The organism is Mesorhizobium sp. BR-1-1-10 (genome assembly GCF_020165595.1).
Classification (GTDB): Bacteria; Pseudomonadota; Alphaproteobacteria; order Rhizobiales; family Rhizobiaceae; genus Mesorhizobium; species Mesorhizobium australicum.
In genome coordinates this window covers 400,097-515,439 of record NZ_JAIUIL010000001.1, presented here as the reverse complement: position 1 = coordinate 515,439, position 115,343 = coordinate 400,097, and the positions used below count along the sequence as shown (strand labels likewise).

General features: G+C 59.9%; 107 protein-coding genes and 3 pseudogenes (2 of these 110 running past the window's edge). 46 read left to right on the top strand and 64 right to left on the bottom strand.

Annotation, left to right across the window (positions count from 1 at the left end; translation table 11 throughout):
• Positions 1 to 688 carry the 5' portion of an AI-2E family transporter gene (locus tag LB555_RS02345; RefSeq protein ID WP_224682213.1) on the bottom strand. It extends 461 nt beyond the left edge of the window, so the window shows 688 of its 1,149 coding nt (coding positions 1-688); its start codon is at positions 686 to 688; its stop codon lies beyond the left edge, outside the window.
• Positions 689 to 858: 170 nt separating this feature from the next.
• On the opposite strand from LB555_RS02345, the gene LB555_RS02340 reads away from it, so the two are divergent.
• The gene (locus LB555_RS02340) at positions 859 to 1,869 is read left to right on the top strand and encodes a YihY/virulence factor BrkB family protein (RefSeq protein WP_181174047.1); all 1,011 of its coding nucleotides are present in this window, start codon (positions 859 to 861) and stop codon (positions 1,867 to 1,869) included.
• Positions 1,870 to 1,996: 127 nt separating this feature from the next.
• Here the strand turns inward: LB555_RS02340 and LB555_RS02335 are convergent, their stop codons facing one another.
• The gene (locus tag LB555_RS02335) at positions 1,997 to 2,848 is read right to left on the bottom strand and encodes a PRC-barrel domain-containing protein (RefSeq protein WP_140877160.1); all 852 of its coding nucleotides are present in this window, start codon (positions 2,846 to 2,848) and stop codon (positions 1,997 to 1,999) included.
• Positions 2,849 to 3,652: 804 nt separating this feature from the next.
• Here LB555_RS02335 and LB555_RS02330 point away from each other — a divergent pair.
• The 5 genes from LB555_RS02330 to LB555_RS02310 all read left to right on the top strand — a co-directional run bounded on the left by LB555_RS02330 (position 3,653) and on the right by LB555_RS02310 (position 7,134).
• Entirely contained in the window at positions 3,653 to 4,198 is a 546-nt protein-coding gene (locus tag LB555_RS02330; RefSeq protein ID WP_140877162.1) for a hypothetical protein, read from the top strand.
• A 122-nt stretch (positions 4,199 to 4,320) separates the two neighbouring features.
• Positions 4,321 to 5,343, top strand: a complete 1,023-nt coding sequence (locus tag LB555_RS02325) for a cation:proton antiporter (protein ID WP_224682212.1) — start codon at positions 4,321 to 4,323, stop codon at positions 5,341 to 5,343.
• Positions 5,344 to 5,619: 276 nt separating this feature from the next.
• Positions 5,620 to 6,036, top strand: a complete 417-nt coding sequence (locus tag LB555_RS02320; RefSeq protein WP_140715910.1) for a BA14K family protein — start codon at positions 5,620 to 5,622, stop codon at positions 6,034 to 6,036.
• Positions 6,037 to 6,552: 516 nt separating this feature from the next.
• Entirely contained in the window at positions 6,553 to 6,813 is a 261-nt protein-coding gene (locus LB555_RS02315; protein ID WP_140715670.1) for a hypothetical protein, read from the top strand.
• 171 nt (positions 6,814 to 6,984) lie between these two features.
• Positions 6,985 to 7,134 carry a hypothetical protein gene (locus LB555_RS02310; protein WP_181172975.1) on the top strand — a complete coding sequence of 50 codons (150 nt, stop codon included), beginning with the start codon at positions 6,985 to 6,987 and terminating at the stop codon, positions 7,132 to 7,134.
• A 143-nt stretch (positions 7,135 to 7,277) separates the two neighbouring features.
• Here LB555_RS02310 and LB555_RS02305 read toward each other — a convergent pair whose 3' ends face one another.
• The 13 genes from LB555_RS02305 to LB555_RS02245 all read right to left on the bottom strand — a co-directional run bounded on the left by LB555_RS02305 (position 7,278) and on the right by LB555_RS02245 (position 19,797).
• Entirely contained in the window at positions 7,278 to 7,625 is a 348-nt protein-coding gene (locus LB555_RS02305; protein WP_140877166.1) for a hypothetical protein, read from the bottom strand.
• A 240-nt stretch (positions 7,626 to 7,865) separates the two neighbouring features.
• The gene (locus tag LB555_RS02300; RefSeq protein WP_140715666.1) at positions 7,866 to 8,126 is read right to left on the bottom strand and encodes an oxidase; all 261 of its coding nucleotides are present in this window, start codon (positions 8,124 to 8,126) and stop codon (positions 7,866 to 7,868) included.
• Complete coding sequence (locus LB555_RS02295) at positions 8,123 to 8,761, bottom strand: cytochrome c oxidase subunit 3 (RefSeq protein WP_140877168.1); 639 nt, start codon at positions 8,759 to 8,761, stop codon at positions 8,123 to 8,125. The genes LB555_RS02300 and LB555_RS02295 overlap by 4 nt, the downstream gene beginning before the upstream one ends.
• Positions 8,758 to 10,371 (bottom strand): cytochrome c oxidase subunit I, encoded by a 1,614-nt coding sequence (ctaD, locus tag LB555_RS02290; RefSeq protein ID WP_140877170.1) that lies wholly within the window; start codon positions 10,369 to 10,371, stop codon positions 8,758 to 8,760. Before ctaD ends, LB555_RS02295 begins: the two co-directional genes overlap by 4 nt.
• Positions 10,368 to 11,312 (bottom strand): cytochrome c oxidase subunit II, encoded by a 945-nt coding sequence (gene coxB / locus LB555_RS02285; protein ID WP_140877172.1) that lies wholly within the window; start codon positions 11,310 to 11,312, stop codon positions 10,368 to 10,370. Before coxB ends, ctaD begins: the two co-directional genes overlap by 4 nt.
• The gene (locus tag LB555_RS02280) at positions 11,309 to 12,085 is read right to left on the bottom strand and encodes an SCO family protein (protein ID WP_140877174.1); all 777 of its coding nucleotides are present in this window, start codon (positions 12,083 to 12,085) and stop codon (positions 11,309 to 11,311) included. Before LB555_RS02280 ends, coxB begins: the two co-directional genes overlap by 4 nt.
• A gap of 17 nt (positions 12,086 to 12,102) precedes the next feature.
• Positions 12,103 to 12,609, bottom strand: a complete 507-nt coding sequence (locus LB555_RS02275) for a hypothetical protein (RefSeq protein ID WP_224682211.1) — start codon at positions 12,607 to 12,609, stop codon at positions 12,103 to 12,105.
• Entirely contained in the window at positions 12,602 to 13,729 is a 1,128-nt protein-coding gene (locus tag LB555_RS02270; protein ID WP_224682210.1) for a hypothetical protein, read from the bottom strand. The genes LB555_RS02275 and LB555_RS02270 overlap by 8 nt, the downstream gene beginning before the upstream one ends.
• Entirely contained in the window at positions 13,726 to 14,310 is a 585-nt protein-coding gene (locus LB555_RS02265) for a c-type cytochrome (protein ID WP_140877180.1), read from the bottom strand. The genes LB555_RS02270 and LB555_RS02265 overlap by 4 nt, the downstream gene beginning before the upstream one ends.
• Positions 14,307 to 14,843 (bottom strand): DUF3341 domain-containing protein, encoded by a 537-nt coding sequence (locus LB555_RS02260; RefSeq protein ID WP_140877182.1) that lies wholly within the window; start codon positions 14,841 to 14,843, stop codon positions 14,307 to 14,309. The genes LB555_RS02265 and LB555_RS02260 overlap by 4 nt, the downstream gene beginning before the upstream one ends.
• A complete protein-coding gene (gene nrfD, locus LB555_RS02255; RefSeq protein WP_140877184.1) occupies positions 14,840 to 16,213 on the bottom strand; it encodes an NrfD/PsrC family molybdoenzyme membrane anchor subunit in 1,374 nt (457 codons plus the stop codon). Before nrfD ends, LB555_RS02260 begins: the two co-directional genes overlap by 4 nt.
• Positions 16,200 to 19,157, bottom strand: a complete 2,958-nt coding sequence (locus LB555_RS02250) for a TAT-variant-translocated molybdopterin oxidoreductase (RefSeq protein ID WP_140877186.1) — start codon at positions 19,155 to 19,157, stop codon at positions 16,200 to 16,202. The genes nrfD and LB555_RS02250 overlap by 14 nt, the downstream gene beginning before the upstream one ends.
• The gene (locus LB555_RS02245; protein WP_140877188.1) at positions 19,141 to 19,797 is read right to left on the bottom strand and encodes a cytochrome c3 family protein; all 657 of its coding nucleotides are present in this window, start codon (positions 19,795 to 19,797) and stop codon (positions 19,141 to 19,143) included. Before LB555_RS02245 ends, LB555_RS02250 begins: the two co-directional genes overlap by 17 nt.
• Positions 19,798 to 20,595: 798 nt before the next feature.
• Between LB555_RS02245 and LB555_RS02240 the strand changes: the two genes are divergently transcribed.
• Complete coding sequence (locus LB555_RS02240; protein WP_140877190.1) at positions 20,596 to 20,796, top strand: hypothetical protein; 201 nt, start codon at positions 20,596 to 20,598, stop codon at positions 20,794 to 20,796.
• Positions 20,797 to 22,146: 1,350 nt separating this feature from the next.
• Entirely contained in the window at positions 22,147 to 22,341 is a 195-nt protein-coding gene (locus tag LB555_RS02235) for a hypothetical protein (protein ID WP_140877192.1), read from the top strand.
• A 334-nt stretch (positions 22,342 to 22,675) separates the two neighbouring features.
• Here LB555_RS02235 and LB555_RS02230 read toward each other — a convergent pair whose 3' ends face one another.
• Positions 22,676 to 23,626: a LysR family transcriptional regulator gene (locus LB555_RS02230; protein ID WP_140877698.1), complete on the bottom strand. Its 951-nt coding sequence runs from the start codon at positions 23,624 to 23,626 to the stop codon at positions 22,676 to 22,678.
• A 316-nt stretch (positions 23,627 to 23,942) separates the two neighbouring features.
• On the opposite strand from LB555_RS02230, the gene LB555_RS02225 reads away from it, so the two are divergent.
• From LB555_RS02225 to LB555_RS02195, 7 genes are all read left to right on the top strand, one after another.
• Entirely contained in the window at positions 23,943 to 25,568 is a 1,626-nt protein-coding gene (locus tag LB555_RS02225) for an amidohydrolase (protein ID WP_224682208.1), read from the top strand.
• A 68-nt stretch (positions 25,569 to 25,636) separates the two neighbouring features.
• Positions 25,637 to 27,229: an ABC transporter substrate-binding protein gene (locus LB555_RS02220; protein WP_140877197.1), complete on the top strand. Its 1,593-nt coding sequence runs from the start codon at positions 25,637 to 25,639 to the stop codon at positions 27,227 to 27,229.
• Positions 27,230 to 27,306: 77 nt separating this feature from the next.
• Positions 27,307 to 28,242: an ABC transporter permease gene (locus tag LB555_RS02215; protein ID WP_224682207.1), complete on the top strand. Its 936-nt coding sequence runs from the start codon at positions 27,307 to 27,309 to the stop codon at positions 28,240 to 28,242.
• 3 nt (positions 28,243 to 28,245) lie between these two features.
• A complete protein-coding gene (locus LB555_RS02210) occupies positions 28,246 to 29,067 on the top strand; it encodes an ABC transporter permease (RefSeq protein WP_140877201.1) in 822 nt (273 codons plus the stop codon).
• Positions 29,068 to 29,072: 5 nt separating this feature from the next.
• The gene (locus tag LB555_RS02205; protein WP_411970746.1) at positions 29,073 to 29,981 is read left to right on the top strand and encodes an ABC transporter ATP-binding protein; all 909 of its coding nucleotides are present in this window, start codon (positions 29,073 to 29,075) and stop codon (positions 29,979 to 29,981) included.
• Positions 29,978 to 30,928, top strand: a complete 951-nt coding sequence (locus LB555_RS02200; RefSeq protein WP_140877205.1) for an ABC transporter ATP-binding protein — start codon at positions 29,978 to 29,980, stop codon at positions 30,926 to 30,928. Before LB555_RS02205 ends, LB555_RS02200 begins: the two co-directional genes overlap by 4 nt.
• A 9-nt stretch (positions 30,929 to 30,937) precedes the next feature.
• Complete coding sequence (locus LB555_RS02195; protein WP_224682206.1) at positions 30,938 to 32,455, top strand: M81 family metallopeptidase; 1,518 nt, start codon at positions 30,938 to 30,940, stop codon at positions 32,453 to 32,455.
• Between the two features lie 229 nt (positions 32,456 to 32,684).
• Here LB555_RS02195 and LB555_RS02190 read toward each other — a convergent pair.
• The 3 genes and pseudogenes from LB555_RS02190 to LB555_RS02180 form a co-directional block, all read right to left on the bottom strand.
• Positions 32,685 to 33,176, bottom strand: a pseudogene (locus LB555_RS02190) (tyrosine-type recombinase/integrase); the annotation flags it as partial.
• Positions 33,161 to 33,793, bottom strand: a complete 633-nt coding sequence (locus tag LB555_RS02185) for a hypothetical protein (protein WP_140877209.1) — start codon at positions 33,791 to 33,793, stop codon at positions 33,161 to 33,163. The pseudogene LB555_RS02190 and the gene LB555_RS02185, both read right to left, overlap by 16 nt.
• Positions 33,794 to 33,808: 15 nt before the next feature.
• Positions 33,809 to 34,054: a hypothetical protein gene (locus LB555_RS02180; protein ID WP_140663761.1), complete on the bottom strand. Its 246-nt coding sequence runs from the start codon at positions 34,052 to 34,054 to the stop codon at positions 33,809 to 33,811.
• Between the two features lie 290 nt (positions 34,055 to 34,344).
• On the opposite strand from LB555_RS02180, the gene LB555_RS02175 reads away from it, so the two are divergent.
• Together LB555_RS02175 and galE are read left to right on the top strand one after the other, a co-directional pair.
• Positions 34,345 to 35,319 (top strand): UDP-glucuronic acid decarboxylase family protein, encoded by a 975-nt coding sequence (locus LB555_RS02175; protein WP_140877211.1) that lies wholly within the window; start codon positions 34,345 to 34,347, stop codon positions 35,317 to 35,319.
• Positions 35,316 to 36,299, top strand: a complete 984-nt coding sequence (gene galE, locus LB555_RS02170) for a UDP-glucose 4-epimerase GalE (RefSeq protein WP_224682205.1) — start codon at positions 35,316 to 35,318, stop codon at positions 36,297 to 36,299. The genes LB555_RS02175 and galE overlap by 4 nt, the downstream gene beginning before the upstream one ends.
• Positions 36,300 to 36,309: 10 nt before the next feature.
• Here galE and LB555_RS02165 read toward each other — a convergent pair whose 3' ends face one another.
• The 11 genes from LB555_RS02165 to LB555_RS02115 form a co-directional block, all read right to left on the bottom strand.
• Positions 36,310 to 37,551 (bottom strand): glycosyltransferase family 4 protein, encoded by a 1,242-nt coding sequence (locus LB555_RS02165; protein WP_224682204.1) that lies wholly within the window; start codon positions 37,549 to 37,551, stop codon positions 36,310 to 36,312.
• Positions 37,548 to 38,288 carry a class I SAM-dependent methyltransferase gene (locus tag LB555_RS02160; protein WP_140877215.1) on the bottom strand — a complete coding sequence of 247 codons (741 nt, stop codon included), beginning with the start codon at positions 38,286 to 38,288 and terminating at the stop codon, positions 37,548 to 37,550. The genes LB555_RS02165 and LB555_RS02160 overlap by 4 nt, the downstream gene beginning before the upstream one ends.
• Positions 38,206 to 39,585, bottom strand: coding sequence for a glycosyltransferase family 2 protein (locus LB555_RS02155; RefSeq protein ID WP_224682202.1), 1,380 nt, complete (start codon positions 39,583 to 39,585; stop codon positions 38,206 to 38,208). Before LB555_RS02155 ends, LB555_RS02160 begins: the two co-directional genes overlap by 83 nt.
• Entirely contained in the window at positions 39,582 to 40,805 is a 1,224-nt protein-coding gene (locus LB555_RS02150) for a glycosyltransferase family 2 protein (protein WP_140877219.1), read from the bottom strand. Before LB555_RS02150 ends, LB555_RS02155 begins: the two co-directional genes overlap by 4 nt.
• 4 nt (positions 40,806 to 40,809) lie before the next feature.
• Positions 40,810 to 42,675: an ABC transporter ATP-binding protein gene (locus tag LB555_RS02145; protein ID WP_224682201.1), complete on the bottom strand. Its 1,866-nt coding sequence runs from the start codon at positions 42,673 to 42,675 to the stop codon at positions 40,810 to 40,812.
• A complete protein-coding gene (locus LB555_RS02140; RefSeq protein WP_140620300.1) occupies positions 42,597 to 43,592 on the bottom strand; it encodes a glycosyltransferase family 2 protein in 996 nt (331 codons plus the stop codon). Before LB555_RS02140 ends, LB555_RS02145 begins: the two co-directional genes overlap by 79 nt.
• A 950-nt stretch (positions 43,593 to 44,542) precedes the next feature.
• Complete coding sequence (pqqE, locus tag LB555_RS02135; protein WP_140877223.1) at positions 44,543 to 45,664, bottom strand: pyrroloquinoline quinone biosynthesis protein PqqE; 1,122 nt, start codon at positions 45,662 to 45,664, stop codon at positions 44,543 to 44,545.
• Positions 45,661 to 45,957 carry a pyrroloquinoline quinone biosynthesis peptide chaperone PqqD gene (gene pqqD / locus LB555_RS02130; protein WP_140877225.1) on the bottom strand — a complete coding sequence of 99 codons (297 nt, stop codon included), beginning with the start codon at positions 45,955 to 45,957 and terminating at the stop codon, positions 45,661 to 45,663. The genes pqqE and pqqD overlap by 4 nt, the downstream gene beginning before the upstream one ends.
• On the bottom strand, positions 45,954 to 46,712 hold the full coding sequence (gene pqqC / locus LB555_RS02125; RefSeq protein ID WP_140877227.1) for a pyrroloquinoline-quinone synthase PqqC: 759 nt from the start codon (positions 46,710 to 46,712) through the stop codon (positions 45,954 to 45,956). Before pqqC ends, pqqD begins: the two co-directional genes overlap by 4 nt.
• Positions 46,709 to 47,647 (bottom strand): pyrroloquinoline quinone biosynthesis protein PqqB, encoded by a 939-nt coding sequence (pqqB, locus tag LB555_RS02120; RefSeq protein WP_140877229.1) that lies wholly within the window; start codon positions 47,645 to 47,647, stop codon positions 46,709 to 46,711. The genes pqqC and pqqB overlap by 4 nt, the downstream gene beginning before the upstream one ends.
• 116 nt (positions 47,648 to 47,763) lie before the next feature.
• Entirely contained in the window at positions 47,764 to 47,859 is a 96-nt protein-coding gene (locus LB555_RS02115; RefSeq protein ID WP_140620309.1) for a pyrroloquinoline quinone precursor peptide PqqA, read from the bottom strand.
• 734 nt (positions 47,860 to 48,593) lie between these two features.
• On the opposite strand from LB555_RS02115, the gene LB555_RS02110 reads away from it, so the two are divergent.
• From LB555_RS02110 to LB555_RS02095, 4 genes are read left to right on the top strand one after another with little or no spacing between them, the layout of a single operon-like run.
• Complete coding sequence (locus LB555_RS02110; protein WP_140877231.1) at positions 48,594 to 49,814, top strand: ABC transporter substrate-binding protein; 1,221 nt, start codon at positions 48,594 to 48,596, stop codon at positions 49,812 to 49,814.
• Positions 49,802 to 50,764 (top strand): PQQ-dependent catabolism-associated beta-propeller protein, encoded by a 963-nt coding sequence (locus LB555_RS02105; RefSeq protein WP_140877233.1) that lies wholly within the window; start codon positions 49,802 to 49,804, stop codon positions 50,762 to 50,764. Before LB555_RS02110 ends, LB555_RS02105 begins: the two co-directional genes overlap by 13 nt.
• On the top strand, positions 50,761 to 51,486 hold the full coding sequence (locus LB555_RS02100; protein ID WP_140877235.1) for an ABC transporter ATP-binding protein: 726 nt from the start codon (positions 50,761 to 50,763) through the stop codon (positions 51,484 to 51,486). Before LB555_RS02105 ends, LB555_RS02100 begins: the two co-directional genes overlap by 4 nt.
• Complete coding sequence (locus LB555_RS02095) at positions 51,483 to 52,289, top strand: ABC transporter permease (protein WP_140877237.1); 807 nt, start codon at positions 51,483 to 51,485, stop codon at positions 52,287 to 52,289. The genes LB555_RS02100 and LB555_RS02095 overlap by 4 nt, the downstream gene beginning before the upstream one ends.
• On the opposite strand, the gene LB555_RS02090 is transcribed toward LB555_RS02095, so the two are convergent.
• Complete coding sequence (locus LB555_RS02090; RefSeq protein ID WP_224682200.1) at positions 52,290 to 52,583, bottom strand: c-type cytochrome; 294 nt, start codon at positions 52,581 to 52,583, stop codon at positions 52,290 to 52,292. It abuts the gene before it with no gap.
• Positions 52,584 to 52,684: 101 nt separating this feature from the next.
• The gene (locus LB555_RS02085) at positions 52,685 to 53,428 is read right to left on the bottom strand and encodes a cytochrome c oxidase assembly protein (RefSeq protein WP_224682199.1); all 744 of its coding nucleotides are present in this window, start codon (positions 53,426 to 53,428) and stop codon (positions 52,685 to 52,687) included.
• Between the two features lie 760 nt (positions 53,429 to 54,188).
• Here LB555_RS02085 and LB555_RS02075 point away from each other — a divergent pair.
• From LB555_RS02075 to LB555_RS02060, 4 genes are all read left to right on the top strand, one after another.
• Positions 54,189 to 54,680 carry a DUF4142 domain-containing protein gene (locus LB555_RS02075; protein ID WP_140877239.1) on the top strand — a complete coding sequence of 164 codons (492 nt, stop codon included), beginning with the start codon at positions 54,189 to 54,191 and terminating at the stop codon, positions 54,678 to 54,680.
• On the top strand, positions 54,680 to 55,264 hold the full coding sequence (locus LB555_RS02070; RefSeq protein ID WP_140877241.1) for a cytochrome b: 585 nt from the start codon (positions 54,680 to 54,682) through the stop codon (positions 55,262 to 55,264). Before LB555_RS02075 ends, LB555_RS02070 begins: the two co-directional genes overlap by 1 nt.
• A gap of 372 nt (positions 55,265 to 55,636) precedes the next feature.
• Positions 55,637 to 56,992 carry a hypothetical protein gene (locus tag LB555_RS02065; protein ID WP_140877242.1) on the top strand — a complete coding sequence of 452 codons (1,356 nt, stop codon included), beginning with the start codon at positions 55,637 to 55,639 and terminating at the stop codon, positions 56,990 to 56,992.
• Positions 56,993 to 57,119: 127 nt separating this feature from the next.
• A complete protein-coding gene (locus LB555_RS02060) occupies positions 57,120 to 57,950 on the top strand; it encodes a DUF3883 domain-containing protein (RefSeq protein WP_140877244.1) in 831 nt (276 codons plus the stop codon).
• A 110-nt stretch (positions 57,951 to 58,060) separates the two neighbouring features.
• Here the strand turns inward: LB555_RS02060 and LB555_RS02055 are convergent, their stop codons facing one another.
• The 6 genes and pseudogenes from LB555_RS02055 to LB555_RS02035 all read right to left on the bottom strand — a co-directional run bounded on the left by LB555_RS02055 (position 58,061) and on the right by LB555_RS02035 (position 65,817).
• Positions 58,061 to 59,668 (bottom strand): hypothetical protein, encoded by a 1,608-nt coding sequence (locus LB555_RS02055; RefSeq protein ID WP_224682198.1) that lies wholly within the window; start codon positions 59,666 to 59,668, stop codon positions 58,061 to 58,063.
• An 11-nt stretch (positions 59,669 to 59,679) separates the two neighbouring features.
• On the bottom strand, positions 59,680 to 62,121 hold the full coding sequence (locus LB555_RS02050; protein ID WP_140877248.1) for a phospholipase D family protein: 2,442 nt from the start codon (positions 62,119 to 62,121) through the stop codon (positions 59,680 to 59,682).
• A 161-nt stretch (positions 62,122 to 62,282) separates the two neighbouring features.
• Positions 62,283 to 62,735 carry a hypothetical protein gene (locus tag LB555_RS29465; protein ID WP_411970741.1) on the bottom strand — a complete coding sequence of 151 codons (453 nt, stop codon included), beginning with the start codon at positions 62,733 to 62,735 and terminating at the stop codon, positions 62,283 to 62,285.
• Positions 62,736 to 62,985: 250 nt separating this feature from the next.
• Positions 62,986 to 64,005: pseudogene (locus LB555_RS02045) on the bottom strand (site-specific DNA-methyltransferase); the annotation flags it as partial.
• Between the two features lie 279 nt (positions 64,006 to 64,284).
• Positions 64,285 to 65,115, bottom strand: a complete 831-nt coding sequence (locus LB555_RS02040; RefSeq protein ID WP_140877250.1) for a DUF2971 domain-containing protein — start codon at positions 65,113 to 65,115, stop codon at positions 64,285 to 64,287.
• Between the two features lie 150 nt (positions 65,116 to 65,265).
• The gene (locus LB555_RS02035) at positions 65,266 to 65,817 is read right to left on the bottom strand and encodes a hypothetical protein (RefSeq protein WP_140877252.1); all 552 of its coding nucleotides are present in this window, start codon (positions 65,815 to 65,817) and stop codon (positions 65,266 to 65,268) included.
• Positions 65,818 to 66,047: 230 nt separating this feature from the next.
• Between LB555_RS02035 and LB555_RS02030 the strand changes: the two genes are divergently transcribed.
• On the top strand, positions 66,048 to 67,223 hold the full coding sequence (locus LB555_RS02030; RefSeq protein WP_224682196.1) for an abortive infection family protein: 1,176 nt from the start codon (positions 66,048 to 66,050) through the stop codon (positions 67,221 to 67,223).
• Positions 67,224 to 67,226: 3 nt separating this feature from the next.
• Here LB555_RS02030 and LB555_RS02025 read toward each other — a convergent pair whose 3' ends face one another.
• Positions 67,227 to 67,970, bottom strand: coding sequence for a PIN domain-containing protein (locus tag LB555_RS02025; protein WP_140877254.1), 744 nt, complete (start codon positions 67,968 to 67,970; stop codon positions 67,227 to 67,229).
• A 15-nt stretch (positions 67,971 to 67,985) separates the two neighbouring features.
• Positions 67,986 to 68,276: a hypothetical protein gene (locus tag LB555_RS02020; protein ID WP_224682195.1), complete on the bottom strand. Its 291-nt coding sequence runs from the start codon at positions 68,274 to 68,276 to the stop codon at positions 67,986 to 67,988.
• Positions 68,277 to 68,433: 157 nt separating this feature from the next.
• Here LB555_RS02020 and LB555_RS02015 point away from each other — a divergent pair, with 157 nt between their 5' ends.
• Positions 68,434 to 68,886 carry a hypothetical protein gene (locus LB555_RS02015; RefSeq protein ID WP_140877258.1) on the top strand — a complete coding sequence of 151 codons (453 nt, stop codon included), beginning with the start codon at positions 68,434 to 68,436 and terminating at the stop codon, positions 68,884 to 68,886.
• A 249-nt stretch (positions 68,887 to 69,135) separates the two neighbouring features.
• On the opposite strand, the gene LB555_RS02010 is transcribed toward LB555_RS02015, so the two are convergent.
• Positions 69,136 to 69,942, bottom strand: coding sequence for a ComEC/Rec2 family competence protein (locus LB555_RS02010; RefSeq protein ID WP_140877260.1), 807 nt, complete (start codon positions 69,940 to 69,942; stop codon positions 69,136 to 69,138).
• Positions 69,943 to 70,085: 143 nt separating this feature from the next.
• Between LB555_RS02010 and LB555_RS02005 the strand changes: the two genes are divergently transcribed.
• Both LB555_RS02005 and LB555_RS02000 read left to right on the top strand, forming a co-directional pair.
• Positions 70,086 to 71,156 (top strand): ComEC/Rec2 family competence protein, encoded by a 1,071-nt coding sequence (locus LB555_RS02005; protein WP_140877262.1) that lies wholly within the window; start codon positions 70,086 to 70,088, stop codon positions 71,154 to 71,156.
• A 35-nt stretch (positions 71,157 to 71,191) separates the two neighbouring features.
• Positions 71,192 to 71,920: a hypothetical protein gene (locus LB555_RS02000; RefSeq protein ID WP_224682194.1), complete on the top strand. Its 729-nt coding sequence runs from the start codon at positions 71,192 to 71,194 to the stop codon at positions 71,918 to 71,920.
• Positions 71,921 to 72,437: 517 nt separating this feature from the next.
• On the opposite strand, the gene LB555_RS01990 is transcribed toward LB555_RS02000, so the two are convergent.
• Positions 72,438 to 72,533 (bottom strand): transposase, encoded by a 96-nt coding sequence (locus LB555_RS01990; RefSeq protein WP_181174048.1) that lies wholly within the window; start codon positions 72,531 to 72,533, stop codon positions 72,438 to 72,440.
• Positions 72,534 to 72,822: 289 nt separating this feature from the next.
• A pseudogene (locus tag LB555_RS01985) lies at positions 72,823 to 73,140 on the bottom strand (IS110 family transposase); the annotation flags it as partial.
• A gap of 1,067 nt (positions 73,141 to 74,207) precedes the next feature.
• Here LB555_RS01985 and LB555_RS01980 point away from each other — a divergent pair.
• Together LB555_RS01980 and LB555_RS01975 are read left to right on the top strand one after the other, a co-directional pair.
• Positions 74,208 to 75,551, top strand: a complete 1,344-nt coding sequence (locus tag LB555_RS01980) for a hypothetical protein (RefSeq protein WP_224682193.1) — start codon at positions 74,208 to 74,210, stop codon at positions 75,549 to 75,551.
• Positions 75,552 to 75,708: 157 nt separating this feature from the next.
• The gene (locus LB555_RS01975) at positions 75,709 to 77,148 is read left to right on the top strand and encodes a caspase domain-containing protein (protein WP_224682192.1); all 1,440 of its coding nucleotides are present in this window, start codon (positions 75,709 to 75,711) and stop codon (positions 77,146 to 77,148) included.
• A 146-nt stretch (positions 77,149 to 77,294) separates the two neighbouring features.
• Here LB555_RS01975 and LB555_RS01970 read toward each other — a convergent pair whose 3' ends face one another.
• On the bottom strand, positions 77,295 to 77,531 hold the full coding sequence (locus tag LB555_RS01970; RefSeq protein WP_224682247.1) for a putative phage abortive infection protein: 237 nt from the start codon (positions 77,529 to 77,531) through the stop codon (positions 77,295 to 77,297).
• 15 nt (positions 77,532 to 77,546) lie between these two features.
• Positions 77,547 to 78,140, bottom strand: a complete 594-nt coding sequence (locus LB555_RS01965) for a hypothetical protein (RefSeq protein ID WP_224682191.1) — start codon at positions 78,138 to 78,140, stop codon at positions 77,547 to 77,549.
• A 104-nt stretch (positions 78,141 to 78,244) separates the two neighbouring features.
• Here LB555_RS01965 and LB555_RS01960 point away from each other — a divergent pair, with 104 nt between their 5' ends.
• The 5 genes from LB555_RS01960 to LB555_RS01940 all read left to right on the top strand — a co-directional run bounded on the left by LB555_RS01960 (position 78,245) and on the right by LB555_RS01940 (position 82,765).
• Positions 78,245 to 79,288 (top strand): hypothetical protein, encoded by a 1,044-nt coding sequence (locus LB555_RS01960; RefSeq protein ID WP_140877270.1) that lies wholly within the window; start codon positions 78,245 to 78,247, stop codon positions 79,286 to 79,288.
• An 846-nt stretch (positions 79,289 to 80,134) separates the two neighbouring features.
• Entirely contained in the window at positions 80,135 to 80,584 is a 450-nt protein-coding gene (locus LB555_RS01955; RefSeq protein ID WP_140877272.1) for a hypothetical protein, read from the top strand.
• Between the two features lie 257 nt (positions 80,585 to 80,841).
• A complete protein-coding gene (locus LB555_RS01950; protein ID WP_140877274.1) occupies positions 80,842 to 81,117 on the top strand; it encodes a hypothetical protein in 276 nt (91 codons plus the stop codon).
• Positions 81,114 to 82,226, top strand: a complete 1,113-nt coding sequence (locus tag LB555_RS01945) for a recombinase family protein (protein WP_224682190.1) — start codon at positions 81,114 to 81,116, stop codon at positions 82,224 to 82,226. The genes LB555_RS01950 and LB555_RS01945 overlap by 4 nt, the downstream gene beginning before the upstream one ends.
• A 26-nt stretch (positions 82,227 to 82,252) precedes the next feature.
• Positions 82,253 to 82,765: a hypothetical protein gene (locus LB555_RS01940; RefSeq protein WP_224682189.1), complete on the top strand. Its 513-nt coding sequence runs from the start codon at positions 82,253 to 82,255 to the stop codon at positions 82,763 to 82,765.
• A gap of 251 nt (positions 82,766 to 83,016) precedes the next feature.
• Here LB555_RS01940 and LB555_RS01935 read toward each other — a convergent pair whose 3' ends face one another.
• From LB555_RS01935 to LB555_RS01895, 8 genes are all read right to left on the bottom strand, one after another.
• Positions 83,017 to 83,940, bottom strand: a complete 924-nt coding sequence (locus tag LB555_RS01935) for a nucleotidyltransferase and HEPN domain-containing protein (protein WP_140877276.1) — start codon at positions 83,938 to 83,940, stop codon at positions 83,017 to 83,019.
• Between the two features lie 205 nt (positions 83,941 to 84,145).
• Positions 84,146 to 85,414: an AGE family epimerase/isomerase gene (locus tag LB555_RS01930; RefSeq protein WP_140877278.1), complete on the bottom strand. Its 1,269-nt coding sequence runs from the start codon at positions 85,412 to 85,414 to the stop codon at positions 84,146 to 84,148.
• Between the two features lie 989 nt (positions 85,415 to 86,403).
• Positions 86,404 to 87,342, bottom strand: a complete 939-nt coding sequence (locus tag LB555_RS01920) for a serine hydrolase (protein ID WP_140877281.1) — start codon at positions 87,340 to 87,342, stop codon at positions 86,404 to 86,406.
• A complete protein-coding gene (locus LB555_RS01915; protein WP_210243714.1) occupies positions 87,342 to 88,364 on the bottom strand; it encodes an ABC transporter ATP-binding protein in 1,023 nt (340 codons plus the stop codon). Before LB555_RS01915 ends, LB555_RS01920 begins: the two co-directional genes overlap by 1 nt.
• Complete coding sequence (locus LB555_RS01910) at positions 88,361 to 89,338, bottom strand: ABC transporter ATP-binding protein (protein ID WP_140877283.1); 978 nt, start codon at positions 89,336 to 89,338, stop codon at positions 88,361 to 88,363. The genes LB555_RS01915 and LB555_RS01910 overlap by 4 nt, the downstream gene beginning before the upstream one ends.
• Before the next feature lie 2 nt (positions 89,339 to 89,340).
• Positions 89,341 to 90,177: an ABC transporter permease gene (locus LB555_RS01905; protein WP_140877285.1), complete on the bottom strand. Its 837-nt coding sequence runs from the start codon at positions 90,175 to 90,177 to the stop codon at positions 89,341 to 89,343.
• Positions 90,174 to 91,115, bottom strand: a complete 942-nt coding sequence (locus LB555_RS01900) for an ABC transporter permease (RefSeq protein WP_140877287.1) — start codon at positions 91,113 to 91,115, stop codon at positions 90,174 to 90,176. Before LB555_RS01900 ends, LB555_RS01905 begins: the two co-directional genes overlap by 4 nt.
• A 54-nt stretch (positions 91,116 to 91,169) precedes the next feature.
• A complete protein-coding gene (locus tag LB555_RS01895; RefSeq protein WP_140877289.1) occupies positions 91,170 to 92,696 on the bottom strand; it encodes an ABC transporter substrate-binding protein in 1,527 nt (508 codons plus the stop codon).
• A 195-nt stretch (positions 92,697 to 92,891) separates the two neighbouring features.
• Between LB555_RS01895 and LB555_RS01890 the strand changes: the two genes are divergently transcribed.
• From LB555_RS01890 to LB555_RS01855, 8 genes are all read left to right on the top strand, one after another.
• Entirely contained in the window at positions 92,892 to 93,779 is an 888-nt protein-coding gene (locus LB555_RS01890) for a LysR family transcriptional regulator (RefSeq protein WP_181174052.1), read from the top strand.
• Between the two features lie 102 nt (positions 93,780 to 93,881).
• Positions 93,882 to 94,952, top strand: a complete 1,071-nt coding sequence (locus tag LB555_RS01885) for an SDR family NAD(P)-dependent oxidoreductase (protein WP_224682188.1) — start codon at positions 93,882 to 93,884, stop codon at positions 94,950 to 94,952.
• Positions 94,953 to 95,291: 339 nt separating this feature from the next.
• Positions 95,292 to 95,492, top strand: a complete 201-nt coding sequence (locus LB555_RS01880; RefSeq protein WP_224682187.1) for a hypothetical protein — start codon at positions 95,292 to 95,294, stop codon at positions 95,490 to 95,492.
• Between the two features lie 403 nt (positions 95,493 to 95,895).
• Complete coding sequence (locus LB555_RS01875; protein ID WP_348643270.1) at positions 95,896 to 96,666, top strand: amino acid ABC transporter ATP-binding protein; 771 nt, start codon at positions 95,896 to 95,898, stop codon at positions 96,664 to 96,666.
• A 40-nt stretch (positions 96,667 to 96,706) separates the two neighbouring features.
• Positions 96,707 to 97,519, top strand: coding sequence for a transporter substrate-binding domain-containing protein (locus LB555_RS01870; RefSeq protein ID WP_140877295.1), 813 nt, complete (start codon positions 96,707 to 96,709; stop codon positions 97,517 to 97,519).
• Between the two features lie 120 nt (positions 97,520 to 97,639).
• Entirely contained in the window at positions 97,640 to 98,335 is a 696-nt protein-coding gene (locus LB555_RS01865) for an amino acid ABC transporter permease (RefSeq protein WP_140877297.1), read from the top strand.
• 1 nt (position 98,336) lies between these two features.
• Positions 98,337 to 99,020 carry an amino acid ABC transporter permease gene (locus LB555_RS01860; RefSeq protein WP_140877299.1) on the top strand — a complete coding sequence of 228 codons (684 nt, stop codon included), beginning with the start codon at positions 98,337 to 98,339 and terminating at the stop codon, positions 99,018 to 99,020.
• A 22-nt stretch (positions 99,021 to 99,042) separates the two neighbouring features.
• Positions 99,043 to 100,332 (top strand): NAD(P)/FAD-dependent oxidoreductase, encoded by a 1,290-nt coding sequence (locus LB555_RS01855; RefSeq protein WP_224682186.1) that lies wholly within the window; start codon positions 99,043 to 99,045, stop codon positions 100,330 to 100,332.
• Between the two features lie 5 nt (positions 100,333 to 100,337).
• On the opposite strand, the gene LB555_RS01850 is transcribed toward LB555_RS01855, so the two are convergent.
• The 8 genes from LB555_RS01850 to LB555_RS01815 all read right to left on the bottom strand — a co-directional run bounded on the left by LB555_RS01850 (position 100,338) and on the right by LB555_RS01815 (position 109,794).
• Positions 100,338 to 101,585: an NAD(P)/FAD-dependent oxidoreductase gene (locus tag LB555_RS01850; protein ID WP_140877303.1), complete on the bottom strand. Its 1,248-nt coding sequence runs from the start codon at positions 101,583 to 101,585 to the stop codon at positions 100,338 to 100,340.
• A 173-nt stretch (positions 101,586 to 101,758) separates the two neighbouring features.
• Positions 101,759 to 102,226, bottom strand: a complete 468-nt coding sequence (locus LB555_RS01845) for a hypothetical protein (RefSeq protein WP_224682185.1) — start codon at positions 102,224 to 102,226, stop codon at positions 101,759 to 101,761.
• 539 nt (positions 102,227 to 102,765) lie between these two features.
• The gene (locus tag LB555_RS01840; RefSeq protein WP_140877305.1) at positions 102,766 to 103,737 is read right to left on the bottom strand and encodes an ABC transporter permease; all 972 of its coding nucleotides are present in this window, start codon (positions 103,735 to 103,737) and stop codon (positions 102,766 to 102,768) included.
• Between the two features lie 2 nt (positions 103,738 to 103,739).
• On the bottom strand, positions 103,740 to 104,744 hold the full coding sequence (locus LB555_RS01835) for an ABC transporter permease (RefSeq protein WP_224682184.1): 1,005 nt from the start codon (positions 104,742 to 104,744) through the stop codon (positions 103,740 to 103,742).
• Positions 104,741 to 106,291 (bottom strand): sugar ABC transporter ATP-binding protein, encoded by a 1,551-nt coding sequence (locus LB555_RS01830; protein WP_140877309.1) that lies wholly within the window; start codon positions 106,289 to 106,291, stop codon positions 104,741 to 104,743. The genes LB555_RS01835 and LB555_RS01830 overlap by 4 nt, the downstream gene beginning before the upstream one ends.
• Positions 106,292 to 106,347: 56 nt before the next feature.
• Positions 106,348 to 107,328: an ABC transporter substrate-binding protein gene (locus LB555_RS01825; RefSeq protein WP_140877311.1), complete on the bottom strand. Its 981-nt coding sequence runs from the start codon at positions 107,326 to 107,328 to the stop codon at positions 106,348 to 106,350.
• A gap of 100 nt (positions 107,329 to 107,428) precedes the next feature.
• Entirely contained in the window at positions 107,429 to 109,048 is a 1,620-nt protein-coding gene (locus LB555_RS01820) for a GMC family oxidoreductase (protein ID WP_140877313.1), read from the bottom strand.
• The gene (locus LB555_RS01815; RefSeq protein ID WP_224682183.1) at positions 109,045 to 109,794 is read right to left on the bottom strand and encodes an FCD domain-containing protein; all 750 of its coding nucleotides are present in this window, start codon (positions 109,792 to 109,794) and stop codon (positions 109,045 to 109,047) included. The genes LB555_RS01820 and LB555_RS01815 overlap by 4 nt, the downstream gene beginning before the upstream one ends.
• 170 nt (positions 109,795 to 109,964) lie before the next feature.
• Here LB555_RS01815 and LB555_RS01810 point away from each other — a divergent pair, with 170 nt between their 5' ends.
• Both LB555_RS01810 and LB555_RS01805 read left to right on the top strand, forming a co-directional pair.
• Positions 109,965 to 111,062 (top strand): mandelate racemase/muconate lactonizing enzyme family protein, encoded by a 1,098-nt coding sequence (locus tag LB555_RS01810; RefSeq protein WP_140877315.1) that lies wholly within the window; start codon positions 109,965 to 109,967, stop codon positions 111,060 to 111,062.
• 527 nt (positions 111,063 to 111,589) lie between these two features.
• Complete coding sequence (locus LB555_RS01805; protein ID WP_140877317.1) at positions 111,590 to 111,769, top strand: hypothetical protein; 180 nt, start codon at positions 111,590 to 111,592, stop codon at positions 111,767 to 111,769.
• Positions 111,770 to 112,098: 329 nt separating this feature from the next.
• Here LB555_RS01805 and LB555_RS01800 read toward each other — a convergent pair whose 3' ends face one another.
• The 3 genes from LB555_RS01800 to LB555_RS01790 form a co-directional block, all read right to left on the bottom strand.
• On the bottom strand, positions 112,099 to 114,213 hold the full coding sequence (locus tag LB555_RS01800; RefSeq protein WP_224682182.1) for a sensor histidine kinase: 2,115 nt from the start codon (positions 114,211 to 114,213) through the stop codon (positions 112,099 to 112,101).
• 83 nt (positions 114,214 to 114,296) lie between these two features.
• Entirely contained in the window at positions 114,297 to 115,193 is an 897-nt protein-coding gene (locus LB555_RS01795; protein WP_140877319.1) for a carbohydrate ABC transporter permease, read from the bottom strand.
• 1 nt (position 115,194) lies between these two features.
• Positions 115,195 to 115,343, bottom strand: partial view of a carbohydrate ABC transporter permease gene (locus LB555_RS01790; protein ID WP_140877321.1) — the final stretch only. Its footprint extends 787 nt past the window's final position; 149 of the gene's 936 nt are visible here — the last part of the coding sequence; its start codon lies off the right edge, out of view — the gene reads right to left on this strand; the stop codon is at positions 115,195 to 115,197.

Here is a 115,343-nt window from a genome sequence, read left to right as displayed (position 1 = left end):
CCAGAATCCAGTGCCGAAGGGCTTGCCCCGATTCTTCCAACACCAAACCCCAGCAGTCTTGTCGGTCCGGCGGGGCAAGCAGGAGAATGGCGTCTCGGTAGACCAGAGGCTGTGCGGCCAAAAACAGCCCGAGGAACGCGATGATCATACCGTCGCCCAGCCCGGCCACCAAAGTCGCTATGGCGGTCCAGGCCGGCCCAAAGAGCCCTCCCACGTCTGGCAGCATGGACTTCAAGGTTGGCGTTGCATCGCGCATCTGGGTCAGATCCCCGGCGCTGTCGGCTGGAAATTTCAGGCCGTGCTGCTTCAGCCAGGCCAAGCCGTTGTTGATCTGCTCGCGCACGGTGGCCGCCAGTTCGCTGCCTTGTGCCCCAATCGCGGTTCCGCCCCACGCAATGCAGGCAGAGACAACAACAAGGATTACAGTACAGACATTCATCAACCGCACGCTGCGAGGCCACTGCACCAGTTTCCCGAGCAAGAAGGTGAGGGCATCGAGAAACGCCGCGAACACGATGCCAGCAAAAAGAAGCAGCAAAGCTTCACTCACGCGCCAAACGAGAAAAAGGGCTGCCCCGGCAAAGGCAGCGCAAAATACCGCATAACGGATGAGTGCTTTCGGGTTTTCGCCACCTGCCACCTGTGCACCATTCTTTCGCTCAGCCGCCGGGGCGGCCCGCTTCGACATTGTGCCAATCGGTGGAGCGCCAGGAGCTGCTTGTCGGTCGACACCTGCCGACGTCCACGGGACTGCCGGGCGAACCCAGCGAAATCGATCAGGTGCGGCCGGGCCTTACGGGCTGTGGAACGATGCGCTTCATGAATGGTTCCCTCGCATCAGCGAGCCCGGAGGGTGCAATGCCGCAGTCTTGGTCCACGTCAGCGAAGCTGCGATCCTGGGTGCTTGTCGTGGGTCGAGCCGCGACCGCATTCCGCACCCACAAGCTCTCTATCATTGCATCGGGTGTGGCGTTCCGCGCCACCCTCGCGGTCTTTCCCGGCGTCGCCGTGCTGGTCTGGGTCAGCACCCGGTTCATACGCCCGGACGAGTTACGCGCAGCAGTGCATGCTGTCGCCTCTATGATGCCACAGAGTACACACGACATCATTCGTACCGCCATGAACAGCCAACTCGCGCACGATCCCGGCGCAGGTTCTTCTTCGGGCTTCCTAGGGCCGTTTTTCGCGCTCGCTCTGGCCGCCTGGAGTGCCAGCAGCGGTTTCAAGGCGATCTTGGTCGCCCTCAACACAATCTTTGATCGCACGGAAAGCCGACATTTCCTGCGCCTGACAGTGATCGCGTTTTCATTTGCCGGCGGCGCTCTCTTTCTGTCGCTCATCGGCATCGCTTTGATCCTGGCAGGCCCTTTCGTGCTTTCGCTTGGCGGAACCGCGCAACGTTGGCCTGTGCTCTTGACCTACCTCAGATGGCCCATCTTGGTGACGCTCTGCATCGCTGGCGTCGGAACCCTCTACCGCTATGCTCCAAATCGTGAGGGCGAGCGGGCGCCACTGGTGACCTACGGTTCATTCACAGCAGCGTTGGCCCTGACCGGCTGTTCCGCGGCGTTCTCACGCGTGCTCGCTCACGTCGCCAGCCTCTCGGTTACATATGGATCGCTGAGCACCCTGATTGCCTTTATGATCTGGCTCTGGCTATCAGCCACGCTGGTGCTGGTCGGCGCAGAACTGGACGCGGCGCTCAAAACCGGCAACGGAGACAAGTCGAAGGACCGCGACGACAGTAGAGCACGGGAAATCGGGCGGCAGGCCGTCCCAGGCCACCGCGACCGCCTGTTCCGCGCAACGATGCATGTCGGGCGCCGGGTGATGGATTGGAGGCGCGTTGCTTCCGGGGCGCTTCTGTAACCCAGACGGGAAGACGAAGTCGTCGGTCCGTTCCTCGCTACAGGCGCCAGCCACAGCCCCTTGGCGCCGCTTCGTAGCTGCATTCCGGCAGCGAGGACCGCTCCTCATCGGAGCGGTCCTTTGGCAACTACTGCACGGTCATGCGCTGGTTGTCGCGATTGTCGGCCCAGGTGCTTTTGTCGTAAGCGGGCTGGGCTTTCAGCTGATCCTTGGTGAAGTTCGTGTACAGATATTTGTTGCCATTCTGATCCTTCATGAATGAAAGCTTGTCCATGCCTACGGCCACTTCCTTCTCGCCCATGCCGAGGAAGCCGCCCACGTCGACGATGACCGCGTCGACCTTGCCGTCCTTGGTCAGGACCACGTCGCCGATCTCGCCAACGTTAGCGTCGTTGGCACCGTAGACAGTTGTCCCGACTAGCTCCTGGGTGCGGATCTTGCCGGGATCGATGGGAGTCAGCGATGCCTTGTCTGTCGCGCCAATCGCGGCCGTGGTGGCCGGCGCGGTGGTCGTCTCCGTAGGCGCTGCCGCCATGCTTGTGTCGTTGTTACTATCCTGCTTCACCGCCGCACTGTTTTCGGACGTCGTATCATAGGATTTGCGGTCGAAATTCGCTTTTGCCTTCAGATCGTCCGACGTGGCATTGATGACGAGCCAGCGGTTGCCATCCTTCTCCGCCCATTTCACTGTGTTGTACGGTATAGCCACGTCCTTTTCCCCCATTCCTAGAAAGCCTCCGACGCCGACGATAACAGAGTCCACTGCGCCGTTGTCGCCTATCAAAAGGTCATCTACCGACCCGACATTGTCAGCATTGTCGCCGGTACCGTTGTAAACCTTCTTGCCGATGATATTGGATGCCAAGTGGCCCGACACGGTTTGGGCTTGCTGGGTTGTGGCTGTCTGGGCCGCATAAGCCAGGTTCGAAGCTGAAACAAATGCAGCCAATGCGGTCGTGGCTAGAATAGTGCGTACCATGAGGATTCTCCTGTTGACGATCAAGTTCGTTCTGGCCCTCGGGGGCAGCGAACGGACTATTGGGACAACGAGACGCATCCGGACAGGTTCCGAATGAAGTGGGCAGGCATCCTCTAGTTGCTTTTCCACTCAAACGCTCGACAGCGAGACAAGTTTGGTCGGCTTTGCTCCAGCGATTGATCCTGTTCCCACCGCAGAGGAAGGTGTACGCGAATCGCCGGGCCTCTCCTGGTCCCTGGCAACATTGTGCAGCCCCTTGGCACACGGTTGATGACGTCCATCTCAAGTGAACCGGCCCGGAGTCTGGTAGACCTCCTGAAGCGTCGTAGTGGATATGTCGCCTTGGCAGCGGAGTCCTTGCTGCGGCGGTCTGCCGGGCACGCGTGATCTGCTGCTTGTCTAGCAGCTCCGGGCGATGCGAACCGGGAATCTCTCCTGGAGCGCAAACGTCGGAACAAAACAACCGAGGACTTGTTTTTCATGACGTTCACTTGGCCGCGAAAGCACTCCGCTGCTGCGAGCCTGTTCACCAACGCCGCCCACGACGCGGACTCCGCCGATTCAATTCGCGACGGCGCCGGCCAGATGAAGAAGTGGTGGCGAAAAAAGTGAAGCCGACGAGGCTGATGCATGCAAGAGCAGGAGCATCGATCGCGACCGCCGCGATTGAGAAGAACATACGCAGGAGCTCGAGATGCTTAGTAGCGCGTCCGCGCTTGCAAAGGTGGGATCCTGTGAGCCGTCGTGGAGGAACAAGCCCTAATCTGGTTCCAGACGCGAAGTGCGGTACGCAGGAAACCTGACATGACAGTGGTAATTGGACTGTTTGACAATCATGAGGATGCAAACCAGGCCGTAGGTGAGTTGGGCGAGGCGGGAGTTGCGCTTTCCGACATCAGCATTGTGGCAGGTGGTGCTAATGGCTGGTATGCCGACCATCGCTCGCAGGCCGCGGAAGATGCTGCGGCCGGTGCGGCTATCGGCGGATTAGTCGGTGGCGCGGCGGGACTTCTGGCAGGATTCGGCATAATGGCGATTCCGGGACTCGGTCCTGTGGTAGCCGCTGGATGGTTGGCCGCCACAGCTGCGGGCGCCATAGGCGGCGGCGCCGCAGCTGGAGTAACCGGCGGAATCATCGGAGCCATGACAAGCTCCGGCGTTCCCGAAAGCGACGCCGGCCTTTATGCGGAAGGCATTCGCCAAGGCGGCACACTTGTGGTGGCGAAGGTCCGGAATCAACTGGTTCCCAACGCCAAACAGATCCTTCGGGCCAGATCAGTCGATCTGGTGGAACGGCGTAGCCAATATCAGACGGCAGGGTGGACCGGGTTCGATCCCTATGCCGGTTAGAAACAATCCCGTTGCCCATTCTTTTCACCTGCCGGGGACAGCGAAAGCGGCCGTCGGTTCGTCATTGCATCCGTCCACGCGGTGTCGGTCTGGCGCATCTCGCGACATCCCCAGGCGAACTGATGAGCAGTTTCAAACGAGCGCTGGCGCTTGGTGCAGGCACGGTGCTGGTGCTCGGCTTGTTGGGCGGATACGTCAAAAACCGGCTGTGGCTGGCCGAAAGTACGATCTGCCTCATCCTGGGTGCGGTTTTAGGGCCGATGGGGCTTGGCTGGGCAGATCTTGCCTCGCTGCCACTCGACCCGTTTGCGCTCCTCAAGGAAGCGGCACGTCTCACTTTGGGGATCTCTGTCATGGCGGCCGCCCTGCGGCTGCCGCCGGGATTTGTAGCCCGGCGTGCGGCCGGCCTCGCGCTTCTTTTCGTCACGCTGCCAGCTCTCCTGGTTGCCCAGGCTCCAGTCGAGGCTCTTTCGGAATGGCTGACGCAGGTTCTGCTCTGGCAAACTATAGGTAGCATTTCGATTGGGCTCGTATTGGGGTGGCTGGCGGGTCACCTGCTAACGTGGGCTCGGCGCCAGCCCTTTTGCCAGCACCATTCCATAGCAACCATTGCCCTGGCATCGTCGCTGACTGTCCTTGCCTTCGTTCGCCTGATCGGGAGTGACGGCATTCTTGCAGTTTTTGCCTCGGGCCTTGTCATCAATTCCTTTGTTTCTAAAGAGGAGGCCCGCCAGGAAAACGTCCAGGCGGCGGTTAGCCGCTTCTTCGATCTCCCAGTCTTCATCCTGGTTGGGACTATGCTCCCTTGGGCAGCTTGGCACGAGCTTGGCTGGAGGGCGATTGGATTCGCGGTAGCTGTGCTCATTGTGAGGCGGGTGCCGTGGTGGGTTGCATTGTATCGGGCGGTGCCTGAAATCAGAACAATGTCGGAGGCTGTTTTCCTTGGCTGGTTCGGTCCAATCGGGATCTCCACCATTTACGATCTTCTGCTGATCCGTGAAAAGACAGGCCTGCACGAGGTATGGGAAATCGGCACCATCGCGGTGTCTTTATCTGTCGTGGCGCACGGCATGTCCGCGACGCCCTTTACGCAGCTGATAGGGAGGGCAAGAACAACCTCGGGACAAGCCCAACAGGGATCTTAGTCTAGGCCGGCCGACACGGTCCAGCTTTGCAAATCTGCTAACCGGCGTGTTGGCACACACCAGGCAGGTTCAAAGCCGCCATTGCGTGCGAGCCATCCGCCTTCCGTTATTCGTCACCGTTGGGCTGGCGCAGCTAGGCCAAGTCATAGATTCCTACATGTAAGTAGTTGTTCTTGAGAAATACGAAAATTGCAACAAGAATTCTTGATGGGCAAACCCGATTGGAACAAAACCACCATACAGCGGTTTGCAATCTATCAAGCAATGGAGGCTTCGATGAAAAAATCCTCGATTATGCGAAGCATGCTAGCAGTTCTACTTGCCTTCGGAACCGTCGTTCCGGCCAGTGCTGTGCCGGCGTTTGTTCCAAAGGTCCAGTCCGCTTCCACGGAGGTGGTCCCTGTTCGGTACGATCGAAATCGCCTGATGTTTAGAAGAAATCACGGGTACTGGCGTGGTCATCGGGGCTACAGACACTACCGTCCCGGATATCGCCGGCATAACGGCTGGTGGTTTCCTCCGGCAGCATTTGCGTTGGGCGCCATCATTGGCGGCGCCATGAGTCAGCCGCACGTGGTCGGCAATCGACACCTCCGCTGGTGCTATGATCACTATCGCTCATACAGGGCATCCGACAACACATTCCAGCCGTATCACGGACCGCGTCGGCAATGCCGATCGCCCTACGATTAAGCCGTCCATCCGCAGCATCTCACGAGAGACCTGATGGCCTCGCTTCAGCAGACTGACGCGAGGCCGACGACTTCGTCCGATGGGTCGTCGTAGAAGCGTGCGGTCGTCTCCAAGCAGTGCGGATGCGCTCCGAGCGTTCACTGCAGCAAGGTTGTTTTCCCTCTGCCCGCCGCGTGCTGAGACGTGCCCTGTAGCGGGCTGCAAAGCCACCAGGCGGCATGTCCATGGCTCTGATGACACATAGTCGATGTCCGGCTCAGACCATATGGCGGCAAGCGGCCGAAAAAATTTGCGACAGCCTGGAATAGTTTCGGTGCGAGCCGAGTAAACGGGATGTTTCGGGCGGCCATCCAAACGCTGTCCCGCAACTCCATGCCCGATCTGGGAGTACCGATCTCATAATGATGGTTCCGATGCTTACCGCCAACAGAAGCGCTCGTTGGCGAGCACGCCCCCGGATGGCGTCGAACAATGCAGCCGCGCAATCGGCCAGAAGTGGGAGCATGAGCATAGGTCATGCGCAAATTGCACGATTATGAAGAAGTAGGCCTGATCGGCTATCCGTCTGATGGCGCCTACGTCGCCGTGATGGGCAAGGGGGATTATCTGCTTGGAGGCGAGTTGTGCGGGCTCAACGGGGCGCGCTTGGCCGAACAAGCAGCTTCCCTGCCACGATACTATCCGCACGCGATGCGGCTCGTGTTGATAACAGTGCACGGAGACCGCCTTGTGGCGGTCAGGGACTATGGGGTCCCGCTAGGCGAAATTGATGCGTGATTGGCCGTGCCCAACAGGCATGAAGAGACGCGGACCCGACTCTGATGGGCCCTCGACGACGGTTCGAGCTAAGGTGCCGAATCGCGCCGTGCCGGCGTTAAGATCAGATCGCTATTTTGCAGCTGATCGCTTCGTGACCGGCATCGCTAGAGTTCTGCGCTGGAGATGCCATTGACCAGCAGAACGCTGATCGCGGCTACCATCGGCCTCATCTCAGGAGCCGCTATAGGTGTCAGTCACGACAACCTCTTCGCAGGCGCTGGAATCGGCACCGCTTTTGCCATCGCCTTTGCAATGGCAGTGCGTGATCGGAACGAATAGTTTGCAAGGAGGGATCCAGCGTGCTCGCTTGTGCGGCTGGAAAGAGTACCGCCCGCGCAGCCGCTTTGGCAGAACAGAGCGTCTGAAACAGCGCCGCGCACATGTTACCAGCCGGCCGGTCCGGGCAGGCGGCCTTGACGCCGTCAAGCCCCCCAGATCGCCCATAGGGCCACCGCCACCGCCACCGCCACCGCCACCGCGATCACCGCAAGGAGGGCGAGTGGAAGCCACCGATTCGGGTGGGTGGCGGACCGTCTGCCGGCATGCTCGCGTTCCATGGAACGACTGTCGGCCTTTTTGGCCGTCACCTCTGCGCGCAGCGGTGTGCCCGTTCCGCCCGGCTGCGGAAAGCCGCCCGCTTCTGCATCCGTTTCCATTGGGGCGGCGGCGGGATCGAAGCCAGGGGTCTTGTCGCCAAATGATCCGGTATCAACGGCAGCGGCAGTGTTCCACCCCGGCTTTTTGTTCCTTTCGTTGGTCGACCCTGTCATCCCATTTCCGTCCCAAATTCACCGCGGCCAGAACTGCTTATGCCGTGGCGAACTTTAGGCGTCGTGGAATGTTCCCTCGCAGCCGCGGCTTTCCCCGGCCCGACTGGACCGCCCACACGGAGGACGACGACTAAGCGATAGCTGATAGGTGCGACTTTGCTTGTCTTCCGCTGCTGCTTCATCTGATCCGGAGCGAATCGCGACAAACTGTAGCGCCTTGGTAAATCGAACGCGGAGTGATCAGGTCATCGGCTGGTCAATCAGCGTCAGCACAAACAGGATCAACAGCCAGAGCGCGCCCGCCACAACACTCAGCCTTACCAAGATTTCCATGCGGGCCAATTCCATGAATGCCAGAGCGATGATGACGGTCTTTGCCGCAGCGATCGCCATGTTGGTCAACATGTTGAAACCGGCCAAATCGAGATAGGACGAGGCGACAGTGAGCGCCAGCAGCGCGAGCAGACCAATGTAGGCGAGGATGAGCCGTGAGAGGGTCATGCCCGGCTCACCAGGTACAGAAGGGGAAACAGGATCACCCAAACGATGTCGATGAAGTGCCAGTAGAATCCGACCGCACGTACGCGGCGCAGGTGGTTTGATGGGTTCGCCCAATTCCAGCTGGCAGCGATCCCGAGCACCACCGCGATGCCGCTGAAGAGGTGCAAAGCATGTAACCCCGTCATGGCAAAGTACAGTTGGAAGAAGTGGCGCGCCGCCAGTTCGTGCGCTCCTTGCCAGTGGAAAGGCAGCCCGAGCACCGGAGCCACGTGTTCCTGCGCCTCCTCAAAATATTCATAACCTTTGATGGCGAGGAAGGCAGTACCAAGCACGGCTGTCGCCAGCAGTGACAAGACCGAAGTCTTTGGGCGCTCACCTTGCAACCCCCAATGCGCCAGCGCCATCGTCAGGCTTGAGGTAATCAGGATTGCCGTGTTGGCAGTGCCAAGTAGGACCGAAAGGTGCCTGGACGCTTCGCCGAACGTTTCGGAGCTGTGGATCCGCGCGGCCGTGTAGATCAGGATGAGTCCGCCGAAGAGCATGGCTTCGGAAATCAGAAATACCCACATCCCAAGGGCGTCGGCCGTGCGCTCGCGCTCGGCATCGCGAAACGCAATGCTTTCGGTCGCTGTCATGACTGCTGGTCCTTGAGCTCGTATTGATACGGCTTGCTGGTCACCTGCGGCATCTGTTCAAAATTGTGCGGTGGCGGCGGCGAACTCGTCTGCCACTCAAGGCCGGTGGCGCGCCATGGGTTAGCCGGAGCGAAGCGGCCGGCAAACAGCGACCACCCGAGATAGAAGAGCGGCATCAGATACCCGATGGCAAGGATCACAGCGCCGGCGGAAGACAGTTCATGCCAGAAGGCGAATTCTGGGGGATAGGCGTGATAACGGCGCGGCATCCCCAAAACCCCGAGCACGAACTGAGGAAAAAAGGTGAGATTGAAGCCTATGAATATCGTAGCGGCGGCCACCCGGGCCCACATCTCGGGATACATGCGTCCCGTCATCTTGGGCCACCAGAAATGGATACCCGCCATGAATGCGGTCACCATGCCGCCCACCATGATGTAGTGGAAGTGAGCTACCACGAAATAGGTGTCATGGAGGTCGACGTCGACCGCCAGCGAAGCCAGGAATAGCCCCGCGAGTCCGCCGAAGGTAAACAGCGCCAGAAAACCCAGCGCATAAATCATCGACGCTTCGAAGGTGATGGAACCTTTGCGCAGCGTGAGGCTCCAGTTGAACACCTTGATTGCGGAGGGAATGGCAACGCAAAACGACAGAAAAGAGAACACGACGCCTGCGTACGTTGATTGGCCGGAGACGAACATATGATGGCCCCACACCAGAAACCCGAACAGGGCGATGGCCATCGTGGCGAGCGCGACGGCGGTGTATCCAAAGAGCGGCTTTCGACAAAAGCACGGTATGATCTCGGACACCACACCCATGCCGGGCAGGATCATGATGTAGACGGCGGGATGGGAGTAGAACCAGAAAAGATGCTGAAACAGCAACGGATCTCCGCCTTGACCAGGGTCGAAGATCCCGATGCCAAACAGCCGATCAAACACGATCAGGATGAGCGTCAGCGCCAGCACCGGCGTTGACAGCACCATGACAAGGCTCGTCGCGTATATCGTCCAGACAAAGATCGGCAGCCTGAACCAGGTGAGCCCCGGTGCGCGCAGCTTGTGGACCGTAACGATAAAATTGATGCCGGTCATGATCGTCGAGAAGCCGACTACGAAGACGCCGAAAGCGGCCGCGCTCACGTGACTGTTCGAGTAAATAGACGAAAACGGAGTGTAGAAGGTCCATCCGGTGTCGACACCGCCGGCAACCACCGCAGACAGCGTAAACAGGCTGCCGAGGATGAACACGTACCAGCTCGCTAGGTTCAGTTTTGGGAAGGCCAGGTCGCGCGCACCAATCATCAGCGGCAGGAGGAAGTTGCCGAGCGTGGCTGGGATTGAGGGGACCAGGAAGAACCAGACCATCACGATCCCGTGGATCGTGAATAGACGGTTATACGTGTCGTCCGAGACAAGGTCGCCGGCGGGCGTCGCGAGCTCGATGCGCATCAGCGTGGCCATGGCCCCACCGAGAAAAAAGAAGCCGGTGAGCGAAATCAGGTAAAGCCAGGCGATGCGCTTGTGGTCCGTCGTTAGTAACCACGAAACAGGTGTCGTGCCTTCGCTGAGATAGCTCGGTGCGACCGGGGCGGCCGGAGCATTCATCGTGAACCCTCCTGTGTGGACAATGATTTTATGTACGCCACGACCTCTTGAAGCTCGCTCTCCTCGATCAAGCCGTCGAAACTGGGCATCACGGGATCGTAGCCGGCCGCTACCTGCTTGTTCGGCTGCAGAATGGAATCGCGGATATAGCGCTCGTCGGCCATGACGGTGGTGCTGTTGGAGAGCGCCACCGGGCGCCCGAAAACACCTCGCAGGTTAGGGGCCCGCACCGTGCCGCCACCATCGTGGCATCCCGAACATCCAAGTGAGCTGAAAAGGCGCTCGCCGGAGCCGGCAAGCGATTGGCCCCCACCTTCTTCCTTCAGCCAGGCCGCGAAGTCCTGAGGCTCCATCGCATAGACGGTGCCCAGCATTTGCGAGTGAGCTGTGCCGCAATATTCTGCGCAGAACAGCCGGTACTTGCCGGGCTTGGTGGCGGTGAACCAGACCCGCGTTGATCGGCCGGGAACCGCGTCCTGCTTTACGCGAAAAGCAGGAACGAAGAAGGAGTGGATGACATCCTGAGAGCCGAGCGTGACGAGGATGGGGCGACCAACTGGAATGTGCAATGCGTCGATTTCGCGCTGGCCGCCGGCATGCCGGAACTGCCACATCCACTGCTTGCCGAGCCCGGCTATCTCGATCGCATCCGCGGGCGGATGGTCGCGCTGCACGAAGAGATAGGCTCCCCAGCCGAAAAGCGCGAACGCTATGACGAGCGTGGCGGTCGTCCATCCGATCTCCAAAGGGGTGTTACGCGCCACGCGCCCGGAGCGGTCGGCGGATGAGCCCGCCCGGTATTTCACCGCGTATCCAATAACAAGCGCGGTCAAAAACAACCCAAGCCCGCCCGAAAAGGCCAAGAGCGTGTAGAACAACCAGTCGACCTGTGGCGCCAGGCTCGAGGCCTCGGGCGGGAGAAATTGAATGCCTCCGCTCACGGCGTCTTCTCCCTCCGGCGGTTCCCGCTTCCCCCGGGCTTGCGCGACAGGATGAAGATCAGCCCGCCTAGCAGTGCCAAGGTCACGCCACCTGAGGCCGACAGCACCCGGCCGATCAGCGGCGTGTATTGGCCACGCGACGCATCAAAGCCTGAACAAAGCAGCACGACCTGGTCTGAGTAGGTGCCGATGGAGCCGCTGGACGCCTCGACCAGTGCCAGCCGGAGATCGCGCGGCTTCAGCGTGGTCGAAGAGAGCAGGCGCGAGAGTCTGGCTTGCGGCGTGAGCACGGCGACCGAGACGGGATGGACAAACTGGTTTATACGCTCGCGGCTCTGGTAGGTGTAGCCCAGTCCATGCGCGAGGCTGCCGATCGAGGCGTCATCGCCGGTGAGAAAGCGCCACGCCGGCATGTCGGTGCGGTTCATGATCCTCGCCAGCGTCGCCTTGCCGGCTTTCGCATCAGCCGCCGTCTCGCCGGGGTCGATCGAGACGAAGACTGCCCGGTAAGCGTCCCCGTCGAGTCCGCTCTGCTCAAGGGCGTCCGCTACTATGTTCTGCGTGAGACCGCAGAGGTTTGGACATTTGTTGTAGCCAATCAACAGGACAGCAGCTTTGCCGCCGAGCACATCCTTGAAAGGCCTGCGCACACCCGATGCCTCCAAGAAGGCGAGGTTGGGATCAATCCCCGCGTTCGGAGGCGGCAAAAGCGCCGGACGACTGACAGTAGCCTTTGCCTGAACCGCCAACAGCAAGCCGGCGGTCAACAGCACCACAACCGCCAAAGACTTCATCTGGCGCCTCCAGTTGCCGCTGCGCTGCCAGCTTCCGCGGCCGGCGTCGATCCGCCGGGTGCGGTCTCGTCCGTATTCCTGCAGTCTCTTGCCTGCGGCGCCCGTGGGACGTTTGCATTTAGCAGGTCGCATTCGCCGCTTTTAGCGGAACCGCGCCCCATCCATTCCGGTACACCCTTGTCCGCGATCATTTGGATGGCATCCTCTATCGGAATGCGGGCTATGCCGGCCTTATGATCGATCCATCCGGTCTTTTCCAGTTGCGCCTTCTCGCGCGCCAGGAGCATCCCCAGCGCATCTTCGCCGTCGCGCTGCAGAGTAGGGGAACGATCATTGTCCTCGAAAGCGCGACCGAGGGGTGGCTGTCGCGGAGTGGTGTCGAAAAGGAGCGCGAGCACGCCGAGCGTTACGCCGAGGAACACGACGAACCCGGCTGAAGACCACAGCAGGATTCGCGCCGATACGTCGCGACTTTCGGGTTGGCGCCTGTTCGGTTCAGCCATTGATCGGCGCTCTTGATGCGAGACGGTCAATAAGGCGCGGCGACCCCGCAGCAGCCAGAAGCAAGCCGCACAGAGCCGCAAAGGCGGCAACGTCGATCCACGCATAGTGCAGTGAGGTCTCTGAAAATGCCGGCCGCACGCGCCAGACGAGGTCTAGGGCATGACCGGCGAGAACAACTGCGGCGAGGACGGCGACGGCGTTTCGGCTGCGCTTGAGGCCTCGCGACAAGAATGCTGTGACCGCAACGGCGTGGCAAGCGACCATAACCCACGTCGCAATTTGCCACCCGTTCTTGCCGCGGGCAACGTACCAGTGAATCTCGTCTGGCAGGTCCGCCGCCCAGACGATGAGGTACTGCATATAGACAAGATAGACCCAGCCGAGAACGAAGCCGAACAGCATGTTGCACGTGTCCTCAGTGATGAGCACGCCCCTCTTGCCGCCTTGTGGAATGCTTTCTGTCAGCCCGAGCGACATCAGCAGTGTTGCCAGGGCCAAAGCACCAGACATCTGGCCGGAGGTCTCGATCATTCCGTACACCGTCGAGACGAACTGCGGTTCCAGCGCCAGCATCCAGTCCACGGAGAACATCAGGACGCTCAACCCATAGATGACGAGGCCGACAGCCGCCCAGCGGCCACGGCGGGCGGAGGGTCGGCTTTTCGCCCCATCCGAACTGATTGACATAGCCAGCGACCACAGCCATAGCCAGGCAACCGCGCAACTGGCAGCACGCAACAAGAAGAATGGCACGTTGAGATACGCCAGCTTGAGTTGCACCTTTTCGGGCAATTCTTCTGCGGGAAGGTGTGCCCAGGCGAATACCGGGTGCAACGCCAACAGCAACGGCAGCATCATGGCCAGTGCGACTGGCAAGGTGGCGGCGATAGTGCGCAGCCAGGGTCGCAGGGCGCGCCCCCAGTCGCCGCCGGTGAGCACATGGATCATCAGCAGGGCAATGGCTCCGAGCGGCAACCCGAGGATGAACAGAGCGGCCGTCCACCACGCGGCGGCGACCTGCATCGGTGCCAGGAACAAGCCGAACGCGCAGCCCGCGAGACCTGCAAGGCCGACTATGCCGGCCACAGGCGCGGCGCGCTGCAGGATAAGCTCGTTCATTGTGTCGCGCTCCCCTCGATCTTCTCGCGCACCGCGGTCGGCAATTCCGCCAGCCGGGCATGCTGCGAGAGCTGAAGTGCGCGCACATAGGCTACGATCGCCCAGCGGTCAGCTGGCGGAACCCGATCCGCATAGGAGTACATCACGCCGTAGCCACGGGTTATGACATCGTAAATATGCCGGTTGGAGACTTGCAGCAGGGCATCCTGATGGTAGGTGGGCGGTGACGGGAAGCCGCGTTGCACGATCATCCCTTGCCCGTCCCCCGAGAGCCCGTGGCAGGGCGAACAGAATATGTCGAAGCGTTCCCTGCCGTGTTGAAGCAGAGCCATGTCTATTTTCTGCGGGATATCGCTTGGCGTTGGGGAGATGTCGGTGTCGCGCCGCACCGTTCCGGGAACCGGCTGCCTGGCCGACGCGCCGTCGGGAAATGTTGCCGCCGATGCGAGCGGATCATAGCGTGGCTGGTCCGACATCGCCTGCTTTTGGCAGCCTGCCAGCAGGCCCGAGCACACGAGGACCGCCGTGGTCCCGAGGCGCAGCCCGCCAAAGCAGCGGCGGATGCGTGGGGCGGAGGTCATGGCTTCACCAGTTCGATATGGTGTGCGCCCAGCCGCTTGAGCAGGTTTCGCGCGGCCACCGGCCTGAACAGCGGGTCCGAGGCCTTGAGCAGCAGGTGGAAACGACCGCCAGAACCATAGCTGAAGTCAGACACGCCGAAGACGGGATGGTGGTAACGAGGCAAGCCGTTGGCCGCGAGCATCCCCACAAACCCGGCAATGGCCGCTCCGAGAACGCCGGCTTCGAAGGCAAGGACGAGATAGGCCGGCCATGCATTCATCGGCCGGCCCCCGACGTTGATCGGATAGTCGATCTCGACCGAGTACAGGATAAGCAAATAAGCGGCCGCGGCCCCGAGCAGACCGCCCGCCAGCACAACATAGGGCAATCTCGTACGACGCGCTCCCAGCTTCTCGGGCAGACCCTCGATGGGGTAGGGCGAGAAGGCATCCAACCTGGTGTAGCCGAACTCGCGCAGGGACTGGACCGCGCTGCTCAGGCTTTCCGGCGTCGGAAAAGTCGCCATCATTCCATACGGCTGAGGGGCGCTCATGCTTTCCCCACCGTTTGCTCATGCGCCAGCTCCTCGACTTCGAAGATGGTCACCGCAGGGAGAATTCGGATGAACAGAAACACCAGCGCGAAGAATGTGCCGAGCGAACCAAACAGGATGCCGAAGTCGAGCCAGGTCAGCGACTGCGAGCCCCAGGACGACGGCAGGTAGCCGTTGGCCAGGCTACTGACCACGATGACGTAGCGCTCCGTCCACATACCGACATTTATCAGCAACGAAATTGTCCAAAGGCCCGGCATCCACAACCTGACGCGGGGGAACCACAAGAGCTGCAGGACGCCCACATTGCAGAACATCATCAGCCAGAAGAACCAGGCGTAGGGCCCGAAGGCGCGGCGGAACATCATGACCCGCTCGAAATCCTCGCCCGAGTACCAGGAGAAGAAAATCTCTGAGATGTAGCCGTAAACGACGATCATGCCCGAGGCGATCATCAGCTTGGCGGCATTTTCCATGTGGCGTTTCGTAATGATGTCTTCCAGCTTGAACAGAGTGCGAAGCGGGACGGCAATAGTGACCACCATGGCGAGGCCCGAATACAGCGCCCCAGCAACGAAATAGGGCGGGAATATCGTTGAATGATAGCCGGGCACCAGCGCATAGGCGAAATCAAGCGACACGATCGAATGCACGGACACGACAAGCGGCGCGGCGAGGGCAGCCAACAGATAGTAGACGCTCTGGAAGCGCATCCAATGGTAGGCTGACCCGCGCCAGCCAAGCGCGAGGATACCATAGAACAGCTGCCCCCGGCGCGTTTCAGCGCGGTCGCGCAGGATTGCGAGGTCGGGTATCAGGCCCATGTACCAGAACAGCAGCGACACGGTGGCGTAGGTTGAGATTGCCGCGAAGTCCCAGACCAACGGGCTGCGCCATTGCGGCCAATGCATGTGCGTGTTGGGCAGTGGCAGCAGCCAGTAGAAGAACCACGGCCTGCCAAGGTGCAAAATCGGGAACAGCCCGGCCATCGCCACTGCGAACAGCGTCATGGCCTCTGCAAAGCGGTTGATGGAATCCCGCCAGCTCTGACGCAGGAGAAGCAGCACGGCCGAGATCAAGGTTCCGGCATGACCAATGCCGATCCACCACACAAAGTTCGAGATCATTGTGCCCCAGGCGACCGGGATGTTGATGCCGTATTTCCCGACACCGACAGCGATCAGGTAGACGATCGAGTATAAGAACAGCATCACCAGCATGAAGAAACCAGCAAAGGCGAGCCAGAAATATCGCGGCAATCGGCCTTGCAGTACGATCGAGCCGATGCGCCTGGTGATCTCCTGTTTGGTGTGCCTCCCTTCCAGGACGGCGAGGGAGCCGTCCCGTCGCGCGACGTCAGCCTTTGCCATGGCCGTCCCCTTTCTCCTCCCTCTCGCGGGCAAGCGCCGGGTTCGGGTTCCTGACCTTGCCGAGGTAGGTGGTGCGCGGCCGCGTATTGAGTTCAGCGAGCAATGCGTAGTTGAGCGGCGATGCCTTGACCTGATTGACGGCAGCGTGCCTGTCGTTAAGGTCTCCAAACCAGATCGCCTGCGTTGGGCAGACCTGTTGGCAGGCCGTGACCACCTCGCCGTCTGCTATGGGGCGATTGTCGATTTGCGCATGGATGCGGGCGGCCGCGATCCGTTGCACACAGTATGTACACTTTTCCATCACGCCACGCGAGCGGACCGATACGTTCGGATTGTTGACCGCCTGAAGGAAACCCACCTTTTCCTTGTCGAACTCCTGGTATTCCAGAAAATTGAAGCGGCGTACCTTGTAGGGGCAGTTCTGGGAGCAGTAGCGGGTGCCGATGCAGCGGTTGTAAACCTGGGCGTTGATGCCGTCATGCGTGTGGACCGTGGCGTTCACGGGACAGACCACTTCGCAGGGCGCCTTCTCACATTGCATGCAGGGCACCGGCTGGAACAACGTCTGCGGATCGTCCGGCAGACCTTCATAATAGCGGTCCACGCGCAGCCAGTGCATCTCGTGGCCACGCGCGCACTCTTCCGGGCCGACCGTCGGAATGTTATTTTCCGACTGGCAGGCGGCGACGCAGGCCATGCACCCGATGCAGGCGTTCTCGTCGATCGCCATCGCCCACGCTTCCTGATCATAGTGGTATTCGGGATAGAGCGACTCCTTCGGCTCCGGAGGCGCGCCTGCATTCACGAAGTCGGGATTGTCACGATACTGCGACCAGGTTGCGTGCCGCGCTATAGGACGTCCTTCCATCGCCTGATGTTCTTGCGTCGTCGTAAGCTGCTTGCCCAGGTCGAGCCGCTCGACAGTTGCGCCGCTCAGTGCCCACGGTGAAACCGCCTTCCGCAGCACGAACGCGTCGAATCCGCCTGCAAGATCGGCCACCGGTCCCGCGGAGCGCCGGCCGAATCCGAAGGTTAGCGTCAGACTCCCCTTGGGGTGGCCTGGCGTCAGCCAGACCGGCGCGTCGATGCTGCTTTTGTCGGCGGAAATGCGGATGACGTCGCCATTGGCCAGCTTGTGCAACGCGGCATCTGAGGGCGCCATCAGCGCGGCGTTGCTCCACACCAGCTTGGTAAGGGGACGCGGCAGCTCCTGCAGCCACGCATTGTTGGCAAAACGCCCGTCGCGCAGCCACGGGTCGGGCGCGAAGCGGATTTCCAGGGTCCCGGGGCGATTGGCTTGCTGGGGTGGGGACGCGGTCGGAGTTGTCGGCGGCTGCGTTGCTGCATCCGGTTCGCCGCTCCCCGCCACACAACCGGCTTTCAACGCCTGATCCCAAGCATCGTTCTCCATGCCGGACGAGCGCCAGATTCGCCGAACAAGATCCAGCGCAGACAGATCCTGTTGCTGGAGAAGGACGGCCAATATCTCGTGCACGGTACGACCGGCGAATATAGGGGCAATCGTCGGCTGCATGATCGAAGTCGTGCCGTCGAAGGCACGCAGATCTGACCAGCTCTCGAGGTCGTGGGCGGCGGGGACGTGCCAGCGGGCGAGCCGTGCGGTCTCGTCGACATAGAGGCCGTGATGGACGACATTGGTGATCTTGCCGAACGACTTGCCAATCTCCAGGTCGCCGGGCGCGGTATGGACCGGATTGCAGTCCAAGACGACGGCAGTGTCGATGCGTCCCGCGTATGCATCATCAACGAAACCCGGCAATGCGGCCGCGTCGCCGAGAACTTCGGGCGGCTCGATCAGGCGAAGGGTGACCCCGACCGCGCCGAGCGACTGGTTGGCCAAAAGGGCCTGATGGGCAACATCAGCGCTCACGCCGTTGCCTACGGCGAGCAATGCCCCCGACCCGGCCGACCTCAGATCGTCCGCGGCAGCCCGAAGCCATTGCGGTGCGTCCTCGCCGGCGGCGCTATCGCCCGAAATCAGGGCTGCAAGCCGCCTGCCGAGGCCGTCCAGTTGGCTGGGCCTCACAGCCAGACGATGATCGGCCGAGGCACCCGTAATGGTCGGAGTCGTCTCGATGGCGTATAGCCGGTTCATGCTGCTGCCGGGCCTGGGCGTGCGTCGACGCAAGCCAAATCCGCGTGCATAGGCGAGGTTGCCCGGGCCATCACCCAGGAAGTCATCGTCGAGGCTGACGATGACACTGGCATGCTGCAAATTGTAGATCGGCGACAGCGGGCGGCCAAATGCAGCCGTTGTGGCTTTTGTCATGGCGTTGCCGCCCAGAGCGTCATGGCGATAAAACCGCATCTCCGGAAAAATTGCGCGCAAGTCGCGAAATTGGGCGGCGAGCGTCGGCGATGTTGACGGTCCGGAGAGGACGGCGAGCCCCTTACCCCGGACCTCAGCAAATTGCTTGCGCAGCGCGGTCATTGCGCCGAGGAAAGACCCATAATCGGCGGGAGCGCCGTCCAGCAGCGGGGTCCGAGACCTGTCCGGATCGTAGAGCGAAAGCACCGCCGCCTGCATGATTGCGTCTGTGGCGCCCAAGGACGCGGGATGGTCGGGATTGCCCTCGATCTTGGTCGGCCGCCCCTCGTGCGTCTCGACAAGCACGCCGACGCCGTACCCTTCTCTGGCAAAAGTCGTGGCATAATATTCGGCCCTGCCAGGCACGACGTTTTCAGGCTGACGGACGTAGGGGACGATATCGTCGGCCGGTACGCACGCCGCCAGCCCGCCGAATGAAACCGCGGCGCCTAGAAGCTTGAGGAGCTTGCGCCGATCGAGGCCCGGTCGAAATGTCGCCCAGCCTTCGTCGCGCAAGGACGGGAATTCCGCTTCGACATATTTGCGAAACTCTGGCGCATCGGAGAGTTCGGCCAGGCTTCTCCAGAGCCGAGATTCGTCAGCGGTGACAGACATAGCAATCAGTCATCGTGTGGGGTTCGATGTTCAGCAGTTTTATCAACTTGGCGCGCATTTCCTCGACATTGGGGGGTGGCGTCCAATCGGTGCTGAAGACGGCGTTGGGAGGACGCAGATTATCTTTGGGATCGCGGTGACATCCCAGACACCATTCCATGTCGAGGGGCTCGCTCTTGCGCATCAAGGGCATTTCCTCGACATGGCCGTGACAGGTCACGCAGGCGACGCCCTTGTTGACGTGTATCGAATGGTTGAAGAAGACGAAATCGGCCACCCGGTTCACCCGGTGCCAACGGAGCGGATTTCCGGTTGCCAAGCTCTGCCGAACGGGGGCCAGCATGTCGGCATTTGTCCAAAGCTGCGAGTGGCAGGTCATACACACTTCCGTTGCCGGAAGCCCGGCTGACGACGACACCTCCACGCTGTTATGGCAATAGCGGCAGTCGATACCGAGCTGACCGACGTGATGCTTATGGCTGAATGGAACGGGCTGCGCATCGGCACGTGCAACAAACGTCGACCAATTGACACGCGGGGCAACCGAGACGAGCCCAACCAGGGCCACCAGGCCTGCCAGTCCACCCCAAAGGACAAACCGTGCAACCCCGTTTGCGCCAGGCCGGAAAATCTGTGGCATTCGCTACGCTGACATTTTAGGCGTGAGAAAGAATAACACCTGGAATTTCGGAATGTTCCATCGCCGGAGGCTTCGCAGCCACCGCATCCTAGCCCGAGACAAAATCCTACGAACCTTTTTCACGACCCGCGGTTTAGGCTTGGCGGGAAGGGCTGTGCTCGCTTCCTGAGCGAGACGCGCCTCCTTCAACCGCGCTGTTTTTGCGGCGCGCCTGGCCCGTTCCTCGTCCACAATAAGCGCCGCCGCCGCCGTGGCCTGGTCGTTGCGCCCGTCATCACTGGTCCACGGCATATCAGCGCCTCGCGTTGGCTCGTAGCTTTGGGCATTCCATTTTTGAATCTGCACTGCACGTGACTATGTCGATCGTCCCGAACTCCGGCGTCCCGGATGTGTTCCTGCACGGATGCGAATGCAACGTCTCAGGATTGGTTCGAAGGCGGCAAAGTGTTCCTGCGCTCTCGCTCTGATGTGTATAGAGTTCACCGGCTGTAGCGCGTCGAAGCTGCCCAATTGGATCGGGTCGTCAGGAAGCAGGCGTCAGCCACCGGAACGTACTCAGGAGTAGGTTCGGGGCTGAGGGGCTGATCGCCCGGCCTGTCTGGCGGCGTTCACCACCTCGAAGAGTTGGGCTCGCTGACAGTTACGGCACAGCCATCATGGTGACCGGCCGGGCTGGCATCATCGAAAAGACGAGCCGAGCACCCGACAGAGACAAGCGCTAGGTGTTGTTTCCGTTGGAGGGGCCCCATGCCGGCCGCCGGGTTAAGCCGGGGTGCCTGTTGTGCTATGGTTCGCCTCATGGGAAAGAAGGTGAAGCAGAAACCCAAGCAGAGGGTGAAGCATGCGGACGAACGCCCGCTCAATCGCGAGCGGGCACGAGAAGCTGAGTACTACGCCCGCAAGGTCGGCATCACCAGAGACGAAGCGCTCAGCATCATCCTTGAAGCCCACATGCCGAAGCTTGTCATAGCACGCAAGGACGGCGCGAAGGGGAAGTAGGCATCCAAACAGGCCTTTCCCACTGGGATCCGAAGGAAAAGGGCCACGCCGTCACGCCTGATGTCGCATACGCATGCCACTCGATGAGGGTGCAACTTTCGACGCGCCATCCCTCTGCCCTGTCACGGCAGGGGGGGTCTAAAGCAAAGCCTTCATTCCTCGCTGAATAATCGTCTTCGACAGGAGCGAGGAACGGTTACTCTGTGCGGCGGGAACTCGAGGCCGGCAACAAACCGGGCCTAGGTCGGCAAACGCCACAAGCCGCTCGAAGAGGAGGTCTGAGCCACGAAAAATTCAAACTTGTCCCATTTCCGTTCTCGATTTTGAGCGCGGCGTATTCCGTTTTCAACGCGCACAGCGGAGCGCTGGACCCGGCTTCACGGTATGGGCAGCAAAGCGGCCCGGCATCTTTGGCGGGGACCAGGAACGTGCCGGGCCTAACCGGCGGGGGCGGGGGACGGGCCGCCGGCTGGCTGATAATATATGCCTCCTTTCTAATGGACGAAACGTTCGGAGAAAAAATTCAGCCATTCCGCAACATCAGGCCAGCCGCTCACGGCGAGGCTGCCATCCATTTGCTATAAATGTTCACGTCTGCTTGTCGGCCAGCGGCGTCTTACGATTCGGCGGCACATACTTGGCTTCCAGCCGCACCGCATCCGGCGAGAGGTCACCCTGTCGTCATCGACGTGGCGAAGCTAGCCTATCAGCTCGGTCGGCTTGCCTCGGCGACCTTCGATGTTCGATCCGCGATGGAATGTGGCTGGTTGGACGATGGGATCAAGACGCTCACCCGATGCTCAGTCACCCGCCTGCGCAGGGTCGCGGTAGTGGCGATCTCATCGCCAACCTTGATGCTGCCCTTCGACATACCATTCCGCGCAGCGGGTGGCTACTCAAGCTGTTACTAACAGATGGGCGGCCCAGTTGCCGGGGGTGTGCTTGGCTTGGGGGCCGGCAACCGGGCCATGCCGGAGTTCCTCCCGGCAGAAGGGATCATGGCCTAATATTAGCATTCGTGCAAATACTAGCGGCGCCGGGTTGAAATCAACCCGCTATAGCGTGAGCCATGGCGTTTCCCACACCTATGTCGAAGCCGAAGAACAAAGCTCGTGCTGCCATCTTCGCGGCAAACGCGCCGTAGCGCCCCGCTGGCCTCTGAGGGACTTTCAAGGCGCCGCGATGTCATCGAAGCGTGTCCATGCCGGGCAAAGTATAGGCGGTGAGCGATTGTGTTGAAGCACTACTCGCCTTCGGCTGGCGTAGCCGTTTGAAATTGACGGGATGCAGTATGCATTCCCATGGCGGCCCCGCCTCCTGTATGCTTAGCCGAAAGCACGGAGACCGCTCATGTCGGTGCGCGCCCGCGAACTGTTCAACAGCTATGTCGTCAACACCCTCAACCATCCGGATCTTAAAGGGCTTGGGATTGGAACCCATGTATTCAGCCTTACCCGTTTGGCAAGCGAGGCTGACATCCCAATGGTGGAGGTTGTTGCAGAAGTTGGCCCGATTGCAGCTGCACTTGCAAAGCGCACTATCTAGCCGATGCCCACGCGGACAGGAACGGCCCGCCGTCCGCGTCACCTTCGGTGCCCCAGGCCCGCAGACCGTCAGCAACGCCTTTCACGGCGGTAGAAAGCTAACGGTATCGGGGACAGGCGGACACAGAGGACTGGAGCGCCTAGGATCCGAATGACGGGGTCCAAGGGCTAGTGTCTAGCCAAGGCGCGGCTTAAGACTGCTTGAATCGGCCTGAGGTGAAATGGCCGTACCGATCGCGGTATGGCGCGCGCCAGGACGGTCAGCGTGCGTCGTCTTTGCATCGGACGTCTACTCGAGGTGCTGCGCGCCTATCGCTTCCTGATGAGTTAAGTCTCTAATTTTTCCTGGCCAGCGACTTGGAGGCCAGCGACTTGGAAGATTGCCAGATCGCTTCCACCGTGGCGCTTCGCGTTTTGTCCAAACTGCGATATAGCCGGACCTCAAGATCGAGCGTCCAGGTGGGGTTGCTTGAACAGGCGACGAGACCGCCACTGGAAATGTCTTTTTCGACGAGACTTTCCGGCAGCCAGCAGATGCCTGCGCCAGCTAGCGTCAATTCCTTGAGGCCTGCGCTGATGGTGCTCTCGTGGACCGTCCGACGTCGGAAGGGGGAGTGTTTCGCAAACAGCCTTCCAAGTGCGACGCCAAAAAAAGAGCTATGACCGTAGCCCAGATAGGGCAGCAACAGCTTCGCCGTGTCGGGTTCGTCCAGAATACCTTCAGCTTGCAGTACCGACTTGTCGATGCGCAGTTCCGACGCAGCGACGGGGATCAGCCGGTCCGCACCGATGGTCAAGAATGCGAACCTGTCGCGGTCGAGATGAAACGGCACTTCGCGGTGTGAGTATGTGAGAAAGAAGTCAGTTTCATCATCGGTCAGCGCAGCCAGATTTGCTTCGATGCCCCCCCTGTCGGCAATAAAGGACGTGCCGAACTTACGGGTATTGCGCTGCAGTTCTCGCAGCCAGTCAGGAAAGAACGTGATGGTCAATGTGTGGAGGGCGGCAAAGCGTACCAATCCCTGTTCAGCGGGCGGGCGCAGCGACTCGCGCACCGAATAGAACATCCTAATCGCATCCTGCGCCATGGGAAGAAAATTGCGCCCGGCCGGTGTCAGTTCGGCCGGCATGGTTGCGCGGCTGATGAGCGGTGCTCCGATCCACGTTTCAAGCTGTTTGATGCGTCGACTGAAGGCCGGTTGGGTGACATTACGGGTTTCGGCCGCGCGCGAAAAGCTCGACGTCTCGGCAAGCGTTACGAAATCCTCCAGCCATTTGATTTCCACCAGCCCCCCCTTGTTTGCGGCAGACGCCGGATTGGCCGGTATTTGCCCGGAATCGCCAATGTATTTCATTCATTCGCGAGCTATGCAAATCTTGCATGAGACGTTGCAAAAACCGAATTGGCCACGGACCGGCAGAGGCCGCACCCTGATACGAACAAGCTGGCGGCAAGCCGGCATTCGGGAGGAAGCCATCTCGGATTCTGTCGTGGTTCGGTGAAATTTCCGCGACCACAACTGCCAGGGACACGCCTCAGTTGGAGTGTCACACCGGAGACGTTGTGGAGCAGCGAGTGCCTTTCGGGGGGACACAACCAATATGAGTTCCGTAGATACGGCCGATCTCGTTCTGCATAGCGGCAAAATATGGACAGGTTACGGCAATCCTGTCGCAGAGGCGATTTCAATCCTTGGCAACAAGGTATTGGCCAGTGGCTCGAACGCCGGCATCACAGCGTCTGTCGGCTCAGACACGAAGGTAATCGATCTGGGGGGACGCTTTGCGATGCCCGGCCTGAACGACGCGCATCTGCATCTGATCTCGACGGGCCTTCTGCGCGGCAAGGTCGATGCGACACCGGATGCCGCGCCGACCCGCAGCGCGCTGGTTGCCGCACTCCAGGCGCGTGCCGCCGCAACCCCCAAGGGCGAATGGGTAACCGCGCGCGGATTTGACCAGACCCGCTATCCGGACGGCTTGATGCCCACGGCGCTGGAACTGGACGCGGCCTTACCCGATCATCCTGTATCGGTCACGCGCGCCTGCGGCCATGTCACCATCGTCAATTCCTTGGCGCTGGCGCAGGCGGGGATCGACAGCGCAACGCCCAATCCGGATGGCGGCCTTATCGGGCGCGAGAACGGGCAACTGACCGGAATGCTGGCGGAAAACGCTCAGAACCTCGTCTATGACGTCCAACCGACGCCCCCGCTTGCCCAGCTCATCGACGCCATCGAAGCGGGCGGCCACCATCTTTTGCAATTCGGGATCACGTCTTGCATGGATGCGGCTGTCGGCCAGGTCGATGGCATGACCGAGATCGAGGCTTATCGGCAGGCCGAGCGCAGCGGCCGGCTGCCGGTTCGGGTCTGGGCTACGCTTCTGGGCGATCCCGGTTCGTCCATCGTCGAGTCATGTCATGCGATGGGGCTTGTCACTGGCCACGGCAGCGACATGTTCCGCATAGGCGGCGTGAAGATATTCACGGACGGCTCGGCAGGCGGGCGAACGGCCTGGATGCGCCAGCCCTATGTCGGCCAGCCTGACAATGTCGGGATTCAGATGCTGTCCGACGCCCAGTTGTTCGAATTGGTCGACCGCTACGCAGCACTTGGCTATACGCTAGTCTGCCATGGCATCGGCGATGCCGCCATCGACCAACTCGTGCGCGCCTATGAGCTTGTGCGTGCCGCAAATCCGAAACACACGAGCCGCCACCGCATCGAGCATTGCGGCTATGTCGACGATGCCCTAAACCAGCGCATGTTGAAGGCGGGCGTCGTGCCCGCGCCGCAGCAGGCCTTCATCTACGATTTCGGCGACGCCTACGTCTCGGTTCTCGGGCCGCAGCGCGGGTTGGGCTCCTATCCGATCGGGACCTGGGATCGTCTGGGGATGAAGCCGTCCACCGGCAGCGATTCGCCAGTCTGTTCGCCCAATCCTTTTCCGGACCTCTACGCCATGCTGACGCGCAAGACGTACAAGGGCACGGTGATGGACGCTTCCGAGATACTGACGCCCGAACAGGCCTTGCGCGCCTATACGGAAAATGGCGCCTATTCCCAGAGTGCGGAAAGCGTCAAAGGCCGGCTGGAGCCCGGAATGCTGGCGGACATCGCCGTGTTTTCGAACGATCTCTTGAGCGCCGCGCCTGAAAAAATCCTGCGGGAAACGCGTTGCGAGATGACCATCCTGGATGGGCGCATCGTCTATGACAGAGGTTGAGTTGTTCGCCCAGGCCGGTCCGACCCCAACAGGAAGACAAGTAACGAACCACACAGGGAGGAACTAGGATGTGGATCCGATTTGGACTGGTAGCAGCGCTTGCGCTCGGGACGGCGACCGCCGCGCTGGCGCAGGACGCAACCCCCAAGGATGGCGGGACATTCGTGTACGTCGCGCCCTATGGAAATTCGATCACATCGCTCGACATCACGGCGACACCGCATACGCAAGACGAGATCGTCGCCAAAGCGATGAATCGCTCGCTCTACAAATGGAACCCGGAAAGCGGCAAACCCGAGCTTGATCTTGCAGAATCGGTCAAGAAGTCGGCCGATGGCAAAACCTATACCTACAAGCTCAGGGAAGGGACCTTCCACAACGGCGACAAACTCGACGCCGATGATGTGCTCTGGTCCTACAACCGTCTGGCCGATCCCAAGAAGGCGTTGCCAGGTGCCGAGCAAATGCTGCAAATCGCCGGCGTTGCCGAATTCCAGGCAGGCAAAGCCGACCACGTTTCAGGGCTGAAGAAGATCGATGACAGGACCGTCGAGATCACCTTCATCAACCTGGCCGATCCGGGCTGGAACCTGATGTCAAACTATGCGCCGATCTACTCCAAGGATTATCCGGAAGATCAGCTCGCCTCGAAGCCAAACGGTCTTGGCCCGTTCAAGCTGGTCAACTACGTTCCTGGCTCGAAGGTCGAATTCGAGAAGTTCGACGGCTATTATGAGAAGGGCAAGCCGCACCTCGACAAGCTTGCCATCATGCTGATGGGGGAAGCCTCGGCTCGTGACGTCGCTTTCCGCAACAGCGAAATTGATGCCAACGTTCTCGGACCAGTGCAATATGAAGCCTATGGACAGGATCCGGCGCTGAAGGATCACATCCTTGAAGTGGCCGAAGTCTACACGCGCAATATCGGCTTCAACACGAAGATCGAAGCGTTCAAGGACAAACGCGTCCGGCAAGCCATCAACTATGCGATCAACAAGGACCTGATTGTCGAGAAGTTGCTGAAAAACAAGGCGTATCCCGCGGTATCGTGGCTGCCGAAGTCGTCGCCCGCCTTCGACAAGGAGGCCAAGCCCTATGCTTATGATCCGGAAAAAGCCAAGGAACTGCTGAAGGAGGCGGGATTCGAAACCGGCCTAAAGTTCTCGGTGACCGCGACTTCGAATGAAAGCTGGGGCTTGCCGATCGTCGAGGCGATCATCCCCATGTTGGCGAAAGTAGGCGTCGAAGTCACGACAGACCCCGTGGAAAGCTCCGTCCTGTCCGACAAAATCCTGTCCGACAAATTCGAATCCTATATCTGGTCGAATTCGTCAGGTCCCGATCCACTGAAGTACCTGACCTGCTTCTATTCGAAAACCCCGCAGACCGCCTGCAATTACGTCAAGTTCTCCAATGCCGACTTCGACAAGCTGATTGACGAGGCAGGCGATGAAACCGATGAGGCCAAGCAGAACACTCTTCTGAAGAAGGCGAACAACCTACTGCAGGAAGAGGCACCTATCTGGTTCTTCAACTACAACAAGGCCGTGATGGCCTATCAGCCATGGGTCCACGGTTTGAAGCCGAACGCCATGGAATTGGCCATCCAGGACTACGAAGATATCTGGATCGACGACAGCGCGCCGGCGTCGCGCAAGTAGCGGGGTGAACTAGCGGATGGGACCGGCATGGTCCCGTCCGCCGCACGGCGCCCGCCCATTGGAGGCAGAACCCGCTTATGTTGCGCTTCGTCTTTCGCCGCACCCTGCAGATGATCCCGACCTTGCTGGCGGTCGCCCTGATTATCTTCGTGATATTCAGCGTTGTTCCAGGCAGCTTCCTATCAAGTTTGATGGCTGAGGGGCGTAACGCCACGAACGCGGATGTCATGGGGCATCTGAATGCAGAGTTCGGCCTGGACAAGCCGCTGCCTGTCCGCCTTTGGGACTATCTATGGGGGCTGGCGCATTTTGACCTTGGAATTTCGTACCGGACCCGCGAGCCGGTGTGGGCCGTGATCGAGCCGCGGCTCTGGCCTTCGATCAAGCTCGCGTTGGCGGCAATGAGCTTTGCCGCGGTGATCGGCATTCCCCTGGGGTTTCTTGCCGCGCTGAAGCCGGGCAGCGCATTGGATACCGGCACGATGATGGTGGCAGTCTCCGGCCTGTCGCTTCCCGAATTCTGGCTCGGCTTGCTCCTGATGTACGTGTTTGCGCTGCAACTCGGCCTGTTGCCGAGCTTCGGCTACCAGCCAGGCAGCATCCGCTACGTGATATTGCCCGCCATAGCACTTGGGGTGTCGCCAATGGCGCTTCTTGCGCGAACGACCCGCGCTGGCGTTCTCGATGTGTTGAACGCCGATTTCGTGCGCACGGCGCGCGCCAAGGGAGTGTCCGAACCGCGTCTGGTGCGCGCTCACGTCACCCGCAACGTGCTTGTCCTGATCCTTACCACGCTTGGCCTTCAGATCGGCTCTCTCATGGGGCAGGCGATCGTGATCGAGAAGCTGTTTTCCTGGCCGGGGGTCGGATCGCTTCTGGTCGACAGCGTGTCGGCACGTGACATTCCCGTGGTCCAGGGCACAGTGATCGTGATTGTGGTGTGGTTCCTGGTCATCAATATGCTGGTCGATATCGCCTATGCGGTCATCGACCCGCGCATCAAGGTGGCTTGATCCATGCAGCTGCGGTTCAATTTTGCTCTTGGACTGGTGCTGGCGCTGCTCGTAGTAATAGCGGCTGTCAGCGCCGGCTGGATTGCGCCTTACGATCCGATATTCGATGCCGACCTGATGAATTCCGAAATGCCCCCAAGCTGGGCGCATTGGTTGGGCACGGACGGACAGGGCCGCGATGTCCTTTCCCGCGTCCTCTACGGCGCAAGAGTATCGCTGACAGTCGGCCTCGTCTCGCAGTTGATCAACTCGTTCATCGGCACCGCGCTCGGCGTCTCGGCCGGTTATTTCGGCGGCTGGTGGGACGATCTGGTGAACGGGTTGACCAACGTCATGCTGGCGATCCCATCCCTGGTATTCGCGCTCGCCATCATGGCGGTGCTGGGGCCGGGCCTGCCAAGCCTTTTGATTGCGCTCGGCCTGACCAACTGGTCATGGACCTGCCGCATCGCCCGCAGTTCCACCCTGTCGCTCAAGAACCAAGGCTTCGTGCAGGCCGCAAGAGCGGCAGGCTTCGGCGACATTAACATCATGCGCACCCAGATATTGCCGAACATCCTCGGCCCAGTCCTCGTCATCGCGACGCTGGGCATCGGCGGTGCTGTTCTGGCGGAGGCGGCCCTGTCCTTCCTCGGCGTCGGCATCCGCCCGCCGCAGCCAAGCTGGGGCAACATGCTCACGGACGCGCGCGACCTGATCCGTACCGCCCCCTGGGCATCGGTGTTCCCCGGTCTGGCGATCTTCGCCACGGTCCTTGGCTTCAATCTGCTCGGCGACGGGCTACGCGATATGCTGGATCCCCATATGAGGACCCGCAAGGCATGAGCGGCATTCTTCCCGATCCGATTCTGTCGGTGCGCGACCTGTGCATTGGTGTCGGCAAGCGCCACGAACTCCTTCACGACGTCTCTTTCGACATCCTGCCGGGGGAAACCTTTGGCCTAGTTGGCGAATCCGGCTCGGGAAAAAGCATCACCGGCCTCTCGGTGATGGGTCTGCTGAAGCGCCCGCTGGGCGTGACCGGCGGCTCGATCTTCTTCCGGGGACAGGACGTTCTGAAGCTCGGCGTCCGCGCCAGGCGCCGTCTGCGCGGTGACCGTATGGCGATGGTGTTCCAGGAGCCGATGACGGCACTCAACCCGCTGGCGACGATCGGCCGGCAGATTGCGGAAATGTTCGTCGTTCACAGCGGCATGGGATGGTCGGATGCGCGCAGGAAAGCCGTCGAGGCGTTGGAGAGCGTGCGGGTGCCGTCGCCCGAGGAGCGCGCTGAATCCTACCCGCATCAACTGTCCGGGGGGATGCGCCAGCGCGTCATGATTGCGATTGCACTGGCCTGCCGTCCCGACCTTTTAATCGCGGACGAGCCGACGACCGCGCTTGATGTAACCGTACAGGCAGACGTGCTGGAATTAATTGCCGAACTGTGCAGGGCCGAGGGAACGGCCGTGCTGCTGGTGAGCCACGATCTGGGCGTGATCGCCAATATGTGCCGCCGCGTCGGCGTCATGGATCAAGGGCGGCTCGTTGAGGAACAGGACACCAGGGCACTGTTCGAAAATCCGATGCACCCCTATACCAGGGGCCTGCTTGCGGCGCGTCCGCGTCTGGGCTCGAGAACGCCCGCCGGTCGTCGTCGCCTCACCGAACTCGACGAGGTCGTGACCGCCGAGGAACGCGGGCGGGACGCGCCAACGCTGACGACGCCGCGCGGTCTCTATAAGGAGGCGACCGCATGAGTGCGCCCTTGCTGGAAATCCGCAATCTCAATGTTCACTTTTCGCTGCCGCGTCGATCGCCTTTAGGGCCGAAGCGGACGCTCCGAGCCGTGCAAGGAGTGAACCTGACCCTGAACGAAGGGGAATGCCTGTCCATCGTCGGCGAATCCGGTTGCGGGAAATCCACCACCGCGCTGACCGTTATGGGCCTGCAAGCGCAGACCTCGGGAGAGATACTGTTCAAGGGAAAATCATTGACGGGGCCCGGCGCTCCCGACAGGAAGGATCGAGCCCGCATCGCGCAGATGGTGTTTCAGGATCCCTACGCGTCTTTGAACCCGCGCCAGACCATCGGCCGCATGCTGTCCGCGCAGCTCGTCCTGCATGGTATCGCCAAGGGCAGCGAGGCCAACCACCGCGTTGCCGAAATGTTGACGCGGGTTGGCCTGGCGCCGGACCACGCAGACCGTTATCCGCATGAGTTCTCGGGCGGGCAGCGTCAGCGCATCGGTATCGCCCGGGCGTTGATGCTCAGCCCCAAGATTTTGGTGCTGGACGAGCCGGTGTCGGCGCTCGACGTGTCCATCCAGGCCCAGATCATCAACCTCTTGATGGATCTGCAGGAAAGGCTAGGGCTGAGTTACATCATGATTTCCCACGACTTGAGTGTGGTCGAACACGTTAGCGACCGGGTTGCCGTGATGTATTTCGGCCGCGTAGTGGAGGAAGGCGACTGGCATTCGATTTTCAGCCGCCCGACGCATCCCTATACGCGTCGTCTGATCGGCTCTGTTCCCGACCCGGATGCGATCTTGACCGGCGCGCGCGCTTTACCCGACGCTGCCTCCATTCCGGACGCCGCGCGTTTTTCGCCCGACATTGCGCGCCGTCCGAACCCTGACGAGCAACCGGAGCCGAGCGCGCTTGTTGAGATCGGCCAAAACCACCGCGTTCGCCTCGCGCAATAGAGAAGCCCAATGCCGTTCACTGTTTTGACTGCCGAATTCATGCACGAAAGCAATACGTTTTCGCGCTACCGCACCGACCTGCCGCAGTTTAAGGTGGATGCACTGCATTATGGCGACCAAGCAATCCGCGCGCGGCGAAACGCCAACACCGAACTCGCCGGCTTCATGGATGTCGCCGAGCTTGCCGGCTGGAACGTCGTCCACGCGGTGTCAGCCCACGCCGTGCCCGGCGGGCGGGTAACTCAAGCAGCCTATGACCACATCGCCGGCGTCATTCTGGAGGCGGCGCGTTCGAGCAGGGGCCGGCTCGACGGCGTGCTGCTCGGCCTGCACGGCTCGATGGTGCCCGACTTTTGCGACGACGGGGAGGGCTATCTGCTTGGCCTGCTGCGGGAGGAACTGGGGGCGGAAATTCCTATTGCGGTAACACTTGACCTTCATGCCATGGTCTCGGAAGACATGGTCCGGGACGCACAGATACTCGTCTCCTACAAGACCTATCCGCATGTGGATATGCGCGAGATTGGCGCGCATGCCGCGCGCATTCTGGATCGCACGATTCGGGGAGAGATCGCGCCTCGCACCCTCAGGGCGCACGTGCCGATGCTTGACGAGGCGAACTCCGGCCGCACCGATGTTCCCGAAACCCTTGCGCTTTATGACCGCTGCCGCGAGGCCGAGTCTGAGGGCTTGCTCGCTGTTTCCGTTAATGCAGCCTTCACGGGGGCAGACGTGTCGTGTGTCGGCCCCACCGTGCTAGCGACCTTTGACAGCCGCGACCCTTACGCCAATGCAACCGCCAGCCGTGTGACAGAGGAACTTGCAGACAGGATCTGGCAGGGCCGAACTAAGAAGCGCAATGTCTTCATAGGGGTCGATGAAGCCGCCGCCGAGGCGCTCGATTGGGGTGGCGACAAACCGCTTGTCATCGCTGACTATGCCGACAATCCCGGCGCCGGCTCCTACGGCGACTCAACCGCGCTGTTGAAGGGCTTGCTTGATGCGGGAGTGAAGGGCGCGGTGTTCGCGCCCATGATTGATGCGGAGGCAGCAGCGGAACTGCATCGTCACAGGCAAGGCGAAGCCGTCACGGTCACGATTGGCGGTAAGGGCGACCCGAACTTCGGCGGCGGCCCGCTGACGGTGACTGGCGTCTTGGCCATGCTCTCCGATGGCGCCTATGTCGGCGACGGACCGATACAGGGTGGGCTTAGCCATAGCTTCGGACCTACCGCCGTCATCGACCTCGACGGGATCGAAGTCTTGGTGGTCTCAGAGGCGCAGCAGATCGTCGATCTTCAGCAATTGCGCGCTTTCGGGATAGAACCGACGGCTCGCCGCGTATTGGTTCTGAAATCAATGCAGCATTTCCGTGCGGCATTCGAGCCGATAGCTGGCAGGGTCATCGTCTGCGATGCAGGCGCGCTGGCAACGCCGAGGGCGGAACGGCGACCTTATACCGACACACCACGCCCGCTCTGGCCGCTCGACAAGGATTTCGAGCGCACATTGATCCCGTCTCCTTGACAGACGCACTCTAACCTTAGCTGGAGAAGTTTGCGGGGCTTAAGTCAGCGGATTGCAGATCCATCCTGCGGGCCTCCATGTTGGTCGTTTTCGGAAGGCCCGCTTCAGCCAATTGGTCCCGAAAGCGGACTGATAGTGGTCATCCTCCGGGTCCACCACTATCGTAATTTCTCAATGGCTTACCAGCAGATTCGCCAGAAGGTTCGGCAACAATCGGCCTGCGGGTCGCCAGCCGCACGACGCGATCCATGCCCTGAACCGCAAGACGAACCTGCGATGCCTCGCGTGAATAGAGCTCGGCATGATCGATGTCGTCGTGGCCCAGCACCTCCATGAACTGCCTGGTCGAGGCCTCGGCCTCGGCGAGATAGACGCCGAGCGACTTTCGCAGTCCATGCAGCGTCAGCCCCTTCGTAAGCCCTGCAAGCTTGCACCAGCGCGCCATGCTCCCGGTCAGGGACTTGGAGGAGAAGGGCTGGCCATAAGCGGTCACCAGGACGGTTTCGCCGCGCTTGTCGGCGGCACCAAGCATCTCGGCCAACATGGGCGTGATCGGTACGAAAAGCCGCTTGCCACCGGTCCTGTTCTTGTTCTTTGCCTGGACGATCTCGAAGCCGTCGAAATGACGCTCCTGGCCATCGATCATGACCTTGCGCGTGACCCTCTGGTCCCACCGTAGATCGGCGACATCGCCGCGACGATTGCCTAGCCAGAGCGCCAGCCCGTAGTGCGCGCAGCCGTCCCCAGCGGCCAGCGCTGCTCAAATTTCTGCATCGCTTCGTGAGGCCAAGCCTTCCAGCCCGTGTAGGCAGGACGCCACTCGACTGCCGCGGTAGGATCGATTTCAATCCAGTCCAGTCGCACCGCGACATAGACGAGCTTGCGTATCGCGACCAGCAGGTGCTTGGCCTTGTGTGGTGTCGCGATGAAGTGTCCCAGAAGCTCTTCGACGTGGACCCGCCGCAGGTTCTTAACGGGCACGTCGCGCCATGTCAGCGGATGGTCCGGGACCACCCGCAGCGCCAGAAATTCCTCGACCAGGCGGCTGTTCTTGAATCTCGTGCTGTCGTCAAGAGCGAGCCACTTCACCGATGCCTTCAATCTCCTTTCGGCTGCTCCGAACGTTCCTGGCAAGGCAGCACCCGGCATTGTGACAACCGGCGCTTTTCGTGTCTTGCGACCCTCGACAGCAGCCCGATAGGCTTCCTTGAAACCTCTCTCGTTCGGGGCAGGCAGCGGCACCAGGCGCCCATTGGCGCGGTAGCGCCAGCGCGTCTTCCCATGACGATCCTTATAGGAGGACACACCTGGGTATTCGTCTTTAAGACGCTGTTCCATGGCAGAACCAGGCTATTACCCTCGATGGTTCCCTTTCAAGAGAAAGTCGACGATATTGTCGTCATCGTCGCCGGGCAGATCCGCGAACGCAGCCTCCAGCTTAAGGCGATCCCAGATCACACGAGTGTCGATTTTCTTTGGCTTTGGCATTCGCCCGTCCAAGACCATCTGGTCGAACTTTGTTACGCCTACGCCGACGTAGCGGGCAGCTTCATCCCGCGACAGGCCACGTGGGGGGTAGGAGAGGGTGTCGCTCTTCATCACCTTGATCCGCTAATCAGCTGTCCGAACGCGTGGCACTTTCTGTGAACGCGTTCGAAATAGCAGGCGCCCGACCAAGGGGAAAGCCCGATGTCCAGCTTTGATTGCAGAAGGGCTACCCTGGCGTGCAAATCGGACGCTCCAGCCGCCCTTGAGCGATAATCGCAGCCCCTGGTCCATCGAGAACAATGTCTTGCCCGTAACGTAAATTGAAAGCAGGCCGGTGGCATATGGCCCTGCATCAGTTTAATATATTAGTCCTGTCTAAGATTAAGCCGGAGACCCTGAAAATGCAGCAGGCGAAACAAATCCTGGTGACAGGCGGCGCAGGTTTCCTGGGCTCATTTTTGTGCGAGCGGCTCCTTGCTGAGGGCCATCAGGTAGTTTGCGCAGATAACTTCTTCACAGGAAGCCGCAGAAACGTCTCTCATCTCCTCGATGACCGATCGTTCGAGATTATTCGTCATGACGTGACGTTTCCACTCTACGTAGAGGTTGACGAAATATACAATCTCGCCTGTCCGGCGAGCCCCGTCCACTATCAGTCCGACCCCGTCCAGACGACCAAGACCAGCGTTCATGGCGCGATCAATATGCTCGGACTGGCCAAGCGGGTTCGCGCACAGATTCTGCAGGCGTCCACCTCCGAAGTCTACGGCGACCCTGAAGTTCATCCGCAATTGGAAGGCTATTGGGGCAGAGTGAACCCGATTGGCCCTCGTTCCTGCTATGACGAAGGCAAGCGATGTGCCGAGACTCTGTTTTTCGACTATTGGCGACAGCACAAGCTGAAGATCAAGGTAGCCCGCATTTTCAATACCTACGGTCCAAGGATGCGTCCCGACGACGGTCGTGTCGTTTCCAATTTCATCGTGCAGGCGCTGCAAAACAAGCCGATAACGGTCTACGGCACTGGCCAGCAGACGCGTTCATTCTGCTACGTCGAGGACCTCATCGACGGTCTGGTACGTCTTATGCAGACTGCCGACGACATCACCGGTCCTGTCAATCTCGGCAACCCGGCGGAATTCACGATGCTCGAGCTCGCAAATCTGGTGATCGAACTTACCGGAAGCCGATCGAAGATCAGATTTTCGCCTCTACCCGTCGACGATCCAAAGCAGCGGCAGCCCGATATCCGATATGCTTCCCGCGAACTCAAATGGAAGCCAAGAACTGCATTGCGTGCTGGCCTTGCCAAGACCATTGCGTATTTCGAGGACGTGGTTTCATCTGGGCACATTCGGCCCGCCGCAGCCGAATGAAGACGGTCCTGGTCACTGGCGGGGCCGGCTATATCGGGTCGCACTGCTGCAAGGCATTCGCGGAATCTGGATGGTCGGTTGTTGCCTTTGACAACCTTTCGCGCGGCTGGCGCGACGCGGTGAAATGGGGACCGTTGATCGAGGCGGATATTTCCGACGCCGCGGCTGTGGCGGCCGCCCTGCACCGGTATCGGCCGGACGCCGTGGCGCATTTCGCTGCCTACGCTTACGTTGGCGAGTCAGTCGAGCGGCCGGAACTTTACTACCGAAACAACAGTTTCGGTACCCTGGTCCTGCTCGAGGAAATGCTGAAGGCCGGCCTGGACAAGCTGATCTTTTCGAGCACCTGCGCAACTTTTGGGATTCCGACGCGGTCTCCGATAGACGAAACGCATCGGCAGTCGCCCATCAATCCCTACGGCTGGTCCAAATTCATCATAGAGAGAATGGTCGAGGATATCTCGCTTGCTCGTGGCCTCAATGCGGTCGTGCTTCGGTATTTCAATGCGGCCGGATGCGACCCCGACGGCGAAATCGGCGAAAAGCATGAACCGGAAACACATGTCATTCCGCTGGCCATAGAGGCGGCAGTGAGGCCAGGCCGCACCTTCGTCATCAACGGAGCCGATTTCGATACCCGCGACGGAACCGCCGTGAGGGACTACGTCCATGTTGTCGATCTCGCGCGCGCCCACGTCCTGGCAGGGGAGAAGCTTCTCCGGGACAAGGGCGTCCACGTCTACAACCTCGGAACCGGAGCCGGTACAACGGTGGCCGAACTGGTCGACGCCGTCAGCCGGACTTCGGGAATACCGCTTCCGGTGGCCTACGGACCGCGCAGGCCAGGCGACCCGCCAGCGCTTGTTGCCGCGGCCGGCAAGGCCGAGCGGGAACTCGGTTGGGTGCCCGAACAATCGGGCATCGACAGGATCGTCGAGACAGCACTGGCTTGGTATCGCAGCCGATTGAAACAAATATAGCGCATGTGGGCTACCGCGCGGTCAGCAAGCGATCAAGAGCGCCAGCAACCGCGCCGAGCGAAAAATTTCCCTCTATCCGCTTTCGCGCCGCCTGTCCGAGGCGCTCTCGCATAATCGGATCGTCGTAAATTTTCTTCAGCGCCTGTGCAATGGCCGCCGGCTCGTCCCTTCGAACAATGAGGCCGCCGGATGCCTCGCCGTTTGCCAAGATGTCGGGTAGGCCCTGTGCGTCGGTGGCAACGACCGGAAGGCCGCAGGCCATCGCCTCCAACGGCGCAACGGGCATACCTTCGGTGCGAGACGCTGTGACATAGGCATCCGCCGCCGAAAGCCAACGCCGTATCAAGGTCCGGTCCGTGGTATAGTCGCAAAGCCATCTCACATTCGGCAGTGCGGCCTCGCTCAGCAGCCTGGCAAAAGCGTCTCGGTCCTGCCCCGAGCCGATGATGACCAGTTCGGACGAAGCATCGCCGGAAAAGAGGGACCATGCGTTCAGGAGCACATCCAGCCCCTTACGGCGAACGTCGATGCGTCCGTGGTTGACCACGACGAAGTTCCCGCTCGCCAGACCGAGGTCTTGCCGCGCCTGCTGACGTTCGATCGCTGTCCACTCGCTGGAATCGATGGGGTTGGGGATATTTGCGATGTTGAGCGCGATGTGCGGGTAAGCTTTGGCGAGGCGTTCACGCTCCGCTGCCGATGCGACGATCAGGCCGCTGCAGGCACGGAGAGAAGCCTGCCTGGCGATCGCCTCTATCCAGGAGAGCGTCCGGTCGCCGCCCTGGAACGTTGCATAGAGCGGAATCCGCATACGGACTGCCAGCCAGGCAAGCGCATCGAACCGCGTATATTCATATTCCTGAACGAGAATTGCATCACATTGCGACCGGGCGAGCACCTTCCGGAATGCCGGGAGCGGCGTCGCGGACCAGCGCCGCAGACTGTGAGCCGCTGCGGAGTGACCTTGACGCGCACGCGCGCCGGGAACGATCCAGATCGGCGCGCCCGTGCCGGCATGGTAGTGGCATTCTACCTGCGAAGCATGCTCGGAAGCGCACACGATGACCGGCCTATGCCCGGCCAATTGCAGAGCGGAGGCGTAACCGAAGAGCCAGCCGCCAGTCATCTGTTCGACGAAATCCTTAAGCCGCAATCCTATCGGATCGAGGAATTCCTCCACGACGTCGCCCCATGGGAAGAGGGCGATGACGAGGGAAGAGCGGCGGCCCATCAAATGCCCCGAAAAATTCATTTGCGCCAGGAAAAAGCCGTCTCCGTGCCGCGTGTTGAGCGTTGGTGCAGCACGTATCCGACAGCCGTTATCGGCGCCGCTAGAGCGTAAAGTATCTTGCGGCGACGGCGTCCGAAACGAGAAAACGCGATGTCGTGAAAGAGTGCCGTCACCGGGTTGATAAATGTGGCGCGGCGTTCCGGCGCACTGTCGAAGAGCGCTGCGAGTTCGGGATCCCGGTAGCCGCGCCGGACGTGACCCCATTCCTGCATCAGTTCGCTTTCATGCGGGCAATAGGGCTTCATGAAGCGGAAATAAGGGTAATGCCACTCCGCATGTGGCGTCGAGACAAGAACATACCCGCCTGGGCGCACGACCCTCAAGGCCTCTTGTGCGGCACTACGGTCATCCTCGATGTGTTCAAGCACGTCGAAGAGCGTCGCCACGTCGAAACGGTCATTCGCGAAGGGGAGGTCACAGGCATCGCCGCAGACGAAGGTCGACCTCGCCCAATCTGGCTGGTAGTTGCCCAACTCGGGATCTAGATCGAGGTTAACGACTTCAGCATTCGGATAGAGGATACTTGCCATCCCGCTGCGCCCGCCTCCAATTTCCAGTATCCGGCCTGGCCCGTCGATCGCCGCGGGCGCGACGCGATGAATTGCGCGCATCTTCTCACGGTAGAAAAGCCCGTCCGTCAGAGCGTTTGGAAAGGGATTCCGGGACAGAAATTGTCCGAGCGGTGCCTTGCTGATCATCGGTTTTGTTCCTCAGCCAATTTGATGTTCGCCGTTTTCGCCAGCCGAAACGGACGAGGAATTGAAGACCCGCCAGCCAGCCTTCGACTTCCGCCGCGAGGATACTGGTCCTGCCGGGAGGGCCTTCGAAAAGCGCCTTGACGAATGTTCTCAAGAAATATGCGGGCAGCTGCTTCCAGATGCGATCGATGTTTCCGCGATCGCCAAAATTGTCATATTGCGTGACAAGAGCTGCGACGTGGCCCTTCATGTAGGCTCTTACTTGCCGCCTGAAGCCCGGCCAGTCGCGGCGATGATGATGGAAGACAACGGCGCGAGGTTCATACAGGCAAGTCCCTCCTGCGGCCAGCAGCCGGTACCATAGCTCCGAATCTTCGGAACATCCGGCAGCACCGGCGCCGAGGCGCTCGTCGAACGAGCCTACCCGATCGAAGGCCGATCGCCGGAAGGCCATGTTGGCTCCAGCGCCGATTTTCCAGACATGCGCTCCGCTTGGCCGGGTCTCTTCGAAGAAGCGGTGGTCGAAGAGAAGCGGCACGAAGGTGGACCCAAAACCGCCCATGTCGAACTGGAAACGGCGTTGGGCGATCGTATCGAGCCGGGCTGGCAGCACCAAGCCGGTCAGTGCCTCGATGTCCCGTTCTTCGAAGGCACGCGCGATTTCGGCAGTCCAGCCGGGATGGACCTCGACATCGTCGTCTGTGAACGCGATGATGTCTTGATGGCTTTCTCGGATGCCGGCGGTTCGGGCCACACTCAGTCCGGGGCGCGGCTCATGAACGTAACGGACGTCAGGGAATCGGACACATACCGGACGAGCGTTGGCGTCGCGGGAGTTATCGACGACGATGACCTCGCCAGGGGCGCTGCGTTGCCTTGCAATGCTTTGAAGACACACCGCCAGGGCGGGGCCGCGATCGCGCGTGCAAATTACGACTGAGATGTGCTGGGCCGACGCGGAAGACGCAGCCGCGAGGTCATCGAGGCGGTCGACAAGGTCCTCCGCACCGGTCGCCGCGGTCAAAGACAGCGCGGATTTTGGCGATCCTTCATAGGTAGCCCGCAAGGGGGCTCCCAGTGGGATGCTGCGGGCAGCCAATTGTGCTGCCGAAAATTCCGCCGCGAACTGCCGCAGACTTGCCTCGCTGTAGGGCAATTCGTCAGGCAAGGACGCTCGCATTCCCAGCGGCAAGTCCTTCCACCAGAAGATCGATAGCGAAGGGGTATCTCCCGCATCGGCGTCCGCATAGGGAGAGCCGAGATCGATTTGCCTGACACGGAAGGCGTCGCCATTCACCGGTACTGCTCCCGGATCCTCTGCACGCGGACACGTGAGCGATCATATTCGCCTGAAAGGCCGTAGATTCCGCCCCACAACTCTGCAATTCCGAAACGAAAATCACGACCTTGAAGCTTGCGCCCGGCCCGCGCCAGCGCTTTCAGCCGATCAAAAAACCACCAGCAAACCATGGCACGGTGACGTGCCCTGAGCTCTCCGTCGGTCCGACGGCTTTTGACAAGAAAGGCCATCATACCAAGTCCCCATGTCCAATATTGCCGTCTCAATTGGTCGATCGTGTCGCGGTGCTCGTGGTAAACGGCATACTCCGGTTCATAGATCATGGCCCGGCCTGAACGCAGCACGCGATAGAAAATGTCGAGATCGCCACCGCCAGGCAGCGGTGCTCCGGTATCGAGCGCTTCGTCGAAACCGCCCAGCGATACCAGCAGCGTGCGGTCGAAAGCCATGTTGCAGCCGGCGCCGAGAATACCAGACCCTACCGGGTGCAGCGCATTGTCGAAACGGGTGTTGTGGAATTCGTTGCGCCTGAAGCCGCGGCCAAATCCCCCCCTTCGTTCGAAAAAGATCTGGGCCTCGGTGTCCAGGCGAAGCGGCAGCACCAAACCCGTAAAGCCACCGGCACCCGGATTGTCCCGGCAGGCTTTGGCAAGCCCGTCAAGCCAGTTGCGGTCGACGACCACGTCATCGTCAAGATAGGCAATCAGGCCGCCCGTGGCTGAGTGAAGAGCGGCATTTCGTGCAAAATCAAGCCCGGGCCTCGGTTCGAACACGTAACGAACGTCCTCGAAGCGCTCGACTGCTTCGCGTGTGGCTGAATCCACAGACGCATTGTCCACCACGACGACTTCGACGCTCGGAAAAGCGGTTCTGTGTCGGATGCTTTCGAGCGAAGCCAGCAACCTCGAAAGACGTTCAGCGCGGTCCTTCGTACATATCGCGATGGAGAGGCTCGGCAGGGGCAATTGCCCAACCGGTCTTCGGCGCAGCAATTCCTGATCCATCTTCTCAACAAGGACGCGATCGGCGAAACGTTCATCGGCAATGGATTTCAGTCGCTCCGCCGACAGCATCGCGGCGGAGGCGAGCGCGATCATCTCAAAGCCGACAAGCCGGCCCTGCCAGCGGGCAATGAGACCAACGCCGTCGTGCTCTGGCGCAAGCTCAATCGGGGCCAGCGGACTTGACAGTTCGATGTCGGCAATCTTGTAGCCCATCGCCTTAGTTCGCATCCATGGCAACACGACCGTTTTGAAACTCGTGAAGTTTTGAAAAATGGCCCGCTCGCTTCAGAAGTTGATCCGGCGAACCAATCTCGACCACCCGTCCCTTGGACATCACGATGATCTGGTCAGCGGCCTGGACGGTGGACAGGCGATGCGCAATGACAACCACGGTGCGATCGTGCGAGTATTGCTCGAGGGCGATCTGGAACGCCTGTTCCGTCTCGCCGTCGAGCGCATTCGTGGCTTCGTCCAAAAGGAGAATGTCGGGATTGCGAAGTATGGTCCGGGCCAGCGCGATCCGCTGCCTCTGGCCCCCCGACACGCGCATTCCCTGGTCGCCGATCTGCGTCTCGTAGCCCTCCGGAAGCGAGCGGATGAAATCGTCAGCCTTCGCAATGCGGGCCGCTTGGCGCAGTTCGTGCTCACCGGCGTCGAAATCGCCGTAAGCGATGTTGGCCGCGATGGTGTCGTTGAACAGGTACACCTCCTGGGACATCAGCGACAGCCGCTTGCGCCAACTGCGCAACTCGAAACCTGAAAGCGGGATACCGTCGGCAAGGACTTCCCCCGACGTCGGGTCCATGAAGCGAAAGAGCAGGGCCATGACGGTCGACTTGCCGGCACCCGACTCGCCAACGATTGCCGTGGTCTTGCCGGCGGGGATACTGAAAGACACATCCTGCAGCGCCAAAGGCTGATCGGGCGCATACCGAAAGCAGACATCGCGAAATTCGACGGCCGTCTTGAGTGCAGGCGCCGGCACATAGCCTTGGCTGAGAAACGGCGTTTGCGTTGTGCGCAGGAACTCGTCCACATCGTCAATCGCGCCCGCAAGCCCGTCCAGCGCAATCTTCGACTGCAGCAATTCCCGTGTGGGCCCCTGGAGACGATAAAGCAGTGACAGGAAAGCGGCGAGAGCCGCGATTCCTATGCTTGCGGATTCGGCAATGAGAACCAGTGCACCGATCAGGATCGTGATCGAGATCTCGGAGACAGGCCCGGGGGTCGCCCAAAGCATGTCGAGCCTCAACAGACGACGCCTTACCCTGTCCGATGTCTGAACGAACCGGTCATGCTCGTAGGATTCCTGTGCGAAGGCACGGATCAATTGCAATGAATTGATGCTTTCCCACATCCTGAGGCCGAACTGCTTGTTTTCCTCGACGACGGCCTTGCCGGTCTCGTCAGCGCGCCGCGTGGCCAGACGAATGGCCATTGCTCCGAAAAGCAGGAAAATCATCGAAAAAAAGGTCAATCGGACTGAGATCAATAGCATCAAGAGAACGAAGACGCCGAAGGTACAAAGGCAGACCATCAACCGGTAGGCCAGGCTCAGCCCTTGGCTGACCTTCCAGGTATTGTTGGCAATTGTCGTGATGATGTCCGTTCGCCTGTTCTCGACACGGTAGTCGATGCACGAACTTATCGTCTGATCGAAAACCCTGGATCGCAACCGGTGCGCGACGAGGCCGTCGATGTATCTGGTTACCCAGGTGTTGGCGAGATGGACCGCATTTTTGAGGACGATGCTGACGCAAAGCGCTCCGACCAGGAAGGCGGTTAGGTAATGATGCGGGATGGGCGACAGGAGCCTGTCAAATACCGGCTGCCATCTGCCGGGCTGTGGCGGCGAGGCTCCCAGGCTCTGCAGCAGCGGAATGAACAGAACGAGACCCGTACCTTCCAGAACCGCTGCGATCAGTCCAAGCCCCACCACGGTCGGCCCAGCCCAGGCTGGCGCTGCCGCCAGGCGAAAGAGCCGCCGCAATCGCACGACCATTCTCACCAGATGCTCTCTGCGTAGTGGGGTTGGAACTCGGCGTTCTTGTTTCGCATCCCTTTCACTCGGATTTTGACCCACCGAGGCACCAGTCTGGCACGGCAATAAATGTCCATCATTCTTGGCAGGCGAGAAATCGCCGTCCCTGGCTCCATAAGGAAGAGTTTCTTCATCAGGCCATACGCTGCCGAAAGCCGCCCGGAGATCAAGGCTCTTACGGCGAGCCAATGCAGCATGTCGATCAGATGATCGTCGAGATCGTCCCCGAACTGCGGGTACTTCTGGCGAAACTCGGCAAGGACAATTTCACAAGAACGAAGCATCTGCATGACATCGCTCGACATGTTGGCGTTCGTCATCCGGTAACCCACGAGGTACTGAGGGACGACGCGAAACTCGTATCTTTCGGCTATTCTGAGGCACATCAGCAGGTCCTCGCAGCCTTGTGCGTTCCTGGCCCTCAAGGAAGGGTCGAAGCCTCCCGCTCGCTCGAACGCGGCGCGTCGGACCAGCATTGAACTTCCGTTGCCAACAAAATTCGTCCTGCACATGCGTTGGAGCACGCGACCCTCGGCATCGGGCCGGTTATGCAATGAGAATACCCGGCCGTCGCCGTCTATATCGGCGAACCAGCAATATGCCAGGCCTGCCGAAGAGCCGCCTTGCTGTAAGGTGCACATCTGAAGCGCGATTTTGGATGGGGCCCAAAGATCGTCGGCGTCCACAAACGCCAGGAACTCCGCATCGGTGGATGCAACTCCACGATTGCGCGCATTCGCAACGCCGCCGTTCGACTGCGTTATCAGGCGGATACGGCTATCCTGTTCAGCATAGGAGGCCACAATCGAGGCAGAAAGGTCCGTCGACCCGTCGTCGACGACGACAATGTCCAGCGCCTGGTATTGTTGCCCGCAGATGCTGTTCAGGGTCGCGCGAATCGTTCGTTCCGCATTGAACATCGGCACCACGACGCCCACCGTGGCATTGTCTTTGATCATGGGCCTCTGTTGTCTCCGCAAACAGTTGGCTTGACAGGCATTGTAACCGGGCGCCCGGCGAGCCTCTCCGCGACACGCACCCCCTGGCCTCGATGGCTCTGCCGACTACGCCGTCGTGCGGGAACCTGGAAGTGTGAGTCACGGCGGCATGCTGCACTGCAACACAAAATTACACCGCAATGCGCAATGTTGCTAATTTAATCATCTCTAAAGTCCGGTTTGCAGGATCAGTTTTTCTTACGGCCCGAAACAGCGCTTGAACCGCCAGCGCGCGCCGTTACCGCGAACGCCGCCGTCCGGCGCGGCGTCCCGCCCACCGCTAAGCTGAGATTGGCTGTTCAAGAGGCGGGCGTCTTACTACGCAGCCTTTAACCTGACCGGGATCCTGATGAGGTACTGGCGCGTCTTCACGAGCCAACCTCAGCGACCGACATGAAGCTCCGACCTGCCTTGCGACGCCAATGCGCGACGGGGAAGAGATCGGCACGGCTGCAATGAGAGACAGGACTCACCCGCAGCCGCACTCAAGCCGCGACGGTTAGCCGAGAGAGGAGGAGAGGGCGCTATGGTTATCTCCTGCGGGCGAAGGCGATCGCTATAGCATTGTTGGCTGCGTGGACTGGCGTCATTCGAATAGACGAGTAGGGTTCGCCATGGCACCGCATCAAGCAAACCCGCCGCGCGGCCATCGTTTCTGCCCGGGAAACGCGTGCTCCAAGGGGCAGCGAGGTGCGGGGCCTGCACCTAGGAGAGAGAAGGCTCGAGCCGGCCAAGCTGTCCGCGTGGCTAGAAGCGCGGAGACATCTGAGAGCGCTGCGTTCGCCCGAACGAGCCGAACCATCGGATGGCGACCATCCACCCGACGGTGATCCTGACGTCGCCCTGCGTGACCCTATGAAGGACCGGCGTTGGTTCACATCGAGTTCCTGAGATCGTTCCGCGGACCTATGTCACGCAATGTCATTCACGATTCCTATCCGGCGATAAATGAAAGCTTCGTCCCCTGCGGCATTGGCGACGTTGCGCCGGGTTTCATCGACCAGCGCAGCCATGCGCGCGTGTGCCTCCGACTTGATGCAGACCGGATCTGTCGCAGCGGCATCGCCGACAATCGCCAACGCCTGACATCTGCAGCCGCCCCAATCGATCTCACGCCGCTCGCAGCTTCGGCATGGCTCCTGCATCCACTCGGTGCCGCGAAAGGCATTGAATGCGGGTGAAGCGGCCCAGATGTCGGCCAGCGGTTTCGCTCCAAAACGTTCGAAGCGAAGTGAAGGAATCGTCTGCGCGGCGTGGCACGGCAATACAGTACCGTCCGGGGTAACCACTAACGCGTCGCGCGCCCAACCGCCCATGCATGGCTTGGGATATGTAGCGAAATAATCCGGCGTGACAAAATCGATGTTCATAATGCCGGCGAGCCTTTCGCGCGCGGCTGCGACGATGTCCGCCTGCCGGTCTATCGCGCCACATTCGGGCATCAGCATATCGCGATTGGCCAGCGCCCAGCCGGCATACTGCACGTTGGCGATCTCGAGCCGGTCGGCGCCCAAGGAAAGAGCCAGATCGATGAATTCGGGTACCTCCTCGATGTTGTGACGATGGATCGGTGCGTTGATGGTGAGTGGCAGCCCGGCCGCGCGGGCGCGGTGTGCCGTCTTCAGCTTCTTTTCGTGGCTGCCGCTGTGGTTGGCGACACGGTCGGTGGTCCGCTGACGGGCACCCTGAAAGCTCAGTTGCAGGTGGTCGAGACCGGCTTCGGCAAAGGCTTCGATACGGCCTTCGGCAATGCCAACACCAGCGGTGATGAGGTTGGTGTAGATACCGCGCGACGAAAGCGCGGCGATCAGTTGCTCAAGGTCGCGGCGAAGCGTCGGCTCGCCGCCGGACAGGTGCACCTGGAGAACGCCCAGATCGGCGGCCTGCGAGAACAGATCGAGCCAGGTCCGCGTGTCGAGCTCCCGATTGGCCTTCAGCAATTCGAGCGGATTGGAGCAGTAAGGGCATTGCAGCGGACAGCGATGCGTCAGTTCCGCCAACATGCCGATCGGAGGCAGGAGAGGCTCGCTCATAGTTTCACCAGAAGCTTGTCCGACCATTCCTGCAGGAAGGCGATGACGTCGGCCGTTACCTCATCCTGACCGGCGTCATAGTCGGCCGCAAGGTCGGCGATGATGTGGCCGACCGTGGATCTCCCGTCGCAGCGGCGCAAGATGTCGAGGCTGACCTCGTCCGGCCAGAAGACTTTCTCCGGCGAAAGCACGGCGAAGGCGCGCCGCACAGGGTCGTACTGGATTCGGACATGCTTCGGCAGTGACGGCGCCGATCGCAACGACACGATGGCTCTTTCGCGCAGTCCCGTCATGAGGCCGCCTTCGGGCGGAAGGCGCCGGGCGGTATGTTTCCAGGCGCGCCATAGGCATGTTGAAGTGCGTCGAGCATCGCCCACAATATGTCGCATTTGAACACCAGCGCATCGATCGCCTGCTGCTGACGTTCGGCCGTCTCGGCATGTTCTAGCACGTAGGCGAGCGCGAAGTCCGCGTCGCGTGATGCCTGTTCGGGCCGCCAGCTGAAATAGGCCAGCGTGTCTTGCGTAATGTAGTCGTATCTGGCCAGCATCGCCGGCACTCGTTCGCCGATGATGCGGGGTGAGAACATCTCCGTGAGTGACGATGCGACCGCCTCGAGCAGCGTACGGTTGGTGCAGAAGGAAAGGTAGGCGCCCACCGCGAAACGGGTCGCCGGCAGCGCCAGACGCTCGCTCCTGACCGCTTCGGCCTCGAGCCCCAGTGCGGTGGCCAGATGCAGCCAGCGCGCGATGCCGCCGCTCCAGCCGTCGTCGCCGTCATGATCCTCGATGCGTTTGCGCCACGCGGCGCGAAACGCCGGATCTTCGGCACGCGCCAGGATCATGGCGTCCTTGCGCGGAATGACGGCCTGGTAGCAATAACGGTTGAGCGCCCAGGCCTGCATTTCGGCTTTCGACAGAGCGCCACTGGTCATACTGTGATGGAAAGGATGTCGGTTGTGATAACGTTCTTCACCGACCTGCCGCAGCACGGCTTCGAACTCGCTCCTGGACAGGCCATCTTTCGCAGCCTCGTGGAAATCGCTCAAAATTCCATCTCCATCCCATCGCTGGCGACTTCCCAACCAGCCACTCTGACCGCCGCGTGTTCGGCAGAATTCTCGTCGAGAACAGGATTGGTGTTGTTGATATGGACGAAGATACGACGGCCGATTTTCACATCGGCTAAGCCGGCAATCGAGCCCTCCTCTCCAGACATTGCGATGTGCCCCATGCGCGCGCCGGTTTTCTGGCCGACGCGGGCAATAATCATCTCGTCGTCCGTGTAGACGGTGCCGTCGAACAGAAGGCAGGCGGCATCAGCAACACGAGTGCGCAGGGCGGCATCGATGCGCGCGCAGCCCGGAATGTAGAAGATGGCGCCGCACCTGCCGGTCGCAGTGATGCGGACTCCGATTGTGTCACCCCTGTCGGAACTGAAATCGGCGCTGGGATCGGCCTTTTGCTCGAGGTAGAGCGCGATCTTCCCAGGTACGGGAAAGCTGTCGACCACAACGCCAGTTTCGCGGCCATACGCGTCGCGAATCGCCAGTTCGCCCGTTGGCCCCAGCAGGCGCCGAGATACGATCGACGGATCGAGAACGTTGAAAATCGAATTCGCCTCCAGCGTCTCCAGCACCTGTGCTGTTCCGTAGATTGCGAAAGGCTGTCGTTCACGCAGGCTGAGCAGGCCGGCGACATGGTCCACGTCGGCGTTGGTCAGCACCACGGCGCGGATAGGCGTTGAGCGCGGCGGCGCATCGGCTGGCGGCTGCAGTTCAGGCGTTTGCGCAATCTGCTGGCGAATGTCGGGTGACGCATTGAAGAGAACCCAGCCTGCCCCGTCACCCGACACGGCAATGGACGATTGGGTTCGTGGACGAACGCCGGGCATCCCGCTGCGAGCCGCGCGGCTCAAACGATAATTGCAATTCCACTGCGGAAAGCCGCCTCCCGCCGCCGATCCGATGATCTTCACGAGCATACCATCGCTCCGAAGCCCTATGGAACTAGCAGGACGTTCTCAAAAGCAACCGCGTCCAATTTTCCTACGGACAAGGCATTGCATGCCGCCGTTGAAGGGCACATGCAATTTGCAGCCTACTTCTTGGGCGGATTTTCTGCGGGCAGGTATCGCGAAATCTCTAAACCGGCGGCGACCTGACACATGGTCGGTTTCTTCCAGATCTTCTTCATGCCGTTCTCCTCTTGCGCCAGCCGAACGGGCCGGTCACGCTATCGATGCCATTACCTGACAATGGGCACTCTTGGGGGCTACAACGTGTTGCTGCTTCAGTTGTTCCTTCATCACCAGCCCGGTTTTCGAATGAACCAGCCTTAACTTTCCTCGAACAGGCGTGAAATGTCGAGCCGCAACCGGTAAGCCGATTGTCAAATATGAATGCGGTCACGCCTCGTGCGTTTCACAGTGATGCATGCCAAAGGCCCGAGCTAGTCGGGCGGCTGGCGCATCGGTCCCTGCCAAAGAATCGCGCAATGCGCGTGTCAAAGCTTCAGGCCGGGTGGCCAGATTTCAAGCGCGCCGTAATCGCGCGTTGCCTCCGTGTCGTAGTGACCGGTCAAAAGCACCGTCGACCGACCGGTGCCGAGAAGGAGCATCGCCACAATTCATGATCGTTCCTGATAGAGTTGAAACGCTTGCAGAGCTAGACCAGCTGGGCGCAGGCCCGCCGGTAGCCGCAGAAGCGGTGAGAGCAGGCGTGCCGCTCAGGGGACCGGCTGCGACTTGGGACAAGCGCGGCCAAGGAACAATCGGAATTTCCAGCAGTTAGGGTCGGGTCGGTCCTCCCTCTACCGGTCCACGGCATGGAGCCCGCCCCAAATACGGAAATGGGGCGGGCTCACTTTGTTGGAATCCAGGAACATTCCTTTGTCCAAAACATTAGGGTCGCTTCCATCCTGGAGCGCACATGCCGATTATTGACGTCCCACTTGGCTTGCCCGCCTTGGGCCGAATGAGGCTGGCGCTGACATTTCTCGTGCTGCTCGCTTTGGTCGCGCCCGGGCTTGGCGAGCCCCAGACGATGGTGATCGGCTATCTCGGCGAACAGCGCAAACCGCCTCTGCCGCTCGGGCCACTGGACGAGGTCGTCACCGACGACGGCCTGCAAGGTGCCCGGCTCGGCATCGCCGACAATGCCAGCGCCGGCCGCTTTCTCGGTCAGCAATTCCGGTTGCAGGAAATCACCCTCAAGCCCGGCGAGATGCCAGCCGAAGCGGTCAAGGAATTCGCGGCCGCCGGCATCAGCTTCCTCATCGCCGATCTCGATGCCGCCGGTTTGCTGCAGGCGAGCGACGCTCCAGGCGCCGAGAGGATGACGCTGTTCAATAGTCGCGCTCCTGACGAGCGGCTCCGCCAGGAGGATTGCCGCAAGAACGTGCTGCACACGGTTCCGAGCCGCGCGATGCTCGCTGACGGGCTGGCGCAATATCTCGTCTGGAAGCGCTGGCAGCACTGGTTCCTGCTGGTCGGGGCGCATCCCGAGGACCAGGCGATGGCGGTCGCCTTTCGACGCGCGGCGACGCGTTTCGGAGCAGAGATCACCATCGACCAGCCCTGGACGTTCAGGCCCGCCAACGGGCGCGCCGATACCGGACATGTCACGCTGCAGACCGAGATTCCCGCTGCCACGCAGGTCAGCGACTATGATGTGCTCGTCGTTGCCGACGAGGCGGACGAGTTTGGCGCCTATCTCGAAGGCCGAACCGCATTTCCGCGGCCGGTCGCAGGGACGCAGGGTCTGGTCGCGACCGGCTGGAGCGCGGTCAACGAAGAGTGGGGTGCCACGCAACTCCAGGATCGCTTCCACAAGCAGGCCGGGCGCTGGATGCTGCCCAGCGACTACGCCGCCTGGCTCGCCGTGCGAAGCATCGGCGAGGCGGCAACGCGCCTGCACAGCCTCGATCCGATTGCGATCGGAAAGTATCTCCGCAGCAACGATTTCCTGCTCGCCGGATTCAAAGGACAGGGTCTGAGCTTCCGGCCATGGGACGGCCAGATGCGGCAACCCGTCCTCATAGCCGGACCGCGACTGCTCGTCTCCAGTTCGCCGCAGCCGGGTTTCCTGCACCAGCGCACGCCGCTCGACACGCTGGGCATCGACCTGGAGGAAAGCGCATGCAGGTTCTGATCGCGATCCTGCTTTCGATGTCCATCGTGGCCGGACCTGCCGCCGCCGAGACGATCTACGTATCGAACGAGCAGGACAACACGGTGGCGGTGGTGGATGGCGCCAGTATGAACCTGTCCACGACCATCAATGTCGGAAGGCGCCCGCGCGGAATGGCGCTTTCGGCAGACAAGAAACTGCTCTTCGTTGCTGTTGGCGACGACAACCGGATCGACGTTGTCGATCTCGCCAAACGGCAGGTGACCGGCCAACTTCCCTCGGGAGCCGATCCGGAGTTTTTTGTCGTGCATCCCGACGGCAAACGGCTGTTCGTCGCCAATGAGAACGACAATCTGGTCTCGGTGGTCGATGTCGCGTCCGCCAAGGTTATTGGTACGGTCGACGTCGGCGTCGAACCCGAGGGCATGGCGGTCAGTGCCGACGGCCGCTACGTTGCCTGCACCTCGGAGACCACCAGCATGGTGCATCTCATAGATGCTGGCACGCTCGACCTCGTCGACAATCTCTTGGTCGACACCCGCCCGCGCGCTGCGGCGTTCTCGCCGGATGGAAAGCAGCTTTGGGTGTCTTCCGAAATACGCGGAACGGTAACCGTCTTCGACACCACGTCTCGTGCTGAGACCGGCAAAGTCGAGTTCGAGGTCCCCGGCATCCGCCGCGAGGGCGTCCAGGCGGTCGGCATCGAAATGGCACACGACGGCGCCACTGCCTATGTCGCGCTCGGTCCGGCCAACCGGGTTGCAGAGGTCGACACCAAGACGCTGGCGGTGCGCCGCCTCTATCTCGTCGGCCAGCGGCCGTGGCACTTGGCGCTGTCCGATGACCAGAAGCGCCTGGTCAGCGCTAATGGCAATTCCGGCGACATCTCGTTCATCGATCTGGAGAATGAGGAGGTGGTGAAGTCGGTGCCGGTGGGACGCGGCCCCTGGGGAGTGGTGATCGGTCCATGAAGGCGCTGTCGCTCGAGGGCCTCGGACACAGCTTCGGAGAGCGACGGGTCCTCGATGCCGTGTCGTTCTCGGTCGCTGAAGGCGGAATGTGCGTACTGCTTGGACGCAACGGAGCCGGCAAGACGACGTTGTTCTCGCTGGTCACCGGCCTCTATCATGCCCGATCCGGCCAGATCGATGTGTTCGGCCACTCCATGCGGACCGATCCGGCCGCCGCACTTGCCCAGATGGGCGTGGTCTTCCAGCAGCAGACGCTCGACCTCGACCTCACCGCTGCCGAAAATCTGCGCTATCACGCCTCACTGCATGGGCTGGAGACCGGCATCAGCGAAACGAGATTGCGCGAGGAACTCGACCGGCTGGAGGTCCTCGACCGGTGCGACGAGCCGGTCCGTTCGCTATCGGGCGGTCAGCGGCGGCGCGTCGAAATCGCTCGTGCGCTGATGCACCGGCCGCGTATCCTGCTGCTCGATGAACCGACGACCGGGCTCGACGTGCCTGGGCGCCGGGCGATCGTGCAGCACGTACGCGCGCTATGCCGCGAACGAGGTATTGCTGTTCTCTGGGCGACGCATTTCCTGGAAGAGGTGTCGGCCGGCGACGACCTGGTGGTGCTGCACAAGGGCAGGCTGCGCTGGGCCGGCGGCGCCGGCCGCGTCGCCGCGGATCTTGCGGTCGGCAGCCTGGCCGATGCATTCGATCTGCTGACGGAGACGGCATGAAGACACGTCACGCGGTGCGGGCGCTGTTGGGAATCCTGCACAGGGAGATGTTGCGAACGCTTCGGCAGCGCGGCCGGCTGCTCTCGGCGATCATACGGCCTTTGGTCTGGCTCGCCATCTTCGCCGCCGGCTTCCGCTCGGTGCTTGGCCTGTCAATCACGCAGCCCTATCAGACCTACGTGCTCTACGAGGTCTATGTCGTCCCCGGGCTGGCGGCCATGATGCTGCTCTTCCATGCCATGGCAAGCTCGCTGGCGATGGTCTATGACCGTGAGACGGGCAGCATGCGCCTGTTGCTGACCGCGCCGCTTCCACGCTGGTATCTGCTTGCCGCGCGGCTGCTGGCGAGCGTCATCGTCGGTCTGCCGCTGGTCTATCTGTTCTTGCTGATCGCGCGTTATTGGGACGTGCGCCCGCCGGTTCTAGGCTACCTCGCCGTGTTTCCGGCGCTGGTCCTGTCAGGCCTGATGCTGGGCGCGTTCGGGTTGCTGGTATCGTCAGTTTCGACGCAGATGGAGAACTTCGCCGGCGTGATGAACTTCGTCATCTTCCCGACGTTCTTCGCCTCGACGGCGCTTTATCCGATATGGCGGCTCGCCGAGGCAGGGCCGGTGCTGGCTACGATCGCCGCATGGAACCCGTTCAGTTCGGCGGTCGAACTGATACGCTTCACTCTCTATCTGCGCTTCGATCTCGTTTCCGCCCTTGTCGTTCTCGCCTGCCTCGTCGTGTTTTTCCTGGCGGCAGTGGTCGGCTACGACCCCGGCCGCGGCCTGTGGTCCCGGCGCGGCGGCGAGGGCTGATCATTTCAGGGCGAAGAGGTAGGCAGCGATATCACGCGCCTGCTGCTCTGTGATCCCCGTCGATGGCATGGCCGTGTGCGGATTGATCTCCCTGGCCGCTCGTATCCAGCGGATCAGGTTCTCCGGATTGTTCGCCAGCACGCCGGCGATAAAGACCCGGTCGGCAAGGCTGGAATCGAAGCGCGGACCAACCTGGCCTTGTGCCCCCGGCACGCCGGGGATCGTATGGCATCCGGAGCAGCCATTCGCGATCGTGATCGGAATGGCGCGCGCTTCCAAGCCGCCGGTCGCCATGTCCGATTCGTGGCGAACACGATCGCGCCGGTCGGACCACAAGGTCGCTGCGGCGACTGCCGCGGTCAGCAGCAGGATCGCGGCGAGCGCCGCCCACCATCCTAGCCAGGCCGGAGCGCATGGCTTGCCTCCCTGATTCCGCTCTTGCTTATCCAAAGGCCGGCAAGCAGCAAGGCGGCTCCGCCATAGATCAGGCCAGCCGGAACCCACATCACCAGTCCGGCGAGCTGCTGGTCCTCGATCGGGGTTAAACCCCAGAGCGCCGCGCCGGCGGCATTCTGCGGGTACCAGAGTCTGGGCGACAACAGCAGCAGCACGCCGAGCAGACCAGTGTGCAGCGACGTGAAGAAGAGATGCATGACCGCGCTGCCATAGGCCTGCTGGCGGCCGGAGCGCGGCAGAATCCCCCACCAGAACAGCAGGGCTGTGCCGAGGAAGCTCGCATGCTGGGCGTAGTGCAGCACGCCCTGCTGAAGCGCTGCCTCGAACAGGACGGGAACGTGCCAGATCCAGATCGCGATGCCGTGGATGGCGGTTGCGTTGAGGGGGCGGCTGGCAACGGTCCAGATCGCCTGGAGAGTCCTGCCGTGCGTGAGCCCTCCCGTCCCTCGGCGAAGTGCAGCCGGCAATGCCCATATCAGGGCTGCGCCGGGGCAGGCGGCGACAAGGAGCGGCGCCGCTACCGCCATCAGCAGTTCATGCTCGATCATGTGGGCGGCAAACACCCGTTCGCCAAGCGCATGGATTGGGCTGACCAGCGCTCCCGTCAGCACGCCCCAGCCGGCGGCGAAGAAAAGCGCCACCACCGGCATCACGGCCAGGAAGCATTCTACAACAACGGCCATCGCTCGTGGCGGCACCGTCACCACCGACGGACACCGTCGCCGTCACCAGTTCGATGCACCGTCACCACCACAATCCGCCCTGTCGTCATCCAGCAGGACGACTGATCGCTCTGCGATCCGGCTCCATGCGTCAAGGCGAGGAGCCGGATCAACCGTGTCGAAGAGGAAACACTCCGGCGGCCGGTTCACATCAAACCCCGACCCGCAAGAACAGAAGGGCTCCGCCTTAGCAGGCTCTCAAGCAGGCGCACGCCAATCTGGTCGACACGCAGGGCGCCTACCAGCGGGCCGAGGATCTCTTCAGGTCAGGATTCGGCACGAACCAAGCCCCCGACGGGGCCACCAACCTCGCAGCCGGGCGGGAGCGGCTATGTGATGGCGGAAACTTAACTCAATCAAGCGAAGGCGAACCTCGCCACTGCCCAGGCACGTCTGGGCTACGCCACGACAAAGTCGCCGCACGACGACATCCTGATCACACGCAACGTCGAGCCTGAGCGGCGCTGCTCGTTCTCGCGCCGGCCGGAGAGATGCAACCGGTGCTGCAGATGGATGAGAAAAAATCTGGGGGCCTCCTGAGCTGGGACAGGGCGCGCGCGGGTTTTTTGTGTTTGAGCGTGGTGGCCGGTGTTTCTCCCTCTGACGTCGCTCCTCACTCCTGACCGTCACGACCCTTGGGGCGTTTTTTTGGCGGTTGATGGAACAAGGATCGTGAGCATCCGTTCGGGTCGGCTCGTAGCTCTCCGAAAGGCTCTCTGTCATGACCACACATCGCATCTTCGCTGCCGTAGCATTCGCAGCCGGCATCATTGCCAGCAACCAGGCACTCGCCAAAAGCGATACAGATTTTCTGACCGACACCATCAAAGGCGACAATTCCGAAGTCGCTCTTGGTACCCTTGCCAGGCAGAAGGGCGACAGCAAAGGCGTCAAGGCATTCGGCCAAACGCTCGTAAAAGACCATGGCAAGGCCAAGAAGCAGGCACTGGCGGTCGGCAAGAAACTGGGTGTTGCTGAAACCGACGATCTCACCGACGAAGCGACGGCCGAGATGACGAAGCTGAACGGACTTTCGGGGGCGGCTTTCGATCAGGAGTTTACAACCTACATGGTGTCAGACCACCAGAAGGATATCGCCGAGTTCCGGGATGAGGCGAAGACCGGCAGCAGCAAGGTCGCTAAGCTCGCCAAGAAGACCTTGCCAACACTTGAGAAGCACTTGAAAATTGCGCAGTCGCTGGCCAAACCGTGATGAGCGAGTCCGGCGTCGAAAGTCGGACGATCGAACTGGAATACTACGACCGGCCGACACTCTGGTTTCATTGGCTGACGGTGGTTTTCGTCGTCCTGTTGTTCGGTACTTCGCTGGTATGGAACTACGTCACGCCGCGTGACCGAACTTGGCGCCCCCTCTTGGAGGGCACTCATGTCTCACTCGGGATCCTGTTCGCCGGCCTAATTCTAGTCCGGATCGTCTGGCGGCTGACAGGAGGCCGGCAGTTGACGCCAGAGGTCGGACTTTCGGGAACGCTCTCCCAGCTGATGTACATCGTCCTATATGTTTTGCTTGCCGCAGAGAGCATGCTGGGCTTCGTATTGCGATGGGCCCAGGGCGAGGAGTTTACGTTCTTCGGACTGTTCACGATTCCTGCCTTGATGGCGCAGAATCGAGACCTCGCCCACACTTTCGAAGAGCTTCACAACTATGTCGGATGGGCGATTGTCATCTTGGCGGCAGGGCACGCCATCGCGGCGCTCGTTCACCATTACGTTTTGCGGGATAAGGTTTTTGGCAGAATGTGGGTTCGTCGTCAGGAGACGACTAGGGGCAGGTAGCTTCCGTCCGCAGGTCACAAAAGGCGGACACGGTTTTGGAGGTATCGTGCACCGGATCGACGGTAAGCCGCTGGTGCTAGGGCCGCGCGCGGCCGCGCTGCTTGATATGCCTGGAGAAGGCCAGTCCGACGGCGCGGGATAGAATCCGGTCCCCGCAACCAATTCTATCATAAATCAATAACCGTCCCGGTCTGACCGGGGCGGTTTTTGCGTTTGAAAGAAACGAAGACTTTCATCCTCCAGCCATCTGATCGCGGCAGTATCCATCCGTCTTCACCGGTCCTCCTGCACGCTCAACAGCACGGTCGCCCAATCGCTTTTGAAAGCGATCCCTATGAGTGACATATGGGACGACCGGCAGGAGGCACTTGCATGACACGACGAGAATTCTCCCGCGAGGAACTCTTCGCGCTGGTCTGGGAAAGGCCGACCAGTGAGATCGCAAAGGAGCTCGGCATCTCCGATGTGGCACTCGCCAAGCTTTGCAGGCGCCTGCAGGTCCCCAAGCCACCTCGAGGCTATTGGGCCAAGGTTCAGGCAGGAGGTGGTCCCCGGCGCCCACCGTTGGGTGCCTTCCGCGATGAGATCGATCGGCGCCGGCGTGAAACCGCGCGCATCAAAGCAGCCGGAACTCTCTCCAATCTTCAACAGCAATTCTACAGCGCCGCTATAACCGACCTGAAGGCGCAAGGCGTCGACGTTACTGCGGTTACCGGAAACAGGCTCCCGGATCTCGATCCGAACCTCGCGGCGCAACTTTTGCTGCTGATCCAGAACCGCGCTCACGAGTGGATCAAGCAGGGAAAGATCGACGCCCGATGGAGCCACTCGCTGCAGGGAAGCGCTGCGAGTCTCGTCGGAAAGCTGCTTCCATTCGCCCGACCCCAGCTTCTCATGTTCGAGAGCGAGCAAAGAAACCGGTTGTCGAGCGGGAACGGTCCCGCCGTTCTTGTCCGCCTGACCGCTCCTTTACAGGAGCGGATTGCCTCTCTGGTGCGCATGGTTCGCGAACATCAGCTCCACCATGTTGTCATGCCGCTGACGTCGGCTGACCATTCCTGGTCTGCCCGCTACATCCACACTCCGGATTCGCGAATGCTTCTGGACAGCACCCTCTGCATCTCCGCCTCAGAAATTTGGGTCGAAAGCACGCGACGCGCGTGGAGAGAGGAAGATCCGCCTGACCGCATCGGTACCGCAAGATTGGCGCTGCGCGAAATCATGCCAATCGACTACATTCCCACTCGTGAATTACCCTTGCCTCCTTCCATCACGAGAGCGACCGTTGCGCCCTACCGGGGTAGGCTCCAAGCACTGATGGACGCGGAGCAGGTGTGCGAAATGCTGTCTGGAGCGGCTCGCGCGATGGAGCGAAACGTTCCTAACGATACCCTCGCGCTGGCCGACAGAATCTGGTTCGGCGTCGAACGCCCGTTTCGGTCAGCTCGCGATGCCTGGTCGCGAATCGAAGAAGAGCTGGAGCAATGGGAGACGGAGCTTGAGGCCGAACGTTCGGCAGTGGCAAAATCAATCCTCGGGATCGATATCGGTGACATCGTGACTGGGCAGGTTCAAGGCCGCATCGTTCGCATCTCTGTAACGAGCACGGCCGTTTACTCCACTGAGAAAGGCATCATCTTTGTGGTCGACGGAACACGCTTCCGGAAGGACGGCACGCTCGGCAAGCAGCAGGACGCGATCAGGCTTTATTTTGCAAATGACGTGTAGACGGCCTTGCATGCCCCAAGAAGGCGACCCCTCCGCGATCGTACACATACACTGGACTGGTCGTGGTGCGGCAGCTGCTGTAATGATAATTTTTTGATACTTCTTCGCTAGTTGTAGCTCGTTTCCAATGCCGGTTGACTGGTCGGACGAACAGAATGACGCAATCGTCGCGAACTATTTCGCGATGCTGGCTCACGACATCGCCGGGCTGCCCTACAGCAAGGCCAGCCACAATCGTTTCCTCCAAGCTGCGATCGGCCGCCCGCGCGGCTCGATAGAGTACAAGCACCAGAATGTTAGCGCGGTCCTCAAGGGACTCGGAGAAACTTGGATACCCGGCTACAAGCCGGCCTTTAACTTCCAGGCGTCGCTCGTCGACGCGGTGGTGAGATGGCTCGATCGTCACCCGGAGTGGCTTGTGCCTGCTGCGCCTCACCCGCAGTCAGCCTTGCAAGAGGAGACGATGCTGTGGATCGGGCCGCCGCCAACGCACAGCAATGCTCCGCCGCCCGACGAGACCGAGCAGATGGCCGCTATGGCCCGCAAGTACGATGTCGCCCAGCGGGACGCCCAGAACCGGGCGCTCGGCCGCGCGGGAGAGGAGCGCATCCTTGCCCATGAGCGCGCTAGCCTGCTTGCTGCTGGACGAACCGACCTTGCCAATCACATTCGCTGGGTGTCGCACGTCGACGGCGACGGGGTGGGCTATGATATTCGGAGCTTCGAAGTAGATGGCAGCGATCGCCTGATTGAGGTGAAGACGACAAATGGCTGGGAGCGCACACCGTTCCACATTACGCGAAACGAACTGATGGCCTCCGATCGTCATCGCAACGACTGGCTGCTGATGAGGCTGTGGAACTTCACTCGCGAACCCCGGGCATTCGAACTGCGGCCACCGCTTGAGGCCCATGTGAGTTTAACGGCGAGTATCTACCGAGCGAGCTTCCTTCGATGACCAGAAGCGGCCACTTGACTATTGAGAGCAAGCGAAAAGCAGACAGCACTAAACCGACAAAATCGTCTTGCATCCACTGATCTGGATGCGCCGCCGGAAGGGCCTCGGTGTCAGTCCGCCATGTATCGACCGTCCGCATCTCGCGAGAAAAGACCGCACGATACCGCCAGGGAGAGCATAATCTGAAGTCGGTCGCCTGTCGGCTCGTACACGCTTCTCGATGACGATCTCCGGACCCTCATCCAGCCGTTGCCCTCAAGGCCGATCCGAAGACGTTTCTTTCCGTCTCCGCCACGCACGGCCGACCAGTGGACATGCTGGCCGATGACCCAGCTCTCGATGACCTCCTGCCAGATGGACGGCATCGGCCGGGCGGCTACTGCCTCCAACCGTCTGGCCATAAGCCCCATCGGAAGCCTGTCGGGTCGGCCCTCGATACCGTCACCGAGACCGCCCGGCGGGCTTTTGCCCTCGAACGCGTTGGCGACGGCGCGCACTATTGCGAATGATCGCGCGGCCAGTGCAGGAACGCGAGTGACATCGCGGCGTTGCGCTTCGATCAGCGCGGCGATCATCGAAATGGCATCGGTCGTGCCCGTTGACGACGCTCCCGGCCATCCGGTGGATTGGCCCTCGATTTCGACTGATAGGAGGAAGTCACCGATGGTCGCCGAAGAAGCATATGTAGCATCACCTGCTGCCGCCGCGTTGTGCGCCCTCGCAATGAGTTCCTCCGACGTTTTCGGCTGATACATGGAACCAATGCGGCCCTCGGAAAGCAGTCGCTCGAGCCAGAAAAGCATGGCCTCGGTTGCGAGCCTCTGGAGCTGCCTCGCCTGAAGGAGGCATAGCAGCATCCCTGAGATGGCAATCTGTTCGGGGTCGCCGTCGTTCACCGCCGGCAAAACGTGCCGGGCAAACTGTCTCCTGATGGAGTCGATTGAGCTTGGCCCATCCCGTAGCAGGAGACCGCGGACGAGGTCGATAGTCCCTTTCCTGCGCTTCGCGGATCCCGGTGAGGCGACGTGTCCGCCGATGTCAAAGAACAGACCTCTGAAGACCTTCATCTCGATTTCCGATGGTGCATCGACAGGAAGGTGCTGGGCGAAGGGAGCTATCTCCTCGTCCATGACAGAGGGAGCGTCGATCGCGAAGAGACGCGCAGGGAGCAAATCGCGCACCCGCGCTTCGAAATCGCGAACTGCAGGCATGGCTTCTTCTGCGACATACCCGGAGTCTGCGCCGATGTAACGGATGGACTTGATTGAGGGGCCGTACTCGGTCGGAGCCATAAAGCTAGTGCGGCTGTCCCGGTACTGTTTCCAAACCGGGCCGCTGAACACGAAAGGCTCCCGATCCGCTCGGTGGCCGATCGTCCGCTTCAGCGCCGCCGCTCCCCTGAATGGGCGGCCTGCAATCTGATGCGACCAAGCGTAGAGGGCCTCATAGCGGTCGACAAGATCTGCGACCACCTCCGGATCGTCGTTCTCGGCCTCGCGTGCGACAATGGAAGCCTTCCATGCGGCCCACGCCATGAACGTATAGGGCCGCACGTGCTGCGTCACGTTGTTGATGCCCGGCAGGGAGTCATCCATGAGGTCGAGATTGAGCTGTCGCAGGCCCACCGGATCGACCCCGCTTTCGTCCGTCCGCAGCTCGTCGACCAGTCGGCAGCCGGGCGCCCTCTCGAAGATCTCGTCGATTTCAGCCAGTCGCATTTCCGAGCCCTCTAGAGGGAAACATCCACGACGACCCGTCCGCACCGGATGTAGTCGCAGGTGGCAATCCGGGTGTTTCTCAGGCGCTTCTCCTGTAGTGCCGGGAAGTTAACTCCACATTTGCATGCCGGCCGATGGCCGGCATAGGGCCGCTCCAACCAGTATATCCTGTCTGGTCTCCCTTCGCGGGCCGCGAATTTGCCCAAGACCGCCAGCTCGTGGTCTGTTGCTCCTTCTGGTGCCACAAAGGACGCATCTCCGGCCAAGAGGGCGCGCCGCAGGTCATTGACTGTATTCCATTTCGTACGCGTGCCAAGGATCGACCGCCACGCTCCCGACCACTCTTCCTGGGAGAACCCTCTGCCGAGAAGCTCCTGGTTGAGGTTTCCTGCAATCGGCGACCTTTCACATGCGAAATTGTCAGGTACCTCTCTCCCAAGCCAAGATTGCAGGAACTCGTGCATCTTCACCGCCTTGGCCGATTCGCTGATCACCAGCCGGCTGACGACGGCGGCCACGCATTCATCGAGTTCGCCCTGATCGTCCTCATCGGGTCTCGCTCCCTTCGCCAAGGTGAGCCAGCGTTCGAGGAAGAGGGCAAGAAGCTTTTCTCCTTCCTCCGCTCTCGGAACAATCCGCGAGATCATGTCGAAGAGAACGTAAAGTGCATTCCCGCGGGACGGCCCCGCGGGACTCTTCTCCAGTTTCGTGAACAACTGCGTAAAGGCACGTTCGATGATCTGCTTCTTTATCCTCTGCCCCTTTCCGGGCGGGTTCCTTCCTTGCCCCTGACGGCCCTGCGGCCGTTCTCCGGCACCATCTAGCTTCTCCTCGTCCTCGTCATCCCCCGCATCATCGTTTCCGCCTGGGAGCGCTCTGGCGAGATGCCTGACCAACGCATCGATCAGATCGTCCTGAGCGTAGCTCCCCGAACCAGCACGCCAAGTCTCCTTCATGTCGAGCGCGCTCTTCGTGCTGAAGGCGCCCGTGACGAAGAGATGCCCGGACGGCGTGTTGGCCTTACGCCCGCCGCCTGTTCGTTCCGCTGCCTCCAAGAGCGCGCCGGGTTCCCTTGCAATGAATTCGAGAATGGAAGCCATGCCGGCGGGGGTGCCAAACCCCGCCACGAGGCGTCCGATCTCTCTCGCCAGCGGGCCTCGGCGGTTCATCGCATCGAGGAAGCCGCGTAGCACCAGCCAGCCCCGGACCTCTTCGGATCCACGGACGAAGATGACCTGCACCGACGACCCGAAGGATAGGGGGTCCACATCCCCCGGCATGACGAACGTAAACGATCCGTCGTCGGCGACCGCCACTTTGCCTGCAGCAGCGCGACGCGCTCCAGCCGCTAGAGCCGCCTCCCACTCGCCGGAGACACCGTCCGCCCCCACTATCCTGCCAGACAGGGTGCCGTCTCCATATTCCAGGACGAGGGCGGCTCCGCCGCGGTTCTTCGGCTCCTCTTCACCCGTGAGGCTCACTTCCTTGTATGCCATGCACGGAGACCATCCGAAAACGGGCGTGCGGTCGTGGATCCTCGCTACTACGGCCTCGACGTTCGCCCCGGTGAGCGCAGGCACGGTGGCGTTTGCGCTGCCTGCGACGATCAGGCGCCCGTTCACGCATTCGATGTCGAATAGCTTCGAATGAAGCGACCTGTCGTCGCTGAAGGTGTCACATGCAACGGGCGACACCTTCATGCCGTTCGCCGCCGCAGCATCGAAGTCGAAGACTGATGGCGCAATCGAAGGCACTGCCACCGACACTCGTTCGCAGCGGAGGGATTCGCACAGGAGCCGGACGCCGTGGTGGCCCGAGAAAAATGGCGACACCACGCAGACACTCACCGCGCCGCCAAGATCGTCCGCCATTTCTCGGATCTGCTCGTCGAGTGGCCTGTCCATCGTATGGAGAAGCCTCGATCCGCCGTCACCTGGGATGGCTGCCGCCTTTCGTCCAAGCTCGATGAAAGGGCCAAGGTCAGGAGGCGTTACGCAATCGAGCCGACCTTGCGGTGCCGTCTCGCGCATCATGGATTCGAGCATGGACACGAGATCTGCGAAACACGCCGAATCCCTCCCCGGCCGGAGGTATTCGAGTATCTCGTTGTTGTAGCCCCACCCCCCGAAAGTCAGGTTTCCGGAGCCGACCGTGGCACGTATCTCGCCCGCCTCGTCGGTCATCAGCGCGATCTTCGGATGGAAGACCCCGGTGCGGCACCTGACGGGAACAAGATCGTAGTCGCGGCCCACGCCGACCGCACCGACATCGGCGAGCGAGGCCCGGTACCCTTCGATGTCGGAGAGCACGGTGAAGTTCCGGTAGGTTCGGTAGACCGAAGAGAGGGGTATCGCCTCGAGAAAGGAAAGACTGAGCGAGTAGGTAGTAAGAAGTATCGATGACCACGGATTGGATGCGATCAGGTCGCGTGGCGAGAATGGCTGCAGGTTCAAGTCCCCCCAAGATCCCGTGCAAGACGAGTTGAAAATATGTAGCCAGAATACCCTTCGTCCGCAAAGAGGGGTTATCGGCGGCGCTCAGCGTAGGGCGATTATGGTCTTGGTGATCGCCGTGATTTGAAAGAGTCGGCGTTGTGGATCCGCGCCCTTCCTTTTCAAAGGAGGGAGGCCTCTTGCTCCTTCGGGACGGTGGCAGGGTTGAAGTGCACGACCGTCTCCTTCTTGTCGCCTGTGAAGGTAAAGGGGAATTCTGGCGCCGCAGGATCCGGTCGGCGTCCCTTCTTGGGTTTCTCCGCTTTGCCTGCTTGTCGGAAAAACTCCCGTGAGACATGTCCAAGAGATGGGATGACCGGGCGATCACCGGCAAACCACCGTTCAACCGAAACGATCTGTAGTCTCGGCAGATGGCCATGGGCTGTGTCAACAAAGCCGAAGGAGGCGGCTTCCGATCGCATCTCTCGGGTTGGTTCTCGCAGGCAAATGAACAGACCCATCTCGGCGCGTTCTCTTTCGATCACCGCCTTGAACTCCCTTACGTCCTTTGCGCCGACATGCTGGCCACCTTTGACGGACGTGAGAATGCGCCCCCACCCTCGAGGCCCGTTCATGAAGCTGCCCGTCGATGCCGCGGTCGGGGCCTTTGCGGATTTCCTTCAGCGCCTGCACGCCGACCAAGTAGTTTGCCCACCACTGGAATTGGTACTTGTCGCGTTCGGCAAGGCGCGCAGCGGCGGCAAAGTCGCGCGGAATGCCGCCAAGATCATACTTAATCTGACCCGGCATATCCGCGAGGCGATCTTCGATCACTCTGATCGCATGGTAGGCCACATCGATACCTATCCACATTCGATCTGCCGCCTGGGCGGCCGCCACGGTCGTGCCGCAACCGCAGAACGGATCCAAGATGATGTCGCCGGCACTCGTTGACGCTCGGATTATGCGGTCAAGGAGCGCAACCGGCTTCTGTGTTGGGTAGCCTATCCGCTCACGCGCTCGCGCGTTGACAGGCGGAATGTCAGTCCAGATCGTTGAAGCTAAAGTGCCTTTTTGTTCGTCCAAATATCGTTTGAACCGTGGTCGCTTCGTGGTGTCCAGGCTCCCGTCCGGGTGGGTCGGATACCAAATGAGGCCGGCTTCGTCCAACTCGGCCATCCTCTCACGTTGAAATCGCCAACCGAGCGGTGGAGAAGGAAAGCCCTTCCACTCGTACATCATGTTCGGTCTTGGTGACGGGCTGAGGATCGAGGTTAACTGATACTGGCGCCCGGCGTCGTCTGCGCTGCTGTAATGCGATTCGATGTATCGATCGGAGTGGGGTAGGTAAGGCGGATTCCACGTAAATTTTGTGGCTTTGGTGTAGAAAAGTATCTGATCTGCAACCCGACTCCAACTCTTGCTATCGCCGTGCGAGGCGGTCCGCTGCCATGTGATTTCGTTTCGAAATCCGCCGACGCCAAAGATGCTGTCCAGGACCACCTTCAGATAATGGCTCGCGGTTGGGTCGCAGTGAAGATAGAGACTGCCCGTTGGCTTCAAGACCCGTCGCAGTTCGTGCAGTCGCTGCGACATCATGACCAAGTAGGCCATCATGTCGCTGTCGCCGAGAGCAGCATGCAAAGCGTGAACGATTGACGCGACTCCTCCCCCCGTGTGCATGATTTCATCGAATGCCCACTTGGCTTCAGCCCCCCAACTCCATGTATCTCTGAAAGCCTCTACTTGCGCGGTCGCGGCGTCCTCGGCCGGCATTTTGAAGAGGATGTTATAATTCGCCTGGCTGTTGAAAGGTGGGTCTAGATAGACCAGATCAACGCTCTCATCCGCGATCTCCTCACGTAAGATCGCCAGGTTGTCGCCAAACCACAACTGGTTCTGCATTGCCCCATCCCTTACCGTCCCGAAGTAAGAGTGCGGAAATAGGCTGAAGATTACGTTACCTGTATTTCGTATGCCGGCCGGAGCGTCTTGGCACGGGCTATTCGCGCGGCTACGCGGTGAGATTTCCTGTTTCAAATCGATTGTGGATTGCGGGAAGCGGGGCTCGGGGCCTCGCTGTTTTGGTCAGCTGCTCTACACACGATGTCGAGCTGTTGGCTTGTCCCACCTGTTGCCGTCGAAACGATCACCCTTAAACGATCCGCCAATGGGCGACCTCATCTAGCTTCGGTAGGGCACCGCTGACGGCTCAACCGGGACTCTTTCGTATCCTTTGGCTTCCAAGAACAATTGCACACTGCGCATGGTCAGCTCCTGGTTCTTGCCTGGCCCAACTGTCACTCGCTTGATGGGCAATCTTTTGCCGATCGGGACAGCCACCTCGAGATAGGGTACCAAAACCCCATCGGCGTCTCTGAACCTGACATGCTCGAAGTCATTTTCTTTCTGAATGACAAACCGCCACTCGTTCTCTTCGCTGAAACCGTCGTCCTTAAACCGTGGAACTAGCTTAGGCAGGCGCCTTATTAGCTCGAACCGGATCTTGTCTACGTCCTTTTCACGCAAGAGGTCTGCCAGACCAGAAAAAGTGACAATGCTTCTGCGCATGCGATCCACGGTGCGTTGCTTATCATATATCACCTCCATTGGGATCCCACCGTGAGAACGAAATAAAGAATCCAACTGCTTCCCGTTAAACGTGACACTTACTCCCTGGACACGACCTCCATAGCCTCTCCATTGGCTAAGCAGGTCGTGCGCTTTGCAGAAGCAGGTAGCGTAAGTATCCGGAAGCTTGGCCTTCTTCAGCTCAATGATCACCTCATCTATAATCTGGGCGAAAATCTGCTTCTTTTGTGCCGTCGCGAAGTCGCGAAGGACTTTTTCGGCGGCACTGATTCCGTGCTGCAGCTCTCGTCGATCGTTTAGAAACGACACATTCGAGGCCCAAAGACAGCGGTTCTCCACGATCCCCAGCAATCCTGGGAGCGTGGTAAAATGCGTTAGTTCGTTGGGCACCTGGACGAGAACGAGCTTGCGTTTTGCAGTCATTTCAACTCACCTCTTTGCCAGCTTCTCCTGGCACCGCCGTTTTTGGGATAAAGCTCTGGGACAGCGGGCTTGAGACGGCAGCGCCATATGCCCGCTCCCCGCGTGGGGGCAACACTTGCGAGACCGTTGTGTGTCATGGAACGATGAATTTCAAACTTCACGCTCGGGGCGGGACGGCTTTCTCACCACTTCCACCGGGCCCCACAAGCCGCCTGTGAAGCTGTCGCTGTCTGCAATTTGCAAGATGTTCGCGGGATCGTTTCGGTATTTTTCTCCGAACCAACCCTCATACTCAAGATGAATTGGAAACTCGGCCCGAGGCTTCCAAAAGCTCTTTGTGGCTTCTCGATGGGTCAGTCCAAAAGAGCATGAGGTTCGAGCACCATTTTGCAAAAGGCGGATCACTGTCGACGGCTCAAAACAAGCCAGCCAGAGCCCTCGTGACCTGGTGTCTGCGCCAGGGCCTAGTGCCGCGTCCAGCGACGGCTGATCCCGTACGATCAGCTTGATGTTCTTCGCTGGAATGGAGCCCGAGTTAAGCACAACGAGGTTATAAGCTATTCCGTCATTCCCGCCATGGTGTGTCTGTACCATAGCTGTCACGATTGGTCGAAACTGTCGCCGCCAAAAAAAAATTGAAAGGGCCAATGCCAATATCGAAATGACTAGTGCGACAACGGACACGGCGAGTTCGGCAGTCATGTCGGCTCCATAGTATTGGGCAGCATAGTTACAGGAAAGAATCAGTGCTACAACTGGTTTATGCGCTGACCACTGTTGGCTGGCCGAAAACTGTTCTGATTCCTCTACCAATCGCTCCAAGCGAACGTGTTCCGCGGATGTCACTTGAAGCGAAGGATCTCGGTATCAAGATGGCTAGGCGTCTTAGCCGCGGGGACTGAAGATAGATTGGGGTCGGAAAGGGCATCGAGGTGAAACAGGAAGCTACGCAGCAATACCCAACGTCAGTGGTCAGGAAGCTCAGGAATGAAATGGCCGGGGCGATTTCCGATTTCAGCGCGAACGAGGTGCCCTCGCTCTGTAGTCGGCTCGGATTGCGGACTGGGGATCGCGACGAGTCGTTCAAGAGCAAATTCAAATATGCTGAACGGCGGCTGTTTGAAAAATCTGCCGCGGAATTGATCCCGATCGCCGTGCGGCTTCTTGAAGAAGTCGACTCCTATAACCTATCGGAAGCATTAGCCAAGCTTCAGGAAACTGGCCAGGCCACGGTCACTGAACTCACTCGTCGACGTATTATGGCACTTTTTGATAAGCGACCTTACAGCACGGAGTTCGAAGAAATCGACTTCATCCGTCGTATTTGGCCAACAGGCCGGATGCTTTCTGTCTTCGAGAACGTCGCCACCGAGCAGACTTTGGACGACGATCTATTCAACGCGATCGTCCGAAACAACGATTGGAACAATCGAGAGACATTAGAAGCCGTGGGCTATCTGACATGCTCGCAGAGGCAGTTCTTCCGCTTCCTGGAGGAGGTAACGAGTCCCCTTACGCAATCGCGGGAAGTTCAGGCAGAACTCGCTGCAGCAGTCAACGAGCACCTGCGCCATGACGGTTGTCAGTTGATTATTATCCGTCGGCTGTCAGGCAGCCCTGTCTATGAAGTTCGACCCGCTATAGTTGGCAGTCCAGCAGATGACGCGATATCGCAGGCGCTGGCAGCCTTCGACACTGACACGGTGCATGCCAGATGGATTCAGGCGCTCGACCGTCGAGATGCTGACGCCGAGGGGGCGATCACGCTGGCCAGAACATTGCTCGAGGACGTATGCAAGTGGATCATTTTCGAAGCAGGGGAGTCCTACGAGGAAAAAGACGACCTGCCTGTTCTCTACCGGAAGCTGGCGAAAATTCTGAACTTGGCGCCAGATGGCCACACTGAGCCTGTCTTTAAGCAGATCCTTGGAAGCTGCCAATCGGTCGTAGAATCTCTGGGGTCGCTGCGGAACAAAATTGGTGACGCTCACAGCCCGGGGCCGAAGAAGGTGAAACCTGCTTCCAGGCATGCTCAGCTTGCGGTCAATCTGTCGGGAACGATGGCTACCTTTCTCGTTTCGACGTGGGCAACAAACAAGAAAGGTTAGGTCCTATTTGTATGGATAGCCGTCTTCGCTCAGCGCGACATACACGAATCGGTCGTTGCGGAAGGTGACACTTTCAATCTCAACTGGTTTTCCTAATTCGTCCACCGCGATCGTCATTGAAAAATCTACATCAACTCGAACTTCAGTTTCTCCACTCACGTCTTCCATCGTCGGAATCAAAACCTTATCCTCGCTGTCGTAAGTGGCCGTAGCCCAATCGGGATGCGTGTAATTCACGCCCACCTTCAAATCTGCTTTTGCTACAACCAAAATCGATCGGTCATCACCTATTTGGCCGAACACACTGAAAGAATGAAGCGTTTCCACCTCCACCCAATCTTGTTCGACATCGGCGTCTTCAACGTCGGTTGCGATCATTTCCCAATTGGCAAGCTCTTCAGCCAACAGATCGCGAATCCTGTCCATACTGCCATCAATGAATTCGAAAATGTCGGGCTCTTCGATTTCGTAGCCTAGTTCAGTGAATAGGTCCGGTATCGATTTGAGCACTGTCAAATGCTTCACGGACCTTGAAGGCGAAACGAAGTCCGCATCATCGGACACAATAATAAGGGGCGTCTGGTCCGTAGCCTCAGGCTTCAGGCATTCAAAAATAAATGCGTCGGGGAATTGGTCTCGCTTGCTCTGACCCGAAAAGAAGCCTTGATCCGCAGAGTACGCGTCGAACACTGCCGACGGCTTGATGTTATCGATCGAGAGCACCTTTGCCCTAAGCCTTTCGAACATGTCCCTGGTCAGCTTCTAATATTTTTCATCCAGCCTTTGACGGAGTTTGTCCTTGCCAATCTCCGGCAACTCGACGCCAAGCGTTTCGCGGACAAGCCTTCGGAAATGCTGTCTTCCCACGTCCTTTATGACGTTGAAGTCGTTGTCGGCATGTTTTTTCGCAACCTCAATCAGAGTCAGATCAGTGGCCACAACTGCCACGAAGTCCGCATTCACGAGGTCGACAATGCGATCAATAAGCGGGCCGCCGGGCGGGCGTCCGGCGCGAATAATGACGTTGGCATCCAAAAAAACCTTCTTCGTCATCGGCCTTTCGCCCAAGGGGGTTCCGGGTTCTTATAGAGTTCTAGGCTTCAATCTGGCGTGGCCGCCAGGCGGATAGAGACGGATCTGGAATAATGACCTTGCAGCGCGATATTCGGTAGCCCTAGCCATCACGACATGCCTAGTTAGCGGTCCAGCGTTGACCCAATCAGCCACGGAACACCACATCTGGCAAGATAAGCGCGAATTCGAGCCGTATAGCCGCGCCGCCGAGTCGATCACAGGTGCGATACGGCTGTCCGGAAATCCGGAATTCGCCGTCGCCGGTAGCAAGATGACGATCACTTTTGGCAAAGGCAACAATGTCGATCTGACGTCGGTGGGCGCTTTTTGGCGTCAGTGGGACGAGACCGTCGACAAGAAGACGACTGCGGAAGTCTTCAAAATGTCACGGGATCCAGGAGCTCTCAGAGACGGCAACACGCTTTGCGGCGATCCGAAATCTGACCCGGCTCGATACGTCGTGTTCCTCGAAAAATCGTCGCTTGGACATTCTCCGCTGCTTGGGGTGGCGGTCTTTGGATCGAAGGAAGCCCCCTACAACATCAACAGCAAACGTCTCTGCGGCACTTTCAATTATTCCGCCGACTAGATGTGAGCGCACTGCATGGTGACGGGCTCGGAAGGGATTCCCAAATCAGGAGGGGTTTGATTCAACTGCTGGCTGGAGTGGAGGCCAGCATGAATGACAGCTTCCTACTCACAGGATTTGTCTAGAGTCCGTAGTTTGCAACGTAGGCCGGCAGACTGCATCCCGGTTGAGGTAAACGATCGCTGAGTACAGGATGCAGCCAATGGCAGCTTGGGCAACGCACCTGCAACACCAAGGTTGGTGGTAACGTCAATAAGCCCCCCACCCTCGAGGCGAAAAGGTGAAACCAATCCGACCGTCCCTACGTGTCGTGAGAACTCTCCTGAATGATTCGTCTCGAAATGCGGCCCCTCGTGCTTTGGTCCGATAGTACGGGATCGTACGCTGGGTGTCGTACATGTATCCTTTGTCGGAAATTACGATGAAATAGGGGCTACAATAGTCGAAGATTTCGGGACAGATCCCGCTTTCGCGTCCATGGTGTGAGGCTATTAATACATGGGTATTGCGCAGCGCGCTTCGGAAATTCTCATCCCTCAGCAGGGCAAGCCAGCCGGTAGTTTCCAGATCGCCGGGAAACATGATTCCGACCCCATGACAGGACAGGTGCAAGGCCATGCTGAGGTTGTTCTCGTCGTCAAAGTCCTTAGTGGAATTGGAAAACGCTGTGCTCCTTAGGTCCAGGAACTTCGGACCAGGAGACGGCACCGATCCGCTGTATTCGCGCTCGATCATGTAAACGAGTTCATCGATCCCCGGTCCCATGCCATCTTCCGATTTGAGGTTGCGGATTTGTCGAGCGGAAACCTTTTTGTTCCGCCAGAGCCAGCCGATTTCGACGCTTTTGCGAAGGTCTGGTAACCCATCGACGTGGTCTTCGTCGTAGTTGGTGATTGCGAGCATTTCCAAGTAGCTGATCCCGAGATGCCGCAGATAGCTTCCTGGCCGCCAACCGGTAACCGCGTTCTGTCCACAATCGATCATCATTCTAGTGTCGTCATCGCAAGTCAGGAGCGCACATGCACCGTGCTGAACGTCAAAGATTTTGAGATCCATTGAAGTTACCCTGGAAAAATACGTTGGCGCCGGTCGCAGAGTGCGTAGGTACAAAGTATTCGGTGAATTGCAGGAAAAGCCAACTGGCGACTCAGTGCTTTCGTGTCTACCCTTGGCAAGGGTTGTAGGGTACGGGCGCTGAGATGGCTGATTTTTTCGAAATTGACTTCTTGGACGTTGAAACCAAAAAGAGCGGCGATGCAATCTCATTGCGTTATGAGATTGCCAATCAGACGTTTATCCACGTTGTTGACGGCGGGTACGTTGAAACGGGGGAAAAGCTGGCTCTCCATATCAATCAGTACTACGGCAATCCAAAGAAAATCGACCATGTGGTTGTAACTCACAACGACCACGACCACACTGGTGGCCTTCGCTATATCCTTGAGAACTACGAGGTGGGGCGTCTGTGGATATTACGTCCTTGGATCTATGCAGGAGAGATCATTCATCGCTTCCAGCGGTTTTCCAACGTTGAAAATCTGGCGAAGGAACTGAAACAAAACTACTCCAACTTGGCTGCCCTCGACGAGATCGCGCAAGCAAAATCAATCCCGATGTCAGAGCCATTTCAGGGAGCCAAGATCGGAGCGTTCACGGTGCTGGCGCCTACGAAGACACGTTTCCTGGACCTTGTGGTTGAATCAGAAAAAACTCCAGCAACGAAATCTGCCCTCGATACGCTTCTAGAAGGCATTGCGACGCTCGCCAAAGCTGCGATCAAGCTTGTGAAAGAGGGCTGGGGCTTTGAGAAGTTTTCGACGGAGCCCATCAGCGCGGAAAACCGAATGTCTGTGATCCAGTATGCGTACCTGAACGGACGCAAAATTCTGCTCACCGGCGACGCTGGCGTTGATGGGCTTCTGGAGGCCGCCGCGTACGCACCCTTCGCCGGCCTCATTCTCCCGGGAATCGATCGATTTCAGGTTCCCCACCATGGATCTCGCCGCAACTTGTCGACCGAAATCTGTGATGCTTGGCTTGGAAAGCGACTACCCGCAAAGCCCGATTCCTCGACCTTCGTTGCAATGATCAGCTCGGCGAAGCTTGACGAAGACCATCCCAGGAAAGCTGTCATTCGGGCGATGATTCACCGCGGTGCGAAGGTGCTAACCACGGAAGGCGGCAGCATCACCACATATGCTAATGCGCCTGCGAGAGAAGGCTGGGGCGCGGTGCCTGGGGAGCCATACCCCGATGAGATAGAAGAATAGCGACCGAATCGGCGAAGGCGGTCGAAAGGCGGAAATTGGGATTTCTCGATTCATACAGCATAAGAGCTCGCCTGTTCCCGGCGGTTTGGGCCATTGCACCCGCCATAGCGCTTGCGACTGTCGCTGTCACATGGAACGCTTTCAGTTTGCCACAAGCAATCACAACGTTGGCTGTCGGGGTAATCTTTGTAGGATTTTCGGACATCGCGCGGCGGTTCGGCAAGCGTGCCGAGCGGCAGATTTTCAGCAGCACAGGTGGACGGCCGGCCATCACATTGCTGCGGCGCGGAAAACAGGAATTCGCAGAAGAAACCAAGGACCGATACCGCAATTTCCTGGCGAAGCAACTCGGCGAGCCTGCCCCAACGGCGGAAAACGAGCTTAACAATCCTCGCATCGCAGACGGTTTCTACGAGCGGTGCGGAAATTGGCTTCGAGAGAGAACCCGGGACACAACGAAATTCAAAATCCTTTTTGAGGAAAACAAGACTTATGGTTTTCGACGCAATCTGTATGGCGTGAAATGGCCTGCGCTGACACTCAATGCGGTGGTCGTGCTCATCTGCCTGTTGATAATTTCACGCAAAATGGATGTCCCGAACGATCCTTCGCTCCTTCAGGTTTTTACGGTGCTGATGATCGCTGTCATCCACGCGGCCTTCTTTTTCTTTTTCGTTGGCAAAAAGGCAGTACTCGAGGCCTCCGATCAATATGGGAGGCAGCTAATTCTAAGCTGCGAGACCCTCATAAACGAGACAAAGTAGACGATCGGAATTCCAGCAATCGGCACTGACGTCGGCAACTCGATATCGGCGCCAAGCTATCCCGACGCCAGGCCAGCGTCCATTCATTGGCAGATTGCCCTCATCTTGCTGCATACCGAGCTCGGGCGCGCCGCGATGTCGGCGCAGCGCAGCAGACCGACAAGGCCGATGCACTCGGCATCGCCCATATCATGCGCCCGGGTGGTTCCGGCAGGCCCATGTCAAGTCGGAAAGCCGCTATCGGACCAAGCTTCTGCTGACGCACCGGCGCAATCTGAAGGGCCAAGTTCCTCGACCTGGAGAACGCCATTCGCAGACGGCATTCGGCATCCGCCTGAGCAAGGTCGGATGAGGAGCCTTCGAGCGGCGGTGCGTCAGGCTGTGGCGGACGACCCGCTAAAAGGGAGCTGATGGACCCCGTGCTGTCGGCGCGCGCTCCAATAATGAAGAGGGTTCGCACATACTTGTTGCCACGCTTGCTAAGCCCACCGAGCATCGTTCTGTCGCCGGTGCAGAGCTATTTAGGCACCAAGCCGAGCCAGGCGCCAAAGTCACGCCCCTTCGAGAAGGCTGCGCCATTGCGGATCGTGGCGACCGTTGTGCTCGCAGTCATCGGGCCGATCCCCGGAACGCTCATCAGGCGTTGGCAGCTCTCGTCTTGGCGCGAGAGTGTCTGGATTTCGTCAGTCACTGTCTCAACTCGATCGTCGAGCCGGCGCCAGTCTTGCGCAGTTCTTCGACAAGACGAACCACACGCGGCCACAGCACGTCGGTGCGCTGAGCCAACACAGATGGGCGCACCTGGCCCAGTCTCGCAGGCCCTTGCGGGACGATGACACCGCCTCAAGGAGGAAGTCGCGAAGCTGGTTGATGACTGCGGTACGGTGGCCGACGGGCCTGCTGCGAACCCGGTGCAAAGCCTGAAGGTCGAGCTGCTCGGCGCTCTTGATTGGAACGAAGCGCATCGTGGCCCGCTGCACGGCTTCGGCGATGGCCTCGGCGTCGCGGTGGTCGTTCTTCTGCCCTTTCTGGAAGGGTTTGACGTACTGTCCCGGGATGAGTCGAACGTCGTGGCCGAAAGCCCCCAGTCGACGGCCGATGTGATGGGCGCCCGCACAGGCTTCGACGCGCACGAGGCACGGCTGAAGATTGGCGACATACTGTTCCAATCGTCCACGCGTCAGTTTCTGGCGAACAATCACTTTGCCGCGCGCATCCATTCCGATGAGATGGAAGCTGTTCTCGCCAAGATCCATACCGATCGTGGCGACACTTTCGTCATGTCGAGCGATGTCAGTCATGATGTGCTCCTTTCGCGATTAGCCGCACTTGCAGCATGGCCGCCGCGCCGCCGGAGCGCGGCCGGTCCATACCATATGTGGAGCGACGGAACGTTCTATTTCGGCGATTCCACGACGAACCGAAGCGATGCTGCCCGGCGCGCTGATATCTAGAATCGCAGGCTGTTGGGAGTGCATCGATTAACGGTGCAACGAAAGTCGAAACACATGGCGCCGGCACGCTGACGGGCGCCATCTGACACAAGGAATCCGCTTCGGTGGATGACTACTCATGCAGACCAGGAACGACGAAACGCACTTTATCGTGCCTGCGGCCGAGCCGATCGCGAGACGGCCGGTCCGCGCCAGATTGCCCGTGACGATGCTCCCCGTCAGTTCGATGGAAAAGTGCACCGCGACGATTCCAGTGCTGCTCTCATGCAGCCGGTAGGCCCCGTTGCAGAGCGCGGAAGACTGCGCGGCGCGTTGGAAATCGACGCCAGAATACGCAATCGTGACATAGAGCATAGAATAGCGTACTATCGCAGCTTAGAAGAGTAACGACGATGGCAAATGAGCCTAGCAAAATACGACCGTTGAAGATGGCAAGATAAAAAGGCGCACATTGTGCGGCGGTCGGTTGGTGGTTTTTGCTAGCATTTTTCGCGCCCGCGGCACATTGTGAGCCTTTGCCGCAATGTGCGCTCCGATGCTAAACAATTGTATTAGCTCAATAATTGACAATGTTCCCTTAAATTGATAATTGCGATTGTCCTGGGATATTATGGAAGTGGTTCCGCACCGCCGTGAGGTTAGGGCCTTGGATGGCTGCCGAGTTGTCGTGAAGGAAGCCTGCACCCTTGTCGACAGGGCATGTTTGACCGGCGGTCTGCTACGTCGATCGCATCGCTCAAAGTGCGAAGGTTGGGCCGGTTACTATGAATGGATACGCCGGCGCCACGTTGTCTTAAAAGTTATCCAAACCGCTGATACGCGGATGACGAGCGATGTGCATCACCAGCCGCTGCTGGCGGTGCGATATCGGCCATGATCGAATTGAGTCCTATTTTGCCGTGCAACTGACACGCCTTGAGCTTTACAATCGAGTCTGCGAGAGGCCTCTCAGCAAAATCGCTCCAGAGCTCGGAATTTCCGGCACGGTGTTAGCATCGACATGTAAGCGGTATCAGGTTCCCTATCCTGGGTCGGGATATTGGACGCGTAAATTGCTCGGGCTCCCGGTAGACTTGCCGCCACTGCCGGAGGCATCGGACGAACTGATCGAGCTAACGTCGTCGACCTCAAAGCCTCAACGAAAGAGAACCGCGAAGGAAGGCTCTGTTCGCAAGGCCAGACCTGCCGCGAAGCCCCATCGTCCGGTGCGCCATCGGCTGCTCTTCGGCGTTGAAGAGCACATGCGAAAAACACGCGACGTTAAACAGGGCGAGTTCCTAAGGCCCTACAAGAGAATCCTGCCGGATCTGATTTCCTCAGAGACCCAGTTGCTTCGCGCACTCTCGATCGCCAACGATCTCTATCTCGCGCTGGACGAGCAGGGATACCGCGTTCAAGTCGCGCCGGCTGCCGACGGCCTTGACCGCATCCGCATCAAGGAACAGGAGGTGGAGAGCAAGGATCGCAAATACGGTCACTATCACTCCGGGAGCATCTGGGCTCCGGATCGACCTACCGTCCTCTATGTCGAGACGGTGCCGATCGGGCTCGCCATCACCGAAATGACCAAAAGAGTGATGGTGCGATACCTCGACGGCGAATACCATCGGGAGGACAGCAGGCTCATCCGATCCGCCAAGCCTTGGCAGCTAACGCATTCCTGGACAAGGCAGCAGGACGTGCCCTGCGGGCGCTTTCGGGTCATTGCCTACTCGCCGAAAAAGAACGTCGACTGGTCGGTCAGCTGGCAAGAGACCGGGGAGAAACCGCTTGGCGCTCTGATCCCAAAAATCGTGGAAACATTGAAAGAGGCCAAGGGCACGCTTCAGCGCCTTATGGACGCCGAGGATGTGGCGGCGGCGAAGAGGAAGAAAGAAAGAGAGGAGGAGTGGGAGCGCTATCTAAAGCAGGAGGACGCCCGCAAAGTGGCTCAGGCACTAGCCGATAGCCAGCAGCAGCTTGCGGAAATTATTGAACGGTGGGGCAAGGCGATGACGGTAGGGCGTTTTTTCGCGGATGCCGAAAAGCGGTTGAACACTACGGACGATGAAGATCGCCGCAAGCGCCTGGAGGAGCGTCTGGCTCTCGCGAGAGCAATGATGGAAAGCGTCGATCCGCTGGATTTCATCGAAAGCTGGCGGGCACCGCAGGAGCGGTACCAGGCAAAATTCGATTAGACGAGATATGTGCTGCCTAGACTTGTTTATTGCGGCAACGGGGCCGATTTTCAGACTGACAGCTTTGAGGAGCACGGAGCAAGAATCGGTCGTGGACCGCCATCCCACGGGACTATAGTGTCGCTCGCATTTGCAACATAAACAATCCGGAGCGGAAGTGACCTCGACCGCAATCTTGATCGGCAATGCTGAATACGACCAAGAGACTCCCCTGCCATGTTGTAGCGAGGACGTCGCAGCCATGCGGGCGCTTCTTGAGGCCACCGGGCGATTCGATCACATCTTTCCCTACGTCAACCTGGACGCGGACGCGATGCGGGAGGCTGTGCGAGGCGCATTGCCGCCGGACGGCGACCATGACGAGGTGCTATTCTACTTCTCGGGGCATGGCATCCACATCGGTGCCGAACTCTACGTATGCGGAACAGCATTCGATCCAGGCCGCCCCAACGAAACAGCCTTTCCACATAGTGAAATAATGGACCTATTCCGGGCCGCTAGACCGGACGTGCTCGTTACGGTTATCGACGCTTGCTATTCCGGTGCGCTGCTGGTGAAGGGTGACCGCCCGCTGCTGCCCGTAGTGAAGGATGGATTGCGGAATGTGCTTCAGTTCTCATCATCACTGGATGACCAGACGTCGCTCGGCGGAGAGCGGCTAAGCGCTTTTACCCGCGCGTTTCTCGAAGCGAGCGTACGAAAGACCGAAGGGGTCGTCTATTACACTGACATCAAGAACACGCTGCGCGACGACTTCATCGGAAACGACGACCAAACTCCGTTTTTCGTCAACCAAGGCACCGGGCGCGAGATACTGGTCGACGACGCTCGCAAACTAGCTGGCTTCCGCGACGAGCTTGCAAACCGTTGGCGAAGTAAAGCAGATGAAAGCGACGAGAACGTCGAACGCGACGACACCGGAGACCTTACCGTCACCGCCGGGCCGGTGACCGCCACACAACTGCTTATGGCGGCGGAGAAACGGATGGGCGGGCCTGATGAGGCCAAGGCGCTGATCGACAACCTGTTCGATGGGGTGCTCAAGAGGTTCAACGAGAGCGAGTTCGCTGAGTTCTTCGATGCAGCGACTACTGAACACGCGACTTTCAATGAGCCCGTCATAAGGGACTTTATGATCCGGGTGCTGTCCCGTGAGACACGACCTGACCGACTTGTGACCGCCGAGATCAAGCGTACCAAGAAGAAAGCGAGTCCGTGGGAACAGGCCACAATGGGTATTCTGGCCACCTTTAACCAGGAGTGGACCGAGCATTTCGACCTAGAGCTGAACTGCACCATGTTACGGGCTCAGCTCAAACTGACGCTGACGCCGAAGTACAAGGCGCTCCAGCAGCTCCAACTTGTCCTAAGCTGCGCACCCAGCCTCAACCAGTGCTACATCTTCGAGATGGTGACGCAGCACCCTAGAATCAGCTGGGATGCATTCGACGATGAAGGGCGAGAGATCGTTCGCCGCTGGTATACCAAGGGATGGGCCGCCGACGTGGAGTTCTTGATAGGGAATATTTGCGATGCGCTAACGAAAGCGGTTCGTGACCATATCGACGGGACGACCAAACGCCTGGAGGGGGACTAAGAAAATCGACCAGAATGCCGTGGCTAACCCAGTGTGGTCCCCGTCTGCTCATCGGCAGCTACAACGTCAGTCTTGAACCATCACTGCGATGAGAGCAGTGTCAATTATTTCGCTTTATCCTGACGACCGGAATTAGCCTGGAAGGATTAACTCCAAGCTTCTTCAAAGGCGCGAGGTTTATAAAAATCTTTGTGTTCCAGCTTAAATAAGCGCTCTTTCGGTAGGTTGTCGAATAGCGAAAACGCCTCTATGTATACCTTAAATTTCTTCGCACGGTCAGTGAGTCCGTTATAAAAAAGAACAACCATTTCGTCATCATTGAGCTGGGCGCGCAGGATGCGGATATAGCGCACCTTATTTTTATCATCTATATTCTCATCAATGAAGCGGATGACGTTCTAGAGGTAGCGGTAGTAGTGGGCCAGATCACCGTAGAATTGCTCCCACAGCACCTCATGGCCATCGATAACCCGTTCCAGCTCCGTTGGCTTAGTGCTTTTCTCATAAGCTTCCCGCATCACCTTGACGAAATGGCGGAAACAATCGCGGCCATGCAGGGCCTCTTGATTGCGCCTCTGCACGTCCATGGCGTGTACAATGGAGTTGTGTAAGCCCAGCATTTCGAAGAACGTTGACTCGCTCCCGCCCGCTCTTGCCTCTGTGAGCCCCCGTTGCTGTAGGATGATGGTGATGAGCAGACCCAGGAAGGTCAGGAACGTCAGGACCGGGTTTACGACGCCACCGACGAAATCACCGAATGTGCCGAGCGTAAGACTGTCGTCGCTCCCCTTCCATGCGTCGAGATAGAGCGCCAACCCCAACACCGCAACAAGGACGACAAGGCCAGTGACGAATAACCGGTAGACACTGTTGGCGCTGTCGTTGTTCTTGGGCTGGACTATGCTGTCAAAACCCTTTCGCAGCAACTCAAACCGCCAGTTCAGTAAGAGCAACAAAACAACAACCACGGCAAAGGCCCATTTGTGCCACATGATGATATTCCCCCAATGCAATACCATGACATGACAGAACGTGGCGCTGCAATGCTGGTTAGGATAGACAACGCAGGGACCCGAGCCGATTCCGTGAGGATGACATGGACGACAAGCCGCCAATCTGGGAATCGTTCAGCAAGGCGCTGGGCGCTGAATACCGACCCGCCAAGGAAATTCAGGGCGCGAGCGGTCTGACCCATGAGGTTCAGGCCATAGCGGTTGATGACAAAGGCAACCGTGTGATCCTGATATCCGCCGATCCCAATCCACGCACTGCCGCGTTGATGCGTGTCGATGTTCAGGCGACCCTGCCAACCGCCAAGGTGTTGGTTGCAAGGCCATTGGCCGTTGATTTGGCATTCGCGGCTCGCTTTATGTTCAACACCGACACCGGCGAGCTTGACCTTCCGAAGGTGATGCAAATTGGCGCCGTGATGGCAAAGGGCGACTCAGCACAAGAGGAAATGAAGGAGCTGCTTGGACCGGGGATGAATTCGATCTTCGGCCCGATACAGCAAAGCGATCTCCCGCTAAAGACGCATTTTATGAATGCCATCGAGCAGGCTGCGTCCCTGGACTGGCGTGCCATATTCGAAGGCAATCACGGTGCCGCGCTGGACATGACCTTGGAAGCCCTCAACCAACTGCGGTCCATTGACAACCTAGCCGGGGATCGAAAGCAGGGGATATGCCCAATTCCAACCTACGAGTTTACCGAAGGTGATTGGGATCTGTTCCACAGCGGCAAACACATTGATGAGGTGCAGGAGCGCTTAAAAAGCCTCAACATCTTCCAGTATTTCTTCCCTCCCGCCGACAACCTTGCGCTGGGCCTAATCGACAAAGGCCTGTCTGGGGGCGACCAACTGAGGGCGGGCTTTGATCTGGCCGAAGCACAAGGCCACTTGATATCTCGGAACACGATAGTCCCCGACGCAGCTTCCATGACGGACACCATCGATGAGCTGCAGGCGAGAGGGTTCGTTGTCACTGGAGAAACCGAGATTGCTATTGGCCCCGAAGGAACGACATTTCGGCAAACGATCTCTCACCGGCCAGCCGAGGGCCTTATCGAGAGGTTGTCCAAAATTATCTCGTTTAAGGTGGACCTCAATCTCAAGGACCTTCTCAAGCCTCCGTCTTGATCACTCGGCGCATCGGAATGACGCGGCAAGAAAGATCCAGAAGGATAGCGGATCCTCTGATTCGGAAAATGAGATGTGCCTATCAAAGCCCGGGATCGAACAGCTTTTTGGGGGGAATAACGACGCTTTATCCAAAGATCGAAACGATGCGCAAACCCACCGCTCGCTCGCTACGGCGCTGTTTACGGCGCGCTCGCGAGCGGCTACGCGCGGACCTATTCTGAAATGATGGCTGTTCGCTTTTGCGAATGAGCGCTCTCGGCTCCATACCTAGCGCGTCGGCGATGCGCCCAAGAACATTTGCCGAACATCAGCGCGTTCAGACCGGAGCGCTCCGACAATTCCTGTTGAGTCATTTGCCGCGTGTTTCTGGCTTGCCGGCTGTCTTAGAGCCTAGACCAGCCTCGACAAGTCGGCGGAAAGCCTCCGATCTGGTGGGAAGATCGGGCTGATTTCGGCGCCATTCGTCAACGCGGGCAAGCAAGTCACTCGTAAGCCGCAGTTCGAAGCGCTCAGTTTTGTTATCAATAGCATCGGGCGTGTTTGACAATGACCATGTCCGTAATGTACGGTATGTACGTAAATTGTGGTTTGCGCTTTGCGGCCGAACAACGTGCACGAACACGTCGCTCGGCCTGACCACAACCCAAGCTGATTGGAGCTCGGATCATGGTTGATTCCGACAATACCACGACTTTGCCTTTCGTCATCGGCCGCCAACGCGATGAGCTCGAAAGGCCGGGGCCCCGAGGCACAGAATTAGCTTTGAGACTATGGAGCGAGTGGCAACGAGCTCGATATGCCTCATTGCTGTTGTGTCGAATTCAGCAGCGGATGGAGGCGCGAATGATCGCCAATACCGGAATTCAGGTATTGACTGCGGGCGAGCCGATGCCGTGGCAACTATCAGTGTCTACTACGGGTCTAGGCTCTGAGCATCTCATAGCCTGCGAAGCCGAGGTCTTTGCGATGACCGAAGCTCTTAAACTTCAAGATTCGATCCCCGAAGTCGCGGCTACGTCGCTCGTCGGCGTCATCGCTAAGTTAGAAATGATCGTCGGCGCTGATCGAGATATTGGTGACCCTACCGACTTCCCGTGGCCGCACATAGCTTCGGTACTGCGTGACTTAAAAGCGATCGCAGGAGGTTTGCCGGTTTGTCGCCGAAGCCGGGAGAAGACGCGGAGCGATGTCGCCAATCATTGGGAGTCCGCAGTCAAGCTGGTCGCGGCGCTTAAAGAGGAAGGGGAAGCAGAGCAGCCTGACGATGTTGCGGACTTCCGACACGTCCTTTGAAGCGTATTAACAGCCCGGGATTATCGAGAGCCGGCCGACAGATTGCGAAGGTTCACTTCCCTCTGATGGTTCGGCCGGAGGTCAGCTTCAGGACGTTCCCACTTTATCGCCTGCAGCCCTACCTCGACGTTCGAAATGAAACCGCAATGCGCAAGTCATTGCACGCTGTGGTCCTACGATATGAACTTCATGCTTTCCCTCGCCGTTAGGCGGCCATTCGATAGACGGTCGATCCACCATTTGGGAGAGCGACCGCGATGGCAGAGGAAACCTGGACTGGGCCGCAGGCGTCGGTTCCGGCGAACGACAACGGCGACCTCGCCAGCCCCGAGGGATGCCCGAAAAACGTCGCGGCAGCCAAGCTGGATCGGGTGATGCTGGATATCGCCCGCCTGATCGGCCGGCAGCTGGCGCGGGAAGCATTCGAGGTGCGGCTGGCGGCCAACGACAATCGGCCGGGCCGCCGAGAGGGACAGGGCAGGGCGCCGGATGGCAAACCCGTTGAGAAGAAGAGAGAGGATCTGCCACCATGACCCGCGTCGCGCTCTATGCCCGCTATTCTTCCGACAGCCAACGGGATGGCTCCATCGAGGATCAGTTGAGGCTGTGCCGCGAGCAGGCGGCGCGGGAGAGCTGGAGCGTAACAGGAACCTATGAAGATGCAGCGATCTCCGGAGCCAGCACGGTGCTGCGGCCGGGCATCCAGCATCTGGTACGTGATGCCCAGCGTGGCCGCTTCGAAGTGGTGCTGGCCGAGGCGCTCGACCGCGTTAGCCGCGACCAGGCAGATGTTGCCACTCTCTTTAAGCATCTCAAATTCGCCGGCGTTGCCATCGTCACTTTAGCCGAGGGCGAGATCAGCGAACTGCACGTCGGCCTCAAGGGCACGATGAATGCCTTGTTCCTGAAGGACCTTGCCCTCAAGACCCATCGAGGCCTGCGGGGGAGGGTGGAAAAGGGTAAGGCCGGGGGCGGGCTTTGCTACGGCTATCGGGTGGTGAAGAAACTGGATGCCGCAGGTGAACCGGTCCGTGGCGAGCGCGAGATCGTGCCGGACGAAGCGACCATCGTGCGCCGCATATTTCGCGAGTTCGCCGCCGGCAAGAGCCCGAAGGCGATCGCCGTCGACCTCAACAAGGAGGACGTTCCTGGTCCGCTCGGCCGACACTGGGGCGATACCAGTGTGCGCGGACATGTCATCCGGGGTACCGGCGTCATTAACAACGAGCTCTATACCGGTGTGCTGGTTTGGAACCGCTTGCACTTCGTCAAGGATCCCGCCACCGGCAAGCGCGTGTCTCGGGCCAATCCGCCAGCCAAATGGATCCGCACCGAGGTGCCGCATCTCAGGATCGTCGAGGGCGAACTGTGGCAGGCCGTTAAGGAGAGACAGAAGTCCATCGCCAGCCAGTTCGAGGCGGTGACGATCGCCACGCGCAAAGCCAGGGCCAGGAAGCTGCACACCATGAAGCGGCCGGTCTCGCTGCTTTCCGGCCTGCTCACCTGCGGTTGCTGCGGCGGGCGCTACGGCCTGTTCACGCGGGGCGCTATGCCTGTCTCAACCACCAGCGCCGCGGCATCTGCGACAATGGCCGCTCCATCAACCGCGAGAAGATCGAGCAGCGAGTCCTTGCAGGCCTGAAGGACAGGCTGGTCTCGGCTGATGCCGTGGCCGAGGCGATCAGGGCCTATGCCCAGGAGACCAATCGCCTCAACCAGGAGCGTCGCGCGCAAGGCGAACAGGACCGCAAGGCGCTCGACAAGATCGAGCGCGCCATCGCCGGCATGATGGCCGCGATCGAGGATGGCCTGTACCAACCTTCGATGAAAGCGAGAATGGAAGACCTGGAGAGGCAGAAGGCGGAGATCACCGCGCGTCTAGCGGTGGCGCCCACTGACGTGCCCGACCTGCATCCCAACATCGCCACTCTTTATAAGAAGCGGGTCGAGCAGTTCACGCAAGCGCTTGCCGATCACGACAATGGACGTCCAGCCGCCGAGGCGCTGCGCTCGTTGATCGGAGAGATCGTGCTCACTCCCGGCGACAAGCGCGGCGAGGTGCATGCCGAGCTACGCGGCGAGTTGTTCGGCATCCTCGAACTCGCCAAACCAGACCAAATGCAAAAGCCTGACGATGTTATGACAAAAGTGGTTGCGGGTCCCCGCAACCATAATCATTAACCGTCTCGATCTGATCGAGGCGGCTTTTTTTGTTTGACGGGCACCAAATCCGCGCGGCGCGGCAGAGGGTGGATGCAGCACACTCAAGATCGGAGTGCTGGAGCAAATGCTGCTTAATCCTGATCATCCCTGCTGCCTTGAAGTAGTTTTGGCACTCGGGCTGCTGACGTCGAAACGCATAGGCGCAAGTCTTTTGCTTTTTGTACTCTGAAGCGCATTGATGGCAGTCTGGAATTGATACTGGCATGCCCTCAACCGGCTCGCTGAAATGCGGTGCTTGCCTCTTTTTTCAGATTTTCAAGTCGGGATCGGCATATTGATTCAATCCGATCGATAAGATCCGAGACGCGCTCTGCGAACCATTGAAGTGCTTCATTCGTGATCTCGAAATGTCGCGAGTACCGCGCTTTCACATAAGCCTCGTTGAGAACGTTGAACCACGCGACGAAGCGCTGTTGGTCACGAGGCCATGCTTCGGCCAGTTCCTGGACCTGATCCTCGGCGAGGCTCCGAAGAAATTTTAAGTTGTGAGAGGCGGGGCTGTAGTTCGTCAGCACTAGCAACAATGCCGCGTACGCTTGCTCGATGGATTGATGAAGGAGAAACGCGCTCTCCTTGAGCCTTCCTCTGGCGGCGAAGAAGTCCGCCCCTTCGGCGAACGTTCTAGCTTGCGGGAGTCGCTCCGTGTAGTAGTCCTCTGCCAGTCGAAAAGCATCCGCGGGGCCGGAAGCGACGGGGTTCGTGAGGGGCTCTTCGTCGAGCTCATACAGCACGATCCCATCACGCCGAATATCTACGAAAAAATATCGGCCCTCTCTTAGTGCCGTGTTCACCTCCCGGCGCGAGTGGACGATGAAGCTGACGGGCGTATTGATCTCACGCATCATACGATCAGCTGCAGGCTGCCAATAGCTGGAGAAGTCCGTCAGCTTTCGATTGTTGACCACCACCAGCAGATCGAAATCGGAACGGTAGCCCTTCTTGGTATGCGGCTCGTCGACCCAGCCGCCGCGGGCATAGGATCCAAAGAGTATGATCTTCAGAATGCGCCCGCGCTTCTTGAAATCGGCGGTTCCCCCTCTCACAGCGTCATCGAACTCCCCAAGCAGTAGCTCGACTGCCTTTTTGAGCTCACGCTGCTTCGGGGGAGGAAGGTGGTCGATGCTGGATTTCATGAACAATGATCTACCGCCCATATGGCATTGATAGGCAAGGCCGAGCCTTCGTTCTGTAAATAGCCCCTTCCGGCCGCGCCAAGCAACGTAAAAGATGTTGCAAAAATACAAACATGTTCTTCCAGAGGAGTTGTGATGTCGGGAGAAAGTAAAGGCGGCATGGTCCTGATTCGAGTCATAGCCGCCTCGGTGAGTTGCGGTACCGCTAAGAATTCCTGGTTGAGAGAGCGTCGTATCGTTTGCTGATCACGTTCGTTAGGCTCCCTTGCGCGGGATAGAGCGGTATCAGGCAAGCCTGCAGTGCGTGATACAAGTCGGCCTTGCCGACAAACAGCGAATGCGCTGGCTGCAATCCCTCATCCAGCTCCTCGAACCACCCGCCATGCTCGCGGTCTATATAGGCCTCGGCGATCGTGTTCCAGATGCGCCGGTACCATTGTTCGTGGAAGCCGCTCGGGCGGTGCTCGACCAGGAAGGAAGCCGCGCCCGCTGCCTCGGCGACCGGCCACCAGGGCTTGAACCGGAATGCCGGCTTGTCGGCCCAGTCTAGCGTGTAGAAGAAGCCGCCCTTGGCTTCATCCCATCCCAATTCCACGGAGCGCCGGAACAGCGTCTCCGCAGCTTCCGGCATCCAGTCCCGCCTCTTGCCGCCCAGCACCCACAATTGCAGGGTCAGTCTCGCCCATTCCAGCCAGTGACCGGGCGTTGTCCCCGACGGGCGAAACATCTCGTTGACCGCCTTGTAGGAGCGGTCGATCGTCCATTGCTCGTCGAAATGCTCGGCAACGCGAAAATCGCATTCCCGGGCACGGCGGTTGATGATCAGATCCGCAATGCGCTCCGCCTTGTGCAGATAATCCTGATCGGCGGTCGCCTCATAGGCCGCCATCAACGCCTCGGTCAGATGCATGTTGGAATTCTGGCCGCGGTAGCCGCGCACGGGCCTCCAGTCGCACTCGAACTCTTCCGTTATGGCGCCATGCTGTTCTTCCCAGAAACGGTCGTTGAGAACCGTCGTGACGTCGGCCAGCATGCGCTCTGCCAAAGGATGGCCCACCAACTTGGCGCTCGATGCCGCAAGCAGCACGAAGGCGTGGCCGTAGCCCTGTTTGGTCACATCCTTCGGTCCCGCGTCGTCGAGCGACCACATATAGCCGCCATGCTTGACGTCGCGATGCGACTGCCAGAGATAGCGCATGCCGTGATCGATCATCCGGTCGCTTCCGGGCCGGCCAAGCAGGCTGGCGATGACGTAGCAATGGACCGCCCGTGCGGTGGTGTGGATCTGCCTGACGGCGCTGCCCGGCAGCGGTTTGCCGGTGGGGCCGAGATCGTAGAACCCGCCTTGCGGGTTGATGGCCACCGGGTCGAAAAGATCGAACAGGATATCGGCCTGCTTCTTCAACCAGGAACGATGCCACGGCGCATCCCGCCAGGCCGCGGGGCTCGACGACGTAAAGGGCAGTTCTGACATCCGCTCTTTCCTGTTGTGCCTGACCGGGCTTGCGATTTGCCGGACCGGCGCGTTGCCCTTTATAGACCCAGTCTGACCTGCGAATGAACCCGTCGAGTCATCAATCGGCTTTGGGAGGCACTAGCCTCCGCCTTACTGGGCGGACCGGCGTCTTTCAATCTAATGCGACCGTTTTCACACGTAAGGGGGCCGGAGTATTTCCCTGCTCCAGCGACTGCCCGATCGTGAGCTTGTACAGCGTGCTTTTTGCGCCCGGGAAACACAGCCCAAATCTGCAACTCCTAGTCTAGCAGGTCCTGAACGGCTGCCGACCTTTTTCTTCAGGTTCAAGAGTGAAAAGGCGGCTACATCCACCAGCAGCCAATCACGCGCATGCTGAGGGATCGGTTCGGCGTCCAAGCTCGCGGTGGCCGCGCCTGCGCAGGACCATGTCCACAGGCTACAGTCGGTCGACGAGCCGCAGATCGACGAGATAAGGCAAGCCATTCTCTCTGGGACGAGATGAAGAAGCCCCGAATTTCAGCGTTCCGCTGCCGGATGAGAAGGTACAGTTCATCCACGATGCCGCGGCGCAGATTGCCTCCGACGCAACGGGCTTCGAAAGCCGCATGTCCCAAAGTCGCCGCTCGGAGAGTGGACAGTTTCGAAGCAGCAAGAATTTCTGCGACCGGCCATAGGAGAATGGTCTGCCTAAGAGAATCCAAGGCTCGCTGGATGCGCTGCGCCGATCGTGCACCTTCTGCTGGATCTGAAGACGGGACGGGCGATTTATGGGCCATCGCGTGCTGACGCAGGCGCAAACGCGGCAGTGACGAGCCCCGCCGTACGACGGAGATTTGCCTCGAAGGCATCGAGTTCGATGAGGAGAGCGGGGGTGTCGAACTCCTGGATCGACGCCCCGGGCAGGGCAGGCCGGCATTGCAGCAGAAGCATCGTTCCGATCACATCGGCTTTTTGGACGGAGTCCGTTATCGGCCTCGCTGACCTCGCTAGAGGGCCGCGACGAGCTCGGCTGTGTGCTTTCCTATGGCAGGCAGGATTGTCAGGTTCGCCGAGATCTGCTCGCCTTGAGTGAAGACGACGCAGGTGAACCGCTTGCCGTCCGCCAGCTCGACATGAACGGCGTCGTGGCGGCGGTAGCTCGCGCGGGGATCGCCTGTCCAGCCCGTCCAGCCTGCTTTCGACCACAGTTTGGCCCCCTCCGGCAGGTTCGCGCCCATATAGTTGACCACCTGCGACAACGGGCGTTTGACGAAGCCGGGGTCGCGCGGCCGATACAGGAAGTCGGCCATAATGCGCGAGCGTTCCGGCGAAATCATCGCGCCATCCATGATTCGAGAAAAGACGGATGCGGAGGCGTCGGCCGTGAGGCGGTTGTGGTTGTTGCCACCAACCTCGACGAATACCTTTTCGCGGCCATAGCGGTCGTCGTCCATCAGTTTCTGACAGACATTGATGCCGTCGAATTCCGGCAAGGCGAGCTGCTTGAAATAGGCGTTGATGCCGTTTCGGGCCGCCATCCAGCGCCGCATCTCCTCTTCGCCCAGCTCGGTGTCGCCGGTCGTCCCGGTCAAAGTATCGATGACGTAGTTGGTGGCGTTGTTGCTCGACCACTTGATCATATCGTGCATGGCCCGCTCCAGCTCGGGCGTCGCCTGGACTTTTCCTGCGTCAAGGGCAGCCTGCGTGGCGACAAGATAGAAGACCTTGATTACGCTGCAGGGATAGAAGAGGGCATCGCCGTTGTAGGAGTAACCTGTCGGCAGCGTCCCACCCTCGCCATAGGCTTTCTCTTCCCGCCGGAGATGGACTAACAGCGTGAAAGCGAATTTATCTTCCGCCAGCCCGCGGGAGGCGAAGCCGTCCAGCGCTGTGCGCACGATTTCCTCGCCAACCGCTTCAATCTGCTTCGATTTCTGAAAAAACATCACTGATTTCCTGTCGCTGGATGTACCGATCCGGGTTCGGCAAAGGTGGCCGCCGGGTTGAGGCAGCGCACGCCATGCTCGCCGGTTTGGTAGAGATCGGGGTGCCGGGCCCGACAAGGGTGGATCACATGAGAGCAGCGGGTCGAAAATCCGCAGCCGATCGGTGGACTGAGAGGGTCCGGTATTTCGCCCTCGATACTCGGTACACTGGTGCGCCGCTTCGGGTCGGGCATCGGAATCGCGGCGAGCAAACCACGCGTATAGGGATGCAAGGGGCGGGTGAACAGCGCGTCTGCGGCCGCGGTCTCGACGATCTCGCCAAGATACATCACGGCAACACGATCGCTTATGTGGCGGACCACGTTGAGGTCGTGGGCGATGAAGATCAAGGCGATATTCAGCTTCACCCTGAGGTCCTCCAGGAGATTGATGATCTGCGCCTGCACTGAGGCGTCCAGAGCAGAGACCGGTTCATCGGCGACTATGAGTTGCGGTTCGACGGCGAGGGCGCGGGCGATGCAGATGCGCTGGCGCTGGCCGCCGCTGATGGTATGGGGCAAGCGGTCCTTGAGCGCGGGCGCAAGGCCGACCATCAGCATCAACTCGTCGACACGTTCGCGCTGCCGCGTCGCATTGCCTGCGAGCCCGTGCACATGGAGAACCTCCTCAAGTGTCTGGCCGAGGGTCATGCGCGGATTGAGCGAGGCGTAGGGATCCTGGAACACCATCTGGATGTGGCGGGCGCGGGTCCTGCGGTTTGCGCCGGCGGTAATTGGAGCGCCCTGCCAGAGGATGTCGCCCTGCTCGGGGCTCTCGAGACCGGCGATGCAGCGCCCGAGCGTGCTCTTGCCGCACCCCGACTCGCCGACCACGCCGACCACTTCGCCGGGCTGAATGGTCAGCGACACATCGCGGAGGGCCCGCAGGTTCTGCCTGGCCGAGCGCGTGACGACATCGCGGAAATTGCGGGCCATCGGGAAGGTCTTCGAAAGATCGCGGATCGCGAGGAGCGGTTCGGTCACGTCGGCTCTCCGATCCTGATGCAGGCGGCCGCATGGCCTTCCTGGATGGCGGCAAGGGGCGGCTGCTGCAACTCGCAAGCCGGGATTGCCAGCGAACAACGCGGATGGAAGCGACACCCAGGCGGCGGTGAGGCCAGGCTCGGCGGCGAACCGCCGATCGGCTGCAGCCGTCCGCCCCGGCCCCTATGGGCCGGCAAGGCCTTGAGCAAGGCACGCGTATAGGGATGGGACGGGTTGGCAAAGAGCTGCTCGGTCGTGGCGATTTCCACGATGCGGCCGGCATACATCACCGCAACCCGATCGCAGGTCTGCGCCACGACACCGAGGTCATGCGTGACCAGAAGCACCGCCATGCCGATATCCGCCCGCAATTTCAGGATCAACTTGAGGATCTGGTCCTGCACGGTGACGTCGAGCGCCGTGGTCGGCTCGTCGGCGATCAGCAGTTTGGGGCGGCAGGCGAGTGCCATGGCGATGAGGACACGCTGGCGCATGCCGCCGCTGAAGGCGTGGGGGTAGCTGTCGAGCCGACGCTCCGGCGCCATCACGCCCACAGATTTCAGCAGCGCGACGGCCTGTCCCCGAGCTTGCTTGGTACTGAGTTTCTCGTGCTGGCGCAGGCCTTCTTCGATCTGGCGGCCGACCTTCATGGTCGGGTTGAGGGCCGTCATCGGATCCTGGAAGATCATCGCGATTTCGCTGCCCCTGATTTTAACGAGATCCTTAGGCTGGAGAGCGGCGAGGTCGCGTCCTTCGAACATAATCGAGCCCGTCAGGGCCGAGGGCCTCGAGCCGCCGAAGAGCTGGATGAGCGAGCGGCAGGTCACGCTCTTGCCGCAGCCGGATTCCCCCACGAGACCGAAGACCTCGCCTTGCCGGATCTCGAAGCTGACATCGTCGACCGCCGTCGCCGCATTCGGCGCCTTGCCAAAGGTGACGCGCAAGTGCTCGACCGCGAGGGTGTTCTGCGCCACGCTCACGCCTTCGGCCTCAACAGATCATCGAGGCCTTCGCCGATCAGCGTGAAGGTCACGCCAACCAACACGATGGCGAGGCCCGGGAACAGGGAGATCCACCAGCCGTCCTGGATGAAGTTGCGTCCATCGGCGATCATCACACCCCATTCGGGCGTCGGCGGCTGGATGCCTAGACCGAGGAAGCCGAGCGAGGTGACGCCGAGGATGGTGAGGACGACATCGGCCATCATGAACACGATGGCCGGAGTGATCACATTGGGCAGAATATGGCGCAGCATAATGCGGGCGTGGCTGTAGCCCAGCACCGATACGGCTTGCGTATACTCTAGCCGGCGCGCCAGGAGGACCTCGCCACGTACGATCCGGGCGAAGGAAATCCACACCACCAGCGAAAAGGCGAGATAGATGTTGGTGGTGCGCGGCCCCAGCGCACCGACGATGCTGATGACCAGTACGTAGAAGGGAAAGGCCCACAGGATGTCGACGAAGCGCATGATCAAAAGATCGACCCAGCCTCCGAAATAGCCGGAGACCAGACCGATCGTGCTGCCGATCAGGAATGGCAGGAGAACGCAGACTGCCACCACTTGCATGTCGACCTGCCCCGCCGCCACCACGCGGGCGAGGACGTCGCGACCGAGATCGTCGGTGCCGAACGGATGCTGCAGGGTCGGCGCCAGCAGCGGATTGCCGAAATCGAGCTCCTCGGGATCGTAGGGGACGAGCGAGGGGCCGAAGAGGCTCGTCAGCACGATCACGGCTAGCAGGAAAAGGCCGATCTGCAGGTTGCGGTTTTGCTTGAAGCGCCGCACCGTCTCCTGGCTCAACAATTTCATGACAGGCTCACCCTGGGATCGACCATCGAATAGGCGATGTCGGCGAAAAGATTGATCACAACGACCAGGACCGCGAACGTCACGGTCAGCCCCTGGACCATCGGATAATCACGAGCGCTGATGGAGGCGACGAGCAGCGAGCCAAGGCCGGGAATGCCGAACACCGTTTCGATCACTACCGTGCCACCGATGACCCAGCTGGTGTGGACGGCCAGCACGGAGATCGTCGAGGTCAACGAGTTGCGGAAGACGTGGCGCCACAGCACGGCGTTTTCTGGCAGGCCCTTGGCGCGGGCCGTGTCGACATAGTCGGCTCCCAGCACGGCGATGATGGAACTGCGCAGGGAACGAATCGTCAAGGCAGCGGTGCCGAGGGCGATGATGAAGGCCGGCAGGGCGAGATGGTGCAGTTTGTCGAGCCAGTCCTTGCCGTAGCCGGACACAGGAAAGATCGGAACGGCAATCGCCAGAGGCAGCACGAGCAGCACCCCAAGCCAGAATGGCGGCATCGCCATCGCCGTGACGAAGAAGAACTTGACCGTATGGTCGACCGCGCCATTGCGGCGCACGGCGGTGTACATGGCGAGCGGGATCGTCAAGACGAGGGCCATTACCGTGCTGAGGCCGACCAGCGCCAGTGTCGGCCACAGCCTCGCGATGAGGAGCGGGCCGATCTCGGCCTTGTAGGCAATCGAACGGCCAAAGCTGCCCCTGGCGATGTCACCCAGAAAGAAGAGATATTGCTGCCAAAGCGGCCGGTCGAGGCCGAGCTGGCTCGTCAGCGCCGCGATGTCCTCAGGCGTCCCGCGGCTTCCCAGCATCAGCGTTGCCGGATCACCCGGCATCACGCGCAGCAGCAGGAACGCCACGATGGTGATGCCGAGAAGGACAGGAATGAGCTGCAACAGCCGCGAGATGCAGAAGAACAGGATATTCATTACAAAGTACTGCCTGCCGGCCCACCGGTCATGGCGGGCAGTTGCTCCGCGACACTATTTCACCACCACGTCCTTGAGCGAATAGTTCGCTGTCGGCACCACCTCGAACCCGCTGACATTCTTGCGGTTCGCATAGGCAGCATTTGGCGTGTAGAGAAAGATGAACGGGGCTTGATCATGCACGACCGCCTCGATCTCCTGGAACTGCTTGGCCCGCTCCGGGCCATCCTGGGTCTCGCGCTCGTCGGCATACAGTTGATTTACCCGGTCGCTCTTCCATTGAGTGTGGAAGGCGTTGGCGCGCTCGGGATTGACGGCGGTGAAACCCACGAGCTGGTCGGGATCGATGGTATCGCTGGTGGCGTAACTCAGCGACATTTCATAGTTGCCGCTCTTCGTCGTGCTGAACTGCGAGCTGTCCTCGATGGTCTGCAGGGCGACCTCGACACCGACTTTCCTGAGCGAGGCCTGGATCGCGCTGGCGACCTGGCGTGCGGTAACATCACCGGCCGAGACCAGCATGCTGGTCTTGAACCCGTCCGGCACGCCGCCTTTGGCGAGAAGCTCCTTTGCTTTGGCAAGATCGAGCGGATAGGGCTTCAGCTGGTCATTGTGATAGGCCATGACGGGGATCGAGGACGTCGTGGGCTTGGCGTTACCACGCAGGATGCCCTTGATGATGGCTTCCTTGTCGAGGGCGTAGTTCAGCGCCTGGCGGACCGATACATTGTCGAAAGGCTTCTTCGTGGTGTTGAGCTGCACCATGTCGACGCGAAACACCGGCGCTGCGTGGATATCGATATCGGCATCCGTCTTCAGGTTTGCTGCCTGGTTATAGGGGACGTCGGTGATGGCATCGAGCTCACCGGCTTTGAGCTTCAACACCCGCGAATTATCCTCGGGCACGACCTCGATCGAGACGTGGTCGATGCTCGGCTTGTTCTTTTCCCAATAGTTGGGATTTTTCGTCAGTTCCTCGCCCTGACCGCGGGTCCAGCTCTTCAGCACGAAAGGACCAGAACCGATTGGATGTTCGAAGAATTTGTCGCCTTGCTCCTGCACGAGCTTGGCCGGCAGGATCGAGGCGCTGAACAGAGCGAGATTGTTGAGGATCGGTGTGAAGGGTTTGTCGAGCTTCATCACGATGGTACGGTCGTCGACCACCTGATAGCTGGTGATGGGCTTGAAGAAGCGGGCCCATTCCGATTTCTCGCCGGAAGCACGCTGCAGCGAAAAGGCGACGTCGGCGGCCGTAACCGGCTGGCCGTCCGAGAATTTGGCTTCGGGACGCAGCTTGAAGGTGAATTCCTTGCCATCGGCGGAAATCGTCCAGGATGCGGCAATCGCCGGCTCCAGCTTGGTGCCGTCCTTGCTGGGGCGAACGAGCTGGTCATAGACCTGCAATTCCAGCCAGATCGAAGGATTGTCGCTCGAGGCGATTGGATCGATGGTCAGCGCATCGGCCCGGACCCCGAGCCGGAAATCGGCGGCGTGGGCCGTCGCCAGGATCGCGGTTGACGCGAGGAGGGCGGCGGCGATTGCGCTTTTGAGGAAGGTCGCCGGAGCAAAGATTGTCGACATGGCTGGTTCTCCTCTGGTGCCGCTGTCTGGGCGGCGGTGATTGCCCGGAATTTTCGTGGCTCGCTCGGGCGGAAGCTGCCAGTTCCCAGGTCATGTCCTGCGATTTCAACGCAAATGACATGGCTGGTCAAAATGTATTATCGACGGCATACATAACCTTGGGTTATGTGGGTGAAGGCATCAGGAGGGTTCGGCATGCGGCTTCGCCACATCGAGGTATTCCATGCGATTAAGCAGACGGGCTCGATCAGCAAGGCAGCCGCCCTGCTCGGCGTCTCGCAACCGGCAGCGAGCAAGGTGCTACAGCACGCGGAAAGTTCTCTCGGCTTCAGGTTGTTCGAGCGAGTGAAGGGGCGGCTTCTCCCGACGATCGAGGCCGAAGCGCTGCACGTCGAGGTCGCCAAGCTCCACACGGGGATTGAGCAGCTAAAGATGCTTGCGGCCAATCTGCGGCGTTTTCCCGAGGGCCGGCTCCATATCGGTTGCCTGCCGAGCCTCGGCCTTTCGATCATGCCGCAGGCGGTCAGCGGCTTTCGCCGCAGCTATCCCGCGGTGACCTGTGAGGTGGAGACAGATCATATCGAAGCGCTCGTCACCGCTCTGAGAGCCCGTCGGCTGGATTTTGCAGTGACACTATGCCCCGGCGAGCATCCTGGGTTGCGCACGGAAGTTCTGGGAGAGGTCGAACTCGTCTATTTCGGCTCAAAGCCAGGCCCCGACATCACCTTGGCAGAAATAGACGGACTAGACCTGGTGGGAGTTTCATCAAGGGACAAGATCGGCGCGCTTATTGCTATGCATCTTGAAGCGGCTGGTCGGCACTTCAGTCCTTCGATAGAAGTGCAGACCTATTTTCTCGCTTGTGCAATCGCGACGGCCGGGAATGGGGCGACGATTGTCGATGAACTCACCGCTCGTAGCATGCTGCGCGAAGGTTTCCACATCCGACGAACTGTGCCACGGCTTTCAGTCGAGGTCGGTTTTCTGACACATGAAGCGCATGTCAGCCGAGGTTTCTATGCTGATTTCATCCGAGCATTGAAGACAGCACTGAATTCCTACCGTCGAAACGAAACGCTGTAGCACGCGGAAAGGCCCGCGGCTGTGATGGCGGACTACGGCACGCAGTCCGCCAGGACGTTGGCGATCGACGACATAGCCAAGTCCTCTGATACATAGCATGTGATGGCGCTGCCCCCGGGACTTGATGAGACGGCTGTTCCGACCGGCATCGAGATCGTTGGAAGAACGTCCGACGAACTGACGGTGTTCCGGCCTGGATGGGCCACTGGCAGTGTTGGCGAGAAGGATGTCGGTGTCGAAAATTCGGATTTGCAAGGGCCGGAGTATTGGAAAGGTCCTATACTGGCAAACCGGGGCAGATTGAATCTCATCAGGAGAGTGGGCGAGATGCGGTTTCAAGACAAGGTCGTAGTCGTCACTGGGGGCAATTCTGGAATCGGACGTGGAATAGCGCTGTATTTTGCCAAGGAAGGCGCCAGGCTTGCTCTTGTCGGGCGCGACGATACCAAGGGCTCCGAAGTTGAATTAGAGATCGCGTCTGCCGGGGGAAGAGCTACTTTCTTTCAATGTGATCTGGCAAGCGAGGCGGCAGCGGCGGAATTGGTGGGCAAGGTTGCGCAATGGGGCCGAGTGGACGTCATCGTCAACAATGCCGGGGTCGGCTCCCGCCGGTCAGGCATCGAAGCTCATGAGTCGCCGGGCGAGCGCTGGTCAAAGTTGCGCGGCCCCAATCTCGATTCAACCTACTTCGTCTCCTCTTACGCGCTTCCGGTGATGCGCGACTGCGGCGGTGGGTCGATCGTTAACATCTCGTCGACTGCCAAACTGCACGGAAACTGGGGATTGTACGGCGTTGCGAAGGCGGGAGTGGAGGCGCTCACGCGCTCGCTGGCGATAGAAGGTGCGCCATTCGGAATCCGGGCCAATTGTGTCAGCCCCGGCTGGATCGCCACAGAGCTCGATGAAAAGGAACCTGCGTCGAGCATGAACCCCTCGGGTGAATGGGAAGTCCCGCCGGGTGTCTTCAACCGCATGGGAACTCCAAGCGAGATTGCTGCAGCGGTGGCCTTCCTCGCTAGTGAGGAAGCATCGTTCATCACCGGTCAGACGCTTGTGGTCGATGGCGGATTGTCGATACTCGATTACACGTCCTTGTCGTTGCTCAAGACGCGCGGCCCTGCGCTTTTTTCAGGAACATTGGCAGATCCGCCCACCGACCAGGAACCGAAGTGACACCATCAAAAGTGCTCATCCAGTTCCGGTGCGAAAGATCGAACTGGCTTCGCCTGTGCCCCGCTACTGGCGGGGTTTTTTCACGGAAAGCCCGGTGGAGCCGTGCACCTCGAGGGCGGGCTTTGATCGCCCGGCCTCTCTGGCGGCGTTCACCACCCACGAAGAGTTGGGCTCGCTGACAGTTACGGCACAGCCATCATGGTGACGGCCGGGCTGGCATCATCGAAAAGACGAGCCGAGCACCCGACAGAGACAAGCGCTAGGTGTTGTTTCCGTTGGAGGGGCCCCATGCCGGCCGCCGGGTTAAGCCGGGGTGCCTGTTGTGCTATGGTTCGCCTCATGGGAAAGAAGGTGAAGCAGAAGCCCAAGCAGAGGGCGAAGCATGCGGACGAACGCCCGCTCGATCGCGAGCGGGCACGAGAAGCTGAGTACTACGCCCGCAAGGTCGGCATCACCAGAGACGAAGCGCTCAGCATCATCCTTGAAGCCCACATGCCGAAGCTTGTCATAGCACGCAAGGACGGCGCGAAGGGGAAGTAGGCATCCAACCGGCCTTTCCCACTGGGCTTCGAAGGAAGGGGCCACGCCGTCACGCCTGATGTCGCATACGAATGCCACTCGATGAGGGTGCAACTGTCGACGCGCCATCCCTCTGCCCATGTGCGAAACCGCGGGAACTCCGGGCCGGCAACAAATCGGACCTGGTTCGGGCAAACCCACAGGCCTCTCGAAGAAACTGCTTGTTTTGCCCAGTTCGATCGGCTTTCATGACCACGCTTTGAAGAGATCAGAGGCATCGGGTGAAAACGACCGCCGGCTTTCGAAGCAGCCGATCTGGACGGCAAAACTTATAGGCCTAAACGGGTGCACTGAATGTCTACTGGGGGAACCCTGGCCTAATGCAGAACCTTCAATCACGACGCGAACCTGTGCTCGTAATGTCGTGAAGATTACGCCTGGTCAGGATCGCAAGCCGATCATCGTCGCTGAAGACGTCCGCAAGACCTATCGGTCCAATGATGGCCGTTCACACCTTGCGCTGGCCGGGATCACCACTGCAGTCGGGCATGGCGAGGTGCTCGTCGTCTTCGGACCTTCAGGCTCCGGCAAGAGCACATTCCTTCGCACCATGAACGCACTGGAGACGATCGATTCCGGGCGGATCGTCATTGATGGCGTCTCGCTTTCTGAACCCGGGGCTGACCTCAACAGGTTACGCGCCGAGGTTGGAATGGTCTTCCAGTCATTTAATCTTTTCCAGCATCGAACGGCGCTCGACAACGTCGCATTGCCGCAAACGGTGGTGCGTCGCCGCTCACGGACGGAAGCATTGCGTCGGGCACATGAATTGCTGGAAAAGGTGGGCGTAGATGACCGCGCGGGGTACTATCCCAGCCAACTGTCCGGTGGACAGCAGCAGCGCGTGGCCATTGCCCGCGCTCTGGCCATGGACCCAAAGGCGATGTTGTTCGACGAACCGACCTCGGCGCTGGATCCGGAAGCGGTCACGGGTATTCTCGACCTGATGAAGGTTTTGGCATCTGAAGGGATGACGATGGCGGTGGTTACCCACGAGATGGGCTTTGCGCGTGAAATCGCGGACCGGATGCTGTTCATGGACGGCGGATTGATTGTCGAGGAAGGCACTCCTCAGCAGATTTTCCACTCGCCAAAGAAGGAACGAACAAAGCAGTTCCTCGATCAGATACTGTGATTTTGGAATGTCAGAGCGTAATCAACAAGGGAGAGAGAAAATGAACAGCAGTTTAAAGAACAGATTGGCCGGCGCGGCAGCGAGCTTGGCCGTGATCGTGGCAGCCTGGTTCACGCTGGCGAGCGGCGCACGAGCCGACGAAATGGACGATATCCTGAAGCGGGGGGAACTGGTCGTGGCAGTCCAGACACAAGGCCCGCCTGTCAGCTTCGTCGACAAAAACGGCGAACGCACCGGTCTCGCCGTCGAGTTCGCCAAGCAGATGGCAACCGATCTCGGCGTCAAGGTTGTGTTTCAGGATTATGACTGGAAGGGCCTCATTCCAGCGCTTCTGGCCGGCAAGGCGGACATGATTGCCGGCGACATGACCCCAACGCCGCAACGAGCGGCGCAGCTTTTATTTTCCCGGCCGATGTTCTTCAACGACACGCTGGCTTTTGCTGCAAAGGATTCACAGTACAAGACGTGGCAGGACCTCAACAAGGAAGGCGTGACGGTGGCGGCGCTGCAAGGTAGTACCTACGCCGATGCGGTGACCAAATATCTACCGAAGGCGACGCTGAAGGTGTTTGCAGGCGGCGGCCCGGCGGTGGCGCAGACCCTGACGATGGGGCGGGTCGACGCGATGGTCGGGGGGCAGGACTACAATTCCTACGTGCGTCAGTTCGAAAACCTCAAGCCGCTCGAAGGCACAATGACGAGGGAGCCACTGGCCTTTGCCACCCGGCCTAACGCTTTCCACCTCAAAATGTGGCTGGACAACTATGTCGAGCTGAAGACCGCCGACAATTCGCTGCAGACACTGCTGGCTTATTGGTGGACCTCCGACGCCTGGGAGAAGGATCACAAATAGCGCCTGGAAGCGATCGACGCGGCGATCCTGCGCCGCCTCGATCGACGCCCCTTCTGCGCATAGCCAGCGATCTGGCTGGTCGCCTCGGCGGCCAATGCCTGACCCCAACGCGGAAACCGGATGAACTTCGTCCTCGAGTTTTACAACTATCGCATCGTCGAACAGTATCTCGGGCGCTTCGCGGAGGGTCTTGAAAACACGCTTTTCGCGGCGGCTGTCAGCCTCATTGCCGCCGTCATACTTGGCACAGCGTTGGCACTTTGCCGCATGTCGAGCCGCGCGATTCTATGGCGCCCGGTAGCCGGCTATGTCGCGTTCATTATGGCGACCCCGCTGCTGGTTCAGATCTATCTTATCTACTACGGTCTGCCGATCCTGGTCCCCGAAACCGGCCGCTGGAGCGAGATGACGCTCGGCATCATGGCGCTCTCGCTGCACAATGCCGCTTATATGAGCGAGATCGTGCGCGGTGGCATCGCGTCGGTTTCCCGGGGACAGATCGAAGGCGGCAAGGCCGTTGGCATGACCTATCTGCAGCGGCTGCGATACATCGTCCTGCCGCAGGCATTCGCCAATACGCTGCCGCCCCTTCTTGGCCAGACTGCAGTGCTGATTAAAGACACCTCGCTTCTTTCGATCATTGCAGTGTTTGATTTCCTCAGTGCTGGCCTGTTGCTGAATAGCGAAAGGGTGCGGCCCAACGAGAGTTTCCTCACCATAGCCGCCGGCTATCTCGCCATCTACGCCGTGATGATGGGCTTGTCATGGACTGTCAAACGCTGGCTCGCGGGCCCCGCGTGGAACGACGGAAAATAGAATGCAACATTATGTTGGGATAGTCGTCGCGATCCTGCCGTTCTTGTGGACCGGTTTCGTGCAGACGTTTTGGGTCTCGCTCATTGCAATCGTCGTCGGCTCTGTGCTGGGTTTCCTGATCGGCGTCGTGCGAAGCCAACGAGTGCCGGTAATCCACCAGCTTTTCGGCCTCTATATCCACATGCTGCGCGGGACACCGTTCCTGGTGCAACTCTACGTCTTCTATTTCGTGCTGCCCAACACTAGTATTGCCGCACTGCAATGGAGCTCGCAGATGGCGGCGTTCGTGTCGCTCTCCGTCTATACGTCCAGCTATGTCGCCGAGATCGTGATGGGGGCTATCGACGCTGTTCCCAAGGGACAGTGGGAGGCTGCCACCTCGCTGGGTTTCAAGCGCGTTCCGATACTCGCCCTCGTCGTCCTGCCGCAGGCCTTGAAGCTGACCGTACCGCCGATGAGTGGCGTCTATGTCAACATCATCAAGAACACAGCCATTCTTTCGGTGATCGGCATCTCGGAGCTGACGCGCCAGGGTGAGATTTCGATCATGCGGTTTCCGCGCGACGTGCTTTTCATCTACGGCGTGATCGCACTGGTTTATTTCGCCTACTGCTACCCGGTCCTGCGTTTCACGCGTTGGGCAGAGCGTAAGGTCGGCGGCACCCGTTTCATCAACCTCGATTGAGCCAGCGTGGCCGGCGGATCCAATGACGCCCTATGTCGATACCTACTATAGACGCACGCTCACATCAGAGACTTCCTACCCCGTGCTGTCTGGCCGGCATGACACCAGGGTCTGCATCGTCGGCGGCGGCCTCGCCGGACTAACGGCTGCGCTCGAACTTGCCCGCCGCGGGCTTTCGGTGACTGTTCTTGAGGCTCGTCGAATTGCCTGGGGTGCGTCCGGCCGCAATGGCGGTTTCGTGTCTCCGGGTTGGGCGGCGCGCAGCGACCAAATCCGTAGGCGTGTCGGTAGCAAACATGCCAAGATGCTGTTTCGCCTTTCCATGGAAGGCGTCGCCATGGTCTCCGACGCGATCCGCGACCTGGGCATCACCGATGCGCGTGTCACGCACGGTATCTTGCGTGTGTCGCGTTACGAAAATAGCGAGGCGCTGAAGGCTCAGCGCGACGAACAGGAGACTGAGTTCGGGCGCCAGTTGCGCTTGCTTTCCCGAGAGGAAGTACACAGCCTGTTGCTATCGAGTAAATACCATCAAGGCCTCCTGGACGACGCCTCATTCCATCTCCACCCGCTGAATTATGCCCGCGCGCTGGCGGGCGAGATTATTCGCCTCGGTGGGTCCGTCCACGAGGATACGCCTGCGGTTTCCGCCGATCTCGCTGGCGCGGAAAAAATAATACGCACGCCCGAAGGCCAAGTAAGCGCCGCGAGCGTCGTGTTCGCCGGCGGCGGCTATACCGACCGCGTGCTCCCGGCTTTGCGCCGCACCTTCCTGCCGATCGCCACATACGTCGTGCTGAGCGAACTGGCGCCCGAATTGATCGCAACCGCGATCCGTACGCAATCAGGGATCAGCGATGGCCGGCGCGCCGGCGACTACTACCGCGTGGTTGACGGGAAGCTGCTATGGGGTGGGCGGATAACCACACGCACCACCGATCCGCGCGACATCGCTGCCGTGATCCGGCGAGAAATGGTCGCGACCTACCCCCAACTAGAGAGCTTGAAGATCGATATGGCATGGTCGGGACTGATGGCTTATGCAAGACATCTGATGCCGCTGATCGGACCGGTTATGCCGGGTGTGTGGGCGTGTACCGGGTTCGGCGGCCATGGTCTCAACACCACCGCGATCGGCGTACGGGTGGTTGCCGAGGCACTTGCCGGCGAGAGCGACCGCTATCGCGCGTTTGCGCCTTTCGGTTTTCTGTGGAACGGCGGCCTGTTCGGCACTGCGGCTGTTCAACTGACTTACTGGGCCTACCAAGGCACGGATTTCTTGCGCGAACGCCGCTCAGTGCGCGTTGCTTAGGCGTTTCAAAAACGGCTAGGCGAATAAGGCGCGGGGTCAATGTGGGTCCGATTGGCGGTGACGAGTTCGGCGATCAGCCGTCCCGTCGAGCCGCCGCCGATCATACCCGTGTGACCGTGTCCCGTCGCGACAAATAGGGAGCGATGTCCGCGCACCTCGCCAATCGCCGGTACGCTGTCAGGCAGGGAGGGGCGGAAGCCCATCCAGCTCGTCGGCTCTCCGCCCTTCAGGTCCGGAAACAACGCTCGAGCATGGGTGAGCAGGATTTCGGAACGCCGTTCGTCAGGTGGGGCTTCCAGGCCGGCAATCTCGACCGTGCCGGCAAGCCGCAGGCCATGTTCCATCGGCGACAGCGCGAAACCCCGGTTCTTCATCTGCACCGGCATCGGCAACTCGATCGACGGGGAAGGGATCATCAGGTGGTAACCACGTTCAGTCTCGAGCGGCAATTCCGCACCAAGCGGCTTGAGCAAGCGGTTCGACCAGGCGCCAGCGGCGATGATCACCGCGTCCGCCTTTCGGTTAGCTGTGTTCGTCATAAGCGTGTAGCCGGCGGAATCGCGAGGGATGATCTTCAGCACGCGTTCCGCTTCGAACACACCGCCGGCTAGCCGCACCCTGTCAGCAATGGCCATGACCAAGCGATGTGGATTGATCGTGTGGGCGTTGTGGGGATAGAGGAGCCCGCGTTTTGCAATGTTTGAAATACCCGGCAGCAAGCGCTCCAAATCCGACCGGGCCAACGGTTCGGTGACGACGCCTTGCCGCTCGTTAATTTCAGCAGTGATGCGGTCGGAGGTACCAACGGCGTCGCTTTCCCAGACCTGGATACCGCCTACCTCGCGGATCAGGGCTTCGAATGTTGGACCGCCGACCAAATCACGATAGCATCCGAGGTTGCCCTTGTGGAGGTTGAGTAGGGCGTCTGCTGCCCTATTCACGATGTCCATCCGTCCGGCCCGAATCCATCGAAGCAGCCAAGGTGCTGCCTTCAACGCATAGTGAGGCCTCAAAACCAGCGGCCCCAACGGATCGGTAAGCCAGCCTGGCACTTGCCTCAGCATTCCAGGGATTGCTACAGGCACATTGCAGTCATGTCTCACCATTCCGGCATTGCCGAACGACGTCGCAGTGCCGGGCGGCAACGGGTCGATGACGGTGACGTTCAGGCCTGCCCGCTTCAAATAAAGAGCTGCGCTGGCGCCGACGATGCCCGCTCCAATAATTGCCACTTCCTTGCCAAATTCCGGCATGTGGACGCTCACCTGCTTCAATCGAGTTCAAGTGCACAACCGTAAATTCGGGGACCGTTGTCAAGCGTGGACGACAGGGCCGCCGTTTTCTGATTGCAATCGCAGCGGAAGGGCTTGGCGCTACCTGGCCGACCGCTGCGCTCGTGTCTGGCTGCAATGGAGCAGAACGGTAATCAGCGCCAGCGCCTTCTCGGCAATTCCCAAAACCACAGCGCCGGCAGCATCGTAAAGGCCGTCGGCCGGCCGGCATCTTCGGACCTTCGCCGCAGGACGAAATTGACCCCGCGCTGTGCGAGCACGATTGCCAACGGCAAGACGATTGCGGCGAAGGTAAACCAGGAGAGTATATAAAGGCCGGCTATGCGCTCCAGGAACAGAACGATCAAATAAGCTGTCAACAGCCATCTTGCTGCCGTGTGACCGTGCCCGCCGTCTCGCCGTGTTCTTGGCCGACGCCAGACGGCTAGCAGCAAGAGCAGCAGCAGGACGAAATCGGCGCCCAGAGGCAGGACCATCATTCCGGTATGATCGATCCCGAGACCCGGCAAGAGGTTAAAGGCGGCGAAGAAGAAGGCGAAGACGCCGATGATCCGGGGTAACCAATAGAACCAATGGTCAGCCGTTTCGTCGGTGATCGGCAAGGCACGAACCTCGACGGCGTTCTCGACGTGCATGAAGGAAGGGACGAGCATGGCAAAACGTAAGCGCGCACACCCCACGTGAAAACTGCAGCCACCAGAAACGCGGCGTGTCCGTCAAGTCATCCTGTGGCCCCGCAGACCTCGTCCCGGGGACTTGAACCCGCAATTTTGCCATCACAGTCTAAAAAGCATGAGCATCGATCAGGCTAGCGGATCTCCGAGTACCACGCCTTACTATCCGTTTCTGCGACGGATCGATTTGACGTGTGCCCCGTCTCCAGCATGAGCACGTGCTGCGAGGCATCGACCAGGATCATGATCTCGGCAGAATTGAAGGAGGCCACGTCCTCGGACTCCTGTTTTCCGCAGGAGCACAGAATGGCGCAAATCGCCTCACATTCAACAGCCAACTTGCATGCACCCTAGCTCAAACTTCGCGTCCACTAGGCCCCTGTGACAGATCCACGGCAACCGGTCCTCAGCCCGTGGTCAGAGCGTCGCGGGGTAAGTTGCGCAAGCATCCACGATCGCGGTCCTTCTTACGACGCGGCCGTAACACGCTTTCCCGCCAGCCTCGCTTGAAGAAGGACGACGACAAGCAGGAACAGCCCACGAATTACGGACTGCCAGTACGCTGAGAGCGAAATCCAGCCCATGCCATTCTCAAAGTTCAAGATGTTGAAAAGGATACCCAGCAGGAGGACGCCAGCAAGCGTGGTCAATACCGAGCCCGAGCCGCCGGTGAGCAGCGTCCCGCCCACGACCACCGCCGCGATGGCGAAGAGTTCCCAGCCGACGCCCTCGATCGGTTGGCCGGCGCCAAATTGCGAGGCAAGGATGACGCCGGCCAACCCCGCAAGGCCGCCGCTCGCGACATAGACGAGAAACTTGACCCGGTCAGTGCGCAGTCCCATTAAGCGTGAGGCGTCCTCGCCACCCCCGATTGCCAGCACCGTGCGTCCTGCGCTGGTGTAGTTCAAGACGACGGAGCCGATCACATAGGCGGCTACGGCAATCACCGCCGGGACAGGAAACATCCAGAAACTTCCTTGGCCAATGCTTGTGAACCCTGAATCGTAGGACACCGAGACGGTTTGATTGCCAGCAAGCAGCAGGGCAGAGCCGCTGGCTGCCAGCATCGTGGCGAGGGTTGCAATGAATGGCATCAGCTTGCCGCGGGTGATAAGGAAGGCATTGATCAGCCCTGCGGCAAGCCCGACGCCTACCCCGGCCGCGAGGCCGGGGAGCATCCCAAAGGGACTGGCCAGTGCGGAGGCTACACTGCCCAAGGCGGCTACGGAGCCAACGGACAGGTCGATGCCGCCGGTCATGATGACGAAGCACATGCCAAGGGCAACGAGCGCGAACATCGAATTATAGCGCATGACGCTCATGACGTTGAAGAAGCCCAGGAAGCGATCATAGCGTAGGAATCCGAACAGAACGAGCGCCGCAAGCGCGAGCAGCACACCGTAGGTGCCGATGATGCGGACGAGATGGGCGCGGTTCACGGCTATGTCCGGTGCTGCTGCTGTAGCCATACAGCAAGTGCGATGATGATCGCCTTGACCACAAGCGCCGCGGCGTCGGGCACCCCGTTGGCAAGCAGGGTATAACGAACGAGCTGGATGGTGAGCGCGCCGAGCAGGGTACCGATGATAGTTGCCTTGCCGCCGCTGAGCAACGTTCCGCCGACCGCGACCGCTGCTATAGCATCCAGCTCCATGCCCGACCCGACAAGATTCGCGTCACTTGAGGAGTTGATGGCGATGACGATGAGTCCCGCCAGCCCCGCGCAACTCCCGCTAGTGGCATAGACCGCCAGCTTGATTTTCGAGACGTCAATGCCTGCGAATTCAGAAGCCTTTTCGTTGCCGCCGACCGCAAGGATACTGCGTCCGAACACGGTGCGTTTCAGGACCCAAGCCGCGACCGCAACGAGCATGATCATGATCATGACCTGAGCAGGTATATTGAACGGGCGGGCAAGCCCGATCCATTGGAATTGTGGCACGCGAAACGTCTGCAAGTTGCCATTGGTCATAACTTGCGCAATCCCTCGCCCGGCGATGAACAGCACCAGCGTTGCCACTATGGGCTGGATGCGGAAGCGGGCGACCAACCAGCCGTTGAAGAGACCAAACAAGCTGGCAACAAGGATCGCCGCGATCATGGCAAGCGTCACCGCCACATAAATATTGCCAATGGGAAAGATCTTGCCCATGAAGATCATCGGAGCCAGCGCGCCGGAGATGGCCATCAACGACCCGACCGAGAGGTCGATGCCGCCGGTTGCGATCACCAGCGTCATTCCGACCGCAACGATGACGATTGTACAGACCTGCGTGAGATTAACGTTGAGCGTCTGCATCGTCGCGAAGTTCTGGGTGTAGGCAAGATTGAAGCCCATTAGCAGCGTCAGCGCGATCACCATTCCGTAGCGTGCCAGAAAGCCGAACAGGTCGAAGCCGCGCGTCCTGGTGCCGCTAGCCGTCGATGGTCTCGCCAGCTCGGTCACGCTTCCACCTCCGTCGGTGAACCGCCATGCGCCATGGCCGCGATGACGTCCTTTTCGTTGGCGGCATCGCTTTCTAGCTCGGCCACGCTGATACCTTCGCGCAAGACGAAAATGCGGTCCGCGCCCTCAATGACTTCTTCCAGTTCAGAGGAGATCATCAAAACTCCCAGGCCCTCGTCGGCTAGCCGTCGGATGAGACGCTGGATCTCGCCCTTTGCACCGACGTCGATGCCGCGTGTCGGCTCGTCAAGGATAAGCAGCTTCGGATTCATCGCCAACCAGCGGGCAAGCAGGACCTTCTGCTGATTTCCGCCGGAGAGTTCGCGAACCTTCTGGTTCGGGCCGGAACATTTGATGCCAAGTTCGCGGATGAACCGCTCGACGATTTCACGCTGCCGTGTCTCGTTGAAGACACCGTTGCGGCTGATCTTCGGCAGCAGCGCGAGTGTGACATTCTCCGCCACCGTCATCTCCGGCACGATGCCCTCGGCCTTGCGGTCCTCAGTGCAGAAGCCCATGCCCGCGGCGATGGCATCGGCCGGGCCGGCAGGGCGGTAAGGCGCGTTATCGATCGTCATGTCACCGGCGCTGAGGGGGTCGGCCCCAAACACAAGACGCGCGGTTTCGGTGCGGCCGGCGCCAAGCAGGCCCGCAAAGCCGGCAATTTCACCACGGCGTACGTCGAAGCTTACACTTCGTACCGACTGCCCGGCGGCAAGGCCGCGGGCGGAAAACAGCACATCGCCTATCTTCGAACGATCGCGCTCGCCGAAGGCTGTTGCGTGACCCTCGACCATGGAGACATCGCGGCCGAGCATCGCCGCCACCAGCTCGAGCTTGCTGATGTCCTCCATCTCAGCGCTTCGCACCGTCCGGCCATCGCGCATGATCGTAACCCGATCGCAAACCTCGTAGAGTTCGTCGAGCTTGTGGCTGACGAAAATGACGGAGACGCCCTCGGCCTTCAACTGCCGGATCACGTTGAACAGAACCGCAACCTCACGCTCGTCAAGGGAAGAGGTCGGCTCGTCCATAATGACGAGCCGGGCCGAAAAGCCGGTTGCTCGGGCGATCGCCACCATCTGCTGGGTGGCGGTGTTGAAACTGCCGAGCGGACGGCGCACGTCAATGAGGATCGAGAACCGGCTGAGCAGGCGTTCCGCATCCGCGTTCATGGCAGACCAGTCCAACAGGCCGTAGCGGCGTTTCTCACGACCAAGGCAAATATTTTCGGCCACTGAGCGCAGCGGGACGAGATTGACCTCCTGGTAGATGGTGCTTATGCCGCTGAGCTGCGCCTCGTGCGGCGAGCCGGCCTCGAATGGACGGCCTTGAAAAAGCGCCACGCCAGCTTCCTTGCGATGGTACCCCGTAAGCACCTTGATCAGGGTGGATTTCCCCGCCCCGTTCTGGCCGATGAGGGCGTGGACTTCCCCCGCACGGACCTGAAGCGTGGCCTCGGTCAGCGCCGGGATGCCGGCAAACTTCTTTTGGATTTCGCGCATATCCAAAAGCAACCGAGCGGATTCAACCGGCTGAGCGGTCATGGGCCAAACTCCGAACGGCCTGCCCGCGGATGTGGACAGGCCATTGAAAAGTGCAATCAAAACGCGATGTCGAAATCCTTCTTGGCGTTGGTGGCGTCAAAGAAGTGATCTTCGTTCTTGATGAAGGGCGGGATTTTCTTGCCGGCGGCGTAGTCGGCCATGGTTGCGAACGCCTTCGGCCCGAACAGTGGGCTGCATGCGCAGATAGCGCCGATTTTGCCGTCGATGATCGCCTGGACGCCTTCTTTTTCCCCGTCGATCGACAAGATCAGTACGTCCTTGCCCGGGGCCTTGCCGGCAGCTTCCAAGGCGGCAATGGCCCCCAGGGCCATCTCGTCATTGTGGGCATAAATAATGTCCGCGTCGGGATGCGCCTGGAGTAGCGTCTCGGCCACCTGGCGGCCCTTGTCGCGGGCGAAGTCGCCCGACTGGGACGCCAAAATCTTGAATTGCGAGTGCTTGGCGATGAAATCGTCGAAGCCCTTCTTTCGGTCGGTCGCTGCCGACGCGCCAGTCGTGCCTTCGAGTTCGATGATCTTCGATTTTCCGTTGGCGTTCTTGAGCAGCCATTCGCCGATACGGGTTGCCTCCTCGATGAAATCGGAACCGATGAAGCAGACATAGTCCTCACCGGGCTTTGCCATGGTATGGTCGACGTCCCGATCGATCAGGAAGACCGGAATGCCGGCATCGCGGGCGGCCAGTATGACGGGCACCAGCGGTTTGTCCTCGCGCGGAGGCAAGAAGATAGCGTCGACGCCTTGTGCGATCATCGAGTTTACGTCGGCGGCCTGCTTTGCAGACGACCCGGCTGCGTCCGTGTAGACCAACTGATGGCCGAGCTTCGCGGCCTCGTCGTGCATGCTCTTGGTCTCGGCCAGCCTCCAGGGATTGTTGCTTTCGGTCTGCGCGAAGCCGACCTTGTACTTGTCCTTTTTGGCAAGTGGCGGAAGCGCCGCGAAGGCCCGCGATCCCAGCGTGAGTGCCGCAGCGCCAACGGCGGAGCCTATCAACAATTTCCGACGGGTAATGATCATGCTCTTTCCTCCTTGATTGTCGTTTTTTTGACGACTGTGAATGTTCCTCACTAACCTTGCATTCGCGGCTGCCCGTTTATCTTTGGATTTCCATTGGACGTCATGCCGCTTCCAGGATGAAGTCGGCGCAGCGGTCGCCCAGCATCATCGCCGGCGCGGCCGTATTGCCGGCGTTGATGTTAGGACAGGCCGACATGTCCGCGACCCGCAGATTGTCAATCCCGCGCACGCACATTGCAGCGTCCAGTACCGCCATTCGATCGCTGTCAGGCCCCATTCGACAGGTCCCGGCCGGATGGTAGTTCGTCTTGACGAACCGCTTGCAGTGCTTCGCCAAAGCCTCGTCACTATCTTCATTGCCTGCCGGCACGGCTATGGCCTTGACGCGATCGGCCAGCGGTTTCGTGCGGAATGCCTCGAGGAAGTAGCGCTGGCCCGAGATCATCTCCTTCATGTCCTCTGGGTGTGCGAGCAAATGAGGAGAAACCACCGGCATGTCCTTTGGATTGGCCGAGCGAAGCTTCACAAAGCCGCGCGACTTTGGCTTCACAACCACCGTTGTTACGGTCAGCCCATACGTGTTGGCGACCAAAGTAAGAATGTCGCGGTCCAGGTATACGTGCGGCACGCAAAATGCTTGGATCGTCGGCTCGCCTTCGGGATCGGCAGGATTGACGAAAGCTCCCGCCTCGACCCCAGCAGACAAGATCGTGCCGGTGCCGAAAAGCTTGAACTGCAGACCGTTTCTGACCATTCGCCAGCCTTGGCCCTGCTTGAAGTAGCCATAGGATCCGTTGGTGGTGGCGATGATCGGCACCTCTGGATGATCGATCAGGTTCTCACCAACCCCGGGCAAGTCGGCGGTACAGGCGATGCCATGCTGCGCAAGCGCATCGGCGGGGCCGACGCCCGACAGCATAAGAAGTTTCGGCGAAATCAGCGCGCCTGATGAGATAATCACGTCGGCGTCGGCATAGGCGGTGTGTTCTGTGCCAGAGGAATCCACATAGGTGACTCCTCTGGCGCGCTCGTTTTCAATCAGCACGCGGCTGACCGCACAATTCAGCTTCAGGGTGAGCCTGGGATCACGAACTAGAGGCTCGATGAACGCATAGGCGGCACTGCTGCGTTTTCCACCACGGTTCGTGAACTGGTAGAAGCCTACGCCGCGCTGCGAAGCTCCGTTAAAGTCATGGTTGTAGGGCAGTCCCAACCCTTGCAGTGCCTGCACGAACCAGCGCGAAACATCGTCGATATGACCGGGGTCGGAGACGAGCAGGGGGCCGGCGCTTCCGTGCAACTCGCCGGCGAGGCGGTTGTTGCCTTCCATGCCGGTGAAATGCGGCAAAACGGCCTGCCAGTTCCAGCGGATGCCGGCATTGTTGCCACGCAGCAATTCATCCCATTCGTCATAATCTGCGGGCCGGCCGCGCATGTAGACCTGGGCGTTGACCGAAGTACCGCCACCCAGCACGTTGCCTTGCGAGACTTCGTGTACGCGGCCGTCGAGGTGCGCCTGAGGTTCGGTGCGATGATAGCTCATGAATTTTGAGCCGTTGATCATCTTAAAAATACCGGGCGGCATGTCGAGCAGCGGATGGCGGTGCGAATGCCCAGCCTCCAGCAAGAGAACCCGCCGGCCCGCTCTAACCAACCTGGCCGCTACAACGCAGCCCGATGCTCCGCCGCCCACGACAATATGATCGTAGGACCTCTTCATCCTTCTTGTCCGTCAGGTGTTTCGAACGTTCCGCGGACATATTCCCATGCCGAGGCAAGATGGTTGAGCAGAGCCCGTTCGGCACCATCGGGATCACGCTCGATGACCGCCGTGCAGATCTCACGATGGCTGAGGAAATTTACCCGATTGCGCTCAGGCGATCTGGGCATGCGCAGCCAATGCGGCGAGAGCCAGGCGGTAAACGCCTTATGCACGGCGGGCAGCACGGGGTTGCGTGCGATGTCGTAAAGAACCGCATGAAACGCAACGTCGGTGGCATAGAAGTTTTCGGAGTCCGGTATCGCGGCCTCGTTCACCGCAAGGGCCGCCCTGAGCGCTGCGACATCGTCCTTGCGGGCGCTGATCGCGGCACTGCGAGCCAAGGCCGCTTCCAGGAAAACGCGCGTGTCGTACAAGGTTTTCACCCCGGCTTGATCGATCAACAAATGGCCGACGATGCCTTCCAGCGCGCCAAGGGCCGTATCGAGCCCCGGACGACGGGCCACCGGGCGAAAGCGGGGGCGCGCTTCGACTAGACCCCGGCTTGCCAGGCGGGCGATTGCTTCTCGCACCACGCCACGACCCACGTCGTATTGCGCCATGAGTTCCCGCTCAGCCGGCAGATAGCTGCCGTCACCGAGCTTTCCGGAAATGATGTCGCGCTCGATGCCCGCTACCATGATGTCGGCCGCGCGAGCAGATCCGACCATCGCCGGCACTCCCCGATGCTGTTCCGCCTGCAGCAAGCCTGATCTCCATGTCGCTCCTCCATTAAGGCGCAAATCGGACCAAAGCACAAGCAGCTACGACATTTAGTCAGACCAAAACGGCTGATCGATGCTTTAAGGTTGCAGCATAGCCCTTTCTGATGCAATTATGGTCGTACCAAATGAGGCGCGCATATGAGGACTCCGATGTGAGCAGCACGGCAATCCAGGACGTCGAGACACGGCTGTTCCGTGTGCCACTGCGCGAAGAGATGAGCGATGCCAAGCACGGCGCCCACACACATTTCGAACTGGTGACCGTGACCGTTCGGCTTACTGATGGCAGCGAGGGTACCGGCTATACCTACACGGGCGGCAAGGGCGGCCATGCCATCCGCGCCCTCATCGAGCGTGATCTGACGCCCTTTTTGCTTGGGCGCGAGGCCGCTGACATCGATGCGATCTACGACGGCATGTTGTGGCATATTCACTATGTCGGGCGTGGCGGCATCGCTTCCTTTGCAATTTCGGCGGTCGATATAGCTTTGTGGGATCTCAAGGGCCTGCGGACGGGCATTCCGCTCTGGAAGATGGCAGGCGGAGCAGGCCGAACTGCGAAGGTGTATCGCGGCGGCATCGACCTGAATCTCACCCTTGATCAGCTCCTGTCCAACATCGAATCTTATCTCCAGGCAGGCTTCACGGCAGTGAAGATCAAGGTCGGTAAGGACAACCTTGCCGAAGATCTTGCCCGCGTGAAAGCCGTCCGGGAGCGTATCGGACCTGATACGCCGTTGATGGTGGATGCGAACTACGCGCTGGATGTTCCGCGCGCGATCGAAGCGGCAAAGGCGTTCGCGCCCTATGACATATTATGGTTCGAGGAGCCTATCATTCCAGACGACTATGAAGGTTACGCGACCATCGCGCACGCAACTGGCATGCCACTCGCGATGGGAGAGAATCTGCACGTGATTGAGGAGTTCGAGCACGCCTTTGCGTGGTCGAGGCTGTCCTATATCCAACCGGATGCCTCGAATTGCGGTGGCGTCACCGGCTGGCTGCGGGTCGCTCACCGTTCACGCAAGGCCGGGGTGCCGGTGTGCAGCCACGGCATGCAGGAACTGCACGTCAGCCTCGTCGCCGGCCAGGAGAACGCCGGGTGGGTCGAAGCGCACAGTTTTGACATCGACTCCTATACGACCAGGCCCTTGGTGCTTCATGGCGGGCTAGCAGTGGCACCCGACGAGGCGGGCGTGGGTGTGGTGTTCGACTGGGAAAAATTATCGGCAGCCAACGCCGCTTAGTTGGGCGTAGGTGAACGCTTCCCGTAGCAATTGCAGTTGGCGCTAGTGCGGACCTGCGCGTTCACGTAATATGCAGGCGCCTTAATGCGGGCGATATTGCCTTCGCGGCGGACCTGATTCCGCTCGGCCGGCGCCAACCCGCCACCCAGCTCCCACCCGGCGCCGGCCACTTCGATACCCTCAGGCACGGCCCGGCTGTCCGCCCGCCTTCACCAAGTCACATCGCCAAGGACGCTTTTCAAAGAGCGGGCGGAAAGCAGGAATTCTCCAGCTTCATCAACGACAAGGACCGTCTCCAGGTTGAACCAGAGCTCCTGTTCCGACAGGCTGGAACACTGACACCGGGCCGCCTCGTGCCGAAGACGTGTAGCGCGACCGCAAAGCAGGCCACCAGCGAAGTCGGCGACCGCACAACCAGCCTTGTTAAGTCAGAGCAAAGGGGCACCTCGAAACTTAGGCGGCAAAAAACTCGCCGTCGCGATCCGGCCAAAACTCCGATATGCTCAGCGCAAAGCGTTGGGGGTGAGATGGACCCGATCAAGAGCCTAGTCGTGGTGCGGGATGACATAATCGCCGCGATCCTTCGCCTCGAAGCAATCCCGGAAGACGACAAGCATTATGGTTTCGCTCTTCAAGAGCGCGGCTATTTGAAGAGCGTGGTTATTAAGATCGAGGCCGACATTCGCATATTACGAGAAGCGCTATAGATGCCGACTGAATCCCTTCAGGGTGGCACGATTCGCATCTCGCACCCAGCAAGCTTGCAAGAACCATGAACTTCAACGGATCCTGGCGACCAGATCGAAGTCGGCGTGACGCTCTCTTCAATCGTTCGTACCTTTACCGGCGTTGTTTGACTTGTCCGCGATCTGAGCGACCGCAACCTTGGCCCCGACGCGGTCGTCAATTCATCCGGCGGGCCGTTGGCAATCGGGGATGCTTCGCATTGGGCGGTTGACCGGACCATGCGCAAGACGGGTTGATATTTCGCGGCGAATGTTCCTGCGCGGCTGGAAGAGCTTCGCTGGGAAGATCTCTACATTTCGCCTCCGTGGGTGTCGTCGTTGTCCACCGCGGGATTAACCTCAGACGCAGCATTCATTCGCATGGTGCAGACCAGTCCCGATTTGTGGAACTTCAGTGTGACGCGTCCGGACGTGCCGGACGCAAACACGCGCTCGAGGAGCTGCGTGCCGAATCCCTTTCGCTCGATCGGCTCGACGGGCGGACCTCCCCGTTCGCGCCATTCCAGATCGAGCCAGCGATGCTGTTTTTGACCAACAAGCTTCCAATGAATGGACACCGTGCCGGTTTCGTTCGACAGTGCTCCATACTTGAGCGCATTCGTCGTAAGCTCATGAAAAGCCAGAGCGGCCGAGAGAGCGACGTTCGGTGATAGCCAGACCGACTCGCCGTTAACCCTGAAGCGGTCGATCGGTGCGTGTGAGCTGACGGATGTGGCAATCAGATCCCTGACGTCGGCGCCACTCCAGTTCTGCTGAATAAGCAGATCGTTGGCCTTGGCTAGCGAGACGAGACGGCTGGAGAGCGTGCGTCCAGCTTCAGGCAGACTTGTGGCGTTGCGAAGTGTCTGGGCGGCAATGGACTGAACCACGGCAAGGATATTCTTCACGCGATGGTTCAGCTCATTGGTCAGCAATTTGAGCTGCTCCTCGCCGCGTTTGCGTTCCGTTATGTCGAGGCTGATTTGAACGGCCCCAATAATGCCGCCACCGGGGTTGCGGATTGGACGTGCGCTGGAAAGCAGAAGGCGCTCGACACCTGATGGCAACGTGTAGACGAACTCTTCGTGATCCGTCAGCTGCCCGCGCATGGCGCGGCTAAGAGGGCGGTCTTCGCGGCTCACTATGTGCCCGTCCTTGACGGCCACCGTGTCGATAACATGGTCGGGGCTGCCGAAGGATTTGTGCGCGTCGGTTGGCAGGCCCATGAGTTCTGCCGCGAAGCGGTTGCGGATGACCTGAAGAGCCTTCGGATCATAGGTAAACCAGACTGCCGCCGGCGCTGTCTCCAACACCGCCTCCAACTCGTAGCGCCGTTCGGCGATCGCCCGCTCTGCATTCACCATCGCCTGGGCGATCGCAGCGAACTCCGTAACCGAGGTCGGCAAGGCTTCGACGCTGCGGCCGTGACCCAACGCTTCGGCCCGTGTCGCCAGTTCAGCGGTGGCCCGGGTGAATCCCTTGCCGACGAAATATCCCAGAGCAACCGAAACAAGTAGCGACAGGAGACCTATCCCGCAGATCGCCGCCAGCGAGCGCCAGAGCGGCGCCTGCGCTGCTGCAAGCGGCACGTTTGCTGTGTAAAACCAATCAGAGTCCGGAGACCTGTAGTAGCCCGCCAGCAGCGTCTCCCCTTCGAAGTTGCGTGACGTGAATGAGCCCGAGCGCCCGACTATCTTTTCCACGTATTCGGGCAATCCGCGCTTTCCGGTCCATTCGTCGTGCAACCTGGAACGTGCAACGTAGTTTCCGTCGCGATCTCCCACGCCCACAGTCCATCCTTGCGGGACCGCCGGCATCAAAACATCGCGGATCCGGGCAGTCGGCACAGAAAGCGTAAGAAGCAGGTCCTCCCCCTTCGGGGCGGGCACCCGAATGGCAACCGCCACGCGGTATTCGCCCGAGCCCTTGTCGCTGAAGACATCGCTGACGAAAACACCGGAACGGCTGAGTTTCTCGCGCTCGACAGAAGCTATAGGTGCGACGGACGGCAAGGCGGCACCGTAGCCTATTTCGGTGTTCATCAGCTGATTGCCGCCAAGATCGCGCAGGACGATCGTCCGGTCCGTCCCGTGGACAAGATCGAGCGCCTCCCGGTGAAAGGCTTGCAGATCGCCACTGGCGAGCGCGGCGGATTTGGACAGGCCGTCGAGGATGGTTTGGAGATTTGCCAGCTCGCCCTCTACAACGAGCGACACCTGGCGAGCCGTTTGCACGGCATCCTGCTCAAAACGGTATCGTTCATGCAGGGCATATTGGGCCAGCAGATAGCCGGCAAACAGCCACACCGGGACAACTGCGGCGGCGGTCAAAGCAAGCAGATGCGATCGAACTGATCGACGAGGCAAGTCCATATCCCGTGCCGGCTCAGGAACCCTCAACCATAATCGGCGGGCGACGAACAGCAAGCGTTAGTTCGAGCGAATATAATGCTTCCGGTGCGCCGTGGCGCACGCGATAAGGTGCCATGGCCGCCGGTCACTGCCGTGGGTTACTCTTTGACCGCCCCGGTCATTGACGACACGTAGTGCTCGACGAAGAAGGAATAAAGGATCACCACCGGCAGCGAGCCGATCAGGGCGCCAGCCATAAGCGAACCCCATTCGTAAACGTCGGAGCGGACCAGCTCGGTCAGCACGCCCACCGGCACGGTCTTATTCTCGGACGACTGGATGAACGTGAGGGCGTAGATGAACTCATTCCACGACAGCGTGAAGGCGAAGATACCCGCCGAGATCAGCCCTGGTACGGACAGCGGCAGCACGATCTTGGTTAGCACTTGCCAGCGGCTGGCGCCGTCGATGAGGGCGCACTCCTCCAGTTCGAAGGGAATGGAACGGAAATAGCCCATCAGCAACCAGGTGCAGAAAGGCACCAGGAAAGTCGGATAAGTCAGGATCAAGGCAAAGGGCGTGTCATAAAGCCCGAGATTAAACACCATCACCGACAGCGGAATAAATAGGATGGACGGTGGGACCAGATAGGCGAGGAACACGGCCAGCCCGACCTGGCGCGAGCCGGAAAAGCGCAGTCGCTCGATCGCATACGCAGCCAACACCGCGGCGACAAGCGACAGCACGGTAGCGGCGACCGCAATGATCGTCGTGTTGAGCAGCCAGCCGGGATAGGAGGTCTCGAAAAGCAGGTAGCGGATGTTCTGCAAGGTCGGGTGGACGACCCAGAACGGGCTCGATGTATCGTAACTCGTCATTTCTGCGTTGGGTTTGATCGCGGTGATCGTCATCCAGTAAAAGGGAAAGAGCAGCACGATGACAAAAATGGCCAGTGGGACATAGATCGTGACCACGCGACGCGGCAGGCTTTGCAGATAGCTCATGCCACCTTCGTCGCCACCGGCTGCATTGGCCTTGGGGTCGCGCAGAGCCATCTCAATCTCCGCCGCCTTGCTGCCATCTGCGTCGCTGCAGGCCGAAATAGCTGAACAGGATCGCGCCCAGCAGGAACGGGATCATCGCCACAGCGATGGCTGCGCCTTCGCCGAGCTGCCCGCCCGAAATGCCACGTTGGAAAGAAAGCG

Coding starts and splice junctions, on each gene's coding strand:
- LB555_RS02340 (WP_181174047.1), top strand. CDS start 859: ATGCCGCAGTCTTGGTCCACGTCAGCGAAGCTGCGATCCTGGGTGCTT.
- LB555_RS02335 (WP_140877160.1), bottom strand. CDS start 2,848: ATGGTACGCACTATTCTAGCCACGACCGCATTGGCTGCATTTGTTTCA.
- LB555_RS02330 (WP_140877162.1), top strand. CDS start 3,653: ATGACAGTGGTAATTGGACTGTTTGACAATCATGAGGATGCAAACCAG.
- LB555_RS02325 (WP_224682212.1), top strand. CDS start 4,321: ATGAGCAGTTTCAAACGAGCGCTGGCGCTTGGTGCAGGCACGGTGCTG.
- LB555_RS02320 (WP_140715910.1), top strand. CDS start 5,620: ATGAAAAAATCCTCGATTATGCGAAGCATGCTAGCAGTTCTACTTGCC.
- LB555_RS02315 (WP_140715670.1), top strand. CDS start 6,553: ATGCGCAAATTGCACGATTATGAAGAAGTAGGCCTGATCGGCTATCCG.
- LB555_RS02305 (WP_140877166.1), bottom strand. CDS start 7,625: ATGACAGGGTCGACCAACGAAAGGAACAAAAAGCCGGGGTGGAACACT.
- LB555_RS02300 (WP_140715666.1), bottom strand. CDS start 8,126: ATGACCCTCTCACGGCTCATCCTCGCCTACATTGGTCTGCTCGCGCTG.
- LB555_RS02295 (WP_140877168.1), bottom strand. CDS start 8,761: ATGACAGCGACCGAAAGCATTGCGTTTCGCGATGCCGAGCGCGAGCGC.
- ctaD (WP_140877170.1), bottom strand. CDS start 10,371: ATGAATGCTCCGGCCGCCCCGGTCGCACCGAGCTATCTCAGCGAAGGC.
- LB555_RS02275 (WP_224682211.1), bottom strand. CDS start 12,609: ATGGCTGAACCGAACAGGCGCCAACCCGAAAGTCGCGACGTATCGGCG.
- LB555_RS02270 (WP_224682210.1), bottom strand. CDS start 13,729: ATGAACGAGCTTATCCTGCAGCGCGCCGCGCCTGTGGCCGGCATAGTC.
- LB555_RS02265 (WP_140877180.1), bottom strand. CDS start 14,310: ATGACCTCCGCCCCACGCATCCGCCGCTGCTTTGGCGGGCTGCGCCTC.
- LB555_RS02260 (WP_140877182.1), bottom strand. CDS start 14,843: ATGAGCGCCCCTCAGCCGTATGGAATGATGGCGACTTTTCCGACGCCG.
- nrfD (WP_140877184.1), bottom strand. CDS start 16,213: ATGGCAAAGGCTGACGTCGCGCGACGGGACGGCTCCCTCGCCGTCCTG.
- LB555_RS02250 (WP_140877186.1), bottom strand. CDS start 19,157: ATGTCTGTCACCGCTGACGAATCTCGGCTCTGGAGAAGCCTGGCCGAA.
- LB555_RS02245 (WP_140877188.1), bottom strand. CDS start 19,797: ATGCCACAGATTTTCCGGCCTGGCGCAAACGGGGTTGCACGGTTTGTC.
- LB555_RS02240 (WP_140877190.1), top strand. CDS start 20,596: ATGGGAAAGAAGGTGAAGCAGAAACCCAAGCAGAGGGTGAAGCATGCG.
- LB555_RS02235 (WP_140877192.1), top strand. CDS start 22,147: ATGTCGGTGCGCGCCCGCGAACTGTTCAACAGCTATGTCGTCAACACC.
- LB555_RS02225 (WP_224682208.1), top strand. CDS start 23,943: ATGAGTTCCGTAGATACGGCCGATCTCGTTCTGCATAGCGGCAAAATA.
- LB555_RS02220 (WP_140877197.1), top strand. CDS start 25,637: ATGTGGATCCGATTTGGACTGGTAGCAGCGCTTGCGCTCGGGACGGCG.
- LB555_RS02215 (WP_224682207.1), top strand. CDS start 27,307: ATGTTGCGCTTCGTCTTTCGCCGCACCCTGCAGATGATCCCGACCTTG.
- LB555_RS02210 (WP_140877201.1), top strand. CDS start 28,246: ATGCAGCTGCGGTTCAATTTTGCTCTTGGACTGGTGCTGGCGCTGCTC.
- LB555_RS02200 (WP_140877205.1), top strand. CDS start 29,978: ATGAGTGCGCCCTTGCTGGAAATCCGCAATCTCAATGTTCACTTTTCG.
- LB555_RS02195 (WP_224682206.1), top strand. CDS start 30,938: ATGCCGTTCACTGTTTTGACTGCCGAATTCATGCACGAAAGCAATACG.
- LB555_RS02185 (WP_140877209.1), bottom strand. CDS start 33,793: ATGGAACAGCGTCTTAAAGACGAATACCCAGGTGTGTCCTCCTATAAG.
- LB555_RS02180 (WP_140663761.1), bottom strand. CDS start 34,054: ATGAAGAGCGACACCCTCTCCTACCCCCCACGTGGCCTGTCGCGGGAT.
- LB555_RS02175 (WP_140877211.1), top strand. CDS start 34,345: ATGCAGCAGGCGAAACAAATCCTGGTGACAGGCGGCGCAGGTTTCCTG.
- galE (WP_224682205.1), top strand. CDS start 35,316: ATGAAGACGGTCCTGGTCACTGGCGGGGCCGGCTATATCGGGTCGCAC.
- LB555_RS02165 (WP_224682204.1), bottom strand. CDS start 37,551: ATGAATTTTTCGGGGCATTTGATGGGCCGCCGCTCTTCCCTCGTCATC.
- LB555_RS02160 (WP_140877215.1), bottom strand. CDS start 38,288: ATGATCAGCAAGGCACCGCTCGGACAATTTCTGTCCCGGAATCCCTTT.
- LB555_RS02150 (WP_140877219.1), bottom strand. CDS start 40,805: ATGGGCTACAAGATTGCCGACATCGAACTGTCAAGTCCGCTGGCCCCG.
- LB555_RS02140 (WP_140620300.1), bottom strand. CDS start 43,592: ATGATCAAAGACAATGCCACGGTGGGCGTCGTGGTGCCGATGTTCAAT.
- pqqE (WP_140877223.1), bottom strand. CDS start 45,664: ATGAGCGAGCCTCTCCTGCCTCCGATCGGCATGTTGGCGGAACTGACG.
- pqqD (WP_140877225.1), bottom strand. CDS start 45,957: ATGACGGGACTGCGCGAAAGAGCCATCGTGTCGTTGCGATCGGCGCCG.
- pqqB (WP_140877229.1), bottom strand. CDS start 47,647: ATGCTCGTGAAGATCATCGGATCGGCGGCGGGAGGCGGCTTTCCGCAG.
- LB555_RS02115 (WP_140620309.1), bottom strand. CDS start 47,859: ATGAAGAAGATCTGGAAGAAACCGACCATGTGTCAGGTCGCCGCCGGT.
- LB555_RS02110 (WP_140877231.1), top strand. CDS start 48,594: ATGCCGATTATTGACGTCCCACTTGGCTTGCCCGCCTTGGGCCGAATG.
- LB555_RS02105 (WP_140877233.1), top strand. CDS start 49,802: ATGCAGGTTCTGATCGCGATCCTGCTTTCGATGTCCATCGTGGCCGGA.
- LB555_RS02100 (WP_140877235.1), top strand. CDS start 50,761: ATGAAGGCGCTGTCGCTCGAGGGCCTCGGACACAGCTTCGGAGAGCGA.
- LB555_RS02095 (WP_140877237.1), top strand. CDS start 51,483: ATGAAGACACGTCACGCGGTGCGGGCGCTGTTGGGAATCCTGCACAGG.
- LB555_RS02090 (WP_224682200.1), bottom strand. CDS start 52,583: ATGGCGACCGGCGGCTTGGAAGCGCGCGCCATTCCGATCACGATCGCG.
- LB555_RS02085 (WP_224682199.1), bottom strand. CDS start 53,428: ATGGCCGTTGTTGTAGAATGCTTCCTGGCCGTGATGCCGGTGGTGGCG.
- LB555_RS02075 (WP_140877239.1), top strand. CDS start 54,189: ATGACCACACATCGCATCTTCGCTGCCGTAGCATTCGCAGCCGGCATC.
- LB555_RS02070 (WP_140877241.1), top strand. CDS start 54,680: ATGAGCGAGTCCGGCGTCGAAAGTCGGACGATCGAACTGGAATACTAC.
- LB555_RS02065 (WP_140877242.1), top strand. CDS start 55,637: ATGACACGACGAGAATTCTCCCGCGAGGAACTCTTCGCGCTGGTCTGG.
- LB555_RS02060 (WP_140877244.1), top strand. CDS start 57,120: ATGCCGGTTGACTGGTCGGACGAACAGAATGACGCAATCGTCGCGAAC.
- LB555_RS02055 (WP_224682198.1), bottom strand. CDS start 59,668: ATGCGACTGGCTGAAATCGACGAGATCTTCGAGAGGGCGCCCGGCTGC.
- LB555_RS29465 (WP_411970741.1), bottom strand. CDS start 62,735: ATGAACGGGCCTCGAGGGTGGGGGCGCATTCTCACGTCCGTCAAAGGT.
- LB555_RS02040 (WP_140877250.1), bottom strand. CDS start 65,115: ATGACTGCAAAACGCAAGCTCGTTCTCGTCCAGGTGCCCAACGAACTA.
- LB555_RS02035 (WP_140877252.1), bottom strand. CDS start 65,817: ATGACTGCCGAACTCGCCGTGTCCGTTGTCGCACTAGTCATTTCGATA.
- LB555_RS02025 (WP_140877254.1), bottom strand. CDS start 67,970: ATGTTCGAAAGGCTTAGGGCAAAGGTGCTCTCGATCGATAACATCAAG.
- LB555_RS02020 (WP_224682195.1), bottom strand. CDS start 68,276: ATGACGAAGAAGGTTTTTTTGGATGCCAACGTCATTATTCGCGCCGGA.
- LB555_RS02010 (WP_140877260.1), bottom strand. CDS start 69,942: ATGGATCTCAAAATCTTTGACGTTCAGCACGGTGCATGTGCGCTCCTG.
- LB555_RS02005 (WP_140877262.1), top strand. CDS start 70,086: ATGGCTGATTTTTTCGAAATTGACTTCTTGGACGTTGAAACCAAAAAG.
- LB555_RS01990 (WP_181174048.1), bottom strand. CDS start 72,533: ATGACTGCGAGCACAACGGTCGCCACGATCCGCAATGGCGCAGCCTTC.
- LB555_RS01980 (WP_224682193.1), top strand. CDS start 74,208: ATGTGCATCACCAGCCGCTGCTGGCGGTGCGATATCGGCCATGATCGA.
- LB555_RS01965 (WP_224682191.1), bottom strand. CDS start 78,140: ATGTGGCACAAATGGGCCTTTGCCGTGGTTGTTGTTTTGTTGCTCTTA.
- LB555_RS01960 (WP_140877270.1), top strand. CDS start 78,245: ATGGACGACAAGCCGCCAATCTGGGAATCGTTCAGCAAGGCGCTGGGC.
- LB555_RS01955 (WP_140877272.1), top strand. CDS start 80,135: ATGATCGCCAATACCGGAATTCAGGTATTGACTGCGGGCGAGCCGATG.
- LB555_RS01950 (WP_140877274.1), top strand. CDS start 80,842: ATGGCAGAGGAAACCTGGACTGGGCCGCAGGCGTCGGTTCCGGCGAAC.
- LB555_RS01945 (WP_224682190.1), top strand. CDS start 81,114: ATGACCCGCGTCGCGCTCTATGCCCGCTATTCTTCCGACAGCCAACGG.
- LB555_RS01935 (WP_140877276.1), bottom strand. CDS start 83,940: ATGAAATCCAGCATCGACCACCTTCCTCCCCCGAAGCAGCGTGAGCTC.
- LB555_RS01930 (WP_140877278.1), bottom strand. CDS start 85,414: ATGTCAGAACTGCCCTTTACGTCGTCGAGCCCCGCGGCCTGGCGGGAT.
- LB555_RS01920 (WP_140877281.1), bottom strand. CDS start 87,342: ATGTTTTTTCAGAAATCGAAGCAGATTGAAGCGGTTGGCGAGGAAATC.
- LB555_RS01905 (WP_140877285.1), bottom strand. CDS start 90,177: ATGAAATTGTTGAGCCAGGAGACGGTGCGGCGCTTCAAGCAAAACCGC.
- LB555_RS01900 (WP_140877287.1), bottom strand. CDS start 91,115: ATGAATATCCTGTTCTTCTGCATCTCGCGGCTGTTGCAGCTCATTCCT.
- LB555_RS01895 (WP_140877289.1), bottom strand. CDS start 92,696: ATGTCGACAATCTTTGCTCCGGCGACCTTCCTCAAAAGCGCAATCGCC.
- LB555_RS01890 (WP_181174052.1), top strand. CDS start 92,892: ATGCGGCTTCGCCACATCGAGGTATTCCATGCGATTAAGCAGACGGGC.
- LB555_RS01885 (WP_224682188.1), top strand. CDS start 93,882: ATGGCGCTGCCCCCGGGACTTGATGAGACGGCTGTTCCGACCGGCATC.
- LB555_RS01880 (WP_224682187.1), top strand. CDS start 95,292: ATGGGAAAGAAGGTGAAGCAGAAGCCCAAGCAGAGGGCGAAGCATGCG.
- LB555_RS01870 (WP_140877295.1), top strand. CDS start 96,707: ATGAACAGCAGTTTAAAGAACAGATTGGCCGGCGCGGCAGCGAGCTTG.
- LB555_RS01865 (WP_140877297.1), top strand. CDS start 97,640: ATGAACTTCGTCCTCGAGTTTTACAACTATCGCATCGTCGAACAGTAT.
- LB555_RS01860 (WP_140877299.1), top strand. CDS start 98,337: ATGCAACATTATGTTGGGATAGTCGTCGCGATCCTGCCGTTCTTGTGG.
- LB555_RS01855 (WP_224682186.1), top strand. CDS start 99,043: ATGACGCCCTATGTCGATACCTACTATAGACGCACGCTCACATCAGAG.
- LB555_RS01850 (WP_140877303.1), bottom strand. CDS start 101,585: ATGCCGGAATTTGGCAAGGAAGTGGCAATTATTGGAGCGGGCATCGTC.
- LB555_RS01830 (WP_140877309.1), bottom strand. CDS start 106,291: ATGACCGCTCAGCCGGTTGAATCCGCTCGGTTGCTTTTGGATATGCGC.
- LB555_RS01825 (WP_140877311.1), bottom strand. CDS start 107,328: ATGATCATTACCCGTCGGAAATTGTTGATAGGCTCCGCCGTTGGCGCT.
- LB555_RS01820 (WP_140877313.1), bottom strand. CDS start 109,048: ATGAAGAGGTCCTACGATCATATTGTCGTGGGCGGCGGAGCATCGGGC.
- LB555_RS01805 (WP_140877317.1), top strand. CDS start 111,590: ATGGACCCGATCAAGAGCCTAGTCGTGGTGCGGGATGACATAATCGCC.
- LB555_RS01795 (WP_140877319.1), bottom strand. CDS start 115,193: ATGGCTCTGCGCGACCCCAAGGCCAATGCAGCCGGTGGCGACGAAGGT.